Here is a 114,612-nt window from a genome sequence, read left to right on the forward strand (position 1 = left end):
ATCAGCGGCGCCATCCAGCATCTGGCCGGCATGAAGGACAGCAAGGTCATCGTCGCCATCAACAAGGACGAGGAGGCGCCGATGTTCCAGGTCGCCGACTACGGCCTGGTTGGCGACCTGTTCAAGATCGTGCCCGAGCTGACAGAGGCGTTGGGGTGAAAGAATCTATCTTTCCCACTTTAACATGCAGAGCCTGAAGCCTGAACCACACGAAAATGAGGGAGTCTATTCGACGCTTCAGAACGCGCCGGATGGACTCTCTGGACCTATGAGCATACCGGCGCTTGTCTGCACTTGCGTGTGGCCCAGCAGCTTCCCAATCATCGGCAGTCCTCCGCCCAGGAACAGCGCGTCGCTGGCGAACGAATGTCGTAAATCGTGAAGGTGAGCATTGGCCAGTCCTGCATGTCGACGAATGCGCCGCCATGGTGGTTGCAGGTCACTGAGTCTGGCTCCCTCCTTTGTACCCGTTATGTACGGACATACCTACATTCCCATGCGGCGGGGCTTCTTGTACCTGATCGCCGCAATGGACTGGGCATCGCGTAAGGTGCTGGCCTGGAAACTGTCCAACAGCATGGACATTGATTTCTGCCTGGGGGCCCTTGCCAAGAGGCCATGGCCCGGAACGGCAAGCCGGAAATCTTCAACACCGACCAAGATGGCCAATTCACCAGCCCGCGCTCGGCGGACAGACTGTGTTTGGCGACGTGAACTGATCAGAACCAAGCTTGACGCCGAGCAAAAACTGTCCGGTCACTGGGGGACCAGCTCTGTTGCTGCTTGCATCCAGCCGCCTACCGGGACGACACCATCCAGGCCGCCGCCGCCGCGACCGCCAGCGGCACCGCATAGATAAGGAACAACATGCCCCGGTCGGTGCCGATCTCCATAAGGTAACCCGCCGCCAGTGGCCCCAGAATGGCACCGCTTCGGCCGACAGCCATGGCCGTGCCGATACCGGTTGTGCGGATTTCGGTGGGATAGAGCTGTGCCGCCATTGGATAGAAGGCGTTGAATCCGCCCTGGACCAGGATGCCCAGACCCAGGATGACCATGAAGGTGGCGGCAATAGGCATGGACACCCAGCCGAACAGCATCATCAGCACCGTGGCGCTGCCTAGAAATGCCGGGATCAGCCGGTTCAAGGGTAGGCGGGTGGCCAGCAGGCCGATGCCCGCGCTGCCGATAAAGGCGCCGATATTGAAGGTGGCCCCCGCCATGATCGCCTGGTCCAGTGCCAGACCGGCATTCACCGCGATGCGGGGGATCCAGCTGATCAGGAAATAAAGCCCGGCCCACCCCATGGTCATGCCCAACCAGAGGGCCCGGGTAGAGCGGGCCAGATGTCCCTCGAACAGGGCAGACAGCTTCACGCCGCGCTTTTCCGGCAGGGGTGGGGCATGTTCCAGCGGGGGCTGGCCCAGCATGCCCAGCAGCCGGTTCATACGGGCCAGCCGGTCAGGCGCATCCTGCCGGGCCAGGAACTGCAAGGATTCCGGCATCAGCCACGCCACAACCGGCAGGATGATCACCGAAAGCAGGCCCGAGCCGACAAACAGCGGCTTCCAGCCATAGGCCTGGATCAGGACGGCGGAGGCGAAGCCCGTCAGAATGGCGCCGATAGGCCAGCCCGCCTGCAGGAACGCAACCCAGAAACTGCGCAGCCGAGCATTGGAGAATTCAGAAGTGATCGAGGCCATGGAGGCCAGGATGGCGCCGATGCCCACTCCCGTTACCACACGCCAGACGGCCAGCATCACCATCTCATGCGCGGTGGCGGCCAGCAGCATGCCGGACCCGATCAGGGTGATGGCGATCAGCACCACCTTGCGCCGGCCGATCATGTCGGCCACCGGCCCCATCAGCATCGACCCGAAGGCCGTGCCCAGCAGGCTGGCCGTCAGCACGATGCCCAGCGCGCCGTCCTTCAGCCCCCATTCCTGGGCGATGACGGGGGCCGCATAGGTCAGCAGCACCACATCCACCCCGTCCAGCAGGTTCAGGACAAAACACAGCAGCACCACGATCAGGCGTTTGCGGCCCATGGGGGCTGCTTCCAGGGTGGCGAGGCGTTCCTGGAATTCGGCGGTGGCCCTGTCGGTCTTCGCAGCCGGTTTGTTCAACATTCTGTTCCTCCCTGGTCCGTGCAGGGCCTTCTGTCGGGCCCCGTCGCGGTGGTTAAGGCAGCATTGCCTTGAAATCCGCCCCCATGTCATCGGCATTCGGTTCGATGCCGGTGAAAAGCTGGAAGGCGCCCACCGCCTGGAACAGCGCCATGCCGCCGCCATCCAGGGTGCGGCAGCCGATGCGCCGCGCCGTGCGCAGCAATTCCGTCTCGATGGGGAAATAGATGATTTCCGCCACCCACAGGTCGGGGCGCAACAAGACTGCGCGCACCGGCAGCCCCGGATAATCGGCCATGCCGCGCGGTGTGGTGTTGACCAGGCCGTCGGCATGGGGCAGGGCTGTGTCAGGCGTCATCACCGCCCTGACCTTTCCGGGCCCGAACTGGCTGTTCAGACGGTCGGCCAGTTCCTGCGCCCGCGCCGTCTGCACGTCAAAGATCGAAAGGCTTTCCACACCCAGGCGCAGCAGAGCATAGCCGACGGCGGCCCCGGCCCCGCCCGCCCCCAACTGCACCACATGGCGCAGATCGGCATCGGGCAGGCCGCGCCGGAACCCCTCGGCGAAACCCCACCAGTCGGTATTGTGGCCGGTCTTGCGCCCGTCCTTCAGGACGACGGTATTGACGGCACCGATGGCGGCGGCTTCCGGTGACAGTTCGTCCAGCAGCGGGATCACCGCCTGCTTGCAGGGATGGGTGATGTTCAGGCCGTTGAAGCCGAAGCGCTGTGACCCCGCCACCAGATCGGGCAAGGCGGCCACATCCAGGCCCAACTGTTTCAGGTCGATCAGGCGATAGACATAGCGGAGGCCCTGACGCGCCCCCTCCTGCTCATGCATGCGCGGTGTCAGGGATGCCTGTATCCCCGACCCGATCAGGCCCGCGAGGATGGATTTCCCGCTCATGATGGGCTGTTCCCAAGGCTGTTGCCGAGAAAGGTGAGGGCGGCCAGATATCCATCGGCACCAAGGCCGCAAATGACACCTGTCGCCGCCAGCGAGACATAGGAATGGTGGCGGAAGGCTTCCCGCCGGTGGATATTGGTCAGATGCACCTCCACCACCGGAACGGCGCAGGCCAGCAGCGCATCCATGATGGCGACCGAGGTGTGGGTATAGGCGCCGGGATTGATGATGATCCCCGCCGCTTGCGCGCGCGCCGCATGGATCCAGTCGATCAGCGCGCCTTCATGGTTGCTCTGCCGGCAGATGACCGGCAAGCCCATCGCCAGCCCATGCCGGCGGCAACTTTCCTCGATATCGGCCAACGTGCGGCGACCGTACTTTTCCGGTTCGCGCATGCCCAACAAATTCAGGTTGGGCCCGTTCAGGATGTGAACAGGCTTTCGTTCCACAGGGTCCGGCACAATTCCCCCCTGCGCCCAGTGAAAGGCGATGTGCTTGTCGTTGATCGGCCCATGGCATTGGCCGTTGCGTGAATGTGTACGAAATAGTACGTTCACGTCAAGGCGCGTCTTTCAACGACCCGATAATCAGCAGCAATCATGAGAAGGGAGGGGCACATGCAACGGGCGGAAGTGCCGGCCGGCGGCCTGGCCAAATCCATCGCGACCGTGTCGATCAGCGGCACCCTGACCGGTAAGCTGGAGGCGGCGGCGGCGGCGGGGTTCAGCGGTGTCGAGATTTTCGAAAACGACCTTCTGACCTTCGATGGCCGCCCCGCCGATGTGCGGCGTATCGCGGCCGATCTGGGTCTGTCCATTACCATGTTCCAGCCCTTCCGCGATTTTGAGGGCATGCCCGGCACGCTGCGCACCCGCACCTTCGAACGGATGCTGCGCAAGTTCGATGTGATGGCGGAACTGGGCACCGATCTGCTGCTGGTCTGTTCCAACGTCTCACCACAATCGCTGCCGGAACGGGGGCGCATCGTGGATGATTTCCGCGACCTGGGCGAACTGGCCGCAGCGCGCGGGTTGCGGGTGGGGTACGAGGCGCTGGCCTGGGGCCGGCATGTGCATGATCACCGCGATGCCTGGGACATTGTCCACCGCGTCAATCATCCGAATATCGGCCTGATCCTGGATAGTTTCCATTCGCTGGCCCGCAATGTACCCATCGACAGCATCCGCGACATCGACCCGGCCAAGCTGTTCATCGTGCAGATCGCCGATGCCCCGCGCCTGGACATGGACCACCTGTACTGGAGCCGGCATTTCCGCAACATGCCGGGGCAGGGCGACCTGCCCATCACCGATTATGTGAAGGCGCTGATCGCCATCGGTTATCGCGGACCGCTGTCGCTGGAGATTTTCAACGATCGGTTCCGCGCCGGTTCTGCTTCCGGCATCGCACTGGATGGCTATCGCTCGCTGAAACTGGTGGAGGATGAGGCGCTGGCCCGGCTGAAGCGTCCGGTCACCATGCCGCCCCGCATCGATGTGCGAGGGGTGGAGTTCATCGAATTCGCCGCCACGGAGGAAGAGGCGGGGCCGCTGGGTGCGATGCTGGCCAGCATGGGCTTTGAACCGGTAGGGCGGCATATCAGCAAGGCCGTCACCCGCTGGCGCCAGGGCGATATCAACATCGTCCTGAATGGCGAGACGGAGGGTTTCGCGCACAGCCATTCCATCGTGCATGGCGCCTCGGTTTGTGCCTTGGCTCTGCGGGTGCATGATGTGCCGGCAGCACTGGCCCGTGCCGACAGCCTGCGCATCCCCCGCTTCGCCCAAGCGGTGGGGCCGGCGGAAATGGACATTCCCTGCGTACGCGGGGTGGGTGGCAGCCTGATCTATTTCATCGAGGACGGGACCCAGGAACAGGTCTGGCGCAACGATTTCGTACCCCTGACAGGGGCGGCGGTGCCCGGCGTCGGCCTGACCCGCATCGACCATATCGCCCAGGCCATGGGGTATGAGGAATTCCTGTCCTGGCTGCTCTATTATTTCGCGCTGTTCGATGTGACCAAGACACCGCAGCTGGAAATCGCCGATCCGCTGGGCATCGTCCATAGCCAGGCCATCGAGAATGGCGACCGTTCGTTCCGGGTCACCCTGAACGGCTCCGCGGCGGCACAGACCCTGACATCGCGCTTTCTGAACCATTATCTGGGCGCCGGTGTACAGCATGTGGCGCTGGCGACCGGTGACATCTTTGCGACCGCCAAGGCGTTGCAGGGAAGCGGGCTGGAACGGCTGCCCATCCCCCGCAACTACTATGACGATATCGAGGCGCGGTTCGGCCTGGACCCCGATCTGGTCGAACGGATGGCAGCACACGACATCCTGTATGACCGGACGGAGGAGGCGGAGTTCTTCCAGCTTTACTCCCGCGCCTTCGCCAAGCGCTTCTTTTTCGAATTTGTCGAACGCCGTGGCTACGACGCCTATGGCGCCGCCAATGCCGCTGTGCGGCTGGCGGCACAGTCCCGGTTCAACACCGACACGGTTTATTGAAGGCGCGCAGACAGCGCCCACCAAAAGCAACAGAATCATGGAGGAAACATGTCCATCTGGTCCCGCCTGCTGCTGGGCGTTGCCTGCCTGTCCCTGCCCGTTATGGCATCCGCCCAGACCGTGCAGGTCGAAGGCGGTGTCATTGAGGGCAAGCAACTGGATAGCGGCGTCAACGCTTTCCTGGGCATACCATTCGCCGCCCCGCCCCTACGTGATCTGCGCTGGCGTCCGCCGCAGCCGGTTACCCCCTGGAAAGGCGTGCTGCATGCAGACCGTTTCGCGCCCATGTGCCTGCAACCCATGCGCGGGTCCACCATCAATCACTATTTCGGGCATGAGGCGATCAGCGAGGATTGCCTGTACCTGAATGTCTGGGCCCCCAAGGAACCGGCACCGGCGGGCAAGCCCTATCCGGTCATGGTCTGGATCTATGGCGGGGCCTTCAATGTCGGCTCGGCCAGCATGCCCAACTATTCCGGGGAGTTCCTGGCAAGGCAGGGGGTGGTCTATGTCGCCGTCTCATACCGTGTCGGCACGCTGGGCTTTCTGGCCCATCCCGAACTGACGGCGGAAGGCGGGGGCCATTCCGGCAATTACGGGCTGCTGGACCAGATCCAGGGCCTGCGCTGGGTCCGCGATAATATCGCGGGCTTCGGTGGTGATCCCGGCAATGTCACCCTGGTGGGGCAATCGGCGGGCTCCATGTCCATCGGCCTGCTGATGGCCAGTCCGGCGGCCAAGGGGCTGTTCCACCGCGCCGTCGGCATGAGCGGCAGCCCCTTTGGCGCCCTGCTGCCCCCCATCCCGCTGGCTGATGCGGAGGCGGACGGTAAGCGGTTGCAGGATGCGCTGAAGGCCGGCTCCCTGGCCGACATGCGCGCGGTGGCTGGCGACCGGATCATCGCCACCCCCTTGCCGCGCCGCTCGCCCATCGTGCTGGACGGCAAGGTGCTGCCGCTTCCGCCCGATCAGGCGATGAGGGGCGACGGGCATAGCGATGTGCCGGTCATGATCGGCTTCACCCGCGATGAAAGCTTCCGCACGCTGGGCAGTGCTGCCGATCTACCCGCCTATGAGGCGCTGATCCGGCAATCCTTCCCTGGTGTGGCCGACAAGGTACTGAAAGCCTATACCGTCAAGGACCAAGGCGGCATCCCCCGCGCCATCACCGACATTCAGCGTGACGCCACCGTCGGCCGGCAGGTCGCGGCCTGGGCGCGGGCGCAGAAGCAGCCGGCCTATGTCTGGCTGTTCAAACGCCGCCACCCTTATACGCCGGGCATCCGCTTCGCCGATCATGATCCGGCGACGGTGGGCGCCTACCATACGGGCGATGTGCCCTATTGGCTGGGCACCCTGGAGGCGCTGAACCTATTCCGCCGCACCCGTGACTGGGAACCGGCAGATATGGAACTCGCCACCCGCATGCAGTCCATGCTGCTGTCCTTCGCCGGGGGCGGGGCACCGTCGCCGGACTGGCCGCGTTTCGACCCGAAGAAGCCGCGCCTGATGGAACTGGGTGAGCAGGTGCGGGTGGCGGACTGGCCGCGCTATGCCACGCTGGACCTGCTGGCCGGGTGGGAAGCGCCACCCCCGGCACCGGCCGGCACGCCGCGCGTGCGGGATTGAGCGAGGGTACGATGAAATACCTGTTTCTGTTCCTGATGCTGCTCTGTCCCGCCGCTATCCAGGCCTATGAACCGGTATCCGCACCCGGCCTGCGCCTGGTCCTGCAGGCCCGCGTTACCGTCGATCCGGCGGTGGAGGTGGGGGTCAGCGACCATGGCAAGCGCCGCTTCATCCCCATCACTGGCGGCACCTTCGCCGGAGAGGAGATCAAGGGGGAGGTGATGGCCGGTGGTGCCGACTGGCAGATCGACCGGCCCGATGGCGTGCGGGAGATCGAAGCGCTGTATTCCCTGCGCACCGATGATGGCGCCATCATCATTGTACATAACAAGGGCTTGTCGGTTCCCGACCCGCGTTACCTGATGACGGTGCCGGCCTTCCATGCGCCCGCCGGCAAATATGAATGGCTGAACCGTCGCATCTTCGTGGGAAGGATCACACCCGTGTCCGGCGGCGGGGCCGTGATCATCAGTGTGTTCGCAGCGGAAGGCTGAATTCGCTTCAAAACGCGCGGGGCCGCATTATCCTGTGGCCCCGCACCTCCATCATCCAACGGATCATCCATGAACGCCCCGGCGCCCAAGTCGAAATCGGCAACCCCGGCCCGCAACCCCCGCGCCGCCGAAGCTGATGAGACCAAGGCCAATATCCTGGCCGTGGCCCGCCGCGAATTCGCCGACAAGGGCCTGATGGGTGCCCGCATCGATGAGATCGCGGAAAAGACCGACACGTCAAAGCGGATGATCTACTACCATTTCGGATCGAAGGAAGGGCTGTATCAGGCGGTCCTGGAGCAGGAATATATCGCCATCCGTGATTCGGAAGCAGCATTGCCCATCCTGGATATCGGCGCGGAAGAGGCATTGAAAGCCCATATCCGCCTGACCTTCGATCACCATTTCAAGAACCCGGAATTCGTCCGGCTGGTGATGAACGAAAACATCCTGCACGGGTCGTTCATCGGCAAAGTCGACGGTATCAAACGCCGCAGCCAGCATGTGATCCAGGGCCTGAAAGCCATTCTGGACAAGGGTGTGGCCGAGGGACTGTTCCGGGCGGACATCGACCCGGTCGAGTTGCACATGACCATCAGCGCGCTGAGCTTCTACAACGTCTCCAACCGCTACACCTTCTCCACCATCTTCGGGTACGAGCTGGGGTCCGAAGAGGCTGCGGCACGACGCAAGGAGCAGGTGGTGGAGATCGTCATGACCTGGTGCCGCAAGGCCTGAACCCAACGACATTCTGACGTTTTCCAGCATCCGCAAAGAAACGCACTGCGGCATAACAAACACAATTGACGACGTACGAACTGTTTCGTACATTAACTCCATCGAAAGAAAAGTCGGGCCGTCTGGCATCGTCCGTCCGGACCCGCAAAATCAAAAATACGGTCGGGGGGAAAGAATGAAGCGTTCCGTCACCGCCATATCCGCATTCCTGTGCCTGTCGGCCATCGCCACCGGGCCTGTCGCCCATGCCGGTGGCGCCGATGTCGCGGCCAGTGCGGCTGTCGGCGCCTCGGTACAGCAGGTGGGTGCCGATACCTTTTCCACCATCACGGTTCCTTTCGCCGGTGGCGTGACGGGGATGCCCGATGTGGTCTACAAGACCGTGCCCGGTTACCGCCCCCTGAAGCTGGATCTGTTCCTGCCCCTGGGTGCCGGACAGGATGGCAAGAGCCGGCCCGTCATCGTCTATATCCATGGCGGCGGCTGGATGGGTGGCGGTCCACGCCGCAGTGCGGCCTTCCAGGATTGGCCCAAGGTCCTGGCCTCCATCGCGGCCCAGGGCTATGTCGTCGCCTCCGTGAGTTACCGGTTCTCCGGCGAGGCACCATTCCCCGCCGCCGCGAAGGATGTGAAATCTGCCATCCGCTGGCTGCGCGCCAATGGTTCCCGGTTCGGTGTCGATCCCGCGCGTTTTGCCGCCTGGGGACAGTCCGCCGGCGGTCATCTGGCGGCCCTGGTGGGTGCCAGCTGCGCCGACCCGGCCTTTGCGGAAGACGCGCCGGCCCCCGCACGGCCCGCCACCGTCGAAACCGTGCCTACGGGTGCGGGTGGGGTGGAACAGGCATCGGACTGTGTTCAGGCTGTCGTCTCCTGGTTCGGCATCTATGACCTTGCCACCATGCCCAGCTACCTGAACAAGGATGCCCCACCGACGGAGCCGATGCGCCGGTTCCTGGGCTGCACGGGTGCCGGCTGCGACGCTGACCGTGTACGCCAGGCCTCGCCCATCGCGCATGTTGATGCCAAGGACCCGCCCTTCCTGCTGATGCATGGCCGCGACGACAATGTCGTGCCGGTGGCGCAACAGGACCGGTTCGCCTCGGCCCTGGCCGCCGCAAAAGTCACTGTCAAGACGCGCATTTTCGACGGCGCCAACCATAGCTGGATCGCCGAGAAGCCCGAGCGCACGGCGGAGGTCAGCCGTCAGGCGCTGGCCGATACGCTTGACTTTATCCAGAAGGCAATCGGCCCCGCTCACTGACGGGGACCGGCCGCACAATCAGCAAAAGCAAAGCGGGGGCCCGTGCCGTTTGCCGGAGCGGTGACCCCTGGACGCCAAAAAGGGGAGGAAAACGTGGACAAGAAGATGTTGAAGACGCGCCCGCCGGTCCATGGCCGGTTGCGGCAAACGGCCTCGCCGCTGGCCCTGTCGCTGGCCGCAGGCATGATGCTGGCAGGCCCAGTGCTGGCGCAACAGGCCGACGCGGGCAAGGCCGAGCTGATCGAAGAGATCGTGGTCACCGGCTCCCTGATCCAGCGGCCCAATAATGTCGCGGTCAGCCCCATCACCACCGTGTCGACGGAATCCATCAAGGAAAGTGGCCAGGTGGAGGTTGAGGCGGCGCTGAACCAGCTGCCCTCCTTCACCGCTGCCGGCACCGCCAACACGGGTGGACAGGGCGGCGGTGGCCGCGCCACCTTGAACCTGCGCGGGCTCGGGTCCAACCGCAATTTGGTGCTGCTGAACGGCAAGCGCCTGCCCCTGTCGGACATCAACGGCAATGTCGATATCAACATCCTGCCGGAATCGGTCATTGGCAGTGTCGATGTGATCACGGGTGGTGCGTCCGCCATCTATGGTTCCGACGCCATGTCCGGTGTGGTCAATTTCAAGACCATCCAGCCCTTCGACGGCGTGCGCGCCGATGTACAGTTCGGTCAGGATGAGCGCGGCGACGTGTTCAAGAAATCCGCTTCCGTCGCCCTGGGCAGCAGCATCGGGGAGGACAGGGGCCATGTCCTGTTCAGCGCCAGCTATACCGACCGGCCGGGTCTGCAGGGCGCCAAACGGCCGTTCTTCCGGCTGGTGACCCCATCGGGTTTCATCGGCACGGGCACTTATGTGCCCAACGCCGCCAACCTGCCGACCCAGGCCGCCATCAACAGCGTGTTCAGCCGTTATGGCGTCACGCCGACGGTGGGGCGCACGCTGAATCTGGGCTTCAACAATGATGGCAGCCTGTTTGTGCAGACCGGTGCCCTCAACTACAAGGGGCCAACGGACAGCGAAGGCTATGCCGTCGTCGCCGGCAATGTCCGTATGCCCGTGGGCCAGCAGGTGCAGTTCCAGAACGCGCTGGAACGCAAGACGGCCTTCGGTTCCTTCGACTATGAACTGACGGAAAATATCACGGCCTATGGCCAGTTCATGTATGTCGACAGCGTCGTGCATACCGAAAGCGGCGGCAGCCTGACCCAGATCGGCAATCTGACCACCATTCCTGTCACCAATCCCTTCATCCCGGCCGACCTGCGCACCATTCTGGCCTCGCGCCCCAATCCCAACGCGCCCTTCACCTGGAACGGCCGTTATGTGGGCATCCCCGACAAGAACTGGGACGAGCAGTACAAGGTCAGCCAGTTCGCGCTGGGCTTTAAGGGCGATTTGGGTGGCACCTGGAAATGGGACCTCTATTCATCCTATGATGAAAGCCAGCATGATCAGGCGTTGAACAGCGCGGTGGTGAAAAGCCGGGTTCAGTCCCTGTTGAACGCCGCCGATGGCGGGGCCTCGCTGTGCGCGGGCGGGTTCAATCCGTTCGGCATGAACAATGCCATGAACATTTCCGACGCCTGCGAAACCTATATGACCAAGACGGCACTCAGCATGGAGAAGCTGACCCAGTCGCAGGTGCAGGCACAAATCTCCGGCCCCGTCGTGGAACTGCCGGCCGGTCCGCTGCAAGTGGCGGTCCTTGGCTCCTACCGGCGCAACACCTATCGCTTCACGCCGGACAGTGACCTCGTCACTCAGAATATCGAGGCGGTGACCGGTTCGGCGCCTGCGCGTGGCAATATCAACCTCAAGGAAATTGCCGGTCAGGTGGACATTCCGCTGATCAGTGGAGCGGATTTCGCCGAAGAACTGGCCGTCGGTGCCGCCGCCCGCTATTCGGACTATTCCACCACGGGCAGCGTCACCAGCTATGAAGGCGACATGCGCTGGAAACCGGTGAATTCCTTGATGCTGCGCGGGTCGTACCAGCGGGCGGTGCGCGCACCGAATATCGGTGAGCTGTTTTCTCCCCCCACCGGCACGCAGGTGCAGTTCGGCACGCCGCCGGCATCGGTGGGCGATCCCTGCGACGTCCGTTCCATCGCCCGGACAGGGGCAGGCGGTGCCCAGGTCCGCGCGCTCTGTATCGCGCAGGGTGTGCCCGCCAACACCATCGACACCTATACTTTCCCGACGACGGCCACGGGCGGCACCATCCGCGGCAACCTCGGCCTGACGCCGGAAAAGGCCGATACCTATAATGTCGGCGCCGTCTTCACGGTGCCGGGCGACAGCCCCTGGTATGGTGGCACCACCATCTCCGTCGATTACTACAACATCAAGATCAAGGAAGTGATCTCCGGTGTGCCGGGCCTGACCACCCTGTCCAAGTGCTATAATCTCGACGGCTCCAACCCCACCTATGCCGTGACCAATGAGTTCTGCCAGCTGCTGACCCGCGACGCGCAGGGACAGCTGCAGGATGTCAGCCTGCCGTTCCTGAACCTGGGCGGGCTGGAAACCGACGGCATCGACGTGCAGATCAACTGGTCCGCCAGCCTGTCGGATATCGGGGCCGATGTCGGCGACCCCAGTGCCGAGATTTATGTCACGCCGGTCATCGGCTGGGTCAACCACTACAACATCCAGACCCTGCCCGGCAGCGCCTTTCAGGATTATGTGAATACCAGCACGCTGGGCCGTGCCCTGCCGCGCTGGAAGGCGCTGACGACCATCGGCTACCGCTCCGACCTGTTCGGCGTCGGCCTGCGCTGGCGTTATCAGGGGGCGATGGACGACGTGACGGCAGTGACCACGCCGACCAATCCGGCGCCGGGCGTGCCCGCCTACAATCTGTTCGACCTGTTCGGTAATGTCCGGGTCAATGAGAGTATCGAACTGCGCGCCGGCGTCACCAACCTGTTTGACCGGGGTCTGCCCATCGTGTCCAGTTCCCAGAACAGCACTGATGTGGCGGTCTATGACGCGGTTGGCCGCTCCTACTATGTGGGGCTACGGGCGAAGTTCTGACATTCCTCTTTGATCGGGTCCGACTATAAATAGAGTCCGCTGGTTGGGTCCTGAGTTTGGCAGCCGTTCGGGACCGGGATCATGCCCCCGGTTCCGAACTTGCATTACAGTTTCGGTTAGTTTGTTCTCGTTTTAACACTTCAACAAGGCCTTGTAACAGATCAGGATTTCTGTGATTTTCCGGCTTCACGTGCGGTCATCGCAAACGCTCTATTGCCCTTGTTTTGAACCGCAGCTGTAATGCTACTGTTTCTTGTCTTGAACAGGGCTGAAAGCTAGTGGAAAACGCCCCCCTGAATGGACATCCGCCAAGGCTCAGATGGCCATCCTGTTCAGCGATAGGTTCCCAATAGCTGGGATGACATCGGGAAGCACGTCAACCTAACCCTGACAGCCCCTGATCGTGGGGGCTGCCGTGCTGTCGCGCACCACCAGTTCATGGACGAAAAACGGAAGCGGCGGGGGAGGGATGCTGCCGGTGCCCGTCGCCACGATATAGCCGGCCGCCGCCGCCCCCATGGCGAAAAGCGGCTGGCGCACTGTGGTCAGACCCGGCCAGATGTTGGATGCCAGGGTGATGTCGTCGATGCCGGCCACCGACAGGTCGGCCGGCACGCGAAACCCCTGCTGCTGCGCCACCGCCATGACCCCGATGGCCATGCTGTCATTGGCCGCGAAGATGGCGGTGGGCCGTTGCTCCAGCGCCAGCAGTTCCGCACCCGCCATCCGCCCCGATTCCCGGGTATAGTCGCCGTTGCGCATCAGGGTCGGATCGAAGGCGCCGGCCGCCGACATCACGTCGCGGAACGCCTGGAGGCGCAGTTCGGCCGACCCGAAATGGGCGCGGCCGCCGATGAAGCCGATGCGGCGATGGCCCAGGTCCAGCAGATACCGCGTCATGTCGGCCGCCGCCTTGTAATCGTCGATGCGCACCATGGCCGGCAGTTCGGCCATCTCCACGCCGGGACTGACCCGCACATAATGGCCGCGCCGTTCGGTCAGGACCTTCAGCAGGCGCGGATCGTCAGCCAGGCCCGGCATGATGATGAAGCCGTCCACCGCCGGCATGGAGATCAGCCGGGCCGCCCGTTCCTCAAATCCCTCATCCGTCATTGACAGCGGCTCCACCAGCAGGTGGAACCCCGCCGCCCGCGCCGCCGTCACCGCCCCCACCAGCAGGCCGGCAATATATTCATTCTGCAAGGACAGGGTAGGAAATTCCGGGTAGGTTCCGAAGACGAAGGCGATCATGTAGTTGCGCGCGGCCGACAGGCTGCGTGCCGACAGGTTGGGGGAATAATCCAGCGACGTCATCGCCGCCCGCACCCGTTCCCGCGTTGCCGGACTGGCTTTCGGCTCCCCGTTCATGACGCGCGACACGGTCTTGATCGACACGCCGGCCACGCGGGCCACGTCATGGATGGTGGGCTTGCTCACGAACCGGGGCGCTCCGCTTTTCCTGCTGTCGCATGCTTGTACCCCAGCCCTGCGCAGGCAGCAATGCGGACGGGGACAACGTTGGACATTTTGTCCTTGCGGACGATGGTTATCGATGGTAACAGATATTTCACGCCGGTGCCGTAGGGGCCGGCTATTTTCGGAACGACGGGGACAACGTTGTCCCTAAAGAATGTCGTCCGTAGAAGACCAGAACCCCTGAAGGGGACGATAACGGGAGGTTGACAATGACTTCATCCACACGCCCCGCCGCCATGGCCTGACGCATCGCGTCAGCGGCCGGCGCCTGTCCATTTCACCGATCCGCACGGACGTCGTCCGCGACGGAAACGGCCGGCCGTCGCCTGACTGGGTGTCGGGTGATCTTGTTCGCTTCCCCCAACGATCGAAAAGACGAAGAGGGAGTGAAAAATGTACAAGTCTCGCCTGCTTCTGGGTGCCGCCATGCTTGCCATGGCCCCCGGCTCCGCTGCCCTGGCTCAGGCCGCGGATAATGCGCTGCAGTTGGAGGAGATCGTGGTCACGGCGCAGCGCCGGGCCGAAAATCTCCAGGAGACGCCGATCTCCGTCTCCGCCATTACCGGGGACGGGCTGGAGAGCGCCGGCGTGAAGAGCGTCGTCGACCTGTCGGCGACCGTGCCCAGCCTGCAGATCACCAACACCGGCGGCGGCGCCTCGCAGATTTTCATGCGCGGCATCGGCAGCACGAACGTGACCGAGGTGGGCGATCCCGCCGTCGCCTATCATATTGACGGCATCTATATCGCCCGTGCCACGGCCACCGGCGCGCTGTTCTATGACATCGACCGGGTGGAGGTGCTGCGCGGGCCGCAGGGCACGCTGTATGGCCGCAATGCCACGGCCGGCGCCATCAACGTGATTACCCGCAAGCCGACGCCGCAGCTGGAAGGCTCCGCCGCGGTGGAGTTCGGCAACTACGATGCGCTGACCACCAGCGGCATGCTGAACGTGCCGCTGGACGACACGCTGGCGTTGCGCGCCGCGTTCCAGACGACGCGCCATGATGGCTATCAGAAGTCGATCACGCCGGGACCAGCGGCCGGCAACGACAAGGACAGCCAGGACGACAAGTCCGCGCGCCTGCAGGCGCTGTGGACGCCGACCGAGAAACTGTCGATCAACCTGCGCGCCGACTGGCTGAACCGGGGTGGCAATAATGGCGGCGACGTCGCCTATCCGCTGGAAACCGGTGATCCGCGCACCATCCTGTCGCGCGTCAACACCTATCGTGACAACACCTATTGGAGCGCCGGGACCGAGGTTAATTACGACCTGGACTTTGCCCAGCTGACCTATCTCGTCGGGTTCAATTCCGCCAAGGACAACCGCATCGGTGAGAACCCGGCCACCCATGCCCCCAATTATTTCCACGGGATCGACGAAACCTGGTCGCATGAACTGCGCCTGGGTGGAGAGACCGACAGCCTGAAATGGGTGATCGGCGGCTATTACTTCAAGGAGGACAATGACGTCGATTTCCGCATCTTCCAGGCCGACAACCGCTATCTGAGCTTCATCCAGCCTGACGTCTTCGCCTCCACCAAGGCGGTGTTCGGCCAGGCCACCTGGTCGGCGACGGACGCACTGCGCTTCACTGGCGGCCTGCGCTACACCAAGGACCGCAAGGGCCGCAATGGGGGCACCTATTTCACCAACAATGCCGGCGCCATCACCAGCACGGTGACGCTGAACGTGTCGGACAATAGCTGGGACAGCGTGAACTGGCGTGCCGGCGTCGATTACGACCTGGCTGAGGACAGCATGCTCTATGCGAACGTGGCCACGGGTTACAAGGCCGGCGGCTATTTCGACGGGGTGGAGCCCAACGACTACAAGCCGGAGGACATCACCTCCTATGAACTGGGCGTGAAGAATCGGCTGCTGGACAACCGGTTGCAGCTGAACGCATCCGCCTTCTATTACGATTACCGGGACTTCCAGGTCTCCGCCATCGGTACTATCGCCGGGCAGGATGCCACGGTGACACTGAATGCCGACAAGGCGGAAATCTACGGCCTGGAGCTGGAGACTGATTATCTGCTGACCGAGGCGGACCGTATCGACGCCAGCGTCTCCTGGCTGCATGCCCGATACAAGAAGTTCCTGCTGCCCCGCGGCGACAGTTTCGCCAACAACGCGGCCACCGCCAACGTCGCCCGCTGCTTTGTCGCCAACTACGCGGCACCGGCCCCGCGCGCGGCCGATTTCTCCGGCTGCCACATGGCGCGCACGCCGGAATGGTCGATCAATCTCGGATACCAGCATGAATTCACGCTGGCGTCGGGGGCCAGCCTGACGGCGCGGGTCCAGACCCACTATGAATCGTCCAAGTATCTGGAATATCACGGCTTCCTTCAGAACAAGGAAGGTGACTTCACCCGCACCGACCTGAACCTGACCTACAAGCCTTCCGAGGGGGCCTGGACCATCATGGCCTTCGTCCGCAACCTGGAGAATGACGACGTCCGCACGACGTCCGGCCCCAACGCCACCGCCGGCCTTGCCACCAACGGCAATGGTGATTTCTACGCCCCGCCGCGCACCTACGGCGTGCGCTTCGGCATCGATTTCTGATCTTCCTCCGGCGCGGGCGGGCTTCCGGGCACCTCCCTTCCATTCCACCGGAAACGGGTCCGCCCGCGCCGCTTTTTCACAAAGACATTCCCTGGAGGCATTGATGAATATCCATCGTTTGTTCAAGAGCGGCTTGGCTGCCGGATTGTGTCTCACGGCGCTGGGTGTGGGACCGCAGGCGGCCGGGGCGAAGGATTGGCGGGACAGCAAGCTGCCGCCCGACGAACGGGCCCGGCTGCTGGATGCGGAGCTGACGCCGGATGAACGGATCGGCCTGCTGCACGGCCCCATGGCGCTGCCCTTCAAGATCGACCGTTTGCCCGAGGGCGCCATCGGCGGCGCCGGCTATATCCCCGGCGTGCCGCGCCTGGGCATCCCGGCGCTGAAGGAAACCGACGCCAGCCTGGGCGTCACCAACCCGATGGGCATCCGGCCCGGTGACACGGCCACAGCCCTGCCGTCCGGTCTGGCGCTGGCCGCCAGTTTCAACCCCAAGCTGGCCCATGATGGCGGCGCCATGATCGCGCGCGAGGCGGTGGCAAAGGGGTTCAACGTGCTGCTGGCCGGCGGTGCCAACCTGGCCCGCGATCCGCGCAACGGCCGCAATTTCGAATATCTGGGCGAGGATCCCTGGCTGGCCGGCGTGATGGCGGGCGAGAGCATCAAGGGCATCCAGTCGCAGAACATCGTCTCCACCATCAAGCATTTCAGCCTGAACGGCCAGGAGACCAACCGCCACTGGGCCAATTCCGTCATCGATGAGGCGGCGCATCGCGAAAGCGACCTGCTGGCCTTCCAGATCGCCATCGAGCGCGGGCAGCCCGGCTCCGTCATGTGCGCCTATAATCTGGTGAACAGCGCCTATTCCTGCGGCAGCGACCATCTGCTGAACAAGGTGCTGAAGGGCGACTGGGGCTACAAGGGCTGGGTGATGTCGGACTGGGGGGCCGTGCACGCCACCGACTATGCCGCCAAGGGCCTGGACCAGCAGTCGGGCGAACAGCTGGACGACCAGGTCTGGTTCGGCGATGCGCTGAAGCAGGCCAGTGCCGCCGGCACCATCCCGGCCGCACGCCTGTCCGACATGTCGCGGCGTATTCTGCGGTCGATGTTCGCCGCCGGCCTGTTCGAGGACAGGCCGGTCCCGGCCATCGACAAGGCCGCGCATGAGGCCGTCGCCAGGCAGGTGGCCGATGAAGGCATCGTGTTGCTGTCCAATCCCAGGGGCATCCTGCCGCTGGCGGCAGGCGTAAAGAAGGTGGCCGTGATCGGCGGCCATGCCGATAGCGGCGTCCTGTCGGGTGCCGGGTCATCGCAGGTAACCGGCCATGGCGGCAACCCCACCGTCATCCCCGTGGGGGGCGAGGGCTTCATGGCCGTCTGGCTGCGTCAGGCCTATCACAATTCATCACCCTTGAAGGCGCTGCGCGCCGCCTTGCCCGGCGCCGCGGTCAGCTTCAATGACGGGCGCTATCCGGCCGCCGCGGCCGCCCTGGCCCGGGATGCCGATGTCGTCATCATCTTCGCCAACCAGTGGATGTCGGAAGGGCTGGATGCCTATGACATCTCCCTGCCGCAGGGCCAGGACCAGCTGATCGAAGCGGTGGCGGCGGCCAATCCCAACAGCATCGTTGTCTTGCAGACGGGCGGCCCGGTGCTGATGCCCTGGCTGGACAAGGTCGGCGGCGTCGTTTCCGCCTGGTACAGCGGCCAGAAGGGAGGCGAGGCCATCGCCGATATCCTGACCGGCAAGGTCAACCCGTCCGGCCGCCTGCCGGTGACCTTCCCGGCCAGCCTGGATCAGTATCCGCGCCCCAGCCTGCCGGGCTGGGGCCTGCCGGAGAAGCAACAGTTCGATGTGGTGTATGAGGAGGGTTCCGACGTGGGCTACCGCCGTTTCGCGGCAAAGGGGATGAAGCCGCTGTTTCCCTTCGGCCATGGCCTGTCCTACACGACCTTCACCTATGACAAGCTGCGGGTGAAAGGGGGGGACACGCTGACCGTCAGTTTCGAGGTGACCAATACCGGTAAGCTGCAAGGCAAGGACGCGCCGCAGATCTATCTGGCGGGTGCCGCCGGCAAGCCCCTGCGCCGCCTGATCGGGTTCGAGAAGGTGGACCTGAAGCCCGGCGAGCGCCGCACCGTGACCGTGAAGGCCGATCCCCGCCTGCTGGCCCATTTCGATGAGGCCGGGCATCAGTGGCGCATCGATGGCGGCGATTACGATGTCGCCGTCGGCCCGTCGGCGGCCCAGACCGTGCTGTCGGGCAAGGCCCGCGTCAGCCAGCGCACGTTGAAGCCGTAAGGGGGCTTGCATGTCGAACCGAACCACCACCGGGCTGGTGTCGATGGCGGCCCTGCTGCTGGCCACCGGCGGCCATGCCGCGCCACCGCAGCCGGCCCTGCCCGCCGGCCAGCCGCAGGTGAAGGCCGACGGGCTGTCCTTCCGCGACCTGAACCGCGATGGCAAACTGAACCCCTATGAGGATTGGCGCCTGTCGCCGGAACAGCGCACCGCCGATCTGGTGTCGCGCATGACGCTGGCGGAGAAGGCGGGGGAGGCGGTGCACGGCACCGCCCCCATCCAGGGCGGCCCGATGTTTGCCGGCCCGGCCTATGACGCCGATGCCGCCCGCGCCATGATCCTGGACCGCCACGTCACCTCCATGATCACCCGCATGGCGGTGCCGCCGGTGGATTTCGCGGTGCAGAACAACCGGTTGCAGGAGATCGCGGCCGGCGGCCGGCTGGGCATCCCGGTCATGGTCTCCACCGACCCGCGCAGCCATTTCCAGGTGACGGCCGGGGCCAGCGTCACGGTCAGCGGCTTCTCGCAATGGCCGGAAACGCTGGGCCTGGGCGCCATCGACGATCCGGCCCTGACCCGGACGTTTGCGGCCATGGTGCGCGACGAATACCGGGCCGTGGGCATCTCCATGGCGCTGTCGCCGCAGGCCGACCTGGGCACCGAACCCCGCTGGTCCCGCCTGAACGGCACGTTCGGGGAGGACCCGGCCCGCGTGTCGGCACAGGTGAAAGCCTATGTCCAGGGCATGCAGGGGGCCGATGCCGGTCTGGCGGCGGGTGGCGTGGCCACCGTGGTCAAGCACTGGGTCGGCTATGGTGCCGCGGTCGACGGCTATGACGGCCATAATTACTATGGCCGCTTCACCGATTTCACCAAGGGCGGGTTCGACCGGCATGTCGCGGCCTTCCAGGGCGCATTCGAGGCCGGGGCCACCGGCATCATGCCCACCTATACGATCCAGAAGGGGCTGACCCTGAACGGCAAGCCGGTGGAACCGGTGGGTGGCGGCTATTCCAGCGAGCTGCTGACTGATCTGCTGCGCGGCACGCACCGGTTCCAGGGGCTGATCCTGTCCGACTGGGCCATCACCCATGACTGCAATGAAAGCTGCCGCACCGGCACGCCGCCGCAGGTCCCGCAGGAAATCGCCATGCCCTGGGGCGTGGAGAGCCTGACCAAGCCGCAGCGCTTCGCCAAGGGCATGCTGGCCGGCATCGACCAGTTCGGCGGGGTGGATGACGGCACCGCCCTGCGCGAGGCGGTGCAACAGAAGCTGCTGCCCGAGGCCCGGCTGGACGCGGCGGTGGCCCGCATCCTGGCGCTGAAGATCCAGTTGGGCCTGTTCGAGAATCCCTTCGTCGATGCGACCCGTGCCGCCGCCATCGTCGGTTCGGCCGACAAGGTGGCGGCCGGACGTGCCGCCCAGGCGCGGGCGCTGGTGGTGCTGGAGAACAGGCTGGGACCCGTGGCCCTTCCCGACAAGGGGAAGCGCCTGTTCCTCTCCGGTGTCGATCCTGCAGTTGCACGGGCAGCCGGCTTTACCATCGCCGACAGCCCGGCCCAGGCCGATCTCAGCCTGATCCGCCTGTCCACCCCGTACCAGAAGCTGCATCCCGATTATTTCTTCGGCTCACGCCAGCATGAGGGCGACCTGGATTTCAAACCGGACAGTGCCGGTCTGGCCGTGGTGAAGCAGGCGGCGGCGGCGGGGGCGCCGGTCATCCTGGTGGTGGACATGGACCGGCCGGCCATCGTTGCGGCGGTGCGCCCGCATGCATCCCTGCTGCTGGCCGCGTTCGGTATTGGCGATGCGGCCCTGTTCAATGCGCTGCGCGGGACGGTGGCGGCCAAGGGGCGCCTGCCGTTCGAGCTGCCATCCGACATGTCCGCCGTGCGGGCACAGTCGCCGGCCCTTCCGCATGACAGCGCCGATCCGCTTTATCCCATCGGCTTTGGCCGTTGAACCGGGGGTTGATGATGCGTCACCTGTTGCTTGCCCTGCTGCTGTTTCTGGCCCCCGCCGCCGCCCATGCCCGGCCTGTCGCCGTCGATGGCGGCCAGGTGGAAGGCGTGGCGGACGGCGATATCCTGGCCTTCAAGGGCATTCCCTATGCCGCCGCACCGGTGGGGGCGCTGCGCTGGCGCCCGCCAGCGCCTGTGCCCGCGTGGCAGGGAGTGCGCAAGGCCGATACCTATGGGCTGGACTGCCTGCAGAGCCCGTTTCCCGGCGATGCCGCCCCGCTGGGCGGGCCGATGGGGGAGGATTGCCTGTATGTGAATGTCTGGGCGCCCAAGCCGCAGGCGGGGGCCAAGCGCCCCGTCATGGTCTGGATCCATGGCGGCGGCTTCGTCAATGGCGGATCGTCACCCGCCGTCTATGACGGGTCGGCCTTTGCCCGGTCGGGCGTGGTGCTGGTCAGCCTGAATTACCGCCTGGGCCGCTTCGGCTTCTTTGCCCATCCGGCCCTGACGGCGGAAGCGGGGCCGAGGATGACCGGCAATTTCGGATTCATGGATCAGGTGGCGGCCCTGCAATGGGTCCGCCGCAACATCGCGTCCTTCGGCGGCGATCCGGCCAATGTCACCCTGTTCGGGGAAAGTGCCGGCGGCCGGTCGGTGCATGTCCTGCTGACCGCACCCGCGGCCAAGGGCCTGTTCGACAAGGCGATCATCATGTCGGGTGGGGGCCGGTCCACGGGCCTGGGCCTGCTGCCGCTGGCCGAGGCGGAAAAGCGCGGCGTGACCTTCGCCCGCAAGGCGGGGGTGGAGGAGGAGGGCGCCACCGGTCTGGCGGCGCTGCGCGCCCTGCCGGCCGACCGCATTGTTGATGGGCTGGACATGCGCTCCATCATGGGCAATGGCGTCGACCATTATGCCGGCCCCATGCTGGACGGCAAATTCCTGGTCGAGGAACCGGCCAAGGCCGTCGCGGCAGGCCGGGTGCAATACATGCCGATGATGATCGGCGCCACCGGCCTGGACGGTTTTCCCATCGGTGATGCCGAAGCGCTGCTGAAGGGCTTCGGCGCCAGGGAGGCGGCGGCCCGCCAGGCCTATGCCAGCCCGACGCCGCTGCTGACCACCTGGAAGATCGTGGGCGACCGCCTGTTCATCGAACCGGCGCGGTACCTGGCGCGGCAATGGGTGGCGGCGGGGCAGCCGACCTTCACCTACCGTTTCTCCCATGTCGCGCAAAGCCAGCGGGAGAAAATGCCCGGCGCCACCCATGCCAGCGAAATCCCCTACGCCTTCCGCACCATCGACGCCCGCTATCCCGGTGCCGTCGCCCCAGCCGACCAAGCCATCGCCAAGGCGTTCCACGACCATTTCGTGGCCTTCGCCGCGACGGGCGCGCCGGGTTACCCGGCCTATGTCCCGGCGCAGGACCGGCTGATGGATTACGGGGCCCACGGGGCGGCCTTCATCGCCGATCCGTTGCGGGAACGCCTGGACCTGATGGAGGGGATACAGCCATAGCCATCACCGTGTCAGGGGGAAGCACGGCTCTGGAGGCTGTCAGGTTGAGGGGGAATCGAGGTGGTTCTGCCTCAACATCCTGCTGAAAACTATTTCCTGCCCGCCGCCCTGACCCTCCGGCATGCACCGGCAGCCGATTGCGGGACCATCATCGCCGATTTCCAAGGCATGATCCGGCGCCGGGTAGAAAGGTACATCACCAAAACTGCGTCAGAGCCAATTTTCGACGCCTATACAGGGTCAAACTTTAATGCCGATTGACAGATTGTGATGAACGGTTACCAGTTTGGGTGCCAGATAGGGGGCCAGCCCCTCCATGCCGCCTTCACGGCCGAAGCCGCTGTCCTGCACGCCGCCAAATGGCGTTTCGGGCAGTGCGATGGGTGCGGCATTGATGGACAGCATGCCGCAATCGACACGGTCCGCGAAATAGGCCTGACGTCGCGCTTCGTCGGTGAAGAGGTAGGCGGCCAGGCCGAAGGGCAGGGCATTAGCAATTGCCAGCGCTTCCTCGTCATTGTCGAAGGGATGCAGGGTCGCGACGGGACCGAACGGTTCTTCCCGCAGGATGGCGGCGTCGGCTGGCACATCGGCAAGGAAGGTGGCCGGATATTGGCAGCGCGCTGGCGGGCCGCCGCCCAGCAGCAGCCGTGCCCCCCGGTCCACCGCCTCATCAACCAGGGCTGACACCGCCGCCGCCCGGCGTGGATTGATCAACGGCGGCAGGGTGAGCGCTGACGCCCCTTCCAGCATGGCAGTGACAAAGGCGTCATAGAGGCTGCGATGGATCAGGAACCGCGTGGGCGCGATACAGGCCTGTCCGGCATTCCGGAACTTCATGGGCAGCAGCGCCTTGGCAGCGGCGATCGGGTCTGCGTCTGCGGCCACAATGACCGCCGCATGCCCGCCCAGTTCCATGGTGCAGGGCTTCATGGCGGCCCCCGCCAGGGCCGCTATATGTTTGCCCACCGGAACCGAACCCGTGAAGGAAACCTTCCGCACCACCGGGTCAGCGATCAGGGTGCGGGAGATGCTGGCCGGGTCGCCCAGGACAAGGGACAGCACTTCGCCCGGCAATCCCGCCTCGATCAGCAGGTCGGTCAGGATCACACACGCACCCGGTGCTTCCTCCGACGGTTTCAGAATGATGGAACAGCCGGCGGCCAGGGCCGGGGCGATCTTGCGGATGGCCTGCGACAATGGAAAATTCCAGGGGGTGAAGGCGGCGACCGGACCGATCGGCACCTGCCTTACCTCCAGATGCTGATCGGGATGACGTCCCGGTATCACGCGCCCATAGGAGCGTCGCCCTTCCTCGGCGAACCAATCGATCACATCGGCACAGGCAGCAACCTCCGTCCGCGCCTCGGCCAGCGGCTTGCCCTGCTCGGTCGTGATCAAGGTCGCTATTTCCTCTGTCCGGTCACGCAGCCCGTCCGCCGCCCGGCGCAAAACGCGGCTGCGATCCAGGGGAGAAGTCCGCGACCATCGGGCAAATCCACGCGCGGCGGCGGCGGTGGCATCCGCCAGATCCTGCATGCCGGCATGCCTGATCTGCCCGACCACATCACCGCTGGCCGGTGACAGGACATCTGTCTCTCCGGGGCCGGTACCATCGCGCCAGACGCCGCCGATGAACTGCTGATACTGACGCATCACATCCTCCCCAGATTGCGGGCGGCCCAATTGAGGGAGGATTCCAGCCGGTCCAGCAGCAGGGTCAGATCATCCGGCCCGATGATCAGGGGTGGGGCGATGGCGATGCTGTCATTGGACAGGACCCGCAGGATAACGCCATTTTCCTGCAAATGCGCCGCCACGCCCTTGGCCACGCCCTGGGCTGGATCGAAGAAACGGCGGGTCGCCTTGTCATCCACCAGCTGCACCGCCGCGACCAGACCGTCGCCCCGTACCTCCCCCACCAGCGGGTGGTTATGCAGGGCGGCCAGACGGTCATGCAGGACGCGGCCCATGCGGCGGACATGCGACAACAGGTCACGTTCCTGATAGATGTCCAGCACCTCCATGGCCACGGCCGCACCCACCGGATGGCCGGCATAGGTATAGCCATGGCCGAAGGTGCCGCGCCGGCCGCTTTCCGCCGCGATCACGTTGAACACGCGGTCGGTCATCAGGATGGCGGACAGGGGGAAGGCGGCGGATGTAATCTGCTTGCCCAGCGTCATGATGTCTGGCGTGACGCCAAAATACGTCGATCCGAACATGGTGCCCAGCCGCCCGAAACCGCAGATCACCTCATCCGCGATCAACAGGATATCGTATCGGCGCAGGACCGCCTGGATCTTGGGGAAATAGGTTTCGGGCGGAAACAGCACGCCGCCCACGCCCATCATCGGTTCGGCAATCATGGCCGCGATGGTTTCGGGCCCTTCGGCCAGGATCAGCCGTTCCAGACTGTCGGCCAGCCGTGTGGCGTAATCGGCCTCACTCTCCCCCGGTTCGGCAAAGCGCCAGAAATGCGGGCAGTCGGTATGGATGAAGCGGTCGATGGGCAGATCAAAACCGCCATTGATGGCCGCCAACTGGGTCATGCTGCCGCTGGCCACCGTCACGCCGTGATAGGCCTGACGCCGGGCGATGATCTTCTTCTTGGCCGGTTGGCCCAGGGCGTTGTGATAGTACCAGGCCAGTTTCACCGCCGTGTCATTGGCTTCCGACCCTGACGTGGCGAACATCACCCGGTTCAGGTCACCCGGCGCCATTTCGGCCAGACGTTCAGCCAGCGCCACCGGCACATCGGCAGTCTTGGCCGCGAAATTATGATAATAGGACAGGCGCCGCATCTGCCGGGCCGCCGCATCGGCCAGACGCGGTTCGTTGAAACCCAGGCCCGCGCACCACAGGGCCGCGACCCCTTCGATATAGGATCGTCCCTGCGCATCCTTCACGCGCACGCCGTCGCCTTCCACCATCAGCATCGATCCGGTCTGCTGATGCTTTTCCAGATCGGTGTTGGAATGGACATAATGGTCAAGGGCGGCCTGGGACAGGGCCTGCGGATTGGGAAACATGCTACACCTCGGATCATACGATCTTTGTTGTGATAAAGTACATTAATGGTCGCGCCGACAGCTTGGCGCGGCCAGGGATCAGGGGGCGGCGCAGCGGACGCGGTGCCCGCCTTGCAGAAGGATCAGGACGCCACCCTGTTCCACCGGCGTCAGGCCGGGCAGGGGAACGGGGTCGGGAAGCGGGCGATGGCCGGCGCGGAACCCATCGCCATCGGGCAGGATTTCCGGCACGGCCGCCAACAGGCGGCGGGTATAGGGATGGGTCGGGTGGTCGAACAGGTCGTCACGTGCCCCTTCCTCCACCACATGCCCGCGATACAGCACCATGACCCGGTCGGCCACCTGTTCCACCACCCCCAGATGGTGGGAGATGAACAGGTAGGAGAAACCATGCCGGCGCTGCAAATCCTTCAGCAGGGAAAGGACCTGGGCTTGCACCGTCACGTCCAGAGCGGAGACCGGTTCATCGGCCACGATCAGGTCGGGCTTCATGATGATGGCCCGCGCGATGGCCACACGCTGACGCTGCCCGCCCGACAATTCGTGCGGGAACCGGTCGGCGAAACCATCCCCCAACCCGACATCGGACAGGGCGGCGGCCACACGGGTAGCACGTTCCGCCGCCGTGACGCCGGTCAGCCCCTCCCCCACGATGCGGGCGATGCGCCAGCGCGGGTCGAGGGAGGAGAACGGGTCCTGAAACACCATCTGCACCCGTTTGGCCAGGGACCGGCGTTCGGGCGGCGACAGGGTGGCGATGTCGCGACCGTCCAGGGTGACGCGCCCGCCAGCCACCGGCGCCAGACCCAGCAGGGCGCGGCCCAGCGTGGTCTTGCCCGACCCGCTTTCCCCCACCAGGGCCAGGGTTTCGCCGCGCGCCAGGGACAGGTCCACCCCGTGCAGCACGGGTCGGGCCGGGGGCCGGCGGAACAGGCCGTGTCGGCGGGCGGGATAGGCAACGCGCAGGTCATTGATGGACAGAAGCGGCGGCGCCGCAGCCGGCGGTGCGGGTTCCGCCCCCTGCCGGCGGGGAAGGCTGTGCAGCAACTGGCGCGTGTAGGGATCGCTGGGGCGCAGCAGAACATCGGCCACCGGCCCCTGCGTCACCGGATCGCCCTGGCGCATGACCAGCACCCGTTCACAGCAATCCGCCACCACCCCCAGATCATGGGTGATCAGCAACAGGGCGGTACCCAGATCACGGCAGGCGGAGAGCGTCAGGTCCAGCACCTGTTTCTGCACGATCACGTCCAGCGCCGTCGTCGGTTCATCGGCGACCAGCAGGGCGGGGCGCAGCAGCAGGGCGGATGCGATCATGATCCGCTGCCGCATGCCGCCGGAAAATTCATGCGGGTATTTGTCCAGGCAGTTGGCGGCATCGACCATGTGGAAGGCGTCCAGCATGTCCAGCGACCGGCGGCGAACCTCCGCCGCCGACAGGCCTTCATGCAGGATCAGCCCTTCGCCCAATTGCCGCCCGATGGTCAGCGCCGGATTCAAGGAAACCATCGGTTCCTGAAACACCATGCCGATGCGCCGGCCCCTAACATGGCGCAGGGCGGCGGAGGACAGGGCGGTCAGGTCCTGTCCATCGAACAGGATGTGCCCGGCCCGCAACTGCGCGCCCGGCGGCAGCAGGCCCAGGATGGCGCGGGCCAGCAGGGTTTTGCCCGACCCGCTTTCCCCGACCACGCCCAGCCGTTCGCCGGGGTTGATGGTCAGGTCGATGCCGTTGACGGCCAGACGGTCGGAACCGGTGAAGCCGACACGCAGATCCTGGATCGACAGAAGCGATGTGGTCATGGCGCGTCCCCTCACAGCTTGTTCATGCGGGGGTCGAGCAGATCGCGCAGTGCGTCGCCCAGCAGGTTGATGCCTAGCAGCGCCATGGAAATGGCCAGACCCGGAAAAATGCAGAGCCACGGGGCCGCCTGCACATGTTGCCGCCCCTCGGCCAGCATGCCGCCCCAGGTGGGGGCGGGCGGCGGCACACCGGCGCCCAGGAAGCTGAGCGCGCTTTCCGACAAAAGCGCATTGCCGAACATGGCGGTCGCCAGCACCGTCAGCGGCGTCAGGCAATTGGGGATGACGTGGGTCAGCAGGGTGCGCAGCGGGCCATGGCCCAGCACGCGGGCGGCGTCGATGAATTCCCGCTGCTTCAGCGACAGCACCGACCCGCGCACCACCCGCACCACCGACGGCGTATAGGCCAGACCCAGGGCCAGCACCACGCCACCGGGCGACGGGCCGATGGCGGCCAGGATGCCCAGCGCCAGCAGGATGGCCGGAAAGGACATCAGCGCATCCATCAGCACTGTCACCGCATCATCAACCCGCCCGCCCAGATAGCCCGCGATGGCGCCGACGCCGGTGCCCAGCGTGATGGCCAGGGCGACGGTGGCCATGCTGACCCCGGCGCTGACCCAGGCGGCGACCAGCAGTCGGCTGAATACATCGCGCCCGAACCCGTCCGTGCCCAGCCAATGTTGTGCCGATGGGCCCTGAAGCCGCGCCCAGACATCGGGGCGCAGCGGGTCATAGGGTGTGGCCAGCAGGCCCCAGGCGGCGGCCAGCAGCATGCAGGAGAAGAAGATCAGCCCGAGGGCAGCATTGGGCCGCGACAGGAACCGGGTCATGGCGGAATTCCTCATAGCTGCACCCGCGGGTCCAGCAGCGGATAGGCCAGATCGACGGCCAGATTGACCAGGATGCGGATCAGCGCCACCAGCAGCAGGCATCCCTGGATCACCGGGTAATCCCGCGCTTCAATCGCATCGACCAGGAAGCGGCCCAGGCCGGGCAGGGTGAAGACCGTCTCAATCACCACCGCCCCGCCCAGCAGCGAGCCCAGCAGCAGGCCGATGAAGGTCAGGGTGGGGGCGAAGGCATTGGGGAAAGCATGGCGCCAGAGCACCGGCCCTTCGGCCAGACCCTTGGCGCGGGCATGGGTGATGTAATCCAGGCGCAGCACATCGATCATGCCCGACCGCATCATCCGCGCCACGACGCCCATTTCCACCAGCACCAGCGAGGCGCAGGGCAGGATCAGGTAGAGCAGCCCCTGTACCGGATCATCGCTGATGGCGACATAGCCGACCGTCGGCAGCCAGCCGAGTTGCACCCCGAACAGCAGGATCAGCAGCAGGCCGACCCAGAAGCTGGGCACCGAGATGAACAGCACCAGCAGGCCGGTGACCATCATGTCGGTGGCCTTGTTCTGCCGCCACGCGGCCAGCATGCCGGCGGGAACCGCGATCAGCATGGCCAGCGCCATGGAGATCAGCACGATCTGCGCCGTCACGCCCAGCCGGTGCAGCATGGCGGGCAGCACCGCCTCTCCCGTGGCGATGGAGGTGCCGAAATCGCCGGTCAGAATAGTGCCCAGCCAGCGCAGGAACTGCACCGGCAAGGGCTGATCCAGGCCCAGATTGCTTGTGATGGCGGCGATGGTGGCCGGATCAGCCATGTCCCCCACCATCACCGAGACGGGGTCGCCGGGGACCAGCCGCATCAGCAGGAAAACGATCAAGGCCACGATCAGCAATGTCGGCAGTGTCATCAGGCAGCGGCGCAAAAGATAGGCGGCCATGGCGGTTACTCCCCCTCCTTCGAGACGCCCCAGAGGACGGGCAGGTTGGCGGCCCAATTGCGGAAGCCGGTCACCGTCGCCCGCGTGGCCGCAACGGCGACGCCATTGTAAAGCCCGATGATCGGCACATCGGTTGCCATCTGCCGGTGCAGGGCATCGAAGGCTGCTTGACGATCCGTCGCATCGGCGCTGCGATTGGCCTGGTCCAGCAGCGCGGCGGCCGCGGCGCTGTTCCACTGCGCTGTGGCCCGTCTGGTCCGGTCGCCGATCAGCGCGTCATAGGTCAGGGCCGGATCGAAGCGGGCGGAGTAGGAAAAGGAGGAGAGCTGATAGCGCCCCTTCTGATAGTTCGACAGCTGGCTGGCCCAATCCAGCACGGCCAGATCGGCATTGAAGCCGGCATCGCGCAGATAGGCATGGATCAGCACGGCATTGTCGAACATGTTGGGAAAGCGCCGGTTGGTCTGCACCACGATGCGCTGCCCGGCATAGCCCGCCTCGAGCAGCAGGGCGCGGGCCTTGGCCGGGTCGTATTCCGGCCATTCGTCATGGATGGGCCCATGCTGGGGCGCCACGCGCGGGACGGCAGACGGGTTGGGCTTCACCAGACCGTTGGTCGCCACCATGGCGATGCCGTCGCGGTCAATGGCATGGGCAATGGCGCGGCGGATGCGGACGTCCGACAGGACGGGATCATCGCCTTGCAGCAGCAGGACGGTCCAGCTCAACAATTCCTGTTCATGCACCCGTACGCCATCGAAGCGCTTCAGATCCTCTCCGGCGGATGCCGGCAGGGCGGGGAGGATATCCACCCCACCCGACAGCAAGGCCGTCTGTGCGGTGGTGACATCGGGCACGATCAGGAATTTCACACGGGTAACCAGGGCCCGTTTGGCACCGGCCAGACCGCTGGGTTCATCGCCGCGCATGCTGTAGCCATCGAACCGGTCCAGCATGACATATTGGCCGCGCCGCCATTCACCCAGCCGGAACGGGCCGGTGCCGATGGGAGCGATCCAGTGACCATTGGCCCCGACGCTGGATGGGGAGAGGATGGCGAGCGGGCATTGCGTGCTGGCCATCTGTGACAGGAAGACAGCCGAGGGACGGTCCAGGGTAAAGCGTACCGTCAGTTCATCGGGCGTGTCCACGGACAGGACCTTCACCCCCCGTCCCGTGCCATCATAAAAGCTGCGGCAGGTCCAGTTGCGGGCCGGGTCCATCCAATGGTCCCAGGACCAGCGCACATCGGCCGCCGTCAACACCCTTCCATCATGGAAGCGCACGCCGTCGCGCAGGTGGAAGATATAGGTGCGGCCGTCATCCGCGACCGCCACCCGGTCGGCCAGCATGGGCGCCACCGACAGGTCGGCGCGCGAGGCCACCAGTCCTTCGACCACCTGGGCCAGGACCATGTCACTGTTGGTGTCGCGGTTCACGCCCGGTTCGGTGGAGCGGATATCGGCATTCAGCGCGACCGTCAGGGTGGCGGATGCCACCGCCGCTGGGGCCATGCCCACCAGCGCCGCCAATGCCCATGCCCCCCTTGTCCGGCCGCGCAGCATGCCCTGTACCCCCATGTTGTCCGTTGGAGGTATTTTGTACTATGTATTTATGAAATGCAATATTGATTTTAGGTGGGTCACCCAAACTCAGGCTGTTCCTTCGACGACACGGTGAGGTGGCGGCGCATGAGGGCGGCGGCCCACTCCTGATCCCCGCGTTCCAGGGCGTGCAGGATTTCCAGATGTTCGCGGCAGCTTTCCACCATCCGAACCTCTCCATAGGACCAGTTATAGGAGAGCAGGCGACGCAGGCGGTTCTGGTTCTGCACCGACTGGTGGATGAAACGGTTGCCGGAACAGGCAGCAACGAAATCATGGAATTCGGCGTTGATGTCGAAAAACTCCATCGCCGTGGGTTTGACCTCTCCCGACATCACTTTTTCATGGGCCTCACGCACCTGCCGCGCCCAGGCGCGATCCAGGGTAAAGCTGGGCTCCAGCATGCCTGCCGGTTCCACCAGCAAGCGGAAACGGTAGCTTTCGTCATGGGCCTCTTCGCTGTTCAGCGTGGGCATGAACTGCCAGCCATGGCCCATCTTGCGTTCGACGATCCCGTCCTGCGCCATGCGGTTCAGCGCCCGGATCAGGGTGCCGCGCGGCACGCCGTACCGGCGCATCAGATCGGCCTCCGATACCTCGCCATCCACATGGCCCTTCATGCGGTCGGCGGCGATGGCCAGATACAGATCCTCCAACTCATCAGCGCGGCCGCCACCGCCCTGCCATTCGATGGTGTCGGACGGAACCTTCAGGAAAAAGCCACGGCGCGGCTGTGTTTCCAGGATACCCAGATCGGCCAGATGCCGCAGGGCCGCACGCACCGGGGTGCGGGAAACCTTGAACTCCTCCACCAGGCCCAGTTCGGTGAAATGATGGCCGACAGGCAGGCGCTGACGGCGGATATGATCGACAATCTGCCCGGCCAGATCGGCCTGCAGCTTTGATGGGCCGCCGGTTTCCTGTTCATCGTGATCATTATGGTCGGGGGCGCTGGTCATTCAGGGGGCTTCCGGTGCTCGTTCTGCGTCAGTCTAGTATCTTGTCATGATAAAATCCAATTTGATCGATATTGGCCGATTGACCTGCACTGTGTTTCATCATAATACAATTCGATCCCTTTCATCTCCGTCGGGCATGCGCCATGGAACCCTTGCCACCACAGGCAGAAACCGTCCCCTTTCCCCTGATCACGTTGGAAGGCCCTGCGATGGATCGCGGCCGCCAATATGGGAAGCAGGCGGGAGAGCGGATCGCGGTCTGTCTTGCCATTTATCGCGCCGCCATCGACGCCAAGGGCGTGGAATGGGAAAAGGCCCGAAACGTGGCGCGGCGCATCCAGGAACGGCTGGAGAAAACCCATCCCAATCAATTGACCGAGATGCGCGGCATTGCCGAGGGGGTGGGCGAGCCGGTGGAGGACATTGTCGCCATCAATGCCCGCACCGAACTGCTTTATGGTCTGTCGAAGGCAGCGGTGGCGAAATCCGAGCCCGATGGCTGCACCGGGGCCATCGCCCTGCCATCGGTGACGGCGGACGGGCATCTTCTGCATGGGCAGAACTGGGACTGGCGCGACGAATGTGCCGATTGCGGCGTGGTTTTGCGCATCATCCCGGAAAAGAAGGGGCCGCGCATCCTGACCTTTGTGGAAGCCGGCATGATGGCGCGGGCCGGGTTGAACAGTGCCGGTGTGGCCATCACCGGTAATTTCCTGGAATGCGAGAAGGATGGCAGCCGTGACGGCGTGCCCATCCCCCTGATCCGCCGGGCCGTGCTGTCGCAGACGCATCTGTCCGATGCGCTGCTGACCGTGCTGCAAAGCCCGCGCGCCTTTTCCAACAATCTGATGGTCAGTCATGCGGATGGCGACGCCATCGATCTGGAAACCACGCCGGATGAGGCATTCTGGATCGCGCCGGAGGGTGGGCTGCTGGTCCATGCGAACCATTTCGTCAGCGTGCCGGCGCGGGCCAAATTGCAGGACCGCAGCCTGCTGGTGAATGCTGACAGCCTCTACCGTGATCGCCGGGTAGAGGCGCATCTGCGCGCCACTGCCGGGTCGATCACGCTGGAGACGCTGAAGGAAGCGTTCCAGGACCGCTGGGGTGCGCCGCGTGCCGTCTGCCGCTCCGTCGTCTCAGGTCCGGGCGGACGCACATCCTCCACCGTGGCCACCATCCTGATGGATGTTACGGCACGGCGAATGTGGGTGGCGCCGCGACCCTATGGCCCGCATTCCTATACGCGCTATGATTTGGATTGAGGGGACTTCGGCCCCCTTTTTCATCCCACCGCGATTTCGCCTGTGCCGCGGGAACAGCAGGGGGTGATCAGAGTTTCGCGTTCCTGCGATGACAGGCAATGGTCACGGTGCAAGGCGTGACCCGACCGCAGGGGCAAGGTGCAGGTGCCGCACAGGCCCTGACCACAGGAAACGGGGACAGCCAGCCCTGCCGCCGTCAGGGCCTGGGCCAAGGTCTGATCCGCCGGGACGGAGATGGTGCGCCCATCGGGCAATCGCACGGTGAAGGGCTGTGCACCGGCCCCCGGACCGGTGGGGGTGAAACCTTCCAGATGGACTCGTGAACCATCCCAGCCCAGATCATGGGCGACCTGCCGGACATCCGCCAGGAAACGGGCCGGGCCGCAGGCCTGCACATGGGTGCCGGGCGGGGTGGATGCCATCACGGCGCAGATATCCAGGCGATGGCGGGGCACAGTATCGGCCGGATAAAGATGCACCCGGTCGCCCAGCCGGGATAGCCGGTCGCGGAATAGCACGCCAGCCCCCTCGCGCGCGGCGTAATGCAGGGCGAACGACCCGCCCGCCTGGGCCAAGGCATCGGCCATGGCGATGATCGGCGTGATGCCGATGCCGGCGGCCAGCAGCAGATGATGGGGGGCGCTGCGGTCCAGCGGGAAACTGTTGCGCGGGACGCCCACCCGCACCCGGTCTCCCACGCGCAACCCGTGGACCGCCCGTGAGCCGCCTCTTCCCTCCGGTTCCAACTGCACGGCGATACGATAGGCGGCCCGATCATCGGGCGGGTTGGTCAGGCTGTATTGCCGGATCAGGCCGCCCGGCAGGTGCAGGTCAATATGCGCCCCTGGTTGCGCGCGGACGGGCAGACCGGAGGCCCGGCGCAGATTGATACCAACGACATTGGCCGACAGGTATTCGACGGCGACGACGCGCATCGCCCGTACCGATCCGCCCCGCCGCGCCGTCCAGCCCCAGGCCCCGGTAACCAGCAACCCGGCCAGACCGGCGGCCGAGACAAGCCAGAGCAGGCGCAGAGCCAGACCGCCCGCCGCACCGGTATGGATGGGCAGCATCCATTCCATGAAGCGGCTGCCTGCTGGTATCGTCGCTTCACTGTAGCGGGCCAGGATGGCACCGTCATAGCCATTGACCCAGACCTGCCAGGTGGCGTCTGGCCGGCTGGCTGCCTCATCCTCCAGAAAGACCAGCACGACCTGACCGCTGCCGCCGGGAAAGCGGATATTGCGGACAGGGGCGCCGGGCCGGTCGGCCGTGGCCGCTGCGATGATCTGGTCCAGTGGCAAGAGGGGCTGATCCGCCCGCGCGGCGACCACAGGGGCGGGCTTGCCCGAGACCGGCGCGATCAGGCCGACCAGCAGAGAGGTCCAGATCTTCAGGGCCACCATCACGCCGGTAAAGGACAGGATGACCAGGGGCAGGGCCGCCAGGATGCCGGTCAGACGGTGCAGGTCACGCAGCAGACGTGACCGCCCACCCCCGCTGGCAACGGAAAGCAGACCCCGCCCGCGCGGCCGCCCCCGCCACCAGAGGACAGGTCCCGTGATGGACAGGATCAGCAGGCCCAGACCGCTGAGCCCCGCGATGGTCTGCCCATCCTTGCCCAGCAGCATTGTGTAATGCAGATCAAAGATCCATTCCACGGGCCAGCCGGCGACAGTCGCTTCGCGCTTTACCTGTCCCGTACCGGGATCGACCGACAGGCGCCATTCGCTTACGCCCCGCTCCAGGCGCAGGATATAGGTGGCGTCCGGTGTGGAGGGGAAATCCACGCGCAGCAGCCGGGCATCGGTCCGTTCACGCAGGACGTCGCTGACCAGGGTTTGCACGGCCAAGGGTGGGGCGTTGTCGGCAGTCAGGGCCGCATGGTGCAGAAGATCATTCGCCTCGTGCCTGAACAGCACAATGGCGCCCGTCACGGCCTGTAGCAGCAGGATCAGTGACAAGGGCAGGCCCAGCCAGCGATGCGCCCATGCCAGCAGCCTCATGGCACCCCCGATAACATGCGTGGTGGATGAACCATAGTGCAGTCTGCCGCCCGGGCGCGCGCAAACACGACGCCTGGACGGCAGACAATGCTGGCTTGGGGGGTCAGAACCGTGTGGTCACGGCGAACTTGACCACCATGGGCAGGGACGCGCTCAACAGGTTGGAGCCCGTGGCCGCCCAGTATTTCTTGTCGGTCAGGTTCTCCCCGTTGAGGCGGAAGGTGACGGGGTGTTCGGCGATTTCCGTGCTGTAGCGGACACCGGCATTGAAGGTCGTATAGCCATCGATGAAGGCGGTGTTCTGGTTGTTGATGGCGCGATTGCCCACATAGAACAGGCCCGCCGACACGCCCAGCCCCTCCACCGCTTCCGGCTTGTACTCCGCAAACAGCGAGGCGGTGTATTTGGCCGTGTTCTCCGGCCGCTTGCCGATCACGGCGGTGCTGGCGGCCTTTTCCTGTTCGGCGTCCAGAACCATGGCGGTGGCGAAGACCGACAGGCGTTCCGTCACCTCACCCGTGGCGCTGGCTTCCCAGCCCTTGTAGATGGTGCGGCCATCCTGCACGAAACGGTTGGCACTGTTCAGGAAGGAGGAGGCGCGGTCGATATCGAAATAGGTCAGAGAGACCATCAGGCCCTTCTGCGGCTCGATCTTGATGCCGGCTTCCTTCTGCTTCGACATGGCCGGCGGCAGCACCTCGCCGCCATTGGCGGCGGTCAGAGGGGCGACGCCGCCTTCCTCCAGCCCTTCGATATAGGTGGCATAGAGGCTGATCCAGTCCTGTGGCTTCAACACCACGCCATAGGAGGGGGAGGTCTTGGTGGTGCTGTAGGGCGTGCCTGTCCTCGACTTGTTTTCATAATCGGTATAGCGCGCGCCGACCAGGACATCGATCCAGTCATCATAGGAAATGCGGTCGAAGATATAGGCGCCCTGGTCCGTGATCTTGGACGGGTTGGCCACCACCCGCGCCGGCAGCGGCGTTTCGGCCACGCGGACGGGGTTATAGTAATTCTGCGCATAATTGACGGTCGGGTTGCTGGGCACCTCCGCCGTGCGGGTATTGATGGTGCCGCCCACCGACAATTGATGGGTCAGTGGCCCGGTTTCAAAGGCACCGGCCAGTTCGGTGCGATAATTCTCGTTCACATAATCATTGCCGTTGGACAACAGCACCTGCAACGTGCCCGCGCCGGTCGTCAGATTGTAATTGCGAAACGTGTTGTAGCGCCGGTCGCGCGACAGGTCGGACCGCCCTGCCTGGCCCGTGATCGACCAATTGTCGGCAAAGCGCCATTCGACATGGGCCATCAGGTTCAACTCTGTGGCGTCGGAATACATCCATTCCGATGACAGGTTCTTTTTCGGGTCCCACATGGGGGGCAGCACCGTGACGCCGTTCACGGCGGCGGGCAGGGTGATGGTCGCCGTCTCCGTGATCTTCTTGTCGATATATTCGGCGTCCAGGCGGATCTTCACGGTTTCCACCGGGTCCCAGTCGAAGGCGACGGCCCCCACCGTCCGGTGACCATCCACGGCATCCACGCCAGTTTCCAGCCAGCCCTGGACCGCATTTACACGCAAGCCGAACTGTTCTTCCTCTCCGAAGCGCCGCGACATGTCGGCATGTACACCCACACCGCCGAACTGATTACCGCTGAGCGTGACCTCGTTCAGCGTGTCCATCGTCGGGCGCTTCATGGTCAGGTTCACGATACCGGCCGGGGTGGTGAAACCGTAATAGAGCGAGGCGACACCTTTCAGCACCTCCATCCGCTCCTTGTCCTCCATGGGCAGGTCGATCAGGTTCACGATCGGCAGCGACCCGTTCATGCGGTAATTGCTGCGGTTCTCCACGGGAATGCCGCGGATGGCCAGGTTGGAATAAACGGCCGGGCTGACCTGAGAAAAGGTGACACCGGCCGTGTTGCGCACGGCGTCGCCCATGCTGGTCACCTGCTGCGCGTCCAGCAGGTCGCGCGGCATGATGTTGACGGTCAGCGGCGTGTCCATCATCCGGGCGCCGCGAAAGGTGCCGGCCTGGACGTAATCGGCGCCGAAGCTGTTCTTGCGGTCGGCCGTGACGATGATCTCTTCCAGCAGCGTGCCGCTGCTATCCACCTTTTCCTGGGCATTTGAATTGTTAAAATACAGTACCGGACCCGTCAGCGCCAACCCCAGCGCCATGCTGGCCTTCATCATCCTCATGTCAGAATCCCCATATTTGTGTTTGTGCCTACCTGTCGGCCGCTCCCCTTGCCGGGTCGCGATGTTCTGAAAACAAGATAGCATTATGTACGTATAGAATACAATAACCTTGGTGGCGACTGAAGCAGGGACCGGCAGCCGCCAACGCGATCATCATGGTCTTTCCCCGGATATCAGCCTGTCGAAGGGGAGCACTGCCGCCTCAATGCGCAGCGGACATGTTAAGCGGTCAGCCGGTGGTTTCCGGCGGATCGCCATAGAGTGGCGCTGATTGTCGTTGCTGCAGCGTTGGTCGCCCAGTCCCCGCCTGCAGGTTTCAGGGTACCCGGCCGGAAAGGGCCAGCATCACGACCCGTTGTGCGGTGACCTCCAGACCAGCCCTGTAGACATATCGCGATCAGGAGATCGGCACTTGGTCGATCCCGGCATCAATCCACGCTCGTGTCTGGTCCAGGATTTCGTCAGAAAGCGTGGGATCATCAATCGCGCGGGCCAGGATGACAGCCCCTACCATTGCGGCCCAGCTTCCAATGGCCGCGCACCGGCTGTCGGCCGGGTCCAGAGCCGGCAGAGCCTGCTGGATACGGGCGAGCTGCGAGCGAAGGCCTTCCGTCATGGCCGCACGCGCCATGGGCGTCTGGTGGCGGACGGAGGCGGCCAGTCCCGCTGTCGGGCACCCACCAGCAGGGTTGTCGCGGTGACGGGGTGACAGATAGGCATCGACATAATGCCGAAAGTCACCGCCTTCACCTGCGTTCGCCCCAAGGACATGCGACAGGGTCTTCGCGACCAGATCGTCCTTCGAACTGAAATGACCATAGAAGCCGCCATGCGTAAGGCCGGCGGCCTTCATTACCTCCGACACGCTGACAGCATCGAACCCCTTCTCGCGGAACAGCCTGCTGGCAACGTCCAGAATCCGACGGCGGTTTTCCGCCATCTGCTCTCGGCTGACATTCATTGCAAATTTCTCCACGAGCCATATTGACATAATCATGATGACCATCATATTTAAGCAATCATGATGATCGTCATGATTATAGGCATCAACAGAGCAGAGAGCAATCCCATGGCTGCCCTTCCTTCAGTGCTGATTACCGGCGCTTCCACCGGCATTGGTGCCACCTATGCCGACCGTTTCGCGCGCCGCGGCCATGCCCTTGTGCTGGTGGCGCGGGACCGCAAGCGCATGGAGGCGCTTGCCGATCGGTTGCGGCAGGAAACCGGCGTTGCCGTCGATATCATCCAGGCCGATCTGACGCAGGCCGCCGATCTGGCGGTGGTGGAAGCGCGGCTGCGCGACGATGCGCGCATCGGCATCCTTATCAACAATGCCGGCACCGCCCTGGGTGGCAGCTTCATCGAGCAGTCCACGGATGATGTGACGCGGCTGGTGGCGCTGAACACCACGGCCCCGCTGCGGCTGGCCAGTGCCGTCGCACCGCGTTTCGCGGCGGCGGGCGACGGGGCCATCATCAATATCGGTTCCGTGGTCGGGCTGGCCCCTGAATTCGCCATGACGGTCTATGGTGCGACCAAGGCGTTCGTGCAGTTCCTGTCACAGGGGCTCCATCTGGAACTGGGACCGAAGGGCGTCTATGTCCAGGCCGTTCTGCCCGCCGCCACGCGCACCGAAATCTGGGGGCACGCCGGTGCCGATGTCAGCACGATGAGCGGCGTTATGGAGGTCGATGAACTGGTTGATGCCGCGCTGGTCGGCTTCGACCGTCGCGAGGCCGTCACGATCCCGCCCCTGCCCGATGTGGAACAGTGGAATGCCCTTCAGGCCGCCCGTCAGGCCATTCTTCCGAACGTGGGCCAGGAACACGCCGCCGCGCGCTATCGGACGGCCGTGTGACCCGGCGCGCCAACATTGTTCGGCCTGATGGCTGCCATGGCCCTGTCGGTCGCTGACAATAATCTGGAGAGCAGATCATCATGAAGGCCTTCATCGTCGATAAGTACAAGAAGGGACGCACCCTTCGCCTGGGCGAGATGCCGGACCCCGTGCTGACGGATAAGGATGTCCTGGTCCAGATCCATGCGGCCGGGCTCAACCCGCTGGATGCGAAAATCCGCGATGGGGTCTTCAAGCCTCTGCTGCCCTATCGGCCGCCATTCATCCTGGGACACGACATGGCAGGGGTCGTCACCCGTGTCGGGTCCAAAGTCCGCGGGTTCAAGGTGGGGGATGCGGTCTATGCCCGCCCGCGTGACGGCCGGGTCGGGACCCTGGCGGAAGCGATCGCCATTCAAGAGGCCGATCTTGCCTTGAAGCCGCAGAACCTGAGCATGGCCGAAGCCGCCGCCATTCCCCTGGTGGGGCTGACGGCCTGGCAGGCATTGGTCGAGCGGGCTGGCCTGCGGAAGGGGCAGAAGATCCTCATCCATGCCGGTTCGGGGGGCGTTGGCACGTTTGCCATTCAACTGGCCAAGCATCTGGGCGCAACGGTCGCCACGACGACGAGCACGGCCAATGTCAAACTCGTCACCAGCCTGGGCGCTGATGTCGTGATCGACTACAAGAAGCAGGATTTCACGAAGATCCTGTCCGGCTATGATGTCGTCTTGAACAGCCTGGAAGGCGACACGCTGGAAAAGTCCCTGGACGTGTTGAAGCCGGGTGGAAAACTGATTTCCATCTCCGGTCCGCCTGACCCGGAATTCGCCCGGCGACAGAGGCTGAACTGGCTGCTGCGTCAGCTTATGCGTCTGCTGAGCTTCAGCATCCGACGCAAGGCCAAGGCCCGAGGGGTCGACTATTCCTTCCTGTTCATGCGGGCCGATGGTGGGCAGCTGCAGCAGATCACATCGCTGATCGAAGCCGGGATCATCCGCCCGGTCATGGATCAGGTCTTCCCGTTCGAAGCGACCAATGAAGCCTTGGCTTACATCGAAACGGGACGATCAAAGGGCAAGGTCATCGTCACCCTGCGCTGACGATGGCGACGCGCTTACTCCACTTCATGCTCAGCAAACCGGAGCGACAGCCATGCACGCAAATTCCCCCAAAACGGCGCTCGTCACAGGTGCCTCCTCCGGTATCGGGCGGGCCACCGCCGAGGCTCTGGCGCGGGCGGGCTTCACTGTCTTCGGCACCAGCCGCAAGCCGGGCGGCAGCAGTCCGGGGCAGGTCACGATGCTGGCCTGCGACGTGACGGAGGATGCCTCCGTGGCTGCCCTCGTTTCAGAGGTCCTCGCCCGCACCGGGCGCATCGACGTTCTCGTCAATAATGCCGGCCTGGGCCTGTTCGGCGGGGCCGAGGAATCCTCGGTCGCACAGGTTCAGCGCCTGTTCGACGTCAATCTGTTCGGCGTCATCCGGGTCATCAACGCCGTGATGCCGTCGATGCGGGCGCAAGGGCACGGCCGCATCATCAACCTGAGCAGCGCGCTCGGTATCGTGCCGGCCCCCTATTCGGCCCATTATGCCGCCAGCAAATTCGCGCTTGAAGGCTATTCAGAATCGCTGGATCACGAAGCTCGCGCCTTCAATGTCCGCGTCTCCTTGATTGAGCCCGGCACCATCAAAGGCAATTTCGATCAGAACGCGCTGGACCCCGACACGAAGATGGCCGCGTACGATGATGCCCGTGCCTGGGTGCATGGCTTCTTCAAGAAGGCGCTGCTGACGGCGGTCACACCGGAACAGGTGGCCGATGCCGTGCTGCTGGCCGCCACGGCACAGCGCCAAGTGTTGCGCTATCCCGTCGGCAAGGTTGCAAAGCAGGTCAGCCTGCTGCGCCGCCTTATGCCCGCGTGGTTGTTTGACAAGACCTTGCGCCAGGAGTTCGGTCTGCCCGGCTGATCGCAGCGTTCCGGTCCTTTGGCTGCGGTATGGATCGGTCAATTGCGTTCCATTCTGGTCGCCGGCAGGAACAATAGCGACACCAGCACGCCGAACTTTTCCCATGGGCCTTTTGCGGGAAAGGTCGTTCATAAGGGACATAGTCTGTTCGTCGCCCAACTGTCACTCTCCGGTGACGGCATCACGCAGGGTCCCCAGAGATGTCCACTTTGGGTACTTCACGAATTCATCTGGTCAGACCAATCGTTGGTACGGCCGGCCACGAGAGATGCCGCCGACTTTCGTAGCGGCATCTCTCGTGCCATCAGTCATCAGAAACTGTAGCCCAGTTTCACGCCATAGATGGCGGGCTGGCCGGCGAAGCCGATGATGGTGTTGCCGAGCGCATTGACAGTTCGCCGGTACTTCTTGTTGGTGACGTTGGTGGCGTAGAGATTGATGCGGAAGGCGTCCATCTGATACGTGGCGCGCAGGTCCAGCAGGCCATACCCATCCTCACGCGTCAGCGGGATGCCCGATCCGAAGATGGCGTTACCCTCGCCGGGCTCATGATAGAACTTGGACAGCACGGCATAGTCGGCGCGCAGGGTCAGCCTGTTATCATCCACCGGGATGGCCCATTCCGCACCCAGGTTCAGGGTGTTCTTCGGCGCGCGGACCAGGGCCGTGCCGTCGAATACCAGGTTCTGCCCCAGATTGAAGACATACTTGTCGTATGTCGCATCCAGATAGCCATAGGTGGCGCTGAGTTCGACATTGCGGATGGGGCGCAGGAACATCTCCACCTCGATGCCCTTGACGGTGGAGGTGGCGGCATTGCTGATCAGGGTCTGCGGGCCGCTGGGCGTATCGATGATGCGCGAGACCTGCAGGTTCCGGTAATCGTAATAGAAACCGGCCATGTTGACGCGCAGGCGCCGGTCCAGCCAGTCCGATTTCAACCCAACCTCATAGGTCTTGATGTCCTCCGGGTCGAACAGGGTGTTGGCCGAGGCGGCGTTGAACGGCACATACTGGAACCCGCCCGATTTGAATCCGGTGGAATAGCTGGCATAGACATTCACGTCGGGTGTGAACTTGTAAGTGGCGACGATACGCGGGTCGAAGGAGGAATATTCGGCCCGGTTGGTGACGTTGAACGCCGCCGGGATGATGGGCAGGGCGTCGGTGGTGGCACCGGTCTGCCGCGCGCGCTTCTTGTCCTTGCTGTAGCGGCCGCCCAACGTCACCTCGAACTGTTCGGTCGCATGCCAGGTGGCCTGACCGAACAGGGCGTAGCTTTCGATGCGGTAATCGGAAGCGGCGGTGTCGAAGGCCGGGGTGCCGGTTGCGGCCCGTACCGCGCTGTCCACGCCCACGCGGAACATGTCAGTGCGGTCGCTGCTGTCATGGTAGTAGAAGGCACCGACGATCCAGTCCAGCTTGCCGCCGAAGGAAGCCGGGCCGTCGGGGTTGGAGGTCAGGCGCAGTTCCTGGGTGAACTGCTTGGAGCTCTCCTTGCTGTCTTGGAACAGGATGTCGAGCGAGGAACCTTCCAGGTCGCGGCTGTCGGCCACGTCCAGCTTGCGCAGCGCGCTGATGGAGGTGATGGTCGCGGTTTCCGTCTCCAGTTCCACGCGGCCGATATAGGCATAGGCGTCACGGTCCAGCGTCGGATCGGCCGACCAGCGCCCGCGCCGCAGGCTTTCCGGCAGCACCTGATTGGGCAGGCGGCTGGCGGCGGCAAAGAATACAGTACGGGGATTGGCCGGCGTGCCCGTGGCCGACGGGCCGGTGCCCTGGTTGAAGCCGGCAAACGCTGCCTTGTCGCCATCATGCAGATATTCGGCCGTCAGGTCGATGCTCAGCACCTCTGTCGGCTGGAAGGTCAGGCGGCCGCGCGCGCCGCTGTTTTCAACGCCCTGGAACTTGTTGCCCGTGGCCAGATTGGAGACATAGCCGTCGCGTTCCGTGTGCCAGCCGGCAACGCGGAACATCAGCTTGCCATCCTCCGTCACCGGGCCGCCGACAGCGCCGAACAACTCATACCCGTTGAAGTTGGAAACGCCGATCTCCGCATCGCCGGTGAATTCCGGGGTGGGGGCCTTGGTGATGACATTGATGGCGCCGCCGATCGTGTTGCGGCCATAAAGCGTACCCTGGGGGCCGCGCAGCACTTCGGCACGCTCCACATCCTTCATGGCCCCGAACGAACCCGAAGACCGCCCCAGATAGACCTCGTCCGCGAAGACGCCGACCGAGCTTTCGGACCCCGGGTCGAAAGAGCGGGTGCCGATGCCGCGGATATAGAGCTGGGGCCGCAGGGCGCCGAAGCTGCCGAAATAGACGCTGGGGATGCGCGGCGCGATATTCTCGATCGACGCCACGCCCATCTGCTCCAGTTGTGCTGCACCGAAGGCGGAGATCGCCACCGGAATCTCCTGCATGCGTTCCTGCCGGCGCTGGGCGGTCACGACGATTTCAACCAGCGCATCGTCCGCCGGCGCATTCTCCTGCGCCAGGGATTGACCGGCGGGAAGCACCGTCGCCAGGGCTAGCAGCGAGCAGCCGGCGAGTTTCGGGTAAGTGGCTTTCATGGATTTATCCTCCCTGCTGCGCGATCATTGATTTTGCAATCGCGCTTTGATTGTTGTGCGATCGTACAAAGCCCCTTCATCGCTGGCCATGGGCCAGGATGCTCTGCGCATCGGAAGAGCCGGTGCGGGGTTGGTCAGAGGATCGTGAAGTTCATGGTGGCGGACAGCCCCTCAAGACGAGAGCGGGTCCATGGGCCTGCCATGAAGGGGATCAGAGGACGGTCCCTCTGGATAATGATCCGGTTGCCATGCCTTAAGTTTCCTCTCCTGATCCGGCCCGTCTTCATGGTTGCGGGCTTGCCTTGCATCGGGGAGCTTCACTCTAGGTCATCGACATATATTGTCAACTGATTTACGATTTGCGCTTGGGTCAAAAGAAAGAACCGCGCCGCCGGTTCCGGACGGATCGGCGGCGCGGCCAAGGTGGGAGAAAGGAAAGGGGTTGAATTCCATGCCGGTACCGAATTCCGCCTTTCCGGTCAGGGGGAAACCTGCTTGTTTCTGGCTTTTCGGGATTGAGGAGGGGCGGTATCGACGATGGTGATCCAATTCGCAGACGGAGCGAGAATCGGTGTGGATGTTTATCGTTAAGATCATGAATGATGCCGGGATCAGGCGGAAAACTCCCGGTCGAAGCCCATGGGGGCGAACCAGCGGCGGTCCTTGGTGGTCCGCTCCTGTTCATGGGCGATGACCAGGGCCTGCACCTGACGGGACAGGGCAGGGTGATCCTCCAGCAGGTCGCAGATGGCGTGGTTGATCGCCTCCTTGTCCCCCCGCGGCTTTCCCTCCCGCAGCAGGTTGCGCAAGGGGGTGAGGCTTTCCGGTGCTACGCCCTGCGCCCCGGCTGCTTCCAGCAGGCCGGCGGCCAGCCGGGCGGCATCGTCCAGCGCTTCCTGTTCGAAACTGAGGCAGCCATCGATATGGGGGCGCAGGATGGACAGATGTCCGAGGCAGAGTTGAAGCTGTTCGCGCGCCAGCCCGGCATCCGGCGGCAGGGCCGGCAGGATCACATCCGTCATGGCGCGCATAATGCTGGATAGCCGATCATCGATGGAGGGGTTCATGCTGCCTGCTCCTCTTTCAGAAGCCGACAGAGGTCGGCCGTGAAGATCGGCCCTGCCCCTGCCAGGAAGGTGAGTAGAACATCCTGATGGTTGTGCTTGGCGCGGGCCACGGAAACGCCGTTGGCGGCGACGATGACGTAGCATTTCCAGGTGCTCAGTACCTCGTAGAAATGCAGGGTGCGGCGGTTGATGTGCCGGCCGGACGCGGCCTCGTAAGCCGCAATGAATTCGTCGCGCCCGAACAGGTCGCCGGCCCGGAACTGTCCGTCATCGAAGGTGGCGAACATACGCATCAGCACCCATGCCACATCCTCGTGATAGTCGCCGATGCGGGCCAGTTCCCAATCCAGCACCGCCGTGATGCGGACTTCTGCTTCATCGAACAGGTAATTGCCCGTGCGATAATCGCCATGGGTCAGGACCAGGTCGCCGGCGGTACAGGACGGGATATTGTCCAACAGCCATTGTTCGGCCAGCGTCACGATGGGCAGATATTCCACCCGGTCGATGCGCAGCAATTCGCGCCAGTAATTCAGGGTCCAGCGCGCCGCCTGCTGCGGGTCGGCATCAGGGGCGGCGAAGCCGGACAGGTCGGCCCGCCGCCAGTCCAGGGCGTGCAACGCCACCAGATGGTCCAGGAAGGGCTGGCGCAGCTTCTCCCGCAGACCCGGCCCCAGACGGGTGCCCAGACCGCTGACCCGTAATTCCGACCCGCTGGGCTTGGTCACGCCCTTCACGTGCGCCATGATGGCGGCGGGACGGCCGAAGCAGGAGCCGTCGGCGTCCAGCCAGAGTGGCTCTGGCACGGGCAGGATGTGCTGCACCGCTTTCAGCACGGTGAATTCCCGCTGCCGGTCGGTCTCGGTGATCGCCTCCAGCGGGTCCATGCGCAGGACGCAGCGTTGGCTGCTACCGTCAGGGGCGGTCAGGTCGAAGAAGAACTGCTCCTTTGACGCCCCACCGCCGACACGGACCAGCCCGCGGATGGTGGCGCCCGGCCGCTGGATGGCGAAAAACCGCTCCAGGGCCGTTTGCACATCCGCGTCACGGCGTGCGGAGTAGGGCGGCAGCCCGCGCCGGGCCGCCCGCTGTTGCAGCAGGCGACGCAGGCTTGGTTCCATGTCCGGTTCGCTCATGCCGGCCCCCCGTTGCGATAGGGGGCGTGGGCGCGGATATGGGACAGATAGTCGGTGGGCCAGCCAATCTCCATCCAGCCCAGGCCGGGTTTCCCGTCGATCCGCGCCCGGCCCGGCCCTTCCAGCAGGACCAGAGCGGGGTCGGGGACTAGTGGATAATGGGCGAAGACCTCCACCTCTACATGCGTGGTCCGCCCGGCCTCATCCAGCAACCGGGCCTGATAGGCGCGGTGCTTGAACTCCGCGTCGGGCTGCCAGTCGATGGCAAGGTCGGTGACCTCCGCCAGCAAGCCATCCTTGTGGACATAGCCGCGCAGTTCGATCCGGCCCAGGGCCTGCAACTGCCAGAAATGGACGGACACGTCGCCTTCTGCCTGACCCTGGAACCATTTGTAATGCTGCATGGCCCGCCAGTCGCGCGTGCCCCAGCTATGGTCGCGGTGGCCAAACGTGTCCAACGCGATCTCCCGCCCGTCCAGCACCAGTTTCCCTGTTACCCGTCCGCTCTGTTCAATGCGGTTGATAGCGGCATAGGCGGGGCAGCCATCCTTGTGCGCGCCATAGGCATAGGGCGGGTGAAACGCCTCGAACCGGAAATCGACCAGGGCGCGCGGGCTTTCCCAGCGGATGTCGGCGCGGCGGAAGGCCAGGTCCTGGCGCATACTGAACTGATCAATGCGCCAGTCGCTGAAATCCATGTCGGCGGGCACGGGCCGGTCGGGCAGCAGCACCTGCACCGGTTCCGCCCCGACGCCGGGACCGAAGATCACCAGCACGGCACCGGCGGCCCCGGCCCCGTTCACCCAGGTATAGGTGAAGAAACCGATGCCCAGGTCGGGCAGGTTGACCAGATAGGGTACGGATTCCCGTGCCAGCGGGTTGTCGTCCAGGCGGTGGCGGCCATCATGCACATCGTCGATCGCAAGGCCGGGCCGCGCCAGAAGGGTGGGATCGAACATATCCTTGGGCTCCGATCAGTATCAGGAGGATGGCAGCAGATAGCCGCCCAGGATGATGGCGGTGGCCAGCAGCACCCAGATTTCCAGCGCCAGGCGCCAGGCACGGGGTCCCCAGGTCACTTCCATGAAATGCACCACGACCAGCCGGATCTTGGCGGCCGCTATCAGAATGACGAGGGCCGTGGACCAGCGTCCGTCGGTCAGGTCATGGGTCAGCCAACCGCTGGCCAGGGTGGCGATGACCAGCAGCGCCCAGGGTCCGGTGGCGGCCAGATGTCTTGCCGCCGCACTCATGACAGCCTCTGCAGGTAAAGCATCGGGAACAGCATGATCCACAGCAGATCGACCATGTGCCAGTAGCAGCCGACGGATTCCGTCCAACGGCGCAGGCCGTCATCCATGGGGGCCGACCGTACCTTGGCCAGGGTGACCAGAAGGGCACCGATGCCGATGATAAAATGCAGGAAATGGATGCCGGTGAAGGTGAAGTAATACATGAAGAAATCGTTGGTGAGCATGGTGATGCCCGCCTGGATCTTACCGGCATATTCCAGGACCTTGGTTACTGCGAAGCCCAGGCCGATGCCGATGGTCAGAACCAGGAACAGGATGGCCCGGGGCCGCGACCCTGCCCGCACCGCCTCCACCGCCTGCACCATCATCCAGGAACTGGTCAGCAGGATCAGGGTGTTGGCGATGCCGAAGGTCGGGTTCAACGCCAGCCGGGATTGCTCGAACAGGGCCGGATCACCCATCCGGCCCAGGGTGAACAGCAGGAAGAACAGGGCAAACGCCGTCATGTCGGCCAGGATGAAGACCCAGAGGCCGGGGTCGCCCGGCAGGCCCGCGCGTTTAAGCCCTTGCGCCTGCATCCGCCACCTCCCGTTCCAGCCTCGGGATGGCCTTCAGGATGTACCAGGTGATGATGGGGGCATAGATGAAGAAGATCGAGAATTCGATCCAGTAGTTCAGGATGCCCTGGCGCGCGAATGGCCCGGTCTTGAAAAACGGCATCAGGCATTCGGCCGTGAACATGAAGCCGACCCAGATGGAATACCAACAGACCCATTTCGGCATCAGCGGCTTTTCCCGCTTGTCCTGCAGGAAGCCCACGCCCAACGCGATCATCTGCACGCTGGTCACCGAATAGCCCAGATCGATCAGCAGCCAGGCCAGATCATAGAGCATCTGCAAGGTCTCGTCCGGCAGGGCTTCGGGCCGATAGGCGCCGGCCAGCCAGAAGGAGTTGGAGACCAGCACCGGCACCACGGTCAGCCCGGCGCCCCAGATCTGCAATTCCAGCAGGATGGAGTGGGGGCCGGTGACATGGCGCATGACCTTGCCGATGGCCAGGCCCCAGACGCAGTAACAGACGGTGAAGGTCATGGAAATGACCATGCCGGTGCGGATGATGTTCTGTTCCGCCTTGAACCAGTCCGCAACCACCTTGGCCGGCATGTCGCCGGCCCAGGGCGGAATATTGTGTCCCATCACCCCCCAGAACAGGATGAAGACCGCCATGAAGATCATGCCGTTCCAGGCGCAGAAACGGACATGTCTGAAATCATCGACCATATATGCCTCCCTTGGGGCGGAGAACGGTCCCCGCCCCATTCCTCTTGAACTGGATGGATGGGCCGGGATCAGAACCGGTAGGTGGCTTCCACGCCGAAGGTCCGCGGCGCCGACCGGATGCGATAGTCGGAGCCGAAATTACCTTCCAGATTGATGCCGAACGGGAAATAGAGCTTGTTGGTCAGGTTCTTGACCCAGACCGCGACGGTATAATCGTCGGCGATGTAGGACAGGCGGGCATTGGCGATGATGTAATCGCCCTCGCCCTTATGGAACACACCCTTGGCCAGATCGCGGGAATGCACCGCGCTGTTCGGGCTGACATAGTCATAGGCACCGAAACTGTCGTAATAGAAACGGCCCGTGTAGCTGGCATCGCCGTTCAGGGTCACTTTGCCGTTTGGCAGTTCAACCACGTCCCAGTCGAACCCCGCCGTCACCGACCATTTGGCGGCATAGGGGAAAGGGTTGCCGCCGATATCGACATTGCCGACGGCCGAACGCAGGCAATTGCCCTGCTGTGGCAGGAAGCCCGCCAGGGTGGTGGTGGGGCAGCCATTCTTGTCATATTTGCTGTCCAGATGACCCAGACCGGCATTCAGGCGCAGCGTGTCGCTGGCCACATATTCAATCTCCGCCTCGAACCCTTTCAGGGAACCGTCCAGGCTGATCAGGTTGGCCGTCGCCGACTGATCCACGATCTGACCCTGCTGGCCCTTGTAGTTATAGTAGAAAACCGACGCATTGACCTGCAGGCGGTTGTCCAGGAAGCGCGACTTGATACCGGCCTCATAGGCGTCCACCGTTTCCGGCGGCACGAAATAGACCTGCTGCGACGCCTGATAGGCCAGACCATTATAGGTGCCGCCGCGATAGCCCCGGCTGTAGCTGCCATAGGTCATCACGTCGTCATCCAGCTTCCAGTCCAGCACGACGCGGCCGGTGGGCTTGGAGGAGGTGGCGCGGCGTTCCAGCGGTGTATAGCTGCCGGGAGAGACGCCGATAATGTAGGGCTGCTCCACCCCGCCCGGCGCATAGCCGGACACGGTGACCAGACGCGGGGCACCGGTATCGTCGTAGAAGATCGACAGCGCGTCGGTGTAGGCGAACTTGTCCCAGGTGTAGCGGGCGCCGGCCGTCAGCTTCAGACTGTCGGTCAGCTCAAAGCTGCCTTCGCTGTAAAGCGCATAGGATTTACGGGTCTGCACGAATTCCTGGGTGCCACGGATGCCGGTGGGCAGCGCGTCGACGGGCAGCAAGGTGCCATTGAAGGCACCGCCGGGATTGAAGTAGGTGGCAGGCAGGCCCGCCGCCTTGCGGATGTCGGACAGGAAGTTATAAAAGTCCGGCCGGTTCATCGAATGCATCCGGTCCCAGCCATAATAGGCACCGACGATCAGCTTGAACCGGTCGGCGTCCCAATCCAGGCGGACATCCTGGTTCACCGCCTTGAACGGGCTGTCATAGCCGATGGTACAGGCCCGCGCTGGTGTGCCGTCGCAATCGGTGGTCGGCGACTGCGAATAACGGCCGCTGTCATATCCGCTGACAGAGATCAGGTTCAGATCGTCGGACAGTTCTGCACGGACATTCAGCACCGCACCCTCCGATCGGGTCAGCGCGTCGTTCACCCCATCGGATTCCACTTCGCGGTCGCCAATGCCCCGCGCCGTGCGGCTATAGTCCGGCGGCAGGATGCCGGCCAGCGGGGAACCATAGAGAGCACCCAGCGGGGTGGTGCGCAGGCTGACCGTATCGTTGGTCAGGGATGGGCCGGTATTGATCGGTACCTCCTGTCCGGCTTTCGTCTTGGCGGCGTAGCCTTTCAGGGTAATGTCGATCTTCTCGGCCGGCTTGAACCGCACCGTGCCGCGCAGGCCATAGGTTTCCGGCCCGCCCGGATCCATGCCGGTGGCTTGGTTGCCGAAGGCCGCCGCGTCCGGCAGGTTGGGGGACGATTTGTTCAGCCCCGCGGCCAGCCGGTTGTGCATATAGGGATCGGCATGCACATAGGTGCCGGCCAGGCGCAGGCCCAGCTTGTCCTCCACCGGCGTGGTCTCCACCGCCCCTTCGACATTGAAGCGGTTGAAGCGTCCGTAGCCGACGGTGAGATAGCCGTTGCTGCCCTGCAGACGCGGCTTGCGGGTGATGAAATTGATGGCACCGCCGGTGGTGTTGCGGCCATAGAGCGTGCCCTGCGGGCCGCGCACTACCTCGATCTGCTCAAGGTCGTACAACTGCTGCCCGTGTGACGAGCGGAAGGTCTGGTAGACTTCATCCACATACACGCCGACGGGCGAGGCGGCATTGGCATTATATTCTGTGCCCACGCCGATGCCGCGCAGGGAGAAATTGGGCTGCTGCGAGCCATAGGCCGAGGAAACCTGCAGGTTCGGCATCTTGGCGCTGAGATCGCTGGTCTCGAAAACCCCCTGTTCCGCCAGATCGGTGGCGGACAGGGCGGAAACGGCAACGGGGACCAGCTGCAAATTCTCCGACCGTTTCGTGGCCGTGACCACGATTTCCTCCAATACCGGCGCCTGCTGGGCAAGGACCGGCACCGCCGTGCCGAGTGCCGTGGTCAAGGCAAGCAAATGGGTGGCGTGAAACGCTCTCATGGACATGTCTCCTCCCGTCACGCTGTTGGCTTTTAGGCATTGATGCCTGATTAATTTTGCGTGACCTTCATACGCAAAATAGTGTATAGGGACGATATGTCAACATGTTTATTAAATTGGCCGCCGGCGGAACCGCCCGTCGACAAGAGCGGCGCCAAGAGGGGAAATGATGTCCTGGTTGAAGTCCTTGTTCGGGGCCGGGACCCCGGCGACCGTCACCTTGCAGCCCTCCGGCCGGTGCTTCACGCCCGGCAAGGACGAGACCATCCTGGAACGGGCGCTGAAGGAGAAGATCGCCTATCCGCATGATTGCACCGTGGGCACCTGTGGCGCCTGCCGCAGCAAGCTGGTGTCCGGCAAGGTCGATGCCATCACGCCGTTCGGCTATACGCTGAGCCGTGAGGAACTGGCGCAGGGCTACATTCTGGCCTGCCAGGCGCTGCCGCGCGGCAATGTGACGGTGGCGGTGGATATTCCGGACCGCGAGATGCCGGTGCCGGTGCGCACCAGTGGGCGCATCAGTGCCATCCGCGATCTGACTCACGACATCAAGCAAGTGACGTGGCGGGTGGATACGCCCATCGACTATGTCGCCGGACAATATATGAATATCGGCTGGCTGGGGTTGGACGGCACCCGTTCCTATTCCTTCTGCGACGCGCCGGTGTCTGATGGCCGCGCGGAGGTCAGTGCCTTCGTGCGCCGGGTACCGGGCGGGGCCTTTTCCGAATTGCTGTTTGCGGGCGATCCGCTGGCGGTGGATTTCACCATCGACGGGCCGCACGGCAATTTCCGGCTGCGGCCAGGAGAGGGGCCAATCCTGTGCATCGCCGGGGGCAGTGGCCTGTCACCGTTGATGAGCTTGCTGGAAGATGCACTGGCCCGGGGGGTGGCGCGCGATGCGTTGCTGCTGTTCGGCGCGCGAGGCGAGCGCGACCTTTATTGCCAGGAGCAGATCGCCGCCATCGCCCAGGGTTGGAAGGGTCGTTTCGATTTCTGGCCCGTCCTGTCGGAAACGCCCGTGCCGGACCTGCGGTCGGGTTTCGTGACGGCGCATGTGGGGGCTGCCCTGGAGTGGCTGGGCGCGGCCCCCCAGGCCTATATGTGCGGCCCGCCGGGCATGATCGACGCGGCCGTCGCCGCCCTGTTGCCGGCCGGTATTCCCCTGGATGACATCCATTACGACAAGTTCACCGATGCCGGCACGAAAGCAGCCGGCACGAAGCCTTAACCAAACAAAATCAAGGGAGTGAAACATGCAGACAGCCCAGGAACTGATCCGGACGCCCAAGGGGCAGATGCTGATCGACGGGCAATGGGTGGCGGCCTCCTCGGGTCGCCTGATCGATGTCGAGGACCCGGCCGACGGCAGCTGCATTGCCCAGGTCGGAGCCGGTGGCAAGCAGGAAGTCGACCTGGCCGTTTCCGCCGCCCGCCGCGCCTTTGAGGACGGCCCCTGGTCGCGGATGCGCCCGCTGGATCGCGGCCGGCTGCTGGAGGATATCGCCCGGCGGGTCGAAGCCTGCGCCGACGAGTTGGCCCTGCTGGAAAGCTATGACAATGGCAAGGCTGTGGCCCATGCCAAGCTGCTGGACCTGCCGGCCACCATCGACATTTTCCGCTATATGGGCGGCTGGTGTTCCAAGATCACCGGACAGACGCTGCCCGTGTCCTTTGATGGAAGGCAATATCACGCCTATACGCTGCGCCAGCCGGTGGGCGTGGTGGGGGCCATCGTGCCCTGGAACTATCCGCTGGCCATGGCCGCCTGGAAGATCGCCATGGCGCTGGCGGCGGGCTGCACGGTTGTGCTGAAGCCATCGGAGGTGACGCCCCTGTCGGCCCTGCGGCTGGTGGAGATCATCCATGAGGCGGGTGTGCCGCCGGGTGTGGTCAATATCGTTACCGGTTACGGATCCGAAGCTGGCCAGGCCTTGGCCGAACATCTGGATGTCGACAAGATCGCCTTCACCGGCTCCACCGCTGTGGGCAAGCGCATTGCCCAGGCGGCGCTGGGCAATATGAAGCGGGTCAGCCTGGAACTGGGCGGCAAATCGCCATCCATCATCTGTGCCGATGCGGACCTGGAGCAGGCCATTCCGTCGGCCGCCCTGGCCATCTTCTTCAATTCCGGCCAGGTCTGTTTCGCCGCTTCCCGGCTTTGTGCCCATCGCAGTGTCTATGAAAAGGTTGTGGAAGGCTTGGCACAGGTGGCCCAGTCCTTCCCCGTGGGCAATGGCCGCGATCCCAGCACGATGCTGGGGCCGCTGGTGTCCAAGGCGCAGCAGGATCGGGTCCTGCGCTATGTCGAAAGCGGAAAGGAAGAGGGGGCGCGGCTGGTCACGGGCGGCGTCGCCGTGGGCGAGCAGGGCTATGGCGTGGCGCCCACGATCTTCGCCGATGCCAATCCCGACATGAAAATCGTGCGGGAGGAAATCTTCGGTCCCGTTATCGCCGTGCAACCGTTCGACGATATGGGCGAAGTGGTGAAAGCCGCCAACAGCACGAATTACGGCCTGGCTGCCAATATCTGGACCCGCGACCTGAAGACCGCCCATCGCACGGCCAAGGCGCTGCAGGCCGGATCGGTCTGGATCAACTGCCACGGCATCGTCGATGCGGCCGTGCCGTTCGGCGGCTTCAAGGAATCCGGCTGGGGCCGCGAGGTCTCCGAAGAAGGGGTGCTGATGTACACCGAAACCAAGTCGATCTGCGCACTTCTCGATTGATAAACACCATAAATCAAAGGGGTAGGACATGCGTCTGCAAGGCAAGACCGCCATCATCACGGGTGCCGCGACCGGCATTGGCCGCGCCACCGCCGAACTGTTTCAGCGCGAGGGGGCGAATATCGTCATCGCCGACATCAAGGGGGCGGAAGAGGCCGCTTCCCAGATGGGCGGCAATGTCAGTGGTGTGACCACCGACGTTTCCGATAAGGCCAGCACCCTTTCCATGGCCGCACACGCCGTGGAACGGTTCGGCGGCGTCGATATCCTGATCAACAATGCCGCCATCTTCACGGGCCTGAACTATACGCCCATGGAGCATATCGAGGTTGATGCCTGGCGCCGGCTGATGGATGTCAATGTCATGGGTCCGTGGCTGTGCGCCAGCGCCGTGCTGCCCTCCATGCGGGCGCGGGGCGGGGGGCGCATCATCAACATCGCGTCCGTCATCGCCCATGTCGGCATCCCCTTCATGCTGCATTATGTGGCATCGAAGGGGGCGGTGGCCGCCATGACCCGGGCTATGGCCCGTGAACTGGGCATTACCAAGAGCGGCATCCTGGTCAATGCCATTTCCCCCGGCTATGTGCATTCGGCCAATGCCATGGCCAACACCGAGCAGCATGCGGCGTTCGAGGGTACGGCCGCCACCATGCGCCTGATCGACCGGCCGCAGGAACCGGGCGACATTGCCGGGGCAGCGATCTGGCTGGCCAGCGGCGACGGCGGCTATGTCAACGGCCAGAACATCGTGGTCGATGGCGGCATCTTCTTCAGCCAGTGAGGTCTGAACATGCGGAAGGGCCGCTCCGGTGACGGAGCGGCCCTTTTCCTTGGGCGGTCTGTGGAGTGCTCAGACCGGCTTCAGATGCGCATTGGCCGGGGCATCGTCGAACCAGTCTGGCCAGCCGGCCCGGCGGTTCTGTTCCCGCGCCAGTTCGCGTTCCCCGGCGGTGGCCAGTTCATTATCCCAGCGGCGCAGCGCTGGCATGATGACGAAATGGTGCCAGAGCGGCGGGATCAGCGCGGAGAAGAAGCAGACGAAGACGCTGGGCATCGGGATCCATTCCCGGTCGGGCACCAGTTCATGGAAAGCGGCGTAGCTGTTGGTATGGTGGTCGGCATGGTTGGTGATTTCATAGCCCATGACGCGCGACAGCGGCTTCAGGTGGTTCCAGACATGCCGGCGGGTGATGGGCGTGCCCAGCACGCGGACCAGGCCGTAATGCTGGAAATAGTTGAAGCTCTCCACCCAGAAGCGGGCGCCGACCATGCCGGCCAGGACGACGGCATTGGCTTGCCAGCCGCCGATATAATACACCAGCGACTGGAAGATCACCTGGGCCAGGATGGCCTTCCACAGCCGGTGGCGGATGGACCAGCGGCCATATCCCTGCTTTTCCAGGCTGTCGCATTCGGTGGTCAGGGATTCGATGGTGCTGCGTACCACGGCGCGGGGGGTGAAGACGTAAAGGCTGGTGCCGCGCGGGGCGGTATCGCTGTCTTTCACTGTGGCCACGTCGATATGGTGGCCGACCACATGCGCGATCTCCCGCGTGCAGTCCAGATAGCAGATCTGGCAATAGCGGCCGATGAAGCGGCGCAGCTTGCCGCGCTGGTGGTACAGCTCATGCGTGGCCGGGACCAGGGGCACCACGCTCATCCAGGCCAGGGACAGGATGCCGCCCGTATATTGCCAGGCGGTGATATCGGGCGTACGCGCCACCCACAGGGCCGCCAGCACATAGAGCGCCGGTCCCAGCAGCGAGGACAGCCAGACCGGAATGTCGGCCAGCCCCTTGGCCGGGGTGCGGCGGGTGGCGAAATCGTTGGGCAGCACACTGTCGATCAGCCCCAGCACGGGCAGCGACGCGATGCCGGCCCAGACCCAGTCGCCACCGGCAATGAAGCCGGCCGCGGCGGCGAGCTGTATCAGCACGGCGGTGTAGTAACGCAGATAGTCCATGATCCTTGTCCTCCCTGGGGCTTGGCCCCGGACCGGCCTCATCGTCTTCGCTCGAATTTCGTCGAGGGACTGGCCATTTCACGTATAGACTATACGCAATAATGCCAACCGCACAACAGATGAATCGGTAAATCACTATACTAATCTCGCTATCTCTTGCCCCGCGGGATATGAAAGCGCCTGACATGCCTATTGCTCCCCGCTATGGTCACCACCCATGAAAATGCGTGAATTGGAAGCCCGAACGGGCGTGAACCGGGAAACCATCCGCGTGCTGTTCCGGCACGGGCTGCTGCCGGAACCCGTGCGTGGGGCCCGCAACGTCGCCGATTATGATGAGACCCATGTCCGGTCCATCCTGACCGTCCGCGACCTGCAGAAGGACAGCGGCCTGACCCTGCCGCAGATCAAGGCCATGTTGAACGGCCAGTCGGCTGAACGCCGGGTGGAGGCGGGCGCTCTCCAGCATCTGGAGCATCTGGTGGCCATCAGGGTCGGATACGAGCATGGCACCGTTTCCATCGCCACCCTGGCGCAGAAATTTCCCCATGCCGGTCATGATGCCCAGGTCTTCGCCTCCATCAATCTGGTTACCATCATGGAGGGGCGCGACGGCCCGCAACTGAGCCTGAGCGATGCGCGCCTGGTGGAGATATGGGGCCAGATGCGCGAAGCGGGCTTCATGGAGGGCACCGGCTTCCCGCCGGAGATCCTGGCCTATTATCGTGACGCGTCCGAATATGTCGCGGCCAATGAGGCCCGGCTGTTCCTGGAGCGTACGGAAGGGCGGATCACCGCGGATGAAGGGGCGGCGATGTTGCAGATCGCCTTGCCGCAGATGCTTGATTTCTTTGGCGTTTTGCGCCTGAAGGCCTTCATGCGCAACATCCATGATGCAACGCATAGTGGCAAACCGGTACCGCTGGTACCGTCGCCATTGGCGAAGAAAGGACGCAAGCGGAAGGGTGATGTCTAATTTCGCAACTGTGCGAACGGTCCGCCGAGATAGGCCGGAAAGCCCGCTTCTGCCACCAGGGCGTAATCGGCCATACGCTGTTCGGCCTCGGTAAGGCCGTCGCGCAACGGGGAAGCCGCCGCCAGCAAGGCCGGCAGGGTGGCGGCCAACGGCTTCAAGGTGACAATGGCCGATGTCAGGGCAGGGGTAAGGGTTCCCCGCTTCACCGCGCGCTCGTAGTCGGTTTTGCCCAGGAACAGGGTCTGGATCATGTCGCGCGGTTCGCGGCGCTGGATAAGACGGGCGAATATCGACATTTCCGTGCGGATGGCGGCGTCGAACTGCTGGGCCAGACCTTGTTCCACGCAGTCCAGAATGGCGATCGGTGCGGGGTAGTGGCCCTGTGTCGCAGCCATCATTTGTTCCCGCCGAGGTGGAATGATTGCGGCGATGGTGCCCGGTGTCACCGGAACATGGTCTGGCCGGTCCCAGGGTTGTGAGGCATGGGCGGCATCGGACAGAAGCCAGCGCTCAGCGGCGGCCACTTCTTCCCCTGCCGGCACCAGTTCATGCACCAGCCCCGATGCCAGGGCCGCGCCGCCGGACAGGCGCTGGCCCTCCAGCAGCACGGGCAATGCTGCTTCCGCGCCAATCAGTCGGGGCAGCCGCTGGGTACCGCCGGCACCGGGCAACAGGCCGACCAGGGATTCCGGCAGACCCACGGCCACGCGCGGATCATCCACCAGCACCCGATAATGCCCGCCCAACGCCAGCTCACAGCCCCCGCCCAGGGCCAGCCCGGCGATGGCGACGGCCACAGGCTTACCGGCGGTTTCCAGGGCACGAATGGCGCGGCTCAACGGGAAAAAATGCTCGAAGGCGATATTGAACCGGTCGCGGGGCGGGGCAGCAACAATCATGTCATAGGCCACACCCAACTCCCCCAGGTCGGCGCCTGCACAGAAGGCTGACGCCTTACCGGAGCGCACGACCACGCCGCGTACCTGATCGGCGGCACCCAGCCAGGCCGCAAAGCGGCCCAGTTCATGGATGGCGGCGTTGGAAAACACGTTCATCGTCCGGCCCGGCATATCGAACACCAGATGGACGAGGCCGTGATCCGTGGGTTCGACACGGAACTGTTCAAGGACGGGGATGTCCAGCGACATGGCGGATTTCCTCAGCGGTCAGGGAATGGATCAGAAGGCGACCTTGTCGCCGCCCTTAAGGGCCAGGATCTGCCGCGCCTCGTCCGGGGTGGCGACTTCCAGGCCCAGCCCCTCGATGATCTGCCGCACGCGTGTGACCTGGGCGGCGTTGCTTTTCGCCAACGCGCCCTTGTCCAACCACAGGCTGTCCTCCAGCCCCACCCGCACATGCCCGCCCATCGACGCGGCCATGGCGGCCACCGGCATCTGGCTGCGTCCGGCGGCCAGTACCGACCAGCGGTAATGGGTGCCGAACAGCCGGTCGGCCGTGCGCTTCATATGCATGACATCATCGGGATGCGCACCGATACCACCCAGCAGGCCGAAGCAGGTCTGGATGAACAGTGGGGCCTGCACCAGCCCCTCCTGCCAGAAATAATGCAGGTTATAGAGGTGGCTGGTGTCGTAGCATTCGAACTCGTATCGCGTGCCGGTGGCGTTCAGGGTCTCCAGCGCGTAGCGGATATCCTTGAAGCTGTTGCGGAAGACCAGATCGTGGCTGCCCTCCAGCATCGCCGGTTCCCATTCATGCTGGAAGGTCTTGTAGCGTTTCAGCATGGGGAACAAGCCGAAATTCATGGAGCCCATGTTGAGGCTGGCCACTTCCGGCTTCCAGACGGCGGCCGGCTTCACCCGCTCCTCCACGCTCATATAGGGCGATCCACCGGTGGTCAGGTTCACGACCACGTTGCTGGATTGCTTGATCACCTTCAGGAACGGTTCGAACGCCTCCGGGCTCTGGTCCGGACGGCCATCCACCGGGTTGCGCGCGTGCAGATGCACGATGGCGGCCCCTGCCTCTGCGGCCCCCAAGGCGGACTCCGCGATCTCCGCCGCCGTAACCGGCAGATGCGGCGACATGGAGGGGGTATGGATGGAGCCGGTGATGGCGCAGCTGATGATGATTTTGCTCACGGCGTTTCCCCTTGTTGCCCTTCACTGTAGGTCAGGTCGAGCCATAGGCGAGCCCTGACATTCATTGACATTGTCGCTTGTCAGGGCTCGGCATTCGCCTCGACCTGACCTACGGCGCTACAGCCGCTTCGCATATTCGGCCCAGGCCCGTTCCAGCCCCTCGCGCTGTGCCGGATCGGCCACGGCGATCAGGGCGGCGGCGCGGGCGGCATGGTCCTTGTCCCGCAGGTCGGCCACGCCCTGTTCAGTGACGACCAGATCCACCTCTGTGCGCGACAGCGACACCGGCCCGGCCGCCATACCCGGACCCGTGATGCGGGTGATGCGCCCGCCATCGGCACTGGACGGCAGGGCCACGATGCGCAGGCCATGGGCGATGCGCGCACCGCGCGCGAAATCCGTGGCCCCGCCCGGCCCCGACATCAGGCCGCGGGGCGTCAATTCGGCATAGGCCTGGCCGAACAGATCGACCTCGATGGCCGAATTGATGGTCACCAGCCGGTCGATACCGCCCAGGATGCGCGGATCATGGGTGACGGCCACGGGCTGGAAATTGAACGCGGGTTCCACCACCCGGTCGTACAGGCGCTGGCTGCCGATGGCCACGCCGGCGGTGACCGACGCACCGGCGGCCAATGCCCCGGCATCGATCAGGTCAAGCACCCCATCACCGATCAGGCCGGTATGGAAGCGCAGGTCCCGATGCCCCGTCAGTGCCCGCAGCACGGCCCCCGGTATGCGTCCCAGGCCCGTCTGCAGGGTGGCACCATCGGGCACATGGGGTGCTATATGGCGGGCGATGGCGGCGGCCACGGGATCGCCGCCATCGTCCTTCATCCCCAGCAGGGTCTGCCCCCCCTCCAGACAGGCGGTCAGTTCCCGCCAGGGGATGCCCCGGTGACCCGGCGTGCGCGGTAGCAGCGGGTTGACATGGGCGATGCGCACGGGGATTTGCGGCCACAGTTCCGCCAGGAAGTCCACGGCGGGGCCAAAGCTGCACCAGCCCTCCGCGTCCGGCGGTGTCACCATGAACAGGGCAGCGCTGATCGCCCGGCGGCGCAGCAGGGCGCGGATGTCGGCGTAACAGAGCGGCAGGAACGTCACCCGGTCGCCCACCGCCTTCAATTCCGGTGTCATGAAAAAGCTGAGGGAGCGGCACTCCTGCCCCGCCAGCCAGGTCCGCCGGTTCAGGCCGGGGACGAAGATGCCGGTGAAGCACATGGCCCCCAGCGCATCCCCGGCCAGGGTGACCGCGTCATGCAGCACCAAAGATTCCGTCGAGCAGCTTGACAGCAGGGTCAGGCCGCCCGGCGGCAGCACCTGCATCAAATCGCTCGGCTCGATGCGGAGCGGCCCCATCTCACTTCACGAAATCATGGAAGTTGGGCTTGCGCTTTTCGGTAAAGGCCCGCACGCCCTCCTTGCTCTCCTCCGTCTCGTAGAACAGCTTCACCGTGTTCAGCGCCAACAGGCTGATGCCCCGGATATTCTCGCTGTCGGCATTGAAGGACCGCTTGGCGAGCGCCAGGGCGGTGGGGGAACGCTCGGCAAGGATATCGGTCCAGGCCTTCACAGCTTCGTCCAGTTCGGCCATGGGCACGACCTTGTTGACCAGCCCCATCTCGTACGCCTGCTGGGCCGTATACATCTCGTTCAGGAACCACATTTCCCGCGCGCGCTTGTCGCCGATATGGCGGGCCAGCAGGGCGGTGCCCCAGCCGGCATCGACGGAACCGACCTTTGGCCCTACCTGCCCGAATTTGGCAGTATCCGCGGCGATGGTCATGTCGCAAAGGGTGGCGAAGACATTGCCGCCGCCGATGGCAAAGCCGTTGACCCGGGCGATGACGGGCTTGGGCACATCGCGGATGATCGACTGAAACTCGTCAATGGGCAGGCCGACAATGCCGCGCCCATCATATTGGCCTTCATGCGCGCTCTGGTCGCCGCCGGTGCAGAATGCCTTTTCCCCCGCACCGGTCAGCACGATGGAGGAGACGTTGCGGTCATGGGCGGCGATCTGGAACGCCTTGATCAGTTCCTCGATCGTCTGGGCGCGGAAGGCATTGTACTGCTTGGGCCGGTTGATGATCACCCAGGCGGCGCGGTCGCGCACCTCATAGATGATGTCCTCGAAGGCGGGGATGGTCATGATATCGCTCGCTGTCGATGGTTTGGGGGCAGGCGGAGGGGGCGACCCTCACACCATGTTCATGCCGCCGGAGATGGAAATGGCCTGGCCGGTGATGTACGCGCCGTCGTCCGACGCCAGGAAGGCTACCATGCCGGCATAATCCTCCGGCTCGCCCATGCGCTTCAGCGGGATGCCGCGCACCATGGCGTCCTTCCATTTCAGGGCCTGTTCGCCCTCTCCCAACACGGCAGCCATCATCGGCGTGTTGGTCGGGCCGGGGCAGACGCAGTTCAGCAGCACATTCTTGCGCGCCAGTTCCCGCGCCACCGATTTGGTGAAGGAGATCAGACCGCCCTTGCAGGCGGAATAGACGGCCTCGTCGCTGGTACCGACGCGGGCGGCGTCGGACGCAATGTTGATGATGCGGCCGCCGCCGCGCTCGGCCATGCGGGCGGCCACGACATGGTGGGTATTCAGGGGGCCGTGCAGGTTGATGCGGATGATCTTGTCCCACAGCGCCCGGTCGGTCTTCAAAAACGGCATCGGCTGGTCCCAGCCGGCATTGTTGACCAGGGTCCAGACAGGGCCCAGCTCGCTCTCCACGGCGGCGACGGCGGTGGCAACCGCATCATAGTCGCCCACATCCACGGCCCAGGTCCGGATGGTGGCATCGGGGCCGGCCAGACGGGCGGTTTCCTCGCCTGCCTCGGGCTTCAGGTCGAAAATGGCGACCTTGCATCCCTCCTGGGCCAGCCGCAGCGACAGGGCGCGGCCAATGCCTTGCCCGCCACCGGTGACGACGGCCACCTTGTCCTTCAAACCACGCACAGTTCCTCCTTCATCCCCCTGTCATTCGGGGATCGCGTCATTGTTGCTGTCCGCCTCACCCTCATTGCCGATCATGGCCAGCAGCGTGGCCTTCATGGTCCGCAGGGTCAGGGCGGCCTGGTTAAGGTCGGCATCACTGATGCCGGCCAGGATTTCCGTTTCCACCTGATCCACATGCTCGCGGATGGTACCGACCATCTTCATGCCGGCCCGGGTCAGATAGACACGGCGGGCACGAGCATCGGCCTCGTCGGCGCGGCGTACGACAAAACCCGCCGTTTCCATCCGGTCGATCAGGCCGCCGATCGCCACCTTGGTCAGGTCCAGATCAGCGGCCAGCGCGGTCTGGGTCATACCGTCGCGTCGCGACAGGAAGGCCAATACCCACCATTGCGAACGGGTGATCCCCAGCGGTTTAAGGGCCCTGTCGACCACGATGCGGCGCAGGCGCGAGACATCGTGAACCAGGAAACCAAATCGCAGGTTGCTGTTCAAATCCTTGAGCATGATTGGAAGGTCCAGACTGGTCAACACTGACCTCCCATTAGCGGATTTCCAGGCATTTCGCGAGTGTGCGTTCAGGAAGCCTTGCGGGGGGAAAGCCGGCCTTTGAACATCTCGCGGGCGATAATCGTCTTCATTATCTCGATGGAACCCCCGGCGATCTTCACGATCCGGGCGTCGGCATAGGCGCGGCAAATGGGATATTCCCACATGTAGCCCCAGCCACCGAACAGTTGCAGACACTTGTCCGCTGTCTCGCAATGCAGCTCCGATGTCACCATCTTGGCCATGGCGGCATCCACCGGATCCAGTTCGCCATCAATGAAGAGCTGGATACAGCGGTCGGTGAACACCCGTGCCATGGTGGCGCGGGCCTTCAGGTCGGCCAGCACGAACTGCGTGTTTTGGAAATCGGCGATGGTCTGGCCAAAGGCCTTGCGCTCGGCCGTGTAATCGACCGTCCACTCGATCATCACCTCCGTCACCATCGCCGACCGGATGGCCTGGGCCAGCCGTTCCTGTGACAGCTTGGTCATCATCTGCGGAAAGCCCTGGCCCTCCACCCCCAGCAGGTTGGTGGCAGGTATCCGGACATTGTCGAAGAACAGTTCTGAGGTGTCCTGCGCCTTCATGCCAAGCTTTTCCAGGTTGCGGCCGCGCTGGAACCCTGGCCGGTCCCCCTCCACGATGAACAGGGACACACCCTTGGCACCCGCCGCACTGTCGGTCTTGGTGGCCAAGACCACCAGATCACAAAGCTGGCCGTTGGAGATGAAGACCTTCTGTCCGTTGATAATGAAATCATCGCCGTCGCGGGTGGCGCGGGTCCGCACTTCCTTCAGGTCGCTGCCGGCGTGCGGTTCCGTCATGCCCAGCGACCCGATAGCCTCCCCCCGCACCATTTTCGGCAACCAGTGGCGCTTCTGCGCGTCGGTGCCGAAGGACAGGATATAGGTGGCCACCAGATCGGTATGGATCAGGAAACCAGGGCCGCTGGCACCGACACGCCACAATTCCTCAAACACCACCACGTCGAACAGGTAATCACCGCCCAGCCCGCCATATTCTTCCGGCACGGTACAGCAGAGCAGACCTTCTGCTCCCGCCTTCAGCCACAGGTCACGCGGGACGATGCCGTCATGCTCCCATTGGGCATGATAAGGCACGATCTCCCGCTCCACGAAGCGACGGACGGTCTGTCTGAAAATCTCATGTTCCTCGCGGAATATGGACCGTTTGATCATGATTGTTGGACTCCAGAAGAAAAGACACGCCGGTCGGCATCAGCCCGTGGTGCGGGCGGCCTTGGCCTGGACGGTGGATTTGTCGATGGCGGTCCGCGCGTCGGACCATTGCTGGTCACTCATGCGGGAAAGGTCGGCGAAGGTGCTGGGGGCGGCCAGGTGCTGTCCGCCATCAATGGCGATGGTCTGGCCCGTCAGATAATCGCAGGCATCCGACATCAGGAAGATGATCAGGTTCTGCAATTCCGCGATCTTGCCGAAGCGGCGCATGGGCACCGTCTCGCACCCTGTCGCCGTCGATTGCGCGTCGGGAATGGGGTTCAGTTTTTCCCAGGCGCTTTCGGTGGGGAAGGGGCCGGGGGCGGTGGCGTTCAGGCGGATGCCATAGGGGCCCCATTCCACCGCCAGCGACATGGTCATGGCATGCACCGCCGTCTTGGCCATGGCCGACGGCACCACAAAGGGCGACCCCGTCCACACCCAGGTGACAAGGTTGCTGACCACCGATCCCGGCAGTTTCTGCGCGATCCAGCGCTTTCCCGCCGACAGGGTCAGGTGGAAGCTGCCATCCATGACCGTGGAGGTGACGGCGCGGAAGCCGCGCGCGCTCAGATCCTTGGTCGGAGCGATGAAATTGGCGGCGGCATTATTGACCAGCCCAGTCAGCGGCCCATGGACCCAGATGGCATCCATCATGGCGTCGACGGCGTCGGCGTCGCGGATATCGCAGACATGGCCGATCACCCTGGACCCGGTTTCGGCCGAAATCTCTGCCGCCGCTGCATCCAGCAATGCCTGACGGCGCCCGCAGATATGGACGGTGGCGCCCTTGGCGGCCAGCGCCTGGGCGATCTGCCGCCCCAGGCCGCTGCCCCCGCCGGACACCAGGATGGATTTCCCGGCCAGCGCATCTTGTCTGAAAATATCGCTTCTCATCTGGCGGCCTTCCCCATCCTGATTTGGTTGCGCGCGGTCTTTGTGCTGGTGCTGTGTGCTGTGGTCAATCTGATAGTGAACCACTTTACAAATTTTTCGATTGGTGTCAAGAAAGCTGAACGAACGACGGAATATCGCGTTCGCAAATATGATAACGACCCGGATGGGATATGATGGGAAGGTATGTCCATTCCGTCGGCGGTTACCTGCCGGCTTTGCGGCTGGACCGCAGAAATGCGGCGTCGGCCTTGCGCTGGTCAGGGCTTGGCGGCCCGCGTGAGGGCAGTCGCGCCGTCGCCGGCTGGGACGAAGATGCCCTGACCCTGGCGGTGGAGGCGGCGCGCGGTCTGGTGGAGGGGTTTGCGGGCGGGGACCTGACCTTCGCCTCAACCTCCGCCTATTTTACCGAACGGTCGCAGGCCGCCTTGATGGTGGATGCACTAGCTTTGCCCCGCACGGTGCGCAGCCTGGATGTGGGCGGGTCGCGCCGTGCCGCCACCAGCGCCCTGCTGCGGGCATTGGACGCCCCCGGCGAAGCCATCGTGGCGGCGGGGGAGAAACGGCAGACCCAGGCCGGCAGCAGCCAGCAACTGAGTTTCGGCGATGGCGGAGCGGCAATACGGGTGGCCGATGCCGGTCCTGTCCGCTATCTGGGCGGTGTCTCGCACAGCCATGATTTCATTGATTATTACACCAGCCGCGACCAGCCCGTTCCTTATGCGTATGAGGAACGGTTCGTGCGGGAAATGTCGGTGTCGGAGATCCTGGCGCCTGCCATCCGCGCTGTCTGTGCCAAGCTTGGAGTGCCGCCGGATGCCATTGCCCAGGCCGCCGTACCGGAGCCGCTGACCGGCGTCTGGCCCGCACTTGCCCGCGCCGTTGGCCTGACGGCGCCCAATGCCTGTTCGGAACTGTCGTTGCTGGCGGGCGATCTGGGCACGGCGCAGGCGCTTTATGGATTTGGATTGGCACTGGGCCGGGCGCGGCCGGGCGATATCGTGCTGCTGGCCGGGTTCGGCAGTGGCTGTGACGCCCTGCTGTTCGAGGTGACCGGGCCGGTGCCGGGCGCGGCAGCCCTGGAGGCCGCACTGCATCATGGTCATAAGCTGGTTGACTATACCCGCTTCCTGAACCTGTCAGGGGCGCTGGATCTGGCCTGGGGCATGCGGGCGGAGGTGGAACAGAAGGCGCAGGCGACCGTGCTGGAGCGCCATGGCCGCGATGTGGTCGGTTTTGTCGGTGGGCGCGACAGCCAGGGTAATGTGCAGTTCCCCAAGAGCCGTATTCCCGTGAACCCCGGCCTGACGGCACCGGAAGTACTGACCGACGTGCGGCTGGCCGACGAGACGGCGCGGATTGTGTCGGCCACCGCCGACCGGCTGAATTATACGCCCGACCCGCCGTTCGATTTCGGGCTGGTGCAGTTCGGCAATGGCGCTCGCGTCATGATGGAATTCACCGATCGGCCGGCCGCTGGCTTCGCAGTGGGCGACGCGGTGCGCATGCATCTGCGCATCAAGGCCCAGGATCGCGGCCGAGGTTTCCGCACCTATTTCTGGAAGGCAGCACCCTTGGAACGGCCGCCGCTGGCCACCAGCCAGGAGAGCAAATGATGGCAACGGGCATCAGGGATCGCGTGGCGATCATCGGCATGGGCTGCACGCCCTTTGGCGAACATTGGAACAAGGGGGCCGAAGACCTGATGGTCGACGCCTTCCAGGAGGCATTGCTGGATTCCGGCATTGATCGGAAACAGATCGGGGCCGCCTGGATCGGTAATGCGCTGGATGACATCAATGTCGGCAATTCCGCCCTGCCGCTGGCCCATGCCCTGCGCCTGCAAACCATCCCGGTGACACGGGTGGAGAATATGTGCGCCACAGGCACGGAGGCGCTGCGCGCAGCCACGTATGCCGTGGCGGCCGGGGCGGTGGATATCGCATTGGCATTGGGAGTGGAGAAGCTGAAGGACACCGGTTATGGCGGCCTGCCCCTGCGGACCAAAGGTGTGGCCAATGATCTGTGGATGCCTTACGGCTCCGCCCCCGGCGGGTTCGCGCAACTCGCCGGTGCCTATGCCGCCCGTCACGGCATTGCTGCGGCGGACCTGAAACGGGCGATGGCACATGTCTCCTGGAAAAGCCACCAGAATGGTGTCCTGAATCCGAAGGCGCATCTGCGCAAGGCGGTTTCCATGGAGACGATCCTGGCGGCGCCCATGATCGCCGACCCGCTGGGGCTGTTTGATTGCTGCGGCGTATCAGACGGGGCGGCTTGCGCCATCATCACCACGCCGGAGATCGCGCGAAGCCTGGGCAAGCGCGATCTGGTGACGGTCAAGGCCATCCAGCTTTCAGCCAGCAATGGCTGGGAAAGCCAGTATGGCGAATGGAACGGGTCCTATGTGCGCAACACCCGCGCCGCCGCCGCCCGCGCCTATGCCGAGGCCGGGATTAACGACCCCAGGCGGGAACTGGGCCTGACCGAGGTGCATGACTGTTTCTCCGTCACCGAGCTGGTGACCATGGAGGATCTGGGCCTGTCGGACGAAGGACGTGCGGTTTTCGACATCCTGGATGGTGCCTATGACCGGACGGGGGCGGTGCCCTGCCAGGTGGATGGGGGCCTCAAATGTTTCGGCCATCCCGTCGGCGCGTCGGGTCTGCGCATGGCCTACGAGGTCTATACCCAGCTTCTGGGCCGGGCGGGGGAGCGGCAACTGGCGCAGGTTGATTTCGGCCTGACTCACAATCTGGGCGGCGCCCCGTTCAACAGCGTGGCGGCGGTGTCGGTGCTGGGGCGGCTGGGCTGAGTCTAAAAAATCAGGGAGGAAACAACAATGGCGGGTCTTTATTTCGAACAGTTCAGCGAAGGCCAGTCCTTTGTGCATGAGGTGCGGCGGACGGTGACGGATATGGACAATATCCTGTTCTCCTCCCTCACGTACAACCCGGCGGCCATCCATATCGACCATGAATATGCCAAGGGCACGGAGTTCGGCCGGCCGCTGATGAACTCCATCTTCACCCTGGGCCTGGTGGTGGGGTTGTCGGTGCAGGACACGACGCTGGGCACCACGGTCGGCAATCTGGGCTGGGAGGAAGTGGCCTTCCCCAAGCCGGTCTTCGCCGGTGACACGATCCGGGCGGAAACCAGCGTCGTGTCCTTGCGCGAAAGCAAGTCGCGTCCGACCCAGGGCATCGTCACCTTCCTGCACCGCGGCTTCAATCAGCGGAGCGAGGAAATATGCCGCTGTCGCCGCGTGGCCCTGATGATGCGGAGGCCGACATGAGGTTGCGATCCCTGCTGTTCGTGCCCGGCGACAGCGAGAAGAAATTCGCCAGGGCCAGCACCAGCGGCGCCGACGCCCTGATCCTGGACCTGGAGGATGCCGTTGCTCCGTCGCGCAAGGAAGCGGCGCGGGAACTGGTGGCCGGCATGATCGATGCCGCCAGCGACCGGTCCTGGCGCTATTTCGTGCGGGTCAACGCGCTGGATACCGGCCTGACCCTGGCCGATCTGGTCGCCGCGGTGCGGCCGGGGCTGGATGGGCTGCTGATCCCCAAGGCCAATGGTGCCGCCGATATTGCCCGTATCGGCCATTATCTGGACGCGCTGGAACAGAGGGCGGGGATGGAGGTCGGCAGCGTCCGGCTGGCCGTGGTGGCCACGGAGACGCCGGCGGCCATGTTCAACCTGGGGTCCTATGCGCCTGCCCATCCGCGGCTGGTGGGCCTGACCTGGGGGGCGGAGGATCTGGGGGCCGCCATCGGGGCCACCGCCAATAAGGAGGCGGACGGCGCCTGGACCTTCCCCTATCGGATGGCGCGTGCCCAGTGCCTGTTCGCAGCGGCGGCGGCGGGCGTGGCGCCCATCGATACGCTCTTTGCCGATTTCCGCGACATGGAAGGGCTGGCCGCCGATTGCCGCATCGCCCGGCGGGATGGCTTTACCGGCCGCATCGCCATCCACCCGGATCAGGTGGCGACCATCAACGCATGTTTCAGCCCGTCGGCCGAGGACATCGCCCATGCGCGGCGCGTCGTGGCGGCCTTTGCTGCACAGCCGGACGCCGGCACGGTCGGCATCGATGGCCGCATGTACGACATCCCCCACCTGAAGGCAGCCCTGCGCACGCTGGCCGCCGCCGATGAAGGAGCTGAATCATGAGCGGTTTCGCCAAGGCCGTCTGTCTGGCCGTCCTCATCGGCCTGACCGGTTTCCTGTTCTATTCCTTCGCCACCGGCCAGGTCATTCCCGACCAGTTGCATGTGTGGAGCGTGGTCTGGGGCCTTTATGTCTGGGCCGACACCTATTCCGGTTTCCTGCTGATGAGCCTGATCATCTACGCCTATGAGCGTCGGCTGGGCCTGACCATCCTGCTTTTCCTGATCACCTGTTCGACCGGCAACATGGTCAACGCTGCCTGGCTGCTGTGGCGCGGGCCGGACCTGTTCCGCCGGATATCCAACCGCAAGAACGGACAATTCACATGATCACGCTGGACAGTTTGCGCCGGGAACGGCAGGTGGAGCTTGACGCCATCCGCGAAGGGGTGCGCGCCGTTGCTTCCCGTTTTGACGATGAATATTGGCTGGAACGCGACGAGGATGGCCGCTTTCCCCATGAATTCCATCGCGCCATGGCGGAGGGCGGCTGGCTGGGCATCACCATGCCCGAGGAATATGGCGGTGCCGGTCTGGGCGTGACCGAGGCGGCGGTGATGATGCACGAGGTCGCCAGCCATGGCGGCGGCATGGCCGCCACCTCATCCGTCCATATCAACCTGTTCGGCCCGCATCCCATCGTGGTCAAGGCCTCGGCGGAACAGAAGGCCCGTTGGGTGCCGCGCCTGATCTCTGGTCAGGACCAATGCTGCTTCGGCTTTACCGAGCCCGATGCCGGCCTGAACACCACCCGCATCAAGACCTTCGCGCAGAAGGTGCCGGGCGGCTATGTCGTGAACGGGCAGAAGGTCTGGACCTCCACGGCCCAGGTTGCCAACAAGATCATGCTGCTGACAAGGACGACAAAGTTCGAGGATTGCAAGCGCCCGACGGACGGCATCACCATCTTCTATACCGACCTGGACCGCGCCAAGATCGACGTCCACAAGATCCCCAAGATGGGCCGCAAATGCGTGGACAGTAACGCCATCTTCATTGATGGCCTGTTCATCCCGGAGGAGGATCGGATCGGGGAGGAGGGCAAGGGTTTCTCCTATATCCTGCATTCGCTCAACCCGGAGCGCATTCTAATCGCGGTAGAGGCGATCGGCATCGGCCAGGACGCCCTGCGCCGCGCCACACGCTATGCCAAGGAGCGCGTCGTCTTCGACCGGCCCATCGGCCAGAACCAGGGCATCCAGCATCCGTTGGCCGAACGCTGGATGTATCTGGAGGCGGCGTGGCAGATGGCCATGAAAGCGGCGGAGTTGTATGACAGCGGCCAGCCCTGCGGGGCGGAAGCGAACAGCGCCAAGTTCCTGGGCGCACGCGCCGGTCATGACGCCGCCTGGCAGGCGGTCGCCACCCATGGCGGCTTCGGCTATGCCAAGGAATACCATGTCGAGCGGCTGTACCGCGAAGCGGCGCTGACCCGGCTCGCCCCCATCACCGAACAGCTCATCATGAGCTTCATCGCCGAGAAGGTCCTGGACCTTCCCAAGAGCTATTGAGGAAACGAACATGGGCATGATGGACGGAAAGGTCGTCCTGGTCACCGGGGCCGGGCGTGGGGTCGGGCGCGGCATCGCGCTGGAAATGGCGGCGGCCGGGGCGGCCGTGGTGGTCAACGATTTGGGTGTGTCGCTGGCCGGCACCGATAATGCCGACGCTTCGCCGGCGCAACAGGTCGTGGCGGAGATCGTGGCAGCCGGTGGCAAAGCAGTGGCCAATGGCGATAGCGTAGCCAGTTGGGATGGGGCGCATGCCATGGTGCAGGCCGCCATCGACAATTTCGGGCGCATCGACGCTGTGGTCAACAATGCCGGCAATCTGCGCGACGTGCTGTTCCACAAGATGAATGAGGAAGATTTCGACGCCGTCATCAATGTCCATCTGAAGGGCAGCTTCAATGTCAGCCGGGCGGCCGCACCCTTCTTCAAGGACCAGGGCGGCGGTGCCTATATCCATATGGCGTCCAGCTCCGGGCTGATCGGCAATCTGGCGCAGGCCAATTACATGTCGGCCAAGATGGGGATCGTTGGGTTGTCGAAATCAATCGCCATTGACATGCATCGTTTCGGTATCAGGTCGAATGCCGTTGCGCCTTTCGCCTGGACCCGCATGGTCAGTTCCATCCCCACCGAGACACCCGAACAGAAGAAGCGCGTGGAAGGGCTGATGAAGCTGAAGGCGGAAAAAGTGGCACCCTTTGTGGTGGCGCTGGCCAGCGATGCCGGTGCCCATGTCACGGGCCAGGTGTTCGGCGTGCGCAACAACGAGATCTACCTGTTCTCCCAGTCCCGGCCCCTGCGTACGGCCCACACATCCGATGGCTGGACGCCGCAGAGCGTGGCCGACCGGGTGTTCCGGCAATTCCAGTCGGATTTCTATCCGCTGCACAAGTCGGGTGATGTCTTTACCTGGGACCCGGTTTAGGCCATGGCGATCCAGGCTGAAACCCTGCTGCATCACCGGTTCGACCCCATCACCCAGACCTATGCATCGCGTGATGCGATCCTCTATGCCCTGGGCATCGGCCTGGGTGCCGATCCGATGGATGAGGGTGATCTCGACTATCTTCTGGAAACGCGTGGGCAGGTGCTGGCCCCCTTTGCGGTGACATTGGCCAGCCCCGGCATGTGGATACGCGACCCGGCCTTCGGCGTCGATTTCGCCCGACTGGTGCATGCAGAGCAGGAGGCTCTGTTCCACCATCCCCTGCCGCCGACCGGCACAGTGACGGCCCGGCCGCGCGTAGTGGGGCTGTATGACCGGGGTGCGGGCAAGGGGGCGGTGCTGGTGGTAGAGCGGGAGATTGTTGATCCCAACAATCCCACCGCGCCTTTCGCCACCATCCGCCAGACCCTGCTGCTGCGCGGTGATGGCGGTTTTGGCGGGCCGCCCCCGCCTGCCGTCACCGTGACAGCGCCGCCGGACCGGCCGGCCGACCATCGGGCGGCGGTGCCGGTCTCACCCCGTGCCGCCCTGATCTATCGGCTGGTGGCCGACCTCAACCCGCTGCATGCCGATCCGGCCTTTGCCCGCAAGGCGGGGTTTGAACGGCCAATCCTGCATGGGCTGGCCAGTTACGGTATGGCCGGGCGGGCCGTGATGCGGGCGACGGGGCGGGGACTGGCATCGCTTTCCTGCCGCTTCTCCGGCATCGTCGTGCCGGGCGATACCATGACCCTGTCGCTGTGGCGAGAGGGGGACAGTGTGCATTTCCAGGCCCATGTCGGTGACCGGCTCGTGCTGGACCGGGGCTTTGCCAGATTGGAGGATAATCATGCTGGGTGATCCCACACTCGCCGCCCGCCTGAAGGCCGGCTTGCGCCTGCCGGTCTTTGCCGGCCCCATGTTTATTGCGTCCACCGCCGACCTGCTGATTGCGCAGTGTCAGGCCGGGATCATCGGTTCCATGCCGGCGCTGAACCCCCGTTCCACCCAGGCGCTGGATGAGGATATCGCCCGTATCCGCGAGACACTGGGCGGTGATGTGCCCTATGCCATCAATCTGGTGGCCCATCGCAGTAATGATCGGCTGGACGCCGATTATGCCGTGCTGGAAAAGCACAAGGTTCCCATCGTCGTACTGGCGCTGGCGGCGGATGCCGGGCTGGTGCAGGCCATTCATGGTTATGGCGGGTTGGTTTTCAACGATATCGCCACCGACCGCCATGCCCGCAAATGCGCGGAGATGGGGGTGGACGGGATCATTGCGGTGGCTGCCGGTGCCGGCGGGCATACGGGTTCCGTCTCTCCCTTCGCGCTGGTTTCCGAAATCCGCGAATGGTGGCAGGGCCCGCTCTGCCTTTCGGGCTGCATCGCTACCGGGCGTCAGGTGCTGGCGGCGGAAGTGATGGGGGCCGATTTCGGCTATATCGGCTCCCCCTTCCTGGCCAGTGACGAGGCCAACACCGCCCCCGGTTTCAAGCAAATGGTCGTCGATTGCAGCTCCAAGGATATCGTCATGACCAACTGCTTCACCGGCGTGAACGCCCTGTTCCTGCGCCCGTCGATTGAGGCCAATGGCCTGGACCCGGCGCAGATGGTGCGCGACAAGGGGGCTGCGGTGAACATTGCCGGCGGCGGCGGCAATGCAAAGGCCTGGCGCGATATCTGGAGCGCGGGACAGGGTATCGGTGCGGTCAAGAAATCCGGCCCGGCGCGTGACTATATCGATGGGCTGGCAGCAGAGTACGAAGCCGCGCGCAGGGCTTTCAAAATGGGTTGATCACCATGCGGGGTGAGGTCAATACCTCACCCCGTTTCGCCCCCTCTACGCCACGCTGCGCGTGTGCCCCTGCCAGTAACGGGCGCGCAAATCCTTCTTGGAGATCTTGCCGCTGGGGACCAGGGGGAAGCTGTCCACGAACTCCACACTTTTGGGTACCTTGTACCCGGCCAGCTTCTCCCGGCACCAGCCCAGCAGCGACGTCTCATCCAGTCCGGAGCCGGGGCGGGGGATGATGATGGCCTTCACTGCCTCACCCCAGCGCGGGTCGGGCACACCGATCACGGCGACACCCGCCACATCGGGATGGATGGACAGGACATTCTCGATCTCGGCAGAATAGATATTCTCTCCGCCTGAGACGATCATGTCCTTGGCCCGGTCAACGATGTAATAGAGCCCTTCTGCATCCCGCCTTGCCATGTCGCCGCTACGGTACCAGCCCTGCTTAAGGACGGCTTCGGTCGCTTCCGGCTGGTTCCAATAGCCCGTGGTGATGGCAGGTGCGCGGATCAGCAATTCCCCCGTCTCCCCCTCCGGCACCTCGTTCCCGTTGATATCGACGATGCGGAATTCGATCAGGGGCAGGGGGCGGCCGCAGCTTTGCAACTTGCCCTCGTCATCCAGACGATGTTCGTTGGGGCGTAGGATGGAGAAGGCGCCATTGGCCTCCGTCGCGCCATAGAACTGCATGAAGGAACAGGGCATGCGCGCGATGGCCCGCTTGATCAGTCCCAGTGAGATGGGCGAGCCGGCATAGAGCATCAGGCGCAGGGACGAGAAATCCGTCTGCTCCGCATCCGCATGGTCCAGCAGCATCTGGATCATGGTCGGCGTCAGGGTCAGAAGGCTGGGCCGTTGCCGGGTGATGGCGGCCAGCATCTGACCCGTATCGAACTGCCGCAGGATGGCGACGGCCACGCCGTTATAGAGGCACTGGAAGGCGATGCCGATGGACAGAAGATGGAAATTCGGCAGCGCGTTCAGGAAGATGTCGCCCTCGCGCCAGTCGAACGCCGGTTCATGATGCTCGCACAGCCGGATGCGGTTGAAACCGCCATGGCTCAGCATCACGCCTTTGGGCTTGCCCGTCGTGCCGGAGGTATAGAGCTGGATGGCGCAATCCTCCTCGCTGATCCACAGGCCTGGGCGCCCGGCGGACTGGCCGGCGAAGCGGGCTTCCAGCGTATCGTCGGCATCAAACCAGATCACGGTCGGGTTGGCACCCGACAGGGCCAGGGCGGCATTCCACAGCGCCTCGAAATGCCGTTCGACGAAGACGATGGTGGCCTTGCTGTCGGCGATCAGGCCGGCCAGCTCCGGCGCCGCCAGCCGCCAGTTGAAGACGGTGAAGGCGGCCCGCGTCTTGGCCGTGCCGATCAGCGCGAAATAGTAATCGGGACTGTTCAGCCCGATGAACCCCACCCGGTCGCCGGCGGCCAGCCCTTGGGCCAGCAGCGCATTGGCGATGCGGTTGGAGGTCGCATCATAGTCGGCGAAGCTGATCTTCCGGTCGCCATAGGTCAGTGCCAGCCGGTCCGGCGCGTGGCGGGCGTGATATTCGATGAATTCACCCAGGGTGCGCACTTCGGGATAGAGCCACATGGTTCAGTTCCCCACAAAAGCAGGCTTGCGTTTTTCCGCAAAGGACAACAGCCCTTCGCGCGCGTCGGCGGTGCCGGCGATGCGGGCCAGCGCCTGGGCTTCCAGTTCCAACTGTGTTTCCAGGGGCTGGTCCTGCGCACTCAACAACAGGCGGCGGATCTCGCCATAGGCCAGGGTGGGACCGTTGGCGAGCATGGCGGTGATGGCCTCTGCCCGTTCCAGCAGTGCTTCGCGCTCCACCACCTCATCTACCAAGCCGCAGGCCAGGGCCGCGTCGGCGGGCACCGTCTCGTTCAGCAGCAAATAGCGCCGGGCGCGGGCCAGGCCCATGCGGCGCGACAAGGTGATGGAGGAGCCGGCGTCGCAGCAATAGCCGATGCCGCTATAGGCCGCCACGAATTTGGCATCGGATGCCGCAACGACTATATCGGCCCCGGCGATGAAGGCCGCCATGCCGCCGGCACAGACACCCTGCACGGCGGCCACGATGGGCGCGTTCATGCGCTGCAGGCGGGCAATGCCCATATGCAGATCCGCCGTCCAGCGTTTGATCATCAGCGGCAATTCGTTGAGGTGTGACACGAAGCTGGCAATGTCGCCGCCGAAGCTGAAGGACTTCCCCTCCGCCGTGATCAGCACGGCGCGCAGGCCAAAATGTTCCGACAGGATTGTCGAGGCTTCGCGGATTTCCGCACACAGGCGCCCGTCGATGGGATTGCCGCGCTGTGGATCGGTGAAGGTCAGCCGACCGATGCCGTCATCAATCGTCAGGCGGAGCGCCTTGAATTCCATACCCTGTTCCTCCCGTACTGTTCCTTGCTGCCGGTCGCTGTCGTCGACGGTCATGATTGCCGTCGTTCTCGGCAACTGGTAAAGTTGTGTATTAAATCGACGCGCCCGTCAATGCGGATGAGGCATACGCATTGCAATTCAGGGAATGAGGTCAGGATGAGGAACAGACAGGTTCGGCTGCTGGCACGGCCGACGGGCATCCCGCAGGCAGAACATTTCGGCTTTGCCGAGGAGGCGGTCGGGGCGCCGGACGACGGCCAGATCCTGGTGCGCAATCATTTCCTGTCGGTGGAACCGGCGATGCGCGGTTGGATCGCCGATCAGGGCAATTATTCCGCACCCGTCGCCATCGGCGCCACCATGCGCTCGCTGGCGGCGGGGGAGGTGGTGGAAAGCCGGCTTCCGGGGTTCCGGCCTGGCGACCGGGTTGTGGGTTGGTTCGGCTGGCAGGAATTCGCCACCGTGGCTGCCGACGCCGTGGTGCGCAGGGTGGTGGAAGATGACCTGCCGCTATCCCTGTCTCTGGGTATCCTGGGTATCAATGGTGTCACCGCCCTGCTGGCCCTGACCCGGATCGGGGAACCAAAGCCCGGCAATCTGGTACTGGTCTCTACGGCGGCGGGTGCGGTGGGGTCGGCTGTCGGGCAGATTGCCCGGCTGTTGGGCTGCCGTACCGTGGGCATCACGGGCGGGCCGGAAAAGGTGGCGCTGTGCCGCACGGACTATGGGTATGACGCCGCCCTGGATTACCGGGCCGACGGGCTGGACGCTGCCATTGCGGCGGTCTGCCCCGATGGGGTTGACGTCTATTTCGACAATACGGCGGGCCCGATCAGTGACGCGGTCCATCGCCACCTGGCCATCGGTGCCCGCGTCGTCATCTGTGGTACGGCAGCGATTTCCAGTTGGGCGGACTGGCCGCAGGGGCCGCGTGTGGAACGCCATCTGCTGGTGAAACGCGCCCGCATGCAGGGGTTTGTGATCTTCGACCATATGGCGGATTACGAACAGGCTGTGGCGCAACTGGCAGACTGGGTGCGGGCCGGCAAGCTGCGCTACCGGGAAGACATTCTGCACGGGCTGGAGGCCTGCCCGGACGCGCTGTCCGGGCTGTATCGCGGGGAGAACCTGGGCAAGCGGGTGATCAGGCTGGTTTGACAACTCCGCCCAGAAAGGCCAAGGCGTTTTGGTACAGGGTCGGACCGGCGCCGCCCAAAGCGTCATCGGTGAAGGCGCCGGGCCGGTCTTGCTGGATGATGAACGGATAGTCAGAACCGACCAGGATACGGTCCATACCGACGCTTTCGGCCAGGAACCGCAGGGTCCGGTCATCATAAAGGACGCTGTCATAGAAGAAGCGGCGCGCCATCTCTGAGGGTTTGGCCGGGAACGCCCCGCCCAGACTACCCCCCAATGCCCAGATCCTGTCCAGGCGCGGTAATATCCAGGGCAGGCCGCCACCCCCATGGCAGAGCAGGATGCGCAAGGCGGGAAAGCGCACGGGGATGCCGGCGGACAGCAGAGCCGTGCCGGCCAGGGCTGTATCCGCCGGGAATGCCGCCGCTGCCGCCAGGGCCGGATGGGGCGGCAGCCGTTCCCGGCCTGCCGGATACAGCGGATGCACCATGATGGCAAGGTTGAGCGCCTCTGCCGCTGCCCAGAACGGGTCCAGCGACGGGTCGGAGAGCGGCTTTCCGTCAATATGTGTACCGATTTCGACGCCGCATAACCCCAGATCCCGCACCGCCTCCAGCCGCCGGGCCGCGAGGTCCGGGTCCTGCATCGGGACCATACCCAGTCCATGGAATCGAGTGGGGGCGGCGGCGACAAGGTGGGCCAGCGCCTGATTGACATGGCGGCACAGATCGTCGGTTTCCCCCGCGCCCAGCCAATGCGACAGCAACTCCGGCATGGGGGAGATCACCTGTTCATCCGTGCCCTGCTTGTCCATTTCCGCCAACCGCGCCGCGGCATCCCAGTTTGCAAGCTCCAGCACCCGGAACGGCTTGCCATCGATGACCAGGGAGGCCCTCCCATCGGATCGATGCTCCATCGCCGGCCAGCGGGCGGACCGCTCGGCGCCGTCCGGTAGGGTGGATGGGACAAAATGGGTGTGGGTATCGATCACGGGGGACAAGGCGCGCCTCCGGCAGATGGTGATGTGATTTATCAACTATGACCCAATTTTTCTTATTTACAAGCCGTACAGACTGTTTATATAAAAATGAAATCAGCAGAGGGGCGGAGAAGCTCCCAAAAGCCGGTCCGGGCGGAATGCCGGGCACACACCAACATCCGGGAAGAAATGCCATGGGGCAGGAACGGGGCCTTCGGGACGGGCCGGGCCGTCCACCTTTCGTCATCGTCGGTGCCGGGCAGGCCGGTGCGCGGGCCGCCGAAGGGCTGCGTGCCGCCGGATATCAGGGCGACATCACCCTGATCGGGGGGGAGGCGCACGCCCCCTATGAACGGCCGCAACTATCGAAGGAGGTATTGCTGTCACCCGACGGGGCGGTGAAATTCATCCGCACGGAGGCGGATTGGCGGGCCGTGGGTGTCGATCTGGTCACGGGTAAGCGCATCATCTCCGGCAATGCCGGAGACCGGGTGCTGTACGCGGCAGATGGCCGGACATTCCATTTTGGCGCCCTGCTGCTGGCCACGGGGACACAGCCGCGACGGCTGCCGGTGCTGGAAACCGGGTCGGTACCAGTGTTGACCCTGCGCGGCATCGAGGATGCCCTGGCCCTGCATGCGGCCCTGCGGCCGGGGCTGCGGCTGGTCATCATCGGTGGCGGGGTGATCGGGCTGGAGGCGGCGGCCGCTGCCGCGACATCCGGTGCAATGGTCACGGTGGTGGAGGCGGCGCCGACATTGCTGGCCCGCGCCCTTCCGCCGCTGGTGGCCGACCATCTGCGTCGCCGGCATGAAGCATCGGGAGTGGTTTTCCGGCTGGGTCAGACCCCGATTGGCATGACGGGCCATGACGTGCGGCTGGCCGATGGCAGCGCATTGCCGGCCGATCTGGTGCTGGTCGGCATCGGGGTGGAGCCGGTTCTGGAGCCCGCCGTCAGCCTGGGCGTGGCGCTGGAGAATGGCATCCGTGTCGATAAGTTTGGGCGCACGTCGGTCCCCGGCATTTTCGCTGCGGGCGATGTGACCAGCCAGTGGAACCAGGCGGCTGGCCGGTACATGCGGGTGGAGACCTGGGCCAATGCCCAGAACCAGGCGACAGCCGCCGCCTGGACCATGGCGGGACAGCCCAAGGCCTATGAAGACCCGCCCTGGTTCTGGACCAACCAGTATGACCAGAACATCCAGGTGGTGGGCGACCCGCTGCGCGGCACAGTCAGTCTGCGCGGCGATCCGGTGGGCGGGCGCTTCACCCTTGTCGCCACCGATGACGGCACCGTCACGGGGGCCGTCACCGTTAACATGGCCAAGGAAATGGGGGCGCTGCGCCGGCTGGTCGCCGCGCGGGCCCGCCTGACGGCAACCGACCTGGAAAATCCGGGCTTCGACCTGCACCGTGCTCTGGCTGCTGCATAAAACAGGGAGGAATAGATCATGTCAGGGAGCAACAATCCCGGCCCACTGGTCCGGATCGATCCGGAAGCGCACAGTTTCAACGTCAATCGCCGCAGTTTCATCGACCCCGCCATCCTGGCCCTGGAGCAGGAGCGGATTTTCAGCCGCTGCTGGCTGTATCTGGGACATGAGTCCGAACTGGCCAAGCCCGGTGACTATGTCAGCCGACAGGTCGGCGGGCGACAATTGATCTTCACGCGTGACGCCAAGGGCGGATACAACGCGCTGCTGAACAGTTGCACCCATCGCGGGGCCAAGGTCTGTCGCGACCGCAGCGGCAACGCCAAGTCGTTCCAATGTTTCTATCATGGCTGGATCTTCGGCCTGGACGGCAAGCTGCGCCACCTGCCGGATGAGGAAGCCTATCCACCGGGTTTCAAGGATCGGCCGGCCTCGGGCCTGCAGCCGGTTGCGCGGTTTGAACGCTATCGCGGTTTTGCCTTTGTCTGTTTCGATCCAAATGCAGTGCCGTTGACCGACTATCTGGGGGCGGCCACCGAATATCTGGATATCGTGGCCGACCAGTCGGATGCTGGCATGACCATCGTCGGCGGCACGCAGGAATATTCCATCCGCGCGAACTGGAAACTGCTGGCCGAGAATTCCTATGACGGCTACCACGCCGCCACCAACCACGCGACATACCTGGACTATCTGCGCAGCATGTCCGGCGGGCTGGCCAATATCGCGCTGAAGGGCGAGGGGCGGGATTTGGGCAATGGCCATGCCGTGGTTGAATATTCCGCCCCCTGGGGCCGCCCCGTGGCGCAATGGATTCCGGCCTGGGGGCCAGAGGGCAAGGCGGAAATCGCCGCCATCCATGCCAAGCTGGTGGAGCGCCACGGTCAGGAACGGGCCGACCGCATCGCGGGCAAGAACCGCAATCTGGTGATCTTCCCCAATCTGGTCATCAACGACATCATGGCGCTGACGGTGCGGACCTTCTACCCCGTCTCCGCCGACTATATGCAGATCAACGCCTGGGCCCTGGCACCGGTGAACGAGAGCAAGTGGGCGCGGGAATATCGGCTGTTCAACTTCCTGGAGTTTCTTGGCCCCGGCGGTTTCGCCACGCCCGACGATATCGAGGCACTGGAACAGTGCCAGCGCGGCTATGCCAATGCCAGCGAGGTCGGCTGGAACGACCTGTCCAAGGGCATGTCCCGCAACCCGCCATCCTATGATGACGAGGCGCAGATGCGCGCCTTCTGGACCCAGTGGAATTCCCGTATCGCCATGGTGGAGGCGTGATCATGCAGCAGGACACGATGCACACCATCACCCGCGCGGCGGTGGAGGAGTTCCTCTATCAGGAAGCGGCGCTGATTGATGAATGGCGGCTGCCGGAATGGCTGACCCTGTTCACTGACGATGCCCATTATTATGTGCCCTCCACGGATATCGCGGGCGATGCCTCCCCGGAAAACAATCTGTTCTATATCGCCGATGATCGGTTCCGGCTGGGCGAGCGGGTGGTGCGGCTGATGAAGCGCACGGCCCATGCCGAATATCCGCGTTCCAAACTGTCCCACCTGATCTCCAACGTGCTGATACGCGAACTGGCGGATGGCGAGTTGGAGGCGCGGTCGGTCTTCATCACCTACCGGTCCAAGGATGGCCAGACGGATGTCTATTTCGGTCGCAATGTCCATCGGCTGGTACGCACGCCGGATGGTCTGCGCATCCGGGAAAAGCGCGCCATCCTGGCCAGTGACGGCCTGCGCCCGCAGGGGCGCGTCAGTTTCATCCTGTGACAAGAGGCTGAGCCATGGGCAGCAAACTGGACGGGCAGGTGGCCATCGTCACGGGCGCCGCGCGCGGGATCGGGCTGGTCATTGCCCGGCATCTGGCGGCGGAAGGGGCGCGGCTGGTCATTGCCGACATTGATGAGGGCGCCTTGGCGGAGGCGGCAGCCACCCTTTCGGCGGAATGCGGGTGGGAAGTGGTTTCATTGGCCGGCGACCTGTCGCAGGAGGATGTCGCCAAGGCGCTGGTCGGCAAGGCCGTCGCCCGGTTCGGGCGGCTGGATATCCTGATCAATAATGCCGGAGGCGGCATCATTCGTCCGTTTCTGGACCACACGCCCGACACGTTGCGCACCACCATCGACCGCAATCTGTGGACGGCTGTCTGGGCCTGCTACCACGCGCTGCCGGTGATGAAGCGGCAGGCTTATGGCCGCATCATCAATATCGGGGCGGATTCGGTGCGCAACGGCCTGTGGGACCATGCCGCCTACAATGCCGCCAAGGGCGGGGTGCATGCCATGACCACCGGTCTGGCGCGTGAATTCGCCCGCGACGGCATTACCGTCAATACGGTGGCCCCCTGCGCCATCAATAATGACCAGCTTCAGGCCTTTGTCGCCAAGGCACCGGATGTGGCGGCGAAATTCATCGACGTGATCCCCATGGGCCGGGCGGGGGAGATGGCGGAGGTGGCCTCCATGGTCACCTATCTGGCCACCCCGGAGGCGGGCTTCGTCACCGGCCAGGTGATCAGCGTCAATGGCGGCAGCACAATGCTTTGAGGGGTGTCCATGTCCAACCTGATCAGACTATGCCCCGCAGCCGATATCCAGGATGGCGATATCAGGGGGGAGACCCTGCCCGATGGCAGCCGCATCGCCCTCTACAAGGTGGGTGATCGCGTCTATGCCACGGCCGACCAATGCACCCATGGCGAGGTGTCGCTGTCGGAGGAGGGTTGCCTGCAGGGCCATGTGGTGGAGTGCAGTTGGCACTTCGGCACGTTCGACGTTACCACTGGTGCGGCCCTGGGCATGCCTTGCGAGGTAGCGCTCCGGTCCTATCCGGTGGAACTGATCGATGGGGTTGTCCATGTCGTCGCCTGACCCGAAAACCATTGTCCGTCCGCGTGGTCGCCCCCGCCTGAACCCGGCCCCGGCGCGGCCGGTCCGCACCCAGGCGGAACGCAGTGACGAGATGCGGCGGCGTATCGTGGATGCCGCCGCGCGGGTGATGGGCGACCATGGCTATGCCGGTTTCCGCACGGCGGAGGTGGCGCGGGTGGCCGGCGTGTCGCGCGGCGCACAGCTTCACCATTTCCCCACCAAGGAACAGTTGGTGCTGGCCACGCTCCGCCATGTCTATGGCCGTGCGCTGGAACGCAGCCGGCAGCGGGCGGCCAGCCTGGACGCCAAGGGCGACATTATCGGGCAGTTGCTGGACGATGCGCGGGAATTCTTTTTCAGCCGGCATTTCATGGTGTCCATCGACATTGTGGTATCGGCAGCCACCGACCCGACGGTGCGGGATGAGGTGCGGGACATTGCCCGCACGGCCCGTCTGCCCGTGGAACAGGCCTGGACCGATGCCCTGATCCAGGCCGGCATCCCGGCCGATGTGGCGCCCGGTATCCTGTCCATCGTGCTGGGCGTGGTGCGTGGTCAGGCCATCCGCCGGTTGTGGGACACCGATACCAAACGGGATGAACAGCAATTGGCCATGTTGCGCGACATGGTGCGCTGTTTCGTGGCGGCGCGCGGTGCCGCAGCTGATCCCCCATCAGGAAAGCGACAGACATGAGCGATGCAACATTGGCGGTCGCCTATGTCCGCCTGGCCCTGTCCGATCCAGAGGCTGCCAGCCGTTTTGTGACGGATATCCTGGGATTGCCGCCCGGTCCCCGTATCGGCACCACACAATGTCTGCGCGCCAGCCAGCGCCAGAACGACCTCTCCCTTCTGCCCCTTGATGCCGGCCCTTCGGCCTGTGGCATCGCATTTCCCGACCAGCCGACCCTGGATGCGGCGGCGTGCCGTCTGCGCGATGCCGGCTTCGACCTGACGCCGGCCGATCCCGATGCCTGTCGGCTACGGCAGGTGGATGCGTGTTTCCTGGCCCGCGACGGATCGGGCAATGCCATTGATCTGGTATTGCGGCCGCATATGAATGGCCGGCGCTGCCACCTGCTGCGCGACAGCGGCATCATCGGCCTGCATGGTGTCGGTCTGCGCAGCCGCGACATTCAACGCGATATCGCCTTCTGGCGGGCACTGGGTGGTCGTGTGGCCGATCAGGTGGGGGATATCACCTATATCGCCCTGGATAATACCCATCACCGTATCGTGCTGTACCCGTCCGACGGCGCCGGCATCCTCTATACCGCCTTCGCGGTAGAGGGGCTGGACCAGTTGATGCAGGCATCCTACTTCGCCACCGACCGGCAGGTGCGCATCCTGCAGGGCCCCGGGCGGCAAGCGGCGTCCGGGTTGGGTTTCCTGCATCTGGCGGGGCCGGAAGGGACGATCTTCACCCTGGTGACGTCCCGTCCCGATGCGCCCGCGCCGTCCGCGGTTCCCCGGCGTTTTCAGCGCACGGTTGACGGGTTGTGCGCCTGGGGCAGCCGCTGTGATGCGGTGCCCGAACTGCAAGCGGAGGAAGGGGCATGATCCAGCTGGTTGATATCGCCTATGTCCGTCTGGGGACGCCGGACCTGGACCTGGCGGCGGATTTTGGCACCCGCGTGCTGGGGCTGGAGGTGGCACGGCGTGAGGCGCGGTCGCTCTACCTGCGCTCCGACGAAAGGGCACACACGCTCTGCTATGTGCAGGGTGATCCTTCCATGCAGGTCGCCGGGTTCGAGGTTGCCAGTGCTGCCGAACTGGATCAGGCTGCCGCCAATCTGCGCGCCCTGGGCCATGTGGTGCAGGAGGGTACGGCGGGTCAGGCGGCAGCGCGCATGGCCGATGCCTTCATCGCCTTCACCGATCCCAGCGGCAATGCCATTGAGCTGGCGCTGCGCCCGGCCTATCGCGGGCGTCGGCATTTCGGGTCGCGTGATGCCGGTATCACCGGCTTCAACCATATCGGGCTGAACTCCACCGACCCGGCGCGCGACGAACATTTCTGGACGCGGGTGTGCAACGCGCGGGTCAGTGACCGGATCGGCGATATCCCGCTGATGCGGATCAGCGCCATCCATCACTCCATAGCATTGGTGCGCGCAGCCGGCCCCGGCATCCAGCATATAAACCATCAGGTCCGCACTGCCGACGACGTCCTGCGCGCCCATTCGATGCTGCAGAAATTGAAGGTGCCCATCATTTTCGGTCCTGGCCGGCACCCGACCTCGGGCGCCAATTTCCTTTATTTCCGGGGGCCGGATGGGATGGTGTTTGAATATTCCTGCGGCGTGAACGAGATCGCGGACGAAGCCACCCACCGCCCGCGCAGCTTTAGTTTTGAGCCATCCAGCCTGTGCATGTGGGGATCGAAGCCCGGCGGGCTGATCAAGGGCGCCTGACCCAACCAACAAGTCAAATCCGGGGGGAAACCATGTCCCAACCATCGCCTGAAATCGCCCGTTCGATCCGCACGGGCGATTTCAATACCAATTGCCACGATTTGGGCCAGGGGCGGCCCGTCATCCTGATCCATGGGTCCGGACCAGGCGTCACCGGCTGGGCCAACTGGCGTCTGGTCATGCCGGAACTAGCGAAAAATCGCCGCGTGCTGGCGCCCGACATGGTGGGGTTCGGTTATACCGACCGTCCAGCGGGCCTCACCTATGATCGCGCGGCCTGGGTCCGGCAATTGCTGGACCTGATGGATGCGCTTGATCTGCCGCAGGTCGACATTGTCGGCAATTCCTTCGGCGGGGCCATCGCCCTGGCCCTGGCCATCCAGCATCCGGAACGGGTGGGGCGCTTTGTCCTGATGGGCAGTGCCGGCCTGACCTTCCCGGTGACCGATGGGTTGGCAGCGGTGTGGGGGTATGAGCCGTCGCTGGCCGCCATGCGTGGCCTGCTGGACATTTTCGCCCATGACCGCAGCCTGGTGACCGACGAATTAGCGGAGCTGCGCTATCAGGCCAGCATCCGGCCAGGGTTCCAGGAGAGTTTCGCGGCCCTGTTCCCGCGCCCTTATCAGCGTTGGCTGGACGCGCTGGGCAGTGAACCCGAAGACATCACCCGCGTCCGGCACGAGGTGCTGATCATCCATGGCCGCGATGACCGTGTCGTGCCGCTGGACGTGTCGTTGCGTCTGCACCAGTTGATCGCCCGATCCCAATTGCATGTCTTTGGGCAGTGCGGGCACTGGGCACAGATTGAACATGCGGCACGCTTCAACAAGCTGGTTGGTGATTTCCTGGCGGAGGCAGCGTGATGGGTGGGCAATCCTTTGAACAGGCGCGTGATTTCCTGCTGGCGTACCGTACGGATTACGATACGGCCTATAACAGCTTCGAGTGGCCGGACCTGACGGAATTCAACTGGGCGCTGGACTGGTTCGACGCGGTCCTGGCCGCCGCACCGGAGAGCCGCGACCGCCCCGCTTTGCGCATCCATGATCCCGATGGCACGGAGATCAGCGTCAGTTTCGCGGAAATGGCGGCACGGTCCAACCGCGTGGCGAACTATCTGCGCGGAGCCGGTGTGGGCAGGGGACAGCGGGTGCTGCTGCTGCTGGGCAATGTCGTGCCCTTGTGGGAATGCATGCTGGCCTGCATGAAGCTGGGCGCCGTCATTATCCCGGCCACCACCCTGCTGACCCCGGACGATCTGGCCGACCGGCTGACGCGCGGCCGCGTCTCCCATGTCATCGCAGATCAGGCCCTGGTGGAGAAATTCGCCGGCCTGGACGGTATCGACAGCGTGGGTCGCTTCGCCGTGGGCGGGAGCCGGCCCGGCTGGCACGACTTGGGGGCGGCCCATGACGGCAGCCATGCCGGCCATTTCACCCCCGACAGCCCCACGCCGGCCTCCTCGCCCATGCTGCTCTACTTCACCTCCGGCACGACGGCCAAGCCCAAGCTGGTAGTTCATTCGCATCAAAGCTATCCGGTGGGCGCCCTATCCACGATGTATTGGCTGGGTCTCCAGCCCGGCGATGTCCATCTCAACATCTCTTCCCCCGGTTGGGCCAAACATGCGTGGAGCTCCTTCTTCGCGCCCTGGAATGCCGGGGCGACAGTGTTCATCGTTACCCAGCCGCGTTTCAATGCCGCCCAATTGCTGGACGTGCTGGCCGGGCAGGGGGTGACCAGCCTTTGTGCCCCGCCAACCGTCTGGCGCATGCTGATCCAGCAGGACATGGGGCGCTGGCGGACATCCTTGCGTGAACTGTGCAGCGCTGGCGAACCGCTGAACCCGGAAGTCATCGACCATGTGCAAAAGCTGTGGGGCCTGACCATCCGCGATGGCTATGGCCAGACGGAGACGACGGCCCAGATCGGCAACCCGCCGGGCCAGCGACTGAAGCCGGGTTCGATGGGCCGGTCATTGCCCGGATACCGCCACCAGTTGCTGGACCCGGATGACCTGCCGGCGGGGGAGGGGGAATTGTGCCTGCCCCTGGCCGGCGTTGGTCGCCCGGCCGGCCTGATGCTGGGCTATGAGGTGGAGGGGGCGATGACCGCCACCGATGGTGCCTTCTATCGAACCGGCGACGTGGCGGAGCGGGATGCGGAGGGTTACCTGACCTTCGTCGGCCGGGCCGACGACGTGTTCAAGGCATCCGATTATCGGATCAGCCCGTTCGAGCTGGAAAGTATTCTGCTGGAGCATCCGGCCGTGGCCGAGGCGGCTGTTGTGCCGTCGCCCGATCCTGTGCGTCTGGCAGTGCCCAAGGCCTTTGTCATCCTGGCGGGGTCGGTTCCGGCGGATGCCGACACGGCCCGGTCGATCTTTGCCCATCTGCGCGGTCGGCTGGCACCTTACAAACGGGTGCGGCGTCTGCAGTTCGTTGACGAACTGCCCAAGACCATTTCCGGCAAGATCCGTCGCGTCGATCTGCGCCGGGCCGAAGACCGGCGCGACGAGGTACAGGACGGGGAATTCCTGGAGCAGATGTTTCCCGACATCGCTTGAGTGGTAAACTACATTACTATATCATCGGTCCCCACGAAAGACGCGCTGGCATTGAAGCCGGCGCTTGAACGGGATGGACCAGGAAGATGCTGCATGTCGAAGGCCGGACGACGGGAGATGAATCGCTGGATATGTTCCGCGACCAGTTCCGTCGTTTCCTTGATCGGGAATTCACGCCCCATCTGGCGCGCTGGGAAGAACAGGGGATCGTTGATCGTTCCTTCTGGCGCAAGATGGGTGACGGCGGATATCTCTGTCCCAGCGTGCCAGAGGAATATGGCGGTCTGGGCCTGGATTTCCGCTATAACGCCGTTCTCAATGAGGAATTGAGCTACGCCGGGTCCACCGATACGGTAACATTGCAGTCCGACATCACCATCGGCTACATGCAGAACCATGGAAGCGAGGAGCAGAAGCGTTACTGGCTTCCGCGCATGGTTTCCGGCGAAACCATTGTCGCCATTGCCATGACGGAGCCAGGGGCGGGTTCCGACCTGCAGGGTGTGCGCACATCGGCCATCCGCGAAGGTGACGATTATATCGTCAACGGTTCCAAGACCTACATCACCAATGGCCAGAATGCCGATCTGGTGATTGTCGTCGCCAAGACCAACCCGCAGGAAGGGGCCAAGGGTACCAGCCTGATCCTGGTGGAGGCGGACCGCCCCGGCTTCGCGCGCGGGCGCAATCTGGACAAGATCGGGCAATTCTCCTCGGACACCAGTGAACTGTTCTTTGCTGATGTGCGGGTGCCGACCAGCAATGTCCTGGGGCCGGTCAACCGGGGCTTTGCCGTGCTGATGGATGAACTGGTACAGGAACGCCTGTCCATTTCCATCAGTGCGCAAGCCGCCGCCCAGCGGGCTTTCGACGAAGCGGTCCGCTATACCAAGGATCGTGTGGCCTTCGGCCAGAAGGTCTTCACCTTTCAGAACACCCGCTTCACCCTGGCCGATCTGGCGGCAAAACTGCAAGTCGGCTGGGCCCATCTGGACTGGGCGATCCAGCGCCATGTCGCCGGAAAATTGACAGCGGCCGAGGCGTCGGCGTCCAAGCTGTGGCACACGGAGACCCAGTGGGAAATCATGGATGCCGCCTTGCAGCTTCATGGCGGGGCCGGCTACATGAATGAATATGCCATCGCCAAATTGTGGCGGGATGCCCGCGTGCGCAGGATTTACGGCGGTTCGTCGGAGATCATGAAGGAACTGGTCAGTCGCAGCCTTTGACGTCGCGCGTTCCGCCGGGAGATGGAGCGAATGAAAGTCCTAGCCGCCGTGAAGCGTGTCCTTGACTACAATGTCAAGATCCGCGTGAAGCCCGACGCGAGCGGTGTCGAGCTTGCGAATGTGAAGATGTCGATGAACCCGTTTGACGAGATCGCGGTTGAAGAGGCGGTCCGGTTGAAGGAAGCGGGCAAGGCTTCGGAGATCGTGGTGGTGTCGATCGGGCCGGTGGCGGCGCAGGAGACGATCCGGACGGCGCTGGCCATGGGTGGCGACCGCGGCATCCTGGTGCAGACCGATGCCGAGGTGCAGCCGCTGGCGGTGGCCAAGGAAGCGCCGGATCTGGTGATCCTGGGCAAGCAGGCCATTGATGATGACAGCAACCAGACGGGCCAGGCGCTGGCCGCCTTGCTGGGCTGGGGCCAGGGGACGTTCGCGTCCAAGGTCGCACCGGGCGATGGCAAGGTTGCCGTGACGCGCGAGATCGATGGCGGCCTGGAGACGGTGGAACTGCGGCTGCCGGCCGTGGTGACCACCGATTTGCGCCTGAACGAGCCGCGCTACGCCTCGCTGCCCAACATCATGAAGGCCAAGAAGAAGCCGATCGAGATGGTGGAGCCGGGTGCCCTGGGCGTGGACATCGCGCCGCGCCTGACCACCGTGAAGGTGGTGGAGCCGCCCAAGCGCAAGGGTGGCGTCAAGGTCGCCTCTGTCGCCGAGCTGGTATCCAAGCTGCGCGACGAAGCCCGCGTCATCTGATCGCCTTCTTCAAAGGATAAGCCACCACCAGTTCGATCAGCACCTGATTACCTTCGTGGCTGCATACAATTTCGCCCGCCGGCTCAAGACGCTCCGCGGACTGACGCCATGGGAATTTATCTGCAAATCATGGACGAACGAACCCGAGCGGTCCAGGATGAACCCGCACCATCCCTCCACGGAACTGAACAACCAACCCATCCCATGCTTTTGCCCCCTTGAGGAAACCTACCATGTCGGTCGAGGCTTGGGATGGATCGGCTATGCTATAAAAGTTTGAAGTAATGGATACGGTTGGCGCCGGGGATTTTCTCCGCTATCCCCACGAAGACGTGCTTCGCGAGCCAATCATGGGGGCCTGCAGGTACGTCGAATTTTGGGGAGACGCGCATATAATATTCTGACGGGTCCACCGGCTCATTACGGGATAGCCGTTCCGCGACCTCCGGCGTGTAGGCCCATCGATAACCCCGGTTCTGGAGATAGATGACGGTGCCGTCATCCAGTTCCAGCAGATAGCGGGCATCGAAATCGATCACACCGTCGGGGCGCAGCAGCGGCCAGTCCCCGCCGCTCATCGGCACAACGCGTCCCTTGATGCCCGGCCCTTCCACGGTGCCGTCGGCAGCATAGATGGCCGCACGCGTCGCCCCCATCGTCGTTGGGCGCAGCCAATGGGGCTTCGTCAGCGTGATCCCGATGGAAAAGGCGAATTCAAAACGCGGGGCGAAAGGATGCGTTTCGGTCATGGTGTTTCCTTATCAAACAGAAGCGTCGCAGGCAGGGTGGCAGAAGCATTCAATCAGCGGGAATAAGGGGCACCAGCAGGTGTGAATCATAGACGCCCCCCGTCTTCACGACATGCTGTCCGCGATTGCGCAAATCCTCATGTCGCGCGAAGGCCAGCCCGTAGCGATCCTGGTCATAGATATCGCGCCCCTGCACCGTCAGGCGCAGCCCCTCATCCGCCGCGAAGCGCACAGATGTCGGCCAGATCTCGATCTCCACCGGAACCGGCGTTCCCTCCGGCAGAGGCACCTCCCGGTCGTGACGGTGAAGAGGCTGCCAGGGGGTGGACCTGTCCATGTCCAGTTCCCGATGGGAAGCGCGCAGCCAGCCCAGCGCCAGCGGCCCGTCATCGTAAAGCGCATAGAAGGTGAAGGGCACCCGGTCACCCGAGCGGCCGATCTTGTCCAGTCCCACGAACAGATCCATATCGTCGGCCCCGTCCGCCTGTATCCACAGGCGTAGCTTGAAATGGCCGGTCAGCTCCGTTTCCCTGTCGAACACGATATCGAAGGTCGTGCGCCCAGTCACGGCGTCGTACCGCGTTTCCGCCTCCCGTGCCACGGGGGACGGGTCAAGCGTGCCATCGGCCGCGTTCAGATAAAGCGGCTGATAGCGGGTGCGCGCCAGCGGCCATGCCGCCTCGTCCCGAAACGCCCCATCGCTGCCGGCCTCGCGCACCTGGATGCATACGGGCGGCCATTGCAGGACGCCGGCATCCTGCCCCTTCAGGAACTGGTCGAAGAAGCGGCGCTGCAACGCGACATTTTCCGGCATGTAATAATGCCGCCATTTCTTCTGGCCATGCACCAGCAGCCATTTCCGGTCCGACGCGATCCGTTTATAGGCCTCAAGCGTGCCACGCGTGTGCAAGCCGTGATCGGACCAGCTGGCCACGATGAAGGTGGGCAGGTCGATCGCCTCCAGGTCCAGTTCCTTGCTCTGCCAATAGGCATCGATCAGGGGATGGGCCTTCACATTGCCGGCCGTATCCTCGGTGCGTGTTGTGGACCAGTTCAGGCTCATCGTCGCGCGATCGACAAAGTTGGTCTCGCGGATGCCGCCATGGCAGGCGAATTCCCGGTACCAGTCTGAAAACCCTTCCCACGGGTTCAACGCGGCCAGATGCGGCGGCTTCAGCGGTGCCACCAGATACTGGATGCAGGCGAGGTAGGAGACACCCGTCATCCCGACCTTGCCATTGCACCAGGGCTGAACGCCCAGCCATTCGATCAGGTCGTAACAATCCTCCCCCTCACCAATGCCGTTATGGCGAAGCTCCCCTTCGGAAAGCCAGGCGCCGCGCGGGTCGGGATAGCAGATGGTATAGCCATGGCGGCACCAATAGGCGGGGTCCGGTGCCTCGAATGCCGTGTGACGGGAGTTCCAGCCCTCCTCGATCCCTGCCGGCGGCCAGAGATTGGCGGATTTGCTGTGCTTGCCATAGGGGCTCCAGGCCAGAAGCACGGGCAAATCCCGTTCGCCGGCCGGCCCCTCCGGGCGGTAGAGATCGACATAAATGGTCACGCCGTCGCGCATCCTGACCGGCAGGTTGCGTTCAAAGACCAGCCCATCCTCCACGATCCGCGCATAATCCTTTGGCGGCAACGGTGGCTTATAGGGGTTCGTCGCCGGGTCCCGGCCCGGTATCATCTTCAATTCGAAACTATCGGGCATGCCCGTCTCCGTCCCATGTTTTCCGGCCCTATCCGCGCCCATCTCGTCGCGCGGCCGATCATTCATTGATTAATCATCATAATTGAAAATCACCCCCTTGCAAGGGTGGATCGATGATAATATTGATTTCTCAATGAATGACGGGAGGACATGACCATGACGGACGATCATCCGCTGGCCTTGCGGCACGAGCATGTGTTCGACATCCGCATCAATTTCGATCGCCGCTGGATGACGGGGGCGATCCATCCGGGCGGGCCGAACCATGGCTACACCTCGGTCGGGGAGGGATGCACGGTCAGCGGTCCGCGCCTGAACGGCAAGCTGGTGGATCACAGCGGCGCCGATTGGCCCGTGGTCCGCACCGACGGCGTGGTCGAACTGAACGCGCATTACATGATCCAGGCCGATGACGGGGCGCTGATCTATATCCGCAACCTGGGTTATGTGCATGGCCCCCTGCAACGGCCGGGTTACAAGCCGCTGACGTCCTATTTCCGCTGCACACCTTATTTCCGCGCACCGGACGGGCCACATGAATGGCTGAACCGAACCGTGATCGTGGGTGTGGGCCAGCGCCGGCCGAAAGTGACACCGGAGGATGATCCCGACCATTCGCTGTTTCGTTATTACGCGGTGCTGTGACCGGCGGGCGGAGCCGCAGCCATGACCGATATCAGCCAGCGCCAGCGGTTCGACCTCTATATCGACGCCCTGAACCGTGACGACCTGCCGGGCGTGGCGGCCTTCTACGCGCCGGCGCTGCACATGACCGACGATCAGATGGATTTACGGTCGGCCGACGCGGCGCTGGCATTCCATCGCCGCGTCGCGTTGCGGCTGGAAATCCTGAACTATGTCGACCGTCCGGGCCGGATCGCGGCGGAACTCCGGTGGACCCTGCGGGCGCGGGAGGATGCGCCCGATCATCCCGCAGGCCCCCTGGCAAAGGGAGAGAAACGGGGCTGGGTCAGTTTCACGATCATCGACATGACCGACGGCCGCTTCGCGCGCATCCGGTCGGCCCCGTACAAGGCCAGCCCATGACATTGCCCGACGCCACCACCGCCTTCGCCCGCTATATCGCCGCCTTCAATGATGGCGATTTCGAAACCGCCTGTTCCTACTATGCCGAAGACATTCGCCTGACCATCGGCAATGGCCGTGAACTGCGCGGCCGTGCCGAAATCGTCAGCTTCTATACCGGTGTGCGCAGTGTCACCCGGCGCACCATCACGGTGCTGGATTGTTTCGCCAGTGAGACCCTGCTGGCCGCCGAACTGGAATCCGAATTCCTGGCGGTTACCGATGTGCCGGACTTCACCTCTGGCCCGATGCGTCAGGGCGACCGGATGTATATCAACAGCTTCGCCTTCTACAACATCGATAACGGCCGGTTCAGCCGTATCCGCGCCACCGTTTTCAAGCGGGTCTGGAAGCGGCGCGACGATCCTGCCCACAGCTGACATCAACGTCCCCTATAAGGGGGACAGATGTTTTTCTTCCCCATCCGCATAGTTGGCCTATCGAACCGGGGAAACACCCGGCGCCAAAATCGGGAGGGGGGACGTGACCGGATTGTCACCCACGGGCTATGACCTGCCCGTCTATGCGTATATGCGGCCGCCGGAATTGTCGGGAAGTGCGGGGCACCGGTATCCGGTGGCCATCGTCGGCGCCGGTCTGGCTGGGCTGACCTTGGCCTGCGACCTGGCCAGCCGGGGCATTGCCGCCGTGGTCCTTGACGAGGATGACACGGTGGGCGTGCGCGGTGCCTCCAGCCGGGGCATCTGCTACGCCCAGAAAAGCCTGGAGATTTTCGACCGGCTGGGCATCTATCCGCGTATCCGTGACAAGGGCGTCACCTGGTCTGTCGGCAAGGTGCTGCGCGGCCAGGACGCGCTCTACCGGTTCGATCTGGCCGAGGGCAGCCGGTCGGCCCAACCGCCCTTCATCAATATCCAGCAATTCTATGTCGAATGGTTCCTGGTCGACCGTATCCGGGAACTGGGCCGCACAGACTTGCGCTGGAAGAACCGCGTGACCGGCATCCGCCAGGATGAAGATGGCGCCGTCCTGAGTGTGGAAACGCCCGACGGTGCCTACAGCCTGCATGCCGATTGGGTGATCGATGCCTCGGGCCATGCGAGCACGGTCCGGCAGTCCCTGGGCCTGCCGACGCGGGGGGAATTAGGGGAGGATCGCTGGTGCATCTCCGACGTGCGCTTCCATAAAGATCTGCCGGTTGAGCGCTGGACCTGGGTGGAGGCGCCGTTCAATGAGAACCGGGCCGTCTGGCAGCATCTGATGGCCGATGGCGTCTGGCGCATGGACTACCAGATGCTGCCCAACACCGACCCGCAGCAGGCCAGCCGGCCGGAGGTGGCGGCAGCAAGGCTGCGTGACCAGTTGGGCCCGGATGTGGAATTCGATCTGGTCTGGGTCGGCGCCTATGCCTACCGCACCCAGTTGATGGATGATTTCCGGCAGGGGCGGGTATTCTTCATCGGCGATGCCGCCCATGTGAAAAGCCCGTTCGGCGCGCGCGGCGGCAATAGCGGCATTCAGGATGCCGAGAATCTGGCCTGGAAGCTGACCCTGGTCCTGAACGGTCAGGCGCCGGAGACGCTGCTGGACAGCTACAATGCCGAACGCCGCCCGGCGGCGGTGGAGAATATCGCCGTCACCCGCCGGTCCGGTCGCTTCCTGGCCCCGCGCACGGAGGTCGAGCGGATGTTCCGCACGGCCGTGATGGATCTGGCGGTCGATCATCCTTTTGCCCGCCTGCTGCTGAATACGGGCCGCATGTGCGTGCCCCACCCTTATGCACGGTCGCCCCTGACCACGGGTGAGGCGGGACAGGCCCTGCCCAATCTGGCCCTGGGCAGCCGCTCCCTGGGGGCCATGCTGCGCGGGGAGGGAGCCGGGTTCCTGGCCCTCTGGTGTCCGCGTGATGGGGAGGATGGGCTGGGCCGTGCCCTGTCCCACCTGTCCCATGAGGGCTGGCCCCTGCATGTCCAGGGTGTCAGCGGCGATGAACGGCAGACCCTGCAGATGGCACCGGGTGAGGTTCTGCTGATCCGCCCCGATCTGCACCTCGCCGCCCGCCTGCCGGATGCGACTGTGGAACAGGTTCGCGGCGCCCTGGCGCGTGCCACCAGCCGCACCTGATGCAGGGAGGAAACAAGATGCGGACCACGCCCCATATTCCCGACCCCGACGCCTTTTATGAGGCGCTGCTGGATACGCATGCCGGGCTGTCGGCGGCGGAAAGCCACGCGCTGAACGCGCGGCTGGTGCTGCTGCTGGCCAATCAGATCGGCGACCAGGGTGTCCTGCTCTCCTGCCTTGCAACGGCGCGGGATACCGCTGCCCACCGGAGGAACGATCCGTGACCCAGTCCTTTGCGTCCGCCGCCGACAATGCGCAGCAGACCCCGCAACTGGTCGAACTGGCCAGCGGCGTCTATGGCTATATCAGCGATTTCGACCCGAATTGCGGCTTTGTCGTCGGTCCGGACTATGTCGTGGCCATCGATACCCGCGCGACACCCGCCCTGGCGCGGGAGATGCTGGCCGCCATTCGCAGCGTGACCGACAAGCCGGTGCGCTATGTGTTCCTGTCCCATTACCACGCGGTGCGGGTGATGGGGGCGTCGGCCTTCGATGGTGCGGCCCTGATTGCCAGCCAGGCGACGCTGGATTTGATCCGCGAACGCGGGCCGGATGATTTCGAGTCCGAAGTACGTCGTTTCCCGCGCCTGTTCCGGGGCGTGGAGGAAATCCCCGGCCTGACCTGGCCCGATCTGGTTTTCGACCAGGGGCTGACTTTGCGTCTGGGTGACCGCGACCTGCATTTCCGGCATCTGGGGCGCGGCCATACGGCGGGGGATTCCATCTGCTGGATACCGGATTGCGGGGTGCTGTTCTCCGGCGATCTGGTGGAAAACCGCTGTGGCGTCTATGCCGGCGATGGCTATGTCGCCGACTGGATCGACACGCTGGCCCGCCTGCGCGACCTGCCGGCCACCACCATGGTTCCGGGCCGGGGGGGCGCCCTGCGGTCGCGCGAGGCGGTGGAGGATGCCATCGCGGCCACCCAGGGCTTCCTCACCATTCTGCGCGATGTGGTCGCCAATGCCCATGCGCGGGGGGCAGATCTGAAAGCCTGTTTCCAGTCGGCAGAAAAGGTCATGACCCCGCTTTATGGCGACTGGCCGGTCTTTGCCCATGTGCTGCCCTTCGATGTGGCGCGCATGCTGGAACAGTTGCAGGGCGGGGAGCATCCCACACCCTGGACCGCCGAGCGGGATCAGGCCCTATGGGCCCTGCTGCGGGGCTGATGGTGATGCCGGTATCATACAGGGCGCATCAGACGTGGCAGATTGCGCAGGCAGAGCGCGAACAGTTCCGCCTGCGACGCGATGCCCAGCTTCTGATAGGCACGCTTGCGCAGGGTGATCACCGTCGACGGGCGCACGCCCAGGTCGGCGGCGATGCCGTCCGTCTGGTACCCCAGCACGATCCGGCAGCAGACGGCCAGCTCCCGCGTGCTCAAGGTTTCGTCGGCCAGTTCGACCAGCCTTTCGACGAAGGGCAGGGTCCGCCCGGCATTGATGTCCGACTGCACGATGTAATGGGCGCAATGTTGGCGCACGATGCTGGTCAGCAGCGGCGTGATGGCGGACAGCAGATCGACTTCTCCGTCGGTGAACGTGCCGGCACGCAGCGAGCGGTAGAAATTCAGGTAGAAGGCCATGTCCGAGGTGCGCCAGATATAGGACACCTTATCGACGATGCCGACGGTCGTATAGAAACGGCGCAGATAATCCTGCATCGCCACACGGGCCGGGTCATGCCGGCGGAAGATGACCTTGCGGCTGCTGGATATGCGCGACAGCTCTTCGAAATTCGGGTCGAACGCGTGCAGACCGGCAACATAGTCGCGGCCCAGCGACTGTACCGTCGCCCGGTCCTGCAGGCTGGACCCCCCCACCTGTTTCAGCCCCGCCGCCTGCGAGTAGCAGAGGATGGTGCAATGGTCGACGGGGATCAGCCTTGCCACGGCGGCCAGCAGCGCATCGTCGAAGCGCGGCCGGCCGATGGCGGCCACCGCATCGGACAGGGCGCAGAGCCTGACCGTCAGGTTGTCCGGGGGGCCGGGCGCCGTCATCGCCGGGCCTCCCGGTGCGGCAGAACCATAGAACGATAAAGCCAGAGGGGGAGACGATGACACTGGAACTGGTGGTGATCGATGTGCGGCCGGGTGCCGCCATGGAAAGCCAGTCGGGGCTGCAGATGCTGCGGCCCCGCATCTATGGCGCCTTCGCCCGGCCGCCGGGTGCGCGCACCGCCGCCCTGATCATGCATCCGACCAGCAATTTCATGGGCCATTACCTGCTGGCCCCGCTGGCGGCGCGCGGCATCGCGACCCTGGCGCTCAACTCTCGCTATATGGGCAATGACGCGGTGCTGCTGCTGGAACAGGTAATCCAGGACATGGGGGCCGGTGTGACCTGGCTGCGCCGGCAGGGGTTCGATCGGGTGGTCCTGATCGGCAATTCCGGCGGGGCGGCCCTGTCCGCCTTTTATCAGGCGCAGGCAGAGAAGCTGACCATCACCGATACGCCGGCCGGCGACCCGGTCGATCTGCGGCCCGACGATCTTCCGCCGGCAAACGGGATCGTGCTGGCCGCCGCGCATCTGGGCCGGTCGCGGCTGATGGATACCTGGATCGATCCCGCCGTGGTGGATGAACATGATCCCATGCCGTCCTGCGCGCAACTGGACATGTTCAACCCGGACAATGGCCCGCCCTACAGCGCCGCCTTTCTGGAGCGCTACCGCACGGCCCAGCGCGCCCGCAATGCCGGGATCGAGGCCTGGGCCCGGGACCGGTTGAGCCAGTTGCGGGCGCGCGCCGACGGCATGCGGGACGAGGCCTTCGTCATCCACCGCACCCTGGCCGATCCGCGCTGCCTGGACCCGTCCATCGACCCCAATGACCGTATCCCCGGCACGACCGTCTGGGGTCCGCCGCAGGCCCAGAACTACGCCGCCAACAGTATGGGGCGCTATACCTCGCTGACCGGATATCTCAGCCAATGGTCGCCCAGCAGCCGGGGCGACGGCCCCGCCAACCTGGCGCGGACCCGCGTGCCCGTGCTGCTGCTGGACTATACCGCCGACCCGTCGGTCTTCCCGTCCGACAATGCCGCCTGGGCCGAGGCCGCGAAGGGCCGGGTGGAGCGTCACGCCATCAAGGGCGGCAACCATTATCTCAGCGGCCAGCCGCATCTGGTGGATGCGGTCGCCGACCATATCGCCGGCTGGTGCGACCGGCTTTGACCCAGGAGACAGCGCATGCAGCCCCCCGTTCCCATCCAGGGCCTTCACCATTTCGCCTGGCGCTGCCGCGATGCGGAGGAGACACGGCATTTCTATGAGGATCTGCTGGGCCTGCCGCTGGTGCATATCGTGCGCAGCGACCATGTGCCCAGCACGGGCGAATATTGCCCCTATGTCCATATCTTCTTCCAGATGCGCGACGGCTCCTATATCGCCTTCTTCGATCTGGGGGATGATGTGGCGGCGGCACCGTCGCCCAACACCCCGGCCTGGGTCAATCATATTGCGCTCCGCGTCGGTTCGGTGGCCGAAGTCGGACAGGCCATGGCTCGCCTGAAGGCGGCGGGGGTGGAGGTCATCGGCATCACCGACCATCACATCATCCAATCCCTCTATTTCTTCGATCCCAACGGCCTGCGTGTCGAGCTGACGGCGCAGAGCGTGTCGGACGAGTACATGCAGGATGCGGCCAAAACTGCGCATGGTGAACTGGCCCGCTGGGTGGCCGAGAAGGCGACGCTACCCCGTCGCCCGTGCCACGAAGCGGGCCAGGATGGGGCCCAGCGTGTCGACGGATGAATGGATTTGGTGGACGGGGCTGATATGGTTGTGCCCCTCCAGCCAGTGGAAATCCGGCCACCTGCCCGTAACGGCCACCCGCCGGAAGACCAGCAGCGCCGCCTGACGCTGGAAATCGACCGGGTCATTCTCCGCCACGGTGAACAGGCAGGGCACGCCGGTGGTGGCCAGCCCGTCGATGCTGGATTGCGCCGCGAACCGGGTCGAGTCCGTGCCGAAATAGGCATCCTGATAGGGGTTGCGGGCGGCACTGGGCACCTCATACAGGCCCGACAGCAGAATGGCCCCGGCGATGGACCGGGCGGCCTGATCCGCGAAGCCCTGCCCGCCGACATAGGAGGCGACATGGACCGCCCCCGCCGATTGTCCCATCAGCACGATGCGTCCGGGATCGCCGCCATGGTTCGCAGCCTCCAGCTTCAGCCAGTCCACCAGCCGCGCCACATCCTGCGCCCCCGCCGGCCAGGGATGGGCGGGGGCCAGCCGGTAGGTGGCGGTGACGCCCAGCCAGCCCTGCGCCGCCGCCCAGGCGCCGACATTGTTGTAGAAAGGCGCACCGGGCGACCCCTTGTCCCCGCCGATAAATCCGCCGCCATGCAGGAAAACCAGGACCGGGCGCTTTGCATTGCCACCGCCGCCGAACAGGTCCAGCCGGTGACGCGGGTCCGGCCCATAGGACAGGTCGCGTTGAACCAGGGCTTCATCGACAGGGGGCTGCATCGGGGCGAACAGCGCCATGGAGCCCTGGATTTGTGCCACCGAAAACTCTGTGCCCAGGGCGCGGATGCGGTCACGGAAGGAGTTTTGCATCACCAGGGGTCCTGCGACTGCACGCTGAACGGCCGGCAATCGACGGGCTCTGGCGTGTTGAGCGGACGCGGCACCATCGTCCGTTCGCCCTTCCAGGGCACCTGATCCGCCTTTGTCCAGGCATTGACATGCAGGCGATGGAACTTCCAGCGGCCATGACGTTTGACCAGCCGGTCATCACGCGTACCGATACCGAAGACAAAATTGGTGCCGTAATCGGCATTGAACTGGATGATCTGGAAGAAACAGCGAACACGCGCCCCTTCCGGACGCGGGTCCATGATGAAATGGTTGAACAGGTGCTGCCGGCCGAACCACCAGTGCTGCCGGTCATACCAGAGGCCGCGCAGGTGGGCGCGGATCGCGTCGCGCCCCTGCGCCTTGCCCTGCCAGAGATGGTCGAACTCCCCATCCTCGGCAAAGGTATCCAGCACCTGCTCCTCGTCGGCCAGATCCAGGCCCCAGGCATAGCGGGCAAACAGTTCGGTGATGTCGGCGCGATCCTCGGCAGGCATCATAGCCGGGACACCGCCCGGCCAGCAGACCTCGACCATCGATATCTCTCCCGGAAACGGCCCGCGCGCGCATGGGCGGCGGCGGGCGATACAGGGAGCCAGGGGTATCACCGAATCATTGATAGTTCAATGAACTTTTATATTGAGGGATCAACGATGTTTGAAATCCAACATCACCCCGCCCTTACGTCTTTACCAGATGCGCCAATCTTTCGCCGATGCGGGACAGAAGCTCGTCCAGCACCACCCGCTCCTCCGCCGACAGATCGACCAGCAGCGATTCATGGAAGGCCACGCGTTCCTTCAGCGTCGCCTTGTACAGCTTCTGCCCGGCCTTGGTCAGATAGAGGATGGGGGTGCGCAGGTCGTTGGGATTTTCCCGGCGCCGTGTATAGCCGCGCTCCTCCAGCGACCGGGCCGCACGGCTGACCTCCGCACGGTCGACCCAGGCCAGATCGGCAACCTGTCCCACGGTTCCGCCCTCGGGCATGGTGCCCAGCCGGGCCAGCACGCGCCATTCTGCATAGGTCAACTCCCCGCGTTCCGCCAGCCGCCTTATGGTCAGCCGGTCGATCACCTTGGCGATCAAGGTCACGCGGAAGGTGGAGAATTGCAGATTCTCGACATTCCACCCCGGCAGCTCAAGCTTCGCGGGGGCCGGCACCGCGTTTTCCGCGCCCGGCACCTTGCCCTCTGCCTCGCTGCTGGCCGGGCTCGCGTCCGATCTGGCCTGCCGTTTCATATGTCTTCTTTCATCCCGATCATGTGTCAGCAACGGCTGATCCGGTCCATTGTTAGTTGATCATTCAATGTTATTCCAGCGTTCTGGCGGCTTGCCACCGCTGCCGGATCGCAACGCCGACATTTTTGGGATCGATGCTCAAGGGGGCTGGCGCGGAACGGATACAGGCGATATTATTGATTCATCAAAGATCGGTCGGAACGGACGGCCCCTTGACCCGTGCGTGTACAGGCCGGCATCCCCATCATAAAATATCGCCGGATCATGTCCGGCACCCTTGAGGGAGGGAGTGGCGCTTCATGTCGGCGTTCGACGTCCAGAACTTCATCGACCAGCGCAAGATCGGCCTGCCGCAATGCCTTGTGCTGCTGCTGACCACGCTGGCCATGTTCATCGATGGTTTCGACATCTTCATGGTGGGCAAGATTGCACCCGCCATCGCCGGGGATTTCGGTACGACACCGGCCAGCATGACCATCGTCTTCGTGCTGCAGCAGACCGGGCTGGCCATTGGCGCCTTCGTGATCAGTCCGCTGTCCGACTATTACGGGCGCAAGCGGATGCTGGTCATCGCCTTCGTCATTTTCGGCCTGCTGACCACGATCACCGTCTTCTCCACCTCGCTGATGATGGTGGCCGTCCTGCGCGGCCTGTCGGGCCTGTTCCTGGCCAGCGTGGTGCCGACCACCATGGCGCTGCTGGCGGAATTCACGCCCAAGCGCTGGCGCTCGCTGTTCATCGCCATCGGTATCGCGGGCTACAGCGCCGGCAGTGCGGCCGGTGCCGCCATCGCCCTGCTGGTCCCGCATTATGGCTGGGAAAGCGGCTTCTGGCTGGGCGGGCTGATGCCGCTGGCCCTGGTGCCGGTGCTGGTGCTGTTCCTGCCGGAATCGCTGACCTACCGCGTCGGCCGTGACCCCGGCCACCCCGCCATCGCCCGCACCATCCGCTGGATGGACCGCCATCTGGTCCTGACCGGGGAGGAGCGGTTCGTGACGGCGGAGACGGGTGGCAAGAAGGTGAAGGCCCATGTCATTGATGTGTTCCGCGACGGGCGCGCCCGTACCAGCGCCATCCTGTTCGCCGCCTGTGTCCTGTCCATGGGCAATATCGCGCTGCTGGCGGCCTGGCTGCCCACCTTCTTCCAGGAAATGGGTGGCATCACGATCCAGCGTTTCGCCATCGTGTCCATGACCGGGTTCATCGGCGGCATGATCGGTACCGTGACCATCGGTTTCCTGATGGACCGGATCGGGGCGACCCGGTTGATCCCGCTTTATTATGTCGGCATAGCGGCCACCCTGATCCTCATGGGGCATGTACCGTTCGGCACTGTGGGCTTCGTGCTGCTGCTGGTCTGCTGGAGCTTCTGTCAGGCGGGCGGTCAGGCGGGGCTGAACATGCTGATGACCCAGATCTACCCCACGGCCCTGCGCAGCACGGGCCTGGGCTGGGCCGGCGGTGCCGGCCGTATCGGCGGCATCATCGCGCCGCTGTTCGGCGGGCTGGCCCTGGCATCGTCCTTCACGCTGGATGTGACGCTGGCCATGATCGCCATCCCGCCGGTTGCCGTGGCCCTGCTGGTCCTGCTGCTGAAGCCGATCCGCCGCGACGGCGCACCGGCCGCAAAGCCCGCCGTGGCGTGAGGTTTCCCGGTCTGGCGGGTATCTGCCGCCAGACCGGGCTCGCCTTCACCGGCTGCGCAGCGCCTCTCCTGGCACCCAGGTGCCATGGAAGGTGGTCCGCACCCGCATCGGCATATAGAGCCGGGCCACCGGGCCCGCCGCCACATCCTGTGCATCCAGGATCGCCAACTCGCTGAGATTGGTGTCCAGCCGGTTGACGATGACCAGCAGCCAGCCATCCCCCTCCGGCGCACCCGGATAACGGGCCACGAATTGCGGTTCATGGACGGAGGCGCCGGGACCCGGTTGCCAGCGCGTCATCTCCCCGCTGCGCAGATCGACGCGGCCGATGGCGGACGATCCGTCCGGCCCGCGCCCCACGATCAGGAAACCATGGCGGCATTCCTGTCCCTGATAACGGTCATCGGTGCGCGGCATCTCGCCCGGCGTATTGATGATCCGCCGCCGCTGGAACACGTCGCCATTGCTGGTCAGATCGAAGCTGAGGCGCGACAGGAAGGGCGGGCAGCCTTCGACATGCTGCCCATCCGGCGTGGGGAAGAACGGGAAGCAATTGCCATCATAATAGCAGGCGTCCAGATGGACGGTATCGCCCTCTTCCCAGGCATTCATCATATGGCTGAGACAGCCGGCCGGCCCGCGGAACCAGCGGATATCGTCGCGCGTGCCACCCCGCTTCACCAGGGCCACCACAACCTGTTCATCGGGATGCCACTGATAGAAGGTGCCGCCCCGCTTCAGATTTTCCACATCCGTGATCAGCGGCATGAAGGGGAAAATGGCCCAGTGCGCTGTCACCGCGAAATCATGGACCAGGGAGGCATAGGGCATCTCGAACCAGATTTCGTCCAGGATGCGGCCCTGATCATCGATATCGTAGAAGACGATGTCCCGCGTCCCGTCACCCCGCGCCTGATAGGAATAGGTCAGCAGCCGGCCGTCGTCCGGGTACCATTTCGGATGCGCCGTCAGGGAGGTGGCCCGGACCCTGCCGCCGAAATCATAGCGCCCGATCGGGTCCAGCGTGTCGCGGTCCACCTCGAACGGCAGATCATCCTCCTTCAGCACCAGAAGGCGGCCATCATGGAAGATCACATTGGTATTGGCCGTGCCGCCGCTGACACCCTTGACGGACGGGTCGTCGGTGAAGCGGTTGCGGTAGAGGCCGAACAAGGACCGGCCGGCTTTGGCTTGGGCGATATAGCGATCATTGCGGACCCAGCGGCTGCGGTAGGAGACGGCGCCATCCTTGATGCGGAACATATGGGCCATGCCCTCGCCATCGATGAAGATGTCGGTACCCAGCATGGGCGGATATTGCCGGTCGGGTCCTGCCCGGTACCAGGTGCCGTCCAGGCTGGCCGGTACCGCCCCTTCGATCAGTTCCAATGCCTCGACCGTTGATTCCAGGCGCAGCGGCTTGGCCCAACCCTGATAGGCCGGGATATCGGGAAAACGGACTTCCATTGATTTCTCTCCCTCGGCCATCCGCGGGGTCACGGGCGACCGTGATTGTGACAGCTGTCCCGTCCACCAGCCGGTGCGACAGCCCCCAGACGCGACACGACTCGCTGTCTTATTGCGATAATCATTGAATGATCAATATTATGGTCCGGCTGTCAATGCGTAAAGCGGGGGTATTCTGGCGATCGCCGGCAAAATCGACACCGCCAAACACCGCCGATCCGGTTCGAAAACGGAAAGCCGGCCTGCCGCGGCGGGAAGGTCGTGTGGATCGTGAATTCAGTAGCAGCGGATAAGCGGATCGCATACCATCAAATGCGTCCGATGGGCGGAAAGAATAAAAAAATATTCAATAAATTCAATGTAATAAATTGTCGGCATTCACGCATGTCCATCCGCACTCCGTCAGGCAACGCCAGCCGGGAGCTGGGCGGGAAACGGGTAGTGGATTCCGCCGATCTCCGCTTGCCAAAGCTCACATCATTGAGCTATCAATGATATCATTGATAAATCAACAAGCGTATGCGCCGCCGTGCCCGTAACTGTCCGGCGCAGCGCAGGGGGAGGAAATCCACATGAGGCATTCAACAGCACACCGGCTGACCGGCGCCAGCACCCTGGCTGTCCTTGCCGTTCTGGCCAATCCCGCCGCCGCACAGGAAAGTGCCGCCACACCGCCGCAGACGCTGGACGCACTTGAAGAGATCATCGTGACCGGCACGCGCCTGCCTGTCACCGGCTTCGCGACACCGACCCCGGTGACAGTGGTGGGCGAGGTGGAATTACAGCGCCAGGGCGTGTCCAATGTCGCCGACCTGTTGAACACCCTGCCTTCCTTCCGGCCGCAATCGACCCCGGCGACCGTCGGCATCTTCTCCAGCAATGCCGGTGCCAATCTGGCCGACCTGCGCGGCCTGGGTGCCCAGCGCACGCTGGTTCTGGTCAATGGCCGCCGCTTCGTCGCCAGCACCATCGCCGGCAGCGGCAATTCCCCGTCCGGTTCCGTTGACCTGAACCTGATCCCGACCGTCCTGATCGAACGAAGCGAAGTGGTCACCGGCGGTGCCTCCGCAGCCTATGGCTCCGATGCGGTTGCCGGCGTCGTCAATGTCATCCTGAATACCAGTCTGCAAGGCGTGCGCGGCAGCGTGCAGTATGGCCTGTCGCAGGAGGATGACAATCGCGAACTCTATGCCACCCTGGCCGGCGGCACCGATTTCGCCGATGGCCGCGGCCATATCGTGATCGGTGGCGAATATTCCAACAACAAGGGCATGGGCGACTGCTACAGCCGCGACTGGTGCGCCGAAAGCTACAATGCCATTTCCAACCCCACGCCGCAGACCAACGGGCTGGCGCGTCAAATCCTGCTGCCCAATGCCCGCACGGCAACGTCTTCCTTCAATGGCCTGATCACGACCGGCGTGCTGCGCGGCATTGAATTCCGCCCCGACGGCAGCTATTTCAACCATGATTACGGCACCTATTATGCCACCGGTCCCGCCTTCTCCAATGGTGGCCTGTTCCAGTCGGGTGGCAGTGCTGACCCGGTGAACGGTTTCTACAACAATTTCCCCTTGCTGGCGCCGGTCGAGCGTTATTCCGGCATGATGCATGCCAAGTATCAGGCCAGTGACAGTGTCGAACTGTTCATGGAGGCCTCCTATGGCCGGGCGAACGCGGAAACCACCGGAGCCTCGGCCCGCAATACCGGCAATATCACCATCCAGCGCGACAATGCCTATCTTCCGGCGGCCCTGCGCGCGCAACTGGTGGCGGCCAACCAGACCAGCTTCTCCTTCGGTCGCGTCTCCAACGATATCGGCCCGCCGGTGGCGGAGGTGGAGCGCGAGACCTATCGCCTCGTCTCCGGTGCCCGTGGCGATCTCAGCGACAGCTGGCAGTGGGACGCCTATTACCAGTATGGCCGCACCAATTACGAACAGGAAACCCGTAACACCCAGATCACCGACAATTTCGCCCGCGCGGTGGATGCGGTCGATCAGGGCTTGTTCCAGAACGGTGTCGCCAACGGCAATATCGTCTGCCGGTCGACCCTGACAACGCCGACCAACCCGCTGGTGGCGGGGTGCAAGCCGCTGAACCTGTTTGGTGAGGATCGCTTCTCGCCCGAGGCCGTTGCCTATGCCTATGGCACGGCCTGGCAGAAGACACACCTGATCCAGCAGGTGGCGTCGGCCAACATCTCCGGCACCGTCGCGGAGCTGCCCGCCGGCCCGGTATCCTTCGCCACGGGTGCCGAATACCGTGTGGAAAGCGTGGCCGGCAGTGCCGATCCGCTGTCATCGGCCCTGCGCTTCATCACCAGTTCCGGCCAGTCCATCGCCGGCCCCGATATCAAGGTGAAGGAAGGCTATGCCGAACTGGGCGTGCCGTTGCTGAAATCCGTCCCGTTGGCCGAAAGCCTGTCGGTCAATGGCGGCGTCCGCCTGACCGATTATTCGACCAGCGGCTCGGTGTGGAGCTGGAAGGCCGGCCTGTCCTGGGAACCCACGGATTTCCTGCGGGTGCGCGGTACCCGGTCGCGTGACATCCGGGCACCCAACTTCTTCGAACTGAACGCCCCGGCCAGCACCAGCTTCCAGTTCCTGACTGACCCGCGCACCGGCGGCAGCGCCCTGACATCCGTCGTGTTGAGCGGCAATACCAAACTGCGCCCGGAAATCGCCAAGACCTGGACGGGCGGTGCCGTCATCACCCCGATCGACGATCTGCAATTCTCCGCCGATTATTTCGATATCAGCCTGGATGGTGCCATCACCACCCTGGGCGGGCAGATCATCATCAACCGCTGCAATGCCGGTGCCGCCGATCTGTGCGCCCTGATCACCCGCAACGCGGCGGGCACCATCACCAGCGTCAACAATGCCAACCTGAACCTGAACACGCTGAAGACCCGCGGCGTCGATATCGAGGCCCGTTACAAGCTCGCGCTGGGGGAGGGGGACCTGACCCTGCGCGCCCTGGGCACCTATCTGTTCGATCTGATCACCATCGATGCCACCGGCGCCTCGGTCAACCGGGCCGGCATGAATGGCGCCCCGACGTCACAGCCGTCGGGCCTGCCGACCTTTACCGGCACGCTGAGCGCCACCTACAGCCAGGGTGATTTCAGCGGCACCCTGACATCACGCTATGTTTCGCGCGGTGTTTACAACGCGACCCTGATCGGTCCGCACCAGTCGGGTTACACCGCGACAGCAGCGAACAGCATCAGCGACAATTATGTCGGTGATTATTGGCTGTTCAACCTGAATGCCCAGTATGACCTGACCTTCAACGACACCAAGGTGCAGTTGTTCGGCATCGTCAACAATCTGTTCGACCGCGATCCGCCCAACGACCTGCCGTCCAGCTTCGGTGTGACCAACCCTGTCCTCTATGACAGCATCGGCCGCACCTTCAAGGCCGGCTTCCGCTTCTCTTTCTGATCCAGCAAGGGGAGGTCGCCAGACCTCCCCCTCTCTCCCGGTTAAGAAAGTGGAGCCACTATGACCTCTCCGGTACAGAAGGCCGCCGATGATCCGCTGTTCGGGCGCGGTTACCGTGCGACCTTGCTGGTGTTGATCCTGCTGGTATCGGCCTTTGCCTATGTCGACCGGGTCATCGTCCAGACATTGGCGGAACCGATCAAGAAGGATCTGGGGCTGACCGATTTCCAGTTCGGGCTGCTGGGCGGGCTGGCGTTCGCCATTCTTTATTCCACCCTGGGCCTGCCCATCGCCCGGCTGGCCGAACGGCGTGACCGCGTCACCATCATTTCCGTCTCCGTCGCCATCTTCTCGCTGATGAGCCTGCTCTGCGGCATGGCCACCAATATCTGGGCGCTGTTCCTGTGCCGCATCGGCGTCGGCATCGGGGAGGCCGGGGTGCAGGCGCCCAGCACCTCGCTGATCGGTGATCATTTCCCGCCGCACCGCAGGGGTTTCGCCCTGACCGTCATGCGGCTGGGCGCCCCGGTGGGGGCCTTGCTGGGCTCCGTCGTGGCGGCCTGGCTGGCGCGGGATTATGGCTGGCGCGCGGCCCTGATGCTGGTCTGCGCGCCGGGGCTGGTGGTGGCGCTGCTGTTCCGCCTGTTGCTGCGGGACCCGCCGCGCGGGCATAGCGACCGGCTGGCCGGGGGCAATGTCGCCGCCCCCACCGCTACCCCGCCGCGCACGCGCGACGTGTTCGCACAGATGTTCCGCCGCCCGGCCTTCCGCCACATGCTGGCCGGTCTGGCGCTGGCCAGCATGGCCTTGTTCGCGGGCGGGGCCTTCACGGCACCCTTCTTCATGCGGGTCCATGAATTGCCCCTGACCACCACCGCCTTCTATGTGGCGATCATCAGCACGACGGCATCGACGGCGGGCATGAGCCTGGGGGGCTTCGGCATTGATTTCATTGCCCGCCGCGGCAAGCGTTGGTACGCGCTGCTGCCTTGCCTGGGCATCACCATCAGCGTGCCGCTCTATCTGGCGGGCTATGGGCTGAACAACCATGTCGCGGCGGTGACCCTGATCACCATTGCCGGGGTGTTCCTGTTCTTCCATTCGGTGCCGACGCTGGTCGCCTTCCAGAACATGGTGGCACCGCAGCAGCGGACCACGGCGGCCTTCGTCTATTTCTTCGTTTCCACCATGGTGGGGGTGGGTTTCGGTCCGCCGCTGCTGGGCCTGCTCAGCGATCTGTTCGCAAGCGCCTCGGGCATTCCCGACGCGGCCGCCGCCTCGGCCATCGGGGTGCGCAGCGCGCTATTGGCCAGCATCGGTCTCTATGCTTGGGCGGCCCTGCATTACGGGCTGGCCGCCCGCGCCATCGCGGCGGAGGATCGCCCATGACCATCCGTCCTGAAACTTTCCGTGCAAGGGGCCTATCATGAAGTTTCCCAATACGCCCAACTTCACCGGCTTCTTCGCCCCGTCGGGGGTGGAGGCGGATGTCCATGATCTGCCCGTGCTGGATGGCGCCGTTCCCGCTGACCTGGATGGCAGCTTCTACCGCGTGGCCCCGGACCCGCAATTCCCGCCGCTGGCCGGCGACGATATCTGGTTCAATGGCGATGGCATGGTGACACGGTTCCGGTTCAAGGACGGCAATGTCGGCCTGCAGCAGCGCTGGGTCCGCACCGACAAGTTCACATTGGAACGCAAGGCGGGACGGGCCCTGTTCGGTGCCTACCGCAACCCCCTGACCGATGATGCCAGTGTGCAGGGCGAGGTGCGCGGCACCGCCAATACCAATGTCCTTGTCCATGCCGGCAAGCTGTTCGCCCTGAAGGAGGACAGCCCGCCCGTGATCATGGACCCGGAAACGCTGGAAACACTGGACCCGACCTATGATTTCGGCGGGGCCATGACCTCACAGACCTTCTCGGCCCATCCCAAGATCGACACGCGCACGGGTGAGATGCTGAGCTTCGGCTATGCCGCCAAGGGCTTGTGTACCCGCGACATGGTCTATTACACGATCAGCGCCGACGGGCAGATCACCAACGAGGTCTGGTTCGAGATCCCCTATTACTGCATGATGCACGATTTCGGGTTCACCGAGAATTACGTCGTCTTCCATGTGGTGCCCATCGTCGGGTCCTGGGACCGTCTGAAGGCCGGTTTGCCGCATTTCGGTTTCGACCGGGGACGGCCCGTGCATCTGGGTGTGTTGCCGCGCAAGGGCGGGGCGGCGGATATCCGCTGGTTCTCCGCCCCCACCTGCTTTGCCAGCCACGTCATGAATGCGCATGAGGACGGCACGAAGGTGCATTTCGATGTGCCCATGGCCAAGGGCAACATGTTCCCCTTCTTCCCCGATACCGAAGGGGCCCCGTTCCAGCCGCATGAGGCCGCCGCGACCATGACGCGCTGGACCGTCGATATGAGCGCCAACAGCGACGACATCCATATGGCGCCGCTGGCCGATCTTGTCGGTGAATTCCCCCGCATCGACGACCGGTTCGCCGGCGTGAAGAACCGTTATGGCTGGCAGCTTGTCCAGGACATGACCAAGCCCGTGGACCTGCCGGGCGGGCGCAGCGCCTCGGGCCTGATGATGAACACGCTCGGCCGCATCGACCTGGAGACCGGGGAGACCGATACCTATTGGGTCGGCTCCACCTCTTCCTTCCAGGAACCGGCCTTCATTCCCCGCCCCGGCTCCCGTGCCGAGGGCGACGGCTACATCGTGGTGATCGAGAACCGGCTGGTGGAGCACGCCTCCCGCCTGTTGCTGTTCAACGCCCTCAACCTGGCGGCCGGTCCCATCGCGACCATCGGCCTGCCCTTCCGCATCCGTCAGGGGCTGCATGGCAATTGGGCACCGGCCCGGGCCAGCGCCGCCTGATCTCCCCTTCGTGCGACCGAAAGGATCAATTTTGGTTGACCAGACTTCTGCCGACTATCCCAAACTCGGCATGTATATCGATGGCGAATGGATTCTGCGGGCCGACCGCATCCACACCGTCATCAACCCGGCCAACGGTGAGACGCTGGGCGAGTTGCCGCTGGCCGATGCCCCTGATCTGGACCGGGCCTTGGCCGCCGCCGACCGTGGTTTCCGCAGTTGGAGCAAGACATCCGTCGATGAACGGGCCCGCGTGCTGCGCGATGCCGCCCGGCTGCTGCGCGAACGCGCCGACCTGATCGCCCGCAACGCCACGCGGGAGGAAGGCAAGACCCTGGCCGAAACGCGGATCGAGACCATCGCCTGCGCCGGCCTGTTCGACTTCTATGCAGAAGAAGCGCGCCGGGTCTATGGCCGCGTGCTGGTGCGCCCGGCGGGTCAGCGCTCGCTGGTGATGAAGGTGCCGGTGGGGCCGGTGGCGGCCTTCGCCCCCTGGAACTTCCCGGTCCATAATCCGGGCCGCAAGCTGGGCGCGCCCATCGCCGCCGGCTGCTCCGTCATCCTGAAACCGGCGGAGGAGGCCCCGGCCTCGGCCATGGCCGTGGTGCAGGCGCTGATCGATGCCGGCTGCCCGTCCGATGTCGTGCAACTGGTGTTCGGCATCCCGGATGAGGTGTCGCGCCACCTGCTGGCCAGCCCGATCATCCGCAAGCTGAGCTTCACGGGATCGACGACCGTCGGCAAGCATCTGATGCGGCTGTGCGCCGACACGATGAAGGTGACGACCCTGGAACTGGGCGGGCATGCGCCGGTGATCATCTTCGACGATTGCGATTTCGACCGCACCGTGGAGATGCTGGCCAACAGCAAGGTGCGCAATGCCGGTCAGGTCTGCGTCTCCCCCACCCGGTTCTATATCCAGGAAGGCATCTATGAGCGGTTCGTCGAGGCCTATGCCAAGCGCATGGCGCAGATGAAGGTCGGCGACGGTCTGGCGCCCAACACCAATATGGGGCCCATGGCCAACCCGCGCCGCCCGGCCGCCATCGCCGACCTGATCCAGGATGCCGTCGGCCATGGCGCCCGCATCCGCACGGGTGGGGAGGCCATCGCGGGCAAGGGCTTCTTCTGGCAGCCGACGGTTTTGTCAGATGTCCCCAACACAGCCCGTATCATGAACGAGGAACCGTTCGGCCCCGTGGTCATCGCCACGCCCTTCGCCACCCTGGACGAGGCGGTGGAACAGGCCAACCGCCTGCCTTACGGCCTGGCCTCCTTCGCGTTTACGGAGAATGCGCGCCGCGCCAACCTGATCGGCGATGCGATTGAGGCTGGCATGGTGGGTATCAACACCACCGCACTCGCCGCCTCTGACGCGCCCTTTGGCGGCGTCAAGGAAAGCGGCCACGGGTCGGAGGATGGGCCGGAGGGTCTAGCCGCCTGCCTTGTCACCAAGACCATCCATCAGCATTGAAGACAGGGGTCGATCCATGACCATGCCCAAGACCGGCGGCGCCCAGGGCTATCTGCGCATCGCGACTGAGGAAGCCTTCACCACACCCGAACTGATCGCGGCCTTCCGTGAGGAACTGGCGGCACCGGATGTCGATCCGGGCTTCCTCAGCCTGATCGGCTATTATCTGGACCATCCGGCCGAACGGCCGCGCTTCGTGGCCAATGCCCTGATGGATCTGGGCGAGCAGCGTATTGCCCATATGGATGAACGCGGCATCGACCGCCAGATCCTGGGCCTGACCGCGCCCGGCACCAACGTCATCCGCAATGCCGACCGGGCCACCATGGTGGCCGAGACGGCCAATGACCGGCTGGCCGAGGCCATCGCCAAATACCCCACCCGCTTCAGCGGCATGGCCGCCTGTGCCCCGCAGAACCCCAAGGCGGCGGCGCGGGAGGTGGAACGTGCCATCGGCAGGCTGGGCCTGTCCGGTGTGCTGATCAACAGCCACATCCTGGGCGACTATCTGGATAATCCCAAGTTCCACGAGGTGCTGGAAGCCATCGAGGCGATGGATGTCCCCCTCTATATCCATCCCAATACGCCGCCAGCATCCATGATCGGGCCGCTGCTGGCGGCCGGACTGGACGGGGCGATCTTCGGCTTCGGCGTGGAAACTGGCATGCATGCCCTGCGCATGATCACGTCCGGCGCGCTCGACCGCTTCCCCAAGCTTCAGATCATCATCGGCCATATGGGCGAGGCTTTGCCCTTCTGGCTTTACCGCCTGGATTTCATGCATGGGGCCGGCGTGCGCACGGGCCGCTATGAATGCATGAAGCCGCTGAAGAAGGGCAAAGTGTCCACCTATCTGCGCGAACATTTCCACATCACCAATTCCGGTGTGGCCTGGGAAGAGGCCATCAAGTTCACGCAGAAGGTGATGGGCGAGGATCGCGTGCTCTACGCCATGGATTATCCCTATCAGTGCCCGGTGGAGGAGGTCATGGCCTTGGACGCCATGGACATGCCTCTGGAGGTGAAGCGGAAATTCTTCCAGACCAACGCGGAAAGGCTTTTCAAGATCAATCAGCCGCCAAAGGACTGACCTGCTCCCCAATGTGTGTCCGGCTATACGCAGAGTCCTCTGGTTAGAATTTGAGCTTCTGACTCTGGACGAAGGATTCCCAGGCGGCACGGTTGGGGAAATCCAGGCCGCGATCCCAGGCCGATCCCATGTAATAGGTGAAGGGCCGGCCGGGCGTAGCACGCACCAGGATCAGGTAATTGTCCGCATCCTCCGTAAAGCCCTCCACCATGGCCGGATCGACCAGGATGGCGATCCCCATGCCGCCATGCTCGGCATTGTCCGGCTCCCAGAACATCAGGCGGCCATTCTCCTTGTCGCGGGTGACGAAGCCGCTGCCATTTTCGTTCTTGCGCTTGGAAATGCCGATCCCAACCAGCAGCGGTTCGGCCGTGTCGGAGTTCAGCGTCGAGGTCATGCGTGTGAAGCTGGCGCCCAGTGGCAGGCTGAAGCTGCGCGTCTCCCACACTTTGCGGGCCACATCGACGGGCCAGGGCCGGTAATCAACGCTGAACCGGGCCTCGTCGCTGCCGGTCGCCTCGATGCGATAGGTGGAGAAGTTGCGGCTGGTCCATAGTTTGTTGTCATGCCAGATGCCCAGCCCGCCGGCCCCACGTCCCCGGCCGACATCGTAATAATCCAGCCCCTCGCCGCGATCGACGTGATAGTTGGGGAATTTCAGCTGCCGGTCCATGAAGGGCCAGCGCACGCGCTTGGCCCAGGCATCGATGCCCGAGCCGGATGGCGCCTCGCGCGATTCCAGGGCCGGACCATAGATCCGGTGGGCGACCCGGTCATTTTCCCACAGCAGATCGTCCAGCCGGTCGGGCGCGAACCGCACCACGGCACGCGGCTTCTGCTGATCGGCGGGCGGTGGGGCCAGCGGTTCGATCGTGGAGGGACGCTTCAACTGGGCGGGGTCGTAGGACAGGGCGCGGGTTGCCCGCATCTCTGCCTCGCGGCGGCGCATCTCCTCCGGCCCCACCACGGTGACGGGGGCCGGTGGCGTCGGCGTGGTGGCCGCGATGATCTCCGCCGTATCCCGCTTCGGCTCCGGCTGGGGAAGTGGCTGCACCGGGCCGTTCAGATCGGCGATTTCCAGCCCGGCCAGGATATAGGTGCCCGTCGTATAGAGCCCGACATCGCGGGGATCGGTGGCCACCGGCATGTCGCCGGTCTTCTGCGTGGCGCCGATCAGGCCGTTGGGCAGGACATGGCGGTTCAGCGCCGCCCAGCCGCGCGTCACATGCGGCAGATATGTGGCCCGGTCCAGCAGACCATGGTTGATCCCCCAGGCCAGCGCATAGACATAGAAGACCGATCCCGATGTCTCCGCCTGAGGAAAGGCCTCGGGATCGAGCAGGCTGGCCGGCCACAGCCCGTCGGCGCGCTGCAGCCCGATGACCCGGCCCGCCATCTGGCGGAAAATGCCGGTATAGAAATCGCGCCCCGCGAAATCGGCCGGCACGGATTCCAGCCAGCGCGCCAGACCGCCCATGACCCAGCCATTGCCACGCGACCAGTAGATATGCTCACCGCGAACATTGCGGTGGTTCTCATCCTTGAAGCGTTCGTCACGCAGGAACAGGCGCTGTTCGGGAACCCAGAGGCGGGCAGCGGTGCGCCGCCATTCCTTGTCGGCGGCGGCCAGATATTTCGGATCGCCGGTGATGGCCGACATGCGCGCGAACACCGGCGGCGCCATATAGAGCGCGTCGGCCCACCACCAGATCAGTTGCGGCGTCTCCGTCGCGCGGTTCAGATGCGGCACCTGCCAGTCCAACCGTTGGCGCAGGGGCATCAGCGTCCCTTCCTGTCCGCGCCGGGCGTAAAGCTCCTGATAGAGATCGCCGATCGCGATATCGTCGGCGTTCAGCATGGTCGGGCCCGACCGGGCGCCGCGGACGCTGTAATTGTAATGCTCAGCGACCGCCGTCAGGAAGCGCAAGGTCTGCAGGTTCTGCGACACCCTGGCCAGCCGCGCCGCCCCGATATAGAAGGTCGCCGCCACCCAGTTGGAGGACATCTGGCTGAGATTGCTGCCCGTGGACAGGGCAATGGGCTCACTCGCCATGGCCCTGATCTGGCTGGCCGCGACATAGTCGATGGCCGCCATGGCATCGGCGCGTGCGGGCAGGATCTTCGGGTCGGTGTTCAGGACGGGACGCGGCGTCGCTTCCAGCCAGACCTGCTCCAGGCCGGGGGCCAGCGCCGGTGTTTGGGCGGATGCCGGCCCGGCCAGGGCGGTTGTGGCCATCAGGGCGACGGCGAGAGACAGGTGCGCGATGCGGTGGGGGGAGCGCCAGAACATATCTTCCTCCAGCGACGCGATTGACCTCGCGCCTGATACATGGGCTGCAGTGGCTGGTCTTCCACCGCGAGGGAAACCGGTGTCCATTGCTTGCAACGGGTTGCCGTCGGGCACGGCATCGCCTTGACTTCAGCATATCGTCCCCTATCATGAGATGAAAGAACAGAATGTGGGAATAAATTGCGTTTGGTTCCGGACCGGCGCAGGCCCCGTCAAGCGAGGACGCCCTTCATGCACCGTCGTACCCTGTTGCGCCTGGGCGCCGTCAGCGCCATCGCC

The 114,612-nt window shown here is 64.3% G+C and carries 98 protein-coding genes and 3 pseudogenes (1 of these 101 only partly in view); 58 read left to right on the forward strand and 43 right to left on the reverse strand.

From position 1 onward, the window contains the following. Positions 1–159, forward strand: a pseudogene (locus AC1Q7F_RS23675) (electron transfer flavoprotein subunit alpha/FixB family protein); the annotation flags it as partial. Between the two features lie 78 nt (positions 160–237). Here AC1Q7F_RS23675 and AC1Q7F_RS23680 read toward each other — a convergent pair. Continuing rightward, positions 238–474 (reverse strand): tyrosine-type recombinase/integrase, encoded by a 237-nt coding sequence (locus AC1Q7F_RS23680; protein WP_492511168.1) that lies wholly within the window; start codon positions 472–474, stop codon positions 238–240. A 10-nt stretch (positions 475–484) separates the two neighbouring features. Here AC1Q7F_RS23680 and AC1Q7F_RS23685 point away from each other — a divergent pair. Beyond that, positions 485–699, forward strand: a pseudogene (locus tag AC1Q7F_RS23685) (DDE-type integrase/transposase/recombinase); the annotation flags it as partial. Between the two features lie 98 nt (positions 700–797). On the opposite strand, the gene AC1Q7F_RS23690 reads toward AC1Q7F_RS23685, so the two are convergent. From AC1Q7F_RS23690 to aroQ, 3 genes are read right to left on the reverse strand one after another with little or no spacing between them, the layout of a single operon-like run. After that, positions 798–2,129, reverse strand: a complete 1,332-nt coding sequence (locus AC1Q7F_RS23690) for an MFS transporter (RefSeq protein ID WP_492511006.1) — start codon at positions 2,127–2,129, stop codon at positions 798–800. Positions 2,130–2,181: 52 nt separating this feature from the next. Next, positions 2,182–3,033: a shikimate dehydrogenase gene (locus tag AC1Q7F_RS23695; RefSeq protein ID WP_492511007.1), complete on the reverse strand. Its 852-nt coding sequence runs from the start codon at positions 3,031–3,033 to the stop codon at positions 2,182–2,184. Next, positions 3,030–3,482 (reverse strand): type II 3-dehydroquinate dehydratase, encoded by a 453-nt coding sequence (gene aroQ, locus AC1Q7F_RS23700; protein WP_492511169.1) that lies wholly within the window; start codon positions 3,480–3,482, stop codon positions 3,030–3,032. Before aroQ ends, AC1Q7F_RS23695 begins: the two co-directional genes overlap by 4 nt. Positions 3,483–3,650: 168 nt before the next feature. Between aroQ and AC1Q7F_RS23705 the strand changes: the two genes are divergently transcribed. The 6 genes from AC1Q7F_RS23705 (at position 3,651) to AC1Q7F_RS23730 (ending at position 12,710) form a co-directional block, all read left to right on the forward strand. Continuing rightward, positions 3,651–5,543 (forward strand): bifunctional sugar phosphate isomerase/epimerase/4-hydroxyphenylpyruvate dioxygenase family protein, encoded by a 1,893-nt coding sequence (locus AC1Q7F_RS23705; RefSeq protein WP_492511008.1) that lies wholly within the window; start codon positions 3,651–3,653, stop codon positions 5,541–5,543. 48 nt (positions 5,544–5,591) lie between these two features. Next, positions 5,592–7,172, forward strand: coding sequence for a carboxylesterase/lipase family protein (locus tag AC1Q7F_RS23710; RefSeq protein ID WP_492511009.1), 1,581 nt, complete (start codon positions 5,592–5,594; stop codon positions 7,170–7,172). Between the two features lie 11 nt (positions 7,173–7,183). After that, entirely contained in the window at positions 7,184–7,666 is a 483-nt protein-coding gene (locus tag AC1Q7F_RS23715; RefSeq protein ID WP_492511010.1) for a DUF3237 family protein, read from the forward strand. A 69-nt stretch (positions 7,667–7,735) separates the two neighbouring features. Beyond that, positions 7,736–8,404, forward strand: a complete 669-nt coding sequence (locus AC1Q7F_RS23720) for a TetR/AcrR family transcriptional regulator (RefSeq protein ID WP_492511011.1) — start codon at positions 7,736–7,738, stop codon at positions 8,402–8,404. 175 nt (positions 8,405–8,579) lie between these two features. Further along, positions 8,580–9,665, forward strand: a complete 1,086-nt coding sequence (locus AC1Q7F_RS23725) for an alpha/beta hydrolase fold domain-containing protein (protein ID WP_492511012.1) — start codon at positions 8,580–8,582, stop codon at positions 9,663–9,665. Between the two features lie 93 nt (positions 9,666–9,758). Next, positions 9,759–12,710 carry a TonB-dependent receptor domain-containing protein gene (locus AC1Q7F_RS23730; protein WP_492511013.1) on the forward strand — a complete coding sequence of 984 codons (2,952 nt, stop codon included), beginning with the start codon at positions 9,759–9,761 and terminating at the stop codon, positions 12,708–12,710. A 381-nt stretch (positions 12,711–13,091) separates the two neighbouring features. On the opposite strand, the gene AC1Q7F_RS23735 is transcribed toward AC1Q7F_RS23730, so the two are convergent. Then, entirely contained in the window at positions 13,092–14,147 is a 1,056-nt protein-coding gene (locus AC1Q7F_RS23735) for a LacI family DNA-binding transcriptional regulator (RefSeq protein ID WP_492511014.1), read from the reverse strand. Positions 14,148–14,579: 432 nt separating this feature from the next. On the opposite strand from AC1Q7F_RS23735, the gene AC1Q7F_RS23740 reads away from it, so the two are divergent. The 4 genes from AC1Q7F_RS23740 to AC1Q7F_RS23755 all read left to right on the forward strand — a co-directional run bounded on the left by AC1Q7F_RS23740 (position 14,580) and on the right by AC1Q7F_RS23755 (position 22,548). Further along, on the forward strand, positions 14,580–16,763 hold the full coding sequence (locus AC1Q7F_RS23740; RefSeq protein ID WP_492511015.1) for a TonB-dependent receptor: 2,184 nt from the start codon (positions 14,580–14,582) through the stop codon (positions 16,761–16,763). A 103-nt stretch (positions 16,764–16,866) separates the two neighbouring features. Beyond that, positions 16,867–19,068, forward strand: a complete 2,202-nt coding sequence (locus AC1Q7F_RS23745) for a beta-glucosidase family protein (RefSeq protein ID WP_492511016.1) — start codon at positions 16,867–16,869, stop codon at positions 19,066–19,068. Positions 19,069–19,078: 10 nt separating this feature from the next. After that, positions 19,079–21,034 carry a glycoside hydrolase family 3 protein gene (locus AC1Q7F_RS23750; protein ID WP_492511017.1) on the forward strand — a complete coding sequence of 652 codons (1,956 nt, stop codon included), beginning with the start codon at positions 19,079–19,081 and terminating at the stop codon, positions 21,032–21,034. Positions 21,035–21,048: 14 nt separating this feature from the next. Then, complete coding sequence (locus AC1Q7F_RS23755) at positions 21,049–22,548, forward strand: carboxylesterase/lipase family protein (RefSeq protein ID WP_492511018.1); 1,500 nt, start codon at positions 21,049–21,051, stop codon at positions 22,546–22,548. A gap of 240 nt (positions 22,549–22,788) precedes the next feature. On the opposite strand, the gene AC1Q7F_RS23760 is transcribed toward AC1Q7F_RS23755, so the two are convergent. The 7 genes from AC1Q7F_RS23760 to AC1Q7F_RS23790 all read right to left on the reverse strand — a co-directional run bounded on the left by AC1Q7F_RS23760 (position 22,789) and on the right by AC1Q7F_RS23790 (position 31,732). Further along, positions 22,789–24,204 (reverse strand): NAD-dependent succinate-semialdehyde dehydrogenase, encoded by a 1,416-nt coding sequence (locus AC1Q7F_RS23760; protein ID WP_492511019.1) that lies wholly within the window; start codon positions 24,202–24,204, stop codon positions 22,789–22,791. Then, the gene (locus AC1Q7F_RS23765) at positions 24,204–25,580 is read right to left on the reverse strand and encodes an aminotransferase (protein ID WP_492511020.1); all 1,377 of its coding nucleotides are present in this window, start codon (positions 25,578–25,580) and stop codon (positions 24,204–24,206) included. Before AC1Q7F_RS23765 ends, AC1Q7F_RS23760 begins: the two co-directional genes overlap by 1 nt. Before the next feature lie 78 nt (positions 25,581–25,658). Beyond that, a complete protein-coding gene (locus tag AC1Q7F_RS23770) occupies positions 25,659–27,383 on the reverse strand; it encodes an ABC transporter ATP-binding protein (RefSeq protein ID WP_492511021.1) in 1,725 nt (574 codons plus the stop codon). Between the two features lie 11 nt (positions 27,384–27,394). After that, the gene (locus AC1Q7F_RS23775; protein ID WP_492511022.1) at positions 27,395–28,216 is read right to left on the reverse strand and encodes an ABC transporter permease; all 822 of its coding nucleotides are present in this window, start codon (positions 28,214–28,216) and stop codon (positions 27,395–27,397) included. 11 nt (positions 28,217–28,227) lie between these two features. Then, positions 28,228–29,169, reverse strand: a complete 942-nt coding sequence (locus AC1Q7F_RS23780; RefSeq protein WP_492511023.1) for an ABC transporter permease — start codon at positions 29,167–29,169, stop codon at positions 28,228–28,230. A 5-nt stretch (positions 29,170–29,174) separates the two neighbouring features. Beyond that, complete coding sequence (locus AC1Q7F_RS23785) at positions 29,175–30,734, reverse strand: ABC transporter substrate-binding protein (protein ID WP_492511024.1); 1,560 nt, start codon at positions 30,732–30,734, stop codon at positions 29,175–29,177. A 77-nt stretch (positions 30,735–30,811) separates the two neighbouring features. Then, the gene (locus AC1Q7F_RS23790; RefSeq protein WP_492511025.1) at positions 30,812–31,732 is read right to left on the reverse strand and encodes a GntR family transcriptional regulator; all 921 of its coding nucleotides are present in this window, start codon (positions 31,730–31,732) and stop codon (positions 30,812–30,814) included. Positions 31,733–31,941: 209 nt separating this feature from the next. Between AC1Q7F_RS23790 and AC1Q7F_RS23795 the strand changes: the two genes are divergently transcribed. Further along, a complete protein-coding gene (locus AC1Q7F_RS23795) occupies positions 31,942–32,997 on the forward strand; it encodes a C45 family autoproteolytic acyltransferase/hydrolase (RefSeq protein ID WP_492511026.1) in 1,056 nt (351 codons plus the stop codon). Between the two features lie 20 nt (positions 32,998–33,017). On the opposite strand, the gene AC1Q7F_RS23800 is transcribed toward AC1Q7F_RS23795, so the two are convergent. From AC1Q7F_RS23800 to AC1Q7F_RS23810, 3 genes are all read right to left on the reverse strand, one after another. Then, the gene (locus tag AC1Q7F_RS23800) at positions 33,018–35,003 is read right to left on the reverse strand and encodes a PepSY domain-containing protein (RefSeq protein ID WP_492511027.1); all 1,986 of its coding nucleotides are present in this window, start codon (positions 35,001–35,003) and stop codon (positions 33,018–33,020) included. 103 nt (positions 35,004–35,106) lie between these two features. Continuing rightward, positions 35,107–37,212 carry a TonB-dependent siderophore receptor gene (locus AC1Q7F_RS23805; protein WP_492511028.1) on the reverse strand — a complete coding sequence of 702 codons (2,106 nt, stop codon included), beginning with the start codon at positions 37,210–37,212 and terminating at the stop codon, positions 35,107–35,109. Positions 37,213–37,609: 397 nt separating this feature from the next. After that, complete coding sequence (locus AC1Q7F_RS23810; protein ID WP_492511029.1) at positions 37,610–38,221, reverse strand: TetR/AcrR family transcriptional regulator; 612 nt, start codon at positions 38,219–38,221, stop codon at positions 37,610–37,612. A gap of 60 nt (positions 38,222–38,281) precedes the next feature. Between AC1Q7F_RS23810 and AC1Q7F_RS23815 the strand changes: the two genes are divergently transcribed. The 3 genes from AC1Q7F_RS23815 to AC1Q7F_RS23825 all read left to right on the forward strand — a co-directional run bounded on the left by AC1Q7F_RS23815 (position 38,282) and on the right by AC1Q7F_RS23825 (position 41,020). Then, a complete protein-coding gene (locus AC1Q7F_RS23815; protein ID WP_492511030.1) occupies positions 38,282–39,070 on the forward strand; it encodes an SDR family NAD(P)-dependent oxidoreductase in 789 nt (262 codons plus the stop codon). A gap of 80 nt (positions 39,071–39,150) precedes the next feature. Next, positions 39,151–40,152: an NADP-dependent oxidoreductase gene (locus AC1Q7F_RS23820; protein ID WP_492511031.1), complete on the forward strand. Its 1,002-nt coding sequence runs from the start codon at positions 39,151–39,153 to the stop codon at positions 40,150–40,152. 52 nt (positions 40,153–40,204) lie between these two features. Beyond that, positions 40,205–41,020: an oxidoreductase gene (locus tag AC1Q7F_RS23825; protein WP_492511032.1), complete on the forward strand. Its 816-nt coding sequence runs from the start codon at positions 40,205–40,207 to the stop codon at positions 41,018–41,020. Between the two features lie 311 nt (positions 41,021–41,331). Here AC1Q7F_RS23825 and AC1Q7F_RS23830 read toward each other — a convergent pair whose 3' ends face one another. The 8 genes from AC1Q7F_RS23830 to AC1Q7F_RS23865 form a co-directional block, all read right to left on the reverse strand. After that, the gene (locus AC1Q7F_RS23830; RefSeq protein WP_492511033.1) at positions 41,332–43,596 is read right to left on the reverse strand and encodes a TonB-dependent receptor; all 2,265 of its coding nucleotides are present in this window, start codon (positions 43,594–43,596) and stop codon (positions 41,332–41,334) included. A 611-nt stretch (positions 43,597–44,207) separates the two neighbouring features. Then, complete coding sequence (locus tag AC1Q7F_RS23835) at positions 44,208–44,663, reverse strand: hypothetical protein (RefSeq protein ID WP_492511034.1); 456 nt, start codon at positions 44,661–44,663, stop codon at positions 44,208–44,210. After that, positions 44,660–45,799, reverse strand: coding sequence for a phosphotransferase family protein (locus AC1Q7F_RS23840; RefSeq protein WP_492511035.1), 1,140 nt, complete (start codon positions 45,797–45,799; stop codon positions 44,660–44,662). The genes AC1Q7F_RS23835 and AC1Q7F_RS23840 overlap by 4 nt, the downstream gene beginning before the upstream one ends. Next, the gene (locus tag AC1Q7F_RS23845; protein WP_492511036.1) at positions 45,796–46,758 is read right to left on the reverse strand and encodes a DUF7064 domain-containing protein; all 963 of its coding nucleotides are present in this window, start codon (positions 46,756–46,758) and stop codon (positions 45,796–45,798) included. Before AC1Q7F_RS23845 ends, AC1Q7F_RS23840 begins: the two co-directional genes overlap by 4 nt. Before the next feature lie 21 nt (positions 46,759–46,779). After that, positions 46,780–47,052, reverse strand: a complete 273-nt coding sequence (locus AC1Q7F_RS23850) for a cytochrome C oxidase subunit IV family protein (RefSeq protein ID WP_492511037.1) — start codon at positions 47,050–47,052, stop codon at positions 46,780–46,782. Continuing rightward, entirely contained in the window at positions 47,049–47,630 is a 582-nt protein-coding gene (locus AC1Q7F_RS23855; RefSeq protein ID WP_492511038.1) for a cytochrome c oxidase subunit 3, read from the reverse strand. Before AC1Q7F_RS23855 ends, AC1Q7F_RS23850 begins: the two co-directional genes overlap by 4 nt. Next, complete coding sequence (locus AC1Q7F_RS23860; protein WP_492511039.1) at positions 47,611–48,333, reverse strand: hypothetical protein; 723 nt, start codon at positions 48,331–48,333, stop codon at positions 47,611–47,613. Before AC1Q7F_RS23860 ends, AC1Q7F_RS23855 begins: the two co-directional genes overlap by 20 nt. Before the next feature lie 68 nt (positions 48,334–48,401). Beyond that, positions 48,402–50,951 (reverse strand): TonB-dependent receptor, encoded by a 2,550-nt coding sequence (locus AC1Q7F_RS23865; RefSeq protein ID WP_492511040.1) that lies wholly within the window; start codon positions 50,949–50,951, stop codon positions 48,402–48,404. A gap of 169 nt (positions 50,952–51,120) precedes the next feature. Between AC1Q7F_RS23865 and AC1Q7F_RS23870 the strand changes: the two genes are divergently transcribed. Genes AC1Q7F_RS23870 through AC1Q7F_RS23880 form a run of 3 tightly spaced genes read left to right on the forward strand, consistent with a single transcriptional unit; the run spans position 51,121 to position 54,464 of the window. Next, positions 51,121–52,182 carry a 2Fe-2S iron-sulfur cluster-binding protein gene (locus AC1Q7F_RS23870; protein ID WP_492511041.1) on the forward strand — a complete coding sequence of 354 codons (1,062 nt, stop codon included), beginning with the start codon at positions 51,121–51,123 and terminating at the stop codon, positions 52,180–52,182. Between the two features lie 25 nt (positions 52,183–52,207). Beyond that, entirely contained in the window at positions 52,208–53,680 is a 1,473-nt protein-coding gene (locus AC1Q7F_RS23875; protein WP_492511042.1) for an aldehyde dehydrogenase family protein, read from the forward strand. 28 nt (positions 53,681–53,708) lie between these two features. Continuing rightward, positions 53,709–54,464, forward strand: a complete 756-nt coding sequence (locus tag AC1Q7F_RS23880; RefSeq protein WP_492511043.1) for an SDR family NAD(P)-dependent oxidoreductase — start codon at positions 53,709–53,711, stop codon at positions 54,462–54,464. A gap of 69 nt (positions 54,465–54,533) precedes the next feature. Here the strand turns inward: AC1Q7F_RS23880 and AC1Q7F_RS23885 are convergent, their stop codons facing one another. Beyond that, a complete protein-coding gene (locus AC1Q7F_RS23885; RefSeq protein WP_492511044.1) occupies positions 54,534–55,646 on the reverse strand; it encodes an alkane 1-monooxygenase in 1,113 nt (370 codons plus the stop codon). 217 nt (positions 55,647–55,863) lie between these two features. Between AC1Q7F_RS23885 and AC1Q7F_RS23890 the strand changes: the two genes are divergently transcribed. Further along, complete coding sequence (locus AC1Q7F_RS23890) at positions 55,864–56,622, forward strand: MerR family transcriptional regulator (RefSeq protein ID WP_492511045.1); 759 nt, start codon at positions 55,864–55,866, stop codon at positions 56,620–56,622. Here the strand turns inward: AC1Q7F_RS23890 and AC1Q7F_RS23895 are convergent. The 8 genes from AC1Q7F_RS23895 to AC1Q7F_RS23930 all read right to left on the reverse strand — a co-directional run bounded on the left by AC1Q7F_RS23895 (position 56,619) and on the right by AC1Q7F_RS23930 (position 64,370). Continuing rightward, positions 56,619–57,770 (reverse strand): enoyl-CoA hydratase-related protein, encoded by a 1,152-nt coding sequence (locus tag AC1Q7F_RS23895; RefSeq protein ID WP_492511046.1) that lies wholly within the window; start codon positions 57,768–57,770, stop codon positions 56,619–56,621. The genes AC1Q7F_RS23890 and AC1Q7F_RS23895 overlap by 4 nt on opposite strands. A gap of 30 nt (positions 57,771–57,800) precedes the next feature. Further along, a complete protein-coding gene (kce, locus tag AC1Q7F_RS23900; RefSeq protein ID WP_492511047.1) occupies positions 57,801–58,724 on the reverse strand; it encodes a 3,5-dioxohexanoate:acetyl-CoA acetone transferase in 924 nt (307 codons plus the stop codon). 117 nt (positions 58,725–58,841) lie between these two features. After that, complete coding sequence (locus AC1Q7F_RS23905; RefSeq protein WP_492511048.1) at positions 58,842–60,083, reverse strand: acetyl-CoA hydrolase/transferase C-terminal domain-containing protein; 1,242 nt, start codon at positions 60,081–60,083, stop codon at positions 58,842–58,844. Between the two features lies 1 nt (position 60,084). Continuing rightward, positions 60,085–60,876, reverse strand: coding sequence for an enoyl-CoA hydratase-related protein (locus AC1Q7F_RS23910; RefSeq protein WP_492511049.1), 792 nt, complete (start codon positions 60,874–60,876; stop codon positions 60,085–60,087). Positions 60,877–60,924: 48 nt separating this feature from the next. Beyond that, the gene (locus AC1Q7F_RS23915; protein WP_492511050.1) at positions 60,925–61,686 is read right to left on the reverse strand and encodes a glucose 1-dehydrogenase; all 762 of its coding nucleotides are present in this window, start codon (positions 61,684–61,686) and stop codon (positions 60,925–60,927) included. A 21-nt stretch (positions 61,687–61,707) separates the two neighbouring features. Next, complete coding sequence (locus tag AC1Q7F_RS23920; protein ID WP_492511051.1) at positions 61,708–62,193, reverse strand: MarR family winged helix-turn-helix transcriptional regulator; 486 nt, start codon at positions 62,191–62,193, stop codon at positions 61,708–61,710. Positions 62,194–62,264: 71 nt separating this feature from the next. Then, on the reverse strand, positions 62,265–63,434 hold the full coding sequence (locus AC1Q7F_RS23925) for an acyl-CoA dehydrogenase family protein (RefSeq protein ID WP_492511052.1): 1,170 nt from the start codon (positions 63,432–63,434) through the stop codon (positions 62,265–62,267). 39 nt (positions 63,435–63,473) lie between these two features. Next, the gene (locus tag AC1Q7F_RS23930; protein WP_492511053.1) at positions 63,474–64,370 is read right to left on the reverse strand and encodes an SDR family oxidoreductase; all 897 of its coding nucleotides are present in this window, start codon (positions 64,368–64,370) and stop codon (positions 63,474–63,476) included. Positions 64,371–64,543: 173 nt separating this feature from the next. On the opposite strand from AC1Q7F_RS23930, the gene AC1Q7F_RS23935 reads away from it, so the two are divergent. From AC1Q7F_RS23935 to AC1Q7F_RS23975, 9 genes are read left to right on the forward strand one after another with little or no spacing between them, the layout of a single operon-like run. Beyond that, the gene (locus AC1Q7F_RS23935; RefSeq protein ID WP_492511054.1) at positions 64,544–65,983 is read left to right on the forward strand and encodes a hypothetical protein; all 1,440 of its coding nucleotides are present in this window, start codon (positions 64,544–64,546) and stop codon (positions 65,981–65,983) included. Continuing rightward, positions 65,983–67,182, forward strand: a complete 1,200-nt coding sequence (locus AC1Q7F_RS23940) for an acetyl-CoA acetyltransferase (protein WP_492511055.1) — start codon at positions 65,983–65,985, stop codon at positions 67,180–67,182. The genes AC1Q7F_RS23935 and AC1Q7F_RS23940 overlap by 1 nt, the downstream gene beginning before the upstream one ends. Positions 67,183–67,191: 9 nt before the next feature. Further along, positions 67,192–67,662: a MaoC family dehydratase gene (locus AC1Q7F_RS23945; protein ID WP_492511170.1), complete on the forward strand. Its 471-nt coding sequence runs from the start codon at positions 67,192–67,194 to the stop codon at positions 67,660–67,662. Beyond that, entirely contained in the window at positions 67,659–68,540 is an 882-nt protein-coding gene (locus tag AC1Q7F_RS23950) for an HpcH/HpaI aldolase/citrate lyase family protein (protein ID WP_492511056.1), read from the forward strand. Before AC1Q7F_RS23945 ends, AC1Q7F_RS23950 begins: the two co-directional genes overlap by 4 nt. Next, positions 68,537–68,866, forward strand: a complete 330-nt coding sequence (locus AC1Q7F_RS23955) for a hypothetical protein (protein ID WP_492511057.1) — start codon at positions 68,537–68,539, stop codon at positions 68,864–68,866. The genes AC1Q7F_RS23950 and AC1Q7F_RS23955 overlap by 4 nt, the downstream gene beginning before the upstream one ends. Continuing rightward, positions 68,863–70,047, forward strand: a complete 1,185-nt coding sequence (locus AC1Q7F_RS23960; RefSeq protein ID WP_492511058.1) for an acyl-CoA dehydrogenase family protein — start codon at positions 68,863–68,865, stop codon at positions 70,045–70,047. Before AC1Q7F_RS23955 ends, AC1Q7F_RS23960 begins: the two co-directional genes overlap by 4 nt. A 16-nt stretch (positions 70,048–70,063) precedes the next feature. Beyond that, complete coding sequence (locus AC1Q7F_RS23965; protein ID WP_492511059.1) at positions 70,064–70,972, forward strand: SDR family NAD(P)-dependent oxidoreductase; 909 nt, start codon at positions 70,064–70,066, stop codon at positions 70,970–70,972. A 3-nt stretch (positions 70,973–70,975) separates the two neighbouring features. Then, positions 70,976–71,833: a MaoC/PaaZ C-terminal domain-containing protein gene (locus AC1Q7F_RS23970; protein ID WP_492511060.1), complete on the forward strand. Its 858-nt coding sequence runs from the start codon at positions 70,976–70,978 to the stop codon at positions 71,831–71,833. Then, positions 71,823–72,770 carry an NAD(P)H-dependent flavin oxidoreductase gene (locus tag AC1Q7F_RS23975; protein ID WP_492511061.1) on the forward strand — a complete coding sequence of 316 codons (948 nt, stop codon included), beginning with the start codon at positions 71,823–71,825 and terminating at the stop codon, positions 72,768–72,770. Before AC1Q7F_RS23970 ends, AC1Q7F_RS23975 begins: the two co-directional genes overlap by 11 nt. Before the next feature lie 45 nt (positions 72,771–72,815). On the opposite strand, the gene AC1Q7F_RS23980 is transcribed toward AC1Q7F_RS23975, so the two are convergent. Continuing rightward, on the reverse strand, positions 72,816–74,375 hold the full coding sequence (locus AC1Q7F_RS23980) for a long-chain-fatty-acid--CoA ligase (protein WP_492511062.1): 1,560 nt from the start codon (positions 74,373–74,375) through the stop codon (positions 72,816–72,818). Positions 74,376–74,378: 3 nt separating this feature from the next. Then, a complete protein-coding gene (locus AC1Q7F_RS23985; protein ID WP_492511063.1) occupies positions 74,379–75,221 on the reverse strand; it encodes an enoyl-CoA hydratase/isomerase family protein in 843 nt (280 codons plus the stop codon). Between the two features lie 102 nt (positions 75,222–75,323). Here AC1Q7F_RS23985 and AC1Q7F_RS23990 point away from each other — a divergent pair, with 102 nt between their 5' ends. Then, complete coding sequence (locus tag AC1Q7F_RS23990) at positions 75,324–76,325, forward strand: NADP-dependent oxidoreductase (RefSeq protein ID WP_492511064.1); 1,002 nt, start codon at positions 75,324–75,326, stop codon at positions 76,323–76,325. Here the strand turns inward: AC1Q7F_RS23990 and AC1Q7F_RS23995 are convergent. Further along, positions 76,312–77,295 carry an amidohydrolase family protein gene (locus tag AC1Q7F_RS23995; RefSeq protein ID WP_492511171.1) on the reverse strand — a complete coding sequence of 328 codons (984 nt, stop codon included), beginning with the start codon at positions 77,293–77,295 and terminating at the stop codon, positions 76,312–76,314. The two genes, AC1Q7F_RS23990 and AC1Q7F_RS23995, sit on opposite strands and share 14 nt — an antisense overlap. Before the next feature lie 182 nt (positions 77,296–77,477). Between AC1Q7F_RS23995 and AC1Q7F_RS24000 the strand changes: the two genes are divergently transcribed. From AC1Q7F_RS24000 to AC1Q7F_RS24060, 13 genes and pseudogenes are all read left to right on the forward strand, one after another. Then, positions 77,478–78,716, forward strand: coding sequence for an NAD(P)/FAD-dependent oxidoreductase (locus AC1Q7F_RS24000; protein ID WP_492511065.1), 1,239 nt, complete (start codon positions 77,478–77,480; stop codon positions 78,714–78,716). A gap of 18 nt (positions 78,717–78,734) precedes the next feature. Beyond that, positions 78,735–80,006 carry an aromatic ring-hydroxylating oxygenase subunit alpha gene (locus tag AC1Q7F_RS24005; protein WP_492511066.1) on the forward strand — a complete coding sequence of 424 codons (1,272 nt, stop codon included), beginning with the start codon at positions 78,735–78,737 and terminating at the stop codon, positions 80,004–80,006. Between the two features lie 2 nt (positions 80,007–80,008). Continuing rightward, positions 80,009–80,509 carry an aromatic-ring-hydroxylating dioxygenase subunit beta gene (locus AC1Q7F_RS24010; protein ID WP_492511067.1) on the forward strand — a complete coding sequence of 167 codons (501 nt, stop codon included), beginning with the start codon at positions 80,009–80,011 and terminating at the stop codon, positions 80,507–80,509. 14 nt (positions 80,510–80,523) lie between these two features. Next, the gene (locus AC1Q7F_RS24015) at positions 80,524–81,285 is read left to right on the forward strand and encodes an SDR family NAD(P)-dependent oxidoreductase (protein ID WP_492511068.1); all 762 of its coding nucleotides are present in this window, start codon (positions 80,524–80,526) and stop codon (positions 81,283–81,285) included. A gap of 9 nt (positions 81,286–81,294) precedes the next feature. Beyond that, complete coding sequence (locus AC1Q7F_RS24020) at positions 81,295–81,609, forward strand: non-heme iron oxygenase ferredoxin subunit (protein WP_492511069.1); 315 nt, start codon at positions 81,295–81,297, stop codon at positions 81,607–81,609. Beyond that, positions 81,596–82,303 carry a TetR/AcrR family transcriptional regulator gene (locus AC1Q7F_RS24025; RefSeq protein WP_492511070.1) on the forward strand — a complete coding sequence of 236 codons (708 nt, stop codon included), beginning with the start codon at positions 81,596–81,598 and terminating at the stop codon, positions 82,301–82,303. Before AC1Q7F_RS24020 ends, AC1Q7F_RS24025 begins: the two co-directional genes overlap by 14 nt. Beyond that, on the forward strand, positions 82,300–83,169 hold the full coding sequence (locus tag AC1Q7F_RS24030; protein WP_492511071.1) for a VOC family protein: 870 nt from the start codon (positions 82,300–82,302) through the stop codon (positions 83,167–83,169). Before AC1Q7F_RS24025 ends, AC1Q7F_RS24030 begins: the two co-directional genes overlap by 4 nt. Next, positions 83,166–84,023: a VOC family protein gene (locus tag AC1Q7F_RS24035; RefSeq protein ID WP_492511072.1), complete on the forward strand. Its 858-nt coding sequence runs from the start codon at positions 83,166–83,168 to the stop codon at positions 84,021–84,023. The genes AC1Q7F_RS24030 and AC1Q7F_RS24035 overlap by 4 nt, the downstream gene beginning before the upstream one ends. 32 nt (positions 84,024–84,055) lie before the next feature. Further along, the gene (locus tag AC1Q7F_RS24040) at positions 84,056–84,886 is read left to right on the forward strand and encodes an alpha/beta fold hydrolase (protein WP_492511073.1); all 831 of its coding nucleotides are present in this window, start codon (positions 84,056–84,058) and stop codon (positions 84,884–84,886) included. Next, positions 84,886–86,589 carry an AMP-binding protein gene (locus AC1Q7F_RS24045; protein ID WP_492511074.1) on the forward strand — a complete coding sequence of 568 codons (1,704 nt, stop codon included), beginning with the start codon at positions 84,886–84,888 and terminating at the stop codon, positions 86,587–86,589. The genes AC1Q7F_RS24040 and AC1Q7F_RS24045 overlap by 1 nt, the downstream gene beginning before the upstream one ends. An 86-nt stretch (positions 86,590–86,675) precedes the next feature. Further along, positions 86,676–87,818, forward strand: coding sequence for an acyl-CoA dehydrogenase family protein (locus tag AC1Q7F_RS24050; protein WP_492511075.1), 1,143 nt, complete (start codon positions 86,676–86,678; stop codon positions 87,816–87,818). Between the two features lie 30 nt (positions 87,819–87,848). Next, positions 87,849–88,574 carry an electron transfer flavoprotein subunit beta/FixA family protein gene (locus tag AC1Q7F_RS24055; RefSeq protein WP_492511076.1) on the forward strand — a complete coding sequence of 242 codons (726 nt, stop codon included), beginning with the start codon at positions 87,849–87,851 and terminating at the stop codon, positions 88,572–88,574. A gap of 19 nt (positions 88,575–88,593) precedes the next feature. Further along, positions 88,594–88,854: pseudogene (locus AC1Q7F_RS24060) on the forward strand (hypothetical protein); the annotation flags it as partial. On the opposite strand, the gene AC1Q7F_RS24065 reads toward AC1Q7F_RS24060, so the two are convergent. Continuing rightward, positions 88,841–89,323, reverse strand: a complete 483-nt coding sequence (locus tag AC1Q7F_RS24065) for a DUF3237 family protein (RefSeq protein ID WP_492511077.1) — start codon at positions 89,321–89,323, stop codon at positions 88,841–88,843. The pseudogene AC1Q7F_RS24060 and the gene AC1Q7F_RS24065 sit on opposite strands and share 14 nt — an antisense overlap. A gap of 49 nt (positions 89,324–89,372) precedes the next feature. Then, a complete protein-coding gene (locus AC1Q7F_RS24070; protein ID WP_492511078.1) occupies positions 89,373–91,037 on the reverse strand; it encodes a CocE/NonD family hydrolase in 1,665 nt (554 codons plus the stop codon). A gap of 156 nt (positions 91,038–91,193) precedes the next feature. Between AC1Q7F_RS24070 and AC1Q7F_RS24075 the strand changes: the two genes are divergently transcribed. The 6 genes from AC1Q7F_RS24075 (at position 91,194) to AC1Q7F_RS24100 (ending at position 95,379) form a co-directional block, all read left to right on the forward strand. Then, a complete protein-coding gene (locus AC1Q7F_RS24075) occupies positions 91,194–91,682 on the forward strand; it encodes a DUF3237 domain-containing protein (protein WP_492511079.1) in 489 nt (162 codons plus the stop codon). Between the two features lie 21 nt (positions 91,683–91,703). Continuing rightward, positions 91,704–92,084 carry a nuclear transport factor 2 family protein gene (locus AC1Q7F_RS24080; protein ID WP_492511080.1) on the forward strand — a complete coding sequence of 127 codons (381 nt, stop codon included), beginning with the start codon at positions 91,704–91,706 and terminating at the stop codon, positions 92,082–92,084. Next, positions 92,081–92,503: a nuclear transport factor 2 family protein gene (locus tag AC1Q7F_RS24085; protein ID WP_492511081.1), complete on the forward strand. Its 423-nt coding sequence runs from the start codon at positions 92,081–92,083 to the stop codon at positions 92,501–92,503. The genes AC1Q7F_RS24080 and AC1Q7F_RS24085 overlap by 4 nt, the downstream gene beginning before the upstream one ends. A 103-nt stretch (positions 92,504–92,606) precedes the next feature. Beyond that, on the forward strand, positions 92,607–94,208 hold the full coding sequence (locus AC1Q7F_RS24090; protein WP_492511082.1) for an FAD-dependent oxidoreductase: 1,602 nt from the start codon (positions 92,607–92,609) through the stop codon (positions 94,206–94,208). A 17-nt stretch (positions 94,209–94,225) separates the two neighbouring features. After that, the gene (locus AC1Q7F_RS24095; RefSeq protein WP_492511083.1) at positions 94,226–94,432 is read left to right on the forward strand and encodes a DUF2783 domain-containing protein; all 207 of its coding nucleotides are present in this window, start codon (positions 94,226–94,228) and stop codon (positions 94,430–94,432) included. Next, the gene (locus tag AC1Q7F_RS24100) at positions 94,429–95,379 is read left to right on the forward strand and encodes an MBL fold metallo-hydrolase (RefSeq protein ID WP_492511084.1); all 951 of its coding nucleotides are present in this window, start codon (positions 94,429–94,431) and stop codon (positions 95,377–95,379) included. The genes AC1Q7F_RS24095 and AC1Q7F_RS24100 overlap by 4 nt, the downstream gene beginning before the upstream one ends. A gap of 14 nt (positions 95,380–95,393) precedes the next feature. On the opposite strand, the gene AC1Q7F_RS24105 is transcribed toward AC1Q7F_RS24100, so the two are convergent. After that, entirely contained in the window at positions 95,394–96,209 is an 816-nt protein-coding gene (locus AC1Q7F_RS24105) for a helix-turn-helix transcriptional regulator (protein ID WP_492511085.1), read from the reverse strand. Positions 96,210–96,265: 56 nt separating this feature from the next. Between AC1Q7F_RS24105 and AC1Q7F_RS24110 the strand changes: the two genes are divergently transcribed. Both AC1Q7F_RS24110 and AC1Q7F_RS24115 read left to right on the forward strand, forming a co-directional pair. Then, positions 96,266–97,384, forward strand: a complete 1,119-nt coding sequence (locus tag AC1Q7F_RS24110) for an alpha/beta hydrolase family protein (protein ID WP_492511086.1) — start codon at positions 96,266–96,268, stop codon at positions 97,382–97,384. A gap of 15 nt (positions 97,385–97,399) precedes the next feature. Next, complete coding sequence (locus AC1Q7F_RS24115) at positions 97,400–97,963, forward strand: VOC family protein (protein WP_492511087.1); 564 nt, start codon at positions 97,400–97,402, stop codon at positions 97,961–97,963. Here the strand turns inward: AC1Q7F_RS24115 and AC1Q7F_RS24120 are convergent. From AC1Q7F_RS24120 to AC1Q7F_RS24130, 3 genes are all read right to left on the reverse strand, one after another. Then, positions 97,904–98,773 carry an alpha/beta hydrolase gene (locus tag AC1Q7F_RS24120; protein ID WP_492511088.1) on the reverse strand — a complete coding sequence of 290 codons (870 nt, stop codon included), beginning with the start codon at positions 98,771–98,773 and terminating at the stop codon, positions 97,904–97,906. The two genes, AC1Q7F_RS24115 and AC1Q7F_RS24120, sit on opposite strands and share 60 nt — an antisense overlap. Beyond that, positions 98,773–99,327, reverse strand: coding sequence for a nuclear transport factor 2 family protein (locus tag AC1Q7F_RS24125; protein WP_492511089.1), 555 nt, complete (start codon positions 99,325–99,327; stop codon positions 98,773–98,775). Before AC1Q7F_RS24125 ends, AC1Q7F_RS24120 begins: the two co-directional genes overlap by 1 nt. A gap of 145 nt (positions 99,328–99,472) precedes the next feature. Next, positions 99,473–100,030, reverse strand: coding sequence for a MarR family winged helix-turn-helix transcriptional regulator (locus AC1Q7F_RS24130; protein WP_492511090.1), 558 nt, complete (start codon positions 100,028–100,030; stop codon positions 99,473–99,475). Positions 100,031–100,329: 299 nt separating this feature from the next. On the opposite strand from AC1Q7F_RS24130, the gene AC1Q7F_RS24135 reads away from it, so the two are divergent. Continuing rightward, the gene (locus AC1Q7F_RS24135; RefSeq protein WP_492511091.1) at positions 100,330–101,676 is read left to right on the forward strand and encodes an MFS transporter; all 1,347 of its coding nucleotides are present in this window, start codon (positions 100,330–100,332) and stop codon (positions 101,674–101,676) included. A gap of 45 nt (positions 101,677–101,721) precedes the next feature. On the opposite strand, the gene AC1Q7F_RS24140 is transcribed toward AC1Q7F_RS24135, so the two are convergent. Beyond that, positions 101,722–103,143 (reverse strand): carotenoid oxygenase family protein, encoded by a 1,422-nt coding sequence (locus tag AC1Q7F_RS24140; RefSeq protein ID WP_492511092.1) that lies wholly within the window; start codon positions 103,141–103,143, stop codon positions 101,722–101,724. Between the two features lie 572 nt (positions 103,144–103,715). On the opposite strand from AC1Q7F_RS24140, the gene AC1Q7F_RS24145 reads away from it, so the two are divergent. The 5 genes from AC1Q7F_RS24145 to AC1Q7F_RS24165 are packed head-to-tail and all read left to right on the forward strand — an operon-like array spanning position 103,716 to position 112,043. Further along, a complete protein-coding gene (locus AC1Q7F_RS24145; RefSeq protein WP_492511093.1) occupies positions 103,716–106,592 on the forward strand; it encodes a TonB-dependent receptor in 2,877 nt (958 codons plus the stop codon). Positions 106,593–106,652: 60 nt separating this feature from the next. Further along, on the forward strand, positions 106,653–107,981 hold the full coding sequence (locus AC1Q7F_RS24150) for a spinster family MFS transporter (RefSeq protein ID WP_492511094.1): 1,329 nt from the start codon (positions 106,653–106,655) through the stop codon (positions 107,979–107,981). A 37-nt stretch (positions 107,982–108,018) separates the two neighbouring features. Continuing rightward, complete coding sequence (locus tag AC1Q7F_RS24155) at positions 108,019–109,479, forward strand: carotenoid oxygenase family protein (protein ID WP_492511095.1); 1,461 nt, start codon at positions 108,019–108,021, stop codon at positions 109,477–109,479. A gap of 31 nt (positions 109,480–109,510) precedes the next feature. Then, the gene (locus tag AC1Q7F_RS24160) at positions 109,511–110,953 is read left to right on the forward strand and encodes an NAD-dependent succinate-semialdehyde dehydrogenase (protein WP_492511096.1); all 1,443 of its coding nucleotides are present in this window, start codon (positions 109,511–109,513) and stop codon (positions 110,951–110,953) included. Positions 110,954–110,969: 16 nt separating this feature from the next. Beyond that, entirely contained in the window at positions 110,970–112,043 is a 1,074-nt protein-coding gene (locus tag AC1Q7F_RS24165) for an amidohydrolase family protein (RefSeq protein ID WP_492511097.1), read from the forward strand. 43 nt (positions 112,044–112,086) lie between these two features. Here the strand turns inward: AC1Q7F_RS24165 and AC1Q7F_RS24170 are convergent, their stop codons facing one another. Continuing rightward, positions 112,087–114,333 carry a glycoside hydrolase family 88 protein gene (locus tag AC1Q7F_RS24170; RefSeq protein ID WP_492511098.1) on the reverse strand — a complete coding sequence of 749 codons (2,247 nt, stop codon included), beginning with the start codon at positions 114,331–114,333 and terminating at the stop codon, positions 112,087–112,089. Positions 114,334–114,564: 231 nt separating this feature from the next. Between AC1Q7F_RS24170 and AC1Q7F_RS24175 the strand changes: the two genes are divergently transcribed. Further along, positions 114,565–114,612, forward strand: partial view of a glycoside hydrolase family 28 protein gene (locus AC1Q7F_RS24175; protein ID WP_492511099.1) — the 5' end (the start) only. The gene runs 1,329 nt beyond the window's last position; only the first 48 of its 1,377 coding nucleotides appear in the window; it begins with the start codon at positions 114,565–114,567; the stop codon falls past the right edge of the window.

This window comes from Niveispirillum sp. GW835-FHT14G11 (assembly GCF_058793615.1).

What these genes read in the sequence shown, in the direction of transcription:
- AC1Q7F_RS23690 (WP_492511006.1), bottom strand. Translation starts at nt 2,129, where the DNA reads ATGTTGAACAAACCGGCTGCGAAGACCGACAGGGCCACCGCCGAATTC.
- AC1Q7F_RS23695 (WP_492511007.1), bottom strand. Translation starts at nt 3,033, where the DNA reads ATGAGCGGGAAATCCATCCTCGCGGGCCTGATCGGGTCGGGGATACAG.
- AC1Q7F_RS23705 (WP_492511008.1), top strand. Translation starts at nt 3,651, where the DNA reads ATGCAACGGGCGGAAGTGCCGGCCGGCGGCCTGGCCAAATCCATCGCG.
- AC1Q7F_RS23710 (WP_492511009.1), top strand. Translation starts at nt 5,592, where the DNA reads ATGTCCATCTGGTCCCGCCTGCTGCTGGGCGTTGCCTGCCTGTCCCTG.
- AC1Q7F_RS23715 (WP_492511010.1), top strand. Translation starts at nt 7,184, where the DNA reads ATGAAATACCTGTTTCTGTTCCTGATGCTGCTCTGTCCCGCCGCTATC.
- AC1Q7F_RS23720 (WP_492511011.1), top strand. Translation starts at nt 7,736, where the DNA reads ATGAACGCCCCGGCGCCCAAGTCGAAATCGGCAACCCCGGCCCGCAAC.
- AC1Q7F_RS23725 (WP_492511012.1), top strand. Translation starts at nt 8,580, where the DNA reads ATGAAGCGTTCCGTCACCGCCATATCCGCATTCCTGTGCCTGTCGGCC.
- AC1Q7F_RS23740 (WP_492511015.1), top strand. Translation starts at nt 14,580, where the DNA reads ATGTACAAGTCTCGCCTGCTTCTGGGTGCCGCCATGCTTGCCATGGCC.
- AC1Q7F_RS23745 (WP_492511016.1), top strand. Translation starts at nt 16,867, where the DNA reads ATGAATATCCATCGTTTGTTCAAGAGCGGCTTGGCTGCCGGATTGTGT.
- AC1Q7F_RS23750 (WP_492511017.1), top strand. Translation starts at nt 19,079, where the DNA reads ATGTCGAACCGAACCACCACCGGGCTGGTGTCGATGGCGGCCCTGCTG.
- AC1Q7F_RS23755 (WP_492511018.1), top strand. Translation starts at nt 21,049, where the DNA reads ATGCGTCACCTGTTGCTTGCCCTGCTGCTGTTTCTGGCCCCCGCCGCC.
- AC1Q7F_RS23760 (WP_492511019.1), bottom strand. Translation starts at nt 24,204, where the DNA reads ATGCGTCAGTATCAGCAGTTCATCGGCGGCGTCTGGCGCGATGGTACC.
- AC1Q7F_RS23765 (WP_492511020.1), bottom strand. Translation starts at nt 25,580, where the DNA reads ATGTTTCCCAATCCGCAGGCCCTGTCCCAGGCCGCCCTTGACCATTAT.
- AC1Q7F_RS23770 (WP_492511021.1), bottom strand. Translation starts at nt 27,383, where the DNA reads ATGACCACATCGCTTCTGTCGATCCAGGATCTGCGTGTCGGCTTCACC.
- AC1Q7F_RS23775 (WP_492511022.1), bottom strand. Translation starts at nt 28,216, where the DNA reads ATGACCCGGTTCCTGTCGCGGCCCAATGCTGCCCTCGGGCTGATCTTC.
- AC1Q7F_RS23780 (WP_492511023.1), bottom strand. Translation starts at nt 29,169, where the DNA reads ATGGCCGCCTATCTTTTGCGCCGCTGCCTGATGACACTGCCGACATTG.
- AC1Q7F_RS23785 (WP_492511024.1), bottom strand. Translation starts at nt 30,734, where the DNA reads ATGCTGCGCGGCCGGACAAGGGGGGCATGGGCATTGGCGGCGCTGGTG.
- AC1Q7F_RS23790 (WP_492511025.1), bottom strand. Translation starts at nt 31,732, where the DNA reads ATGACCAGCGCCCCCGACCATAATGATCACGATGAACAGGAAACCGGC.
- AC1Q7F_RS23795 (WP_492511026.1), top strand. Translation starts at nt 31,942, where the DNA reads ATGGATCGCGGCCGCCAATATGGGAAGCAGGCGGGAGAGCGGATCGCG.
- AC1Q7F_RS23800 (WP_492511027.1), bottom strand. Translation starts at nt 35,003, where the DNA reads ATGAGGCTGCTGGCATGGGCGCATCGCTGGCTGGGCCTGCCCTTGTCA.
- AC1Q7F_RS23805 (WP_492511028.1), bottom strand. Translation starts at nt 37,212, where the DNA reads ATGAGGATGATGAAGGCCAGCATGGCGCTGGGGTTGGCGCTGACGGGT.
- AC1Q7F_RS23810 (WP_492511029.1), bottom strand. Translation starts at nt 38,221, where the DNA reads ATGATGGTCATCATGATTATGTCAATATGGCTCGTGGAGAAATTTGCA.
- AC1Q7F_RS23815 (WP_492511030.1), top strand. Translation starts at nt 38,282, where the DNA reads ATGGCTGCCCTTCCTTCAGTGCTGATTACCGGCGCTTCCACCGGCATT.
- AC1Q7F_RS23820 (WP_492511031.1), top strand. Translation starts at nt 39,151, where the DNA reads ATGAAGGCCTTCATCGTCGATAAGTACAAGAAGGGACGCACCCTTCGC.
- AC1Q7F_RS23825 (WP_492511032.1), top strand. Translation starts at nt 40,205, where the DNA reads ATGCACGCAAATTCCCCCAAAACGGCGCTCGTCACAGGTGCCTCCTCC.
- AC1Q7F_RS23830 (WP_492511033.1), bottom strand. Translation starts at nt 43,596, where the DNA reads ATGAAAGCCACTTACCCGAAACTCGCCGGCTGCTCGCTGCTAGCCCTG.
- AC1Q7F_RS23835 (WP_492511034.1), bottom strand. Translation starts at nt 44,663, where the DNA reads ATGAACCCCTCCATCGATGATCGGCTATCCAGCATTATGCGCGCCATG.
- AC1Q7F_RS23840 (WP_492511035.1), bottom strand. Translation starts at nt 45,799, where the DNA reads ATGAGCGAACCGGACATGGAACCAAGCCTGCGTCGCCTGCTGCAACAG.
- AC1Q7F_RS23845 (WP_492511036.1), bottom strand. Translation starts at nt 46,758, where the DNA reads ATGTTCGATCCCACCCTTCTGGCGCGGCCCGGCCTTGCGATCGACGAT.
- AC1Q7F_RS23850 (WP_492511037.1), bottom strand. Translation starts at nt 47,052, where the DNA reads ATGAGTGCGGCGGCAAGACATCTGGCCGCCACCGGACCCTGGGCGCTG.
- AC1Q7F_RS23855 (WP_492511038.1), bottom strand. Translation starts at nt 47,630, where the DNA reads ATGCAGGCGCAAGGGCTTAAACGCGCGGGCCTGCCGGGCGACCCCGGC.
- AC1Q7F_RS23860 (WP_492511039.1), bottom strand. Translation starts at nt 48,333, where the DNA reads ATGGTCGATGATTTCAGACATGTCCGTTTCTGCGCCTGGAACGGCATG.
- AC1Q7F_RS23865 (WP_492511040.1), bottom strand. Translation starts at nt 50,951, where the DNA reads ATGAGAGCGTTTCACGCCACCCATTTGCTTGCCTTGACCACGGCACTC.
- AC1Q7F_RS23870 (WP_492511041.1), top strand. Translation starts at nt 51,121, where the DNA reads ATGTCCTGGTTGAAGTCCTTGTTCGGGGCCGGGACCCCGGCGACCGTC.
- AC1Q7F_RS23875 (WP_492511042.1), top strand. Translation starts at nt 52,208, where the DNA reads ATGCAGACAGCCCAGGAACTGATCCGGACGCCCAAGGGGCAGATGCTG.
- AC1Q7F_RS23880 (WP_492511043.1), top strand. Translation starts at nt 53,709, where the DNA reads ATGCGTCTGCAAGGCAAGACCGCCATCATCACGGGTGCCGCGACCGGC.
- AC1Q7F_RS23885 (WP_492511044.1), bottom strand. Translation starts at nt 55,646, where the DNA reads ATGGACTATCTGCGTTACTACACCGCCGTGCTGATACAGCTCGCCGCC.
- AC1Q7F_RS23890 (WP_492511045.1), top strand. Translation starts at nt 55,864, where the DNA reads ATGAAAATGCGTGAATTGGAAGCCCGAACGGGCGTGAACCGGGAAACC.
- AC1Q7F_RS23895 (WP_492511046.1), bottom strand. Translation starts at nt 57,770, where the DNA reads ATGTCGCTGGACATCCCCGTCCTTGAACAGTTCCGTGTCGAACCCACG.
- AC1Q7F_RS23905 (WP_492511048.1), bottom strand. Translation starts at nt 60,083, where the DNA reads ATGGGGCCGCTCCGCATCGAGCCGAGCGATTTGATGCAGGTGCTGCCG.
- AC1Q7F_RS23910 (WP_492511049.1), bottom strand. Translation starts at nt 60,876, where the DNA reads ATGACCATCCCCGCCTTCGAGGACATCATCTATGAGGTGCGCGACCGC.
- AC1Q7F_RS23920 (WP_492511051.1), bottom strand. Translation starts at nt 62,193, where the DNA reads ATGCTCAAGGATTTGAACAGCAACCTGCGATTTGGTTTCCTGGTTCAC.
- AC1Q7F_RS23925 (WP_492511052.1), bottom strand. Translation starts at nt 63,434, where the DNA reads ATGATCAAACGGTCCATATTCCGCGAGGAACATGAGATTTTCAGACAG.
- AC1Q7F_RS23930 (WP_492511053.1), bottom strand. Translation starts at nt 64,370, where the DNA reads ATGAGAAGCGATATTTTCAGACAAGATGCGCTGGCCGGGAAATCCATC.
- AC1Q7F_RS23935 (WP_492511054.1), top strand. Translation starts at nt 64,544, where the DNA reads ATGGGAAGGTATGTCCATTCCGTCGGCGGTTACCTGCCGGCTTTGCGG.
- AC1Q7F_RS23940 (WP_492511055.1), top strand. Translation starts at nt 65,983, where the DNA reads ATGGCAACGGGCATCAGGGATCGCGTGGCGATCATCGGCATGGGCTGC.
- AC1Q7F_RS23950 (WP_492511056.1), top strand. Translation starts at nt 67,659, where the DNA reads ATGAGGTTGCGATCCCTGCTGTTCGTGCCCGGCGACAGCGAGAAGAAA.
- AC1Q7F_RS23955 (WP_492511057.1), top strand. Translation starts at nt 68,537, where the DNA reads ATGAGCGGTTTCGCCAAGGCCGTCTGTCTGGCCGTCCTCATCGGCCTG.
- AC1Q7F_RS23960 (WP_492511058.1), top strand. Translation starts at nt 68,863, where the DNA reads ATGATCACGCTGGACAGTTTGCGCCGGGAACGGCAGGTGGAGCTTGAC.
- AC1Q7F_RS23965 (WP_492511059.1), top strand. Translation starts at nt 70,064, where the DNA reads ATGATGGACGGAAAGGTCGTCCTGGTCACCGGGGCCGGGCGTGGGGTC.
- AC1Q7F_RS23970 (WP_492511060.1), top strand. Translation starts at nt 70,976, where the DNA reads ATGGCGATCCAGGCTGAAACCCTGCTGCATCACCGGTTCGACCCCATC.
- AC1Q7F_RS23975 (WP_492511061.1), top strand. Translation starts at nt 71,823, where the DNA reads ATGCTGGGTGATCCCACACTCGCCGCCCGCCTGAAGGCCGGCTTGCGC.
- AC1Q7F_RS23980 (WP_492511062.1), bottom strand. Translation starts at nt 74,375, where the DNA reads ATGTGGCTCTATCCCGAAGTGCGCACCCTGGGTGAATTCATCGAATAT.
- AC1Q7F_RS23985 (WP_492511063.1), bottom strand. Translation starts at nt 75,221, where the DNA reads ATGACCGTCGACGACAGCGACCGGCAGCAAGGAACAGTACGGGAGGAA.
- AC1Q7F_RS23990 (WP_492511064.1), top strand. Translation starts at nt 75,324, where the DNA reads ATGAGGAACAGACAGGTTCGGCTGCTGGCACGGCCGACGGGCATCCCG.
- AC1Q7F_RS24000 (WP_492511065.1), top strand. Translation starts at nt 77,478, where the DNA reads ATGGGGCAGGAACGGGGCCTTCGGGACGGGCCGGGCCGTCCACCTTTC.
- AC1Q7F_RS24005 (WP_492511066.1), top strand. Translation starts at nt 78,735, where the DNA reads ATGTCAGGGAGCAACAATCCCGGCCCACTGGTCCGGATCGATCCGGAA.
- AC1Q7F_RS24010 (WP_492511067.1), top strand. Translation starts at nt 80,009, where the DNA reads ATGCAGCAGGACACGATGCACACCATCACCCGCGCGGCGGTGGAGGAG.
- AC1Q7F_RS24015 (WP_492511068.1), top strand. Translation starts at nt 80,524, where the DNA reads ATGGGCAGCAAACTGGACGGGCAGGTGGCCATCGTCACGGGCGCCGCG.
- AC1Q7F_RS24020 (WP_492511069.1), top strand. Translation starts at nt 81,295, where the DNA reads ATGTCCAACCTGATCAGACTATGCCCCGCAGCCGATATCCAGGATGGC.
- AC1Q7F_RS24025 (WP_492511070.1), top strand. Translation starts at nt 81,596, where the DNA reads ATGTCGTCGCCTGACCCGAAAACCATTGTCCGTCCGCGTGGTCGCCCC.
- AC1Q7F_RS24030 (WP_492511071.1), top strand. Translation starts at nt 82,300, where the DNA reads ATGAGCGATGCAACATTGGCGGTCGCCTATGTCCGCCTGGCCCTGTCC.
- AC1Q7F_RS24035 (WP_492511072.1), top strand. Translation starts at nt 83,166, where the DNA reads ATGATCCAGCTGGTTGATATCGCCTATGTCCGTCTGGGGACGCCGGAC.
- AC1Q7F_RS24040 (WP_492511073.1), top strand. Translation starts at nt 84,056, where the DNA reads ATGTCCCAACCATCGCCTGAAATCGCCCGTTCGATCCGCACGGGCGAT.
- AC1Q7F_RS24045 (WP_492511074.1), top strand. Translation starts at nt 84,886, where the DNA reads ATGGGTGGGCAATCCTTTGAACAGGCGCGTGATTTCCTGCTGGCGTAC.
- AC1Q7F_RS24050 (WP_492511075.1), top strand. Translation starts at nt 86,676, where the DNA reads ATGCTGCATGTCGAAGGCCGGACGACGGGAGATGAATCGCTGGATATG.
- AC1Q7F_RS24055 (WP_492511076.1), top strand. Translation starts at nt 87,849, where the DNA reads ATGAAAGTCCTAGCCGCCGTGAAGCGTGTCCTTGACTACAATGTCAAG.
- AC1Q7F_RS24065 (WP_492511077.1), bottom strand. Translation starts at nt 89,323, where the DNA reads ATGACCGAAACGCATCCTTTCGCCCCGCGTTTTGAATTCGCCTTTTCC.
- AC1Q7F_RS24070 (WP_492511078.1), bottom strand. Translation starts at nt 91,037, where the DNA reads ATGCCCGATAGTTTCGAATTGAAGATGATACCGGGCCGGGACCCGGCG.
- AC1Q7F_RS24075 (WP_492511079.1), top strand. Translation starts at nt 91,194, where the DNA reads ATGACGGACGATCATCCGCTGGCCTTGCGGCACGAGCATGTGTTCGAC.
- AC1Q7F_RS24080 (WP_492511080.1), top strand. Translation starts at nt 91,704, where the DNA reads ATGACCGATATCAGCCAGCGCCAGCGGTTCGACCTCTATATCGACGCC.
- AC1Q7F_RS24085 (WP_492511081.1), top strand. Translation starts at nt 92,081, where the DNA reads ATGACATTGCCCGACGCCACCACCGCCTTCGCCCGCTATATCGCCGCC.
- AC1Q7F_RS24095 (WP_492511083.1), top strand. Translation starts at nt 94,226, where the DNA reads ATGCGGACCACGCCCCATATTCCCGACCCCGACGCCTTTTATGAGGCG.
- AC1Q7F_RS24105 (WP_492511085.1), bottom strand. Translation starts at nt 96,209, where the DNA reads ATGACGGCGCCCGGCCCCCCGGACAACCTGACGGTCAGGCTCTGCGCC.
- AC1Q7F_RS24110 (WP_492511086.1), top strand. Translation starts at nt 96,266, where the DNA reads ATGACACTGGAACTGGTGGTGATCGATGTGCGGCCGGGTGCCGCCATG.
- AC1Q7F_RS24115 (WP_492511087.1), top strand. Translation starts at nt 97,400, where the DNA reads ATGCAGCCCCCCGTTCCCATCCAGGGCCTTCACCATTTCGCCTGGCGC.
- AC1Q7F_RS24120 (WP_492511088.1), bottom strand. Translation starts at nt 98,773, where the DNA reads ATGCAAAACTCCTTCCGTGACCGCATCCGCGCCCTGGGCACAGAGTTT.
- AC1Q7F_RS24125 (WP_492511089.1), bottom strand. Translation starts at nt 99,327, where the DNA reads ATGGTCGAGGTCTGCTGGCCGGGCGGTGTCCCGGCTATGATGCCTGCC.
- AC1Q7F_RS24130 (WP_492511090.1), bottom strand. Translation starts at nt 100,030, where the DNA reads ATGAAACGGCAGGCCAGATCGGACGCGAGCCCGGCCAGCAGCGAGGCA.
- AC1Q7F_RS24135 (WP_492511091.1), top strand. Translation starts at nt 100,330, where the DNA reads ATGTCGGCGTTCGACGTCCAGAACTTCATCGACCAGCGCAAGATCGGC.
- AC1Q7F_RS24140 (WP_492511092.1), bottom strand. Translation starts at nt 103,143, where the DNA reads ATGGAAGTCCGTTTTCCCGATATCCCGGCCTATCAGGGTTGGGCCAAG.
- AC1Q7F_RS24145 (WP_492511093.1), top strand. Translation starts at nt 103,716, where the DNA reads ATGAGGCATTCAACAGCACACCGGCTGACCGGCGCCAGCACCCTGGCT.
- AC1Q7F_RS24150 (WP_492511094.1), top strand. Translation starts at nt 106,653, where the DNA reads ATGACCTCTCCGGTACAGAAGGCCGCCGATGATCCGCTGTTCGGGCGC.
- AC1Q7F_RS24155 (WP_492511095.1), top strand. Translation starts at nt 108,019, where the DNA reads ATGAAGTTTCCCAATACGCCCAACTTCACCGGCTTCTTCGCCCCGTCG.
- AC1Q7F_RS24165 (WP_492511097.1), top strand. Translation starts at nt 110,970, where the DNA reads ATGACCATGCCCAAGACCGGCGGCGCCCAGGGCTATCTGCGCATCGCG.
- AC1Q7F_RS24170 (WP_492511098.1), bottom strand. Translation starts at nt 114,333, where the DNA reads ATGTTCTGGCGCTCCCCCCACCGCATCGCGCACCTGTCTCTCGCCGTC.